The 115,343-nt window shown below is 38.0% G+C and carries 93 protein-coding genes and 3 tRNA genes (2 of these 96 running past the window's edge); 45 read left to right on the forward strand and 51 right to left on the reverse strand.

What is annotated here, in order from left to right; all coding sequences use genetic code 11:
* From H4K35_RS00525 to H4K35_RS00555, 7 genes are all read left to right on the forward strand, one after another.
* Window positions 1-268: the 3' portion of a hypothetical protein gene (locus H4K35_RS00525; protein ID WP_182625438.1), read on the forward strand. The gene continues 131 nt to the left of window position 1, outside the view; the window shows 268 of its 399 coding nt (coding positions 132-399); its start codon lies beyond the left edge, outside the window; the stop codon is at window positions 266-268.
* 32 nt (window positions 269-300) lie between these two features.
* On the forward strand, window positions 301-894 hold the full coding sequence (locus H4K35_RS00530) for a penicillin-binding protein activator LpoB (RefSeq protein ID WP_182625439.1): 594 nt from the start codon (window positions 301-303) through the stop codon (window positions 892-894).
* 11 nt (window positions 895-905) lie between these two features.
* Window positions 906-2,330: a COG3014 family protein gene (locus tag H4K35_RS00535; protein ID WP_182625440.1), complete on the forward strand. Its 1,425-nt coding sequence runs from the start codon at window positions 906-908 to the stop codon at window positions 2,328-2,330.
* Window positions 2,331-2,336: 6 nt separating this feature from the next.
* The gene (locus tag H4K35_RS00540) at window positions 2,337-2,690 is read left to right on the forward strand and encodes a cysteine-rich CWC family protein (RefSeq protein ID WP_182625441.1); all 354 of its coding nucleotides are present in this window, start codon (window positions 2,337-2,339) and stop codon (window positions 2,688-2,690) included.
* A gap of 74 nt (window positions 2,691-2,764) precedes the next feature.
* On the forward strand, window positions 2,765-3,703 hold the full coding sequence (locus tag H4K35_RS00545; RefSeq protein WP_182625442.1) for a mevalonate kinase: 939 nt from the start codon (window positions 2,765-2,767) through the stop codon (window positions 3,701-3,703).
* Between the two features lie 54 nt (window positions 3,704-3,757).
* Entirely contained in the window at window positions 3,758-4,681 is a 924-nt protein-coding gene (locus H4K35_RS00550) for a geranylgeranylglycerol-phosphate geranylgeranyltransferase (RefSeq protein WP_182625443.1), read from the forward strand.
* A 70-nt stretch (window positions 4,682-4,751) separates the two neighbouring features.
* Window positions 4,752-5,642: a pseudouridine synthase gene (locus H4K35_RS00555; protein WP_182625444.1), complete on the forward strand. Its 891-nt coding sequence runs from the start codon at window positions 4,752-4,754 to the stop codon at window positions 5,640-5,642.
* 177 nt (window positions 5,643-5,819) lie between these two features.
* On the opposite strand, the gene H4K35_RS00560 is transcribed toward H4K35_RS00555, so the two are convergent.
* The 4 genes from H4K35_RS00560 to H4K35_RS00575 form a co-directional block, all read right to left on the reverse strand.
* Window positions 5,820-6,350 carry a YceI family protein gene (locus H4K35_RS00560; RefSeq protein WP_182625445.1) on the reverse strand — a complete coding sequence of 177 codons (531 nt, stop codon included), beginning with the start codon at window positions 6,348-6,350 and terminating at the stop codon, window positions 5,820-5,822.
* A gap of 24 nt (window positions 6,351-6,374) precedes the next feature.
* The gene (locus H4K35_RS00565; protein WP_182625446.1) at window positions 6,375-7,106 is read right to left on the reverse strand and encodes a pirin family protein; all 732 of its coding nucleotides are present in this window, start codon (window positions 7,104-7,106) and stop codon (window positions 6,375-6,377) included.
* A 693-nt stretch (window positions 7,107-7,799) separates the two neighbouring features.
* The gene (locus tag H4K35_RS00570) at window positions 7,800-8,375 is read right to left on the reverse strand and encodes a Crp/Fnr family transcriptional regulator (protein WP_182625447.1); all 576 of its coding nucleotides are present in this window, start codon (window positions 8,373-8,375) and stop codon (window positions 7,800-7,802) included.
* A 106-nt stretch (window positions 8,376-8,481) separates the two neighbouring features.
* Entirely contained in the window at window positions 8,482-9,672 is a 1,191-nt protein-coding gene (locus H4K35_RS00575) for a pyridoxal phosphate-dependent aminotransferase (RefSeq protein ID WP_182625448.1), read from the reverse strand.
* Between the two features lie 115 nt (window positions 9,673-9,787).
* On the opposite strand from H4K35_RS00575, the gene rsmG reads away from it, so the two are divergent.
* A complete protein-coding gene (gene rsmG / locus H4K35_RS00580) occupies window positions 9,788-10,417 on the forward strand; it encodes a 16S rRNA (guanine(527)-N(7))-methyltransferase RsmG (RefSeq protein ID WP_182625449.1) in 630 nt (209 codons plus the stop codon).
* Window positions 10,418-10,698: 281 nt separating this feature from the next.
* On the opposite strand, the gene H4K35_RS00585 is transcribed toward rsmG, so the two are convergent.
* The 11 genes from H4K35_RS00585 to gpmI all read right to left on the reverse strand — a co-directional run bounded on the left by H4K35_RS00585 (window position 10,699) and on the right by gpmI (window position 22,336).
* Complete coding sequence (locus tag H4K35_RS00585; protein ID WP_182625450.1) at window positions 10,699-11,571, reverse strand: universal stress protein; 873 nt, start codon at window positions 11,569-11,571, stop codon at window positions 10,699-10,701.
* A gap of 6 nt (window positions 11,572-11,577) precedes the next feature.
* Window positions 11,578-13,164: a BCCT family transporter gene (locus tag H4K35_RS00590; protein WP_182625451.1), complete on the reverse strand. Its 1,587-nt coding sequence runs from the start codon at window positions 13,162-13,164 to the stop codon at window positions 11,578-11,580.
* 212 nt (window positions 13,165-13,376) lie between these two features.
* Window positions 13,377-15,002, reverse strand: a complete 1,626-nt coding sequence (pruA, locus tag H4K35_RS00595; protein ID WP_182625452.1) for an L-glutamate gamma-semialdehyde dehydrogenase — start codon at window positions 15,000-15,002, stop codon at window positions 13,377-13,379.
* Window positions 15,003-15,100: 98 nt separating this feature from the next.
* Entirely contained in the window at window positions 15,101-15,487 is a 387-nt protein-coding gene (apaG, locus tag H4K35_RS00600; protein WP_182625453.1) for a Co2+/Mg2+ efflux protein ApaG, read from the reverse strand.
* Between the two features lie 18 nt (window positions 15,488-15,505).
* Window positions 15,506-16,657: a DUF5103 domain-containing protein gene (locus H4K35_RS00605; protein ID WP_255492322.1), complete on the reverse strand. Its 1,152-nt coding sequence runs from the start codon at window positions 16,655-16,657 to the stop codon at window positions 15,506-15,508.
* Between the two features lie 106 nt (window positions 16,658-16,763).
* Window positions 16,764-17,429 (reverse strand): hexitol phosphatase HxpB, encoded by a 666-nt coding sequence (gene hxpB, locus H4K35_RS00610; RefSeq protein ID WP_182625455.1) that lies wholly within the window; start codon window positions 17,427-17,429, stop codon window positions 16,764-16,766.
* 70 nt (window positions 17,430-17,499) lie between these two features.
* On the reverse strand, window positions 17,500-18,270 hold the full coding sequence (locus H4K35_RS00615) for a class I SAM-dependent methyltransferase (protein ID WP_182625456.1): 771 nt from the start codon (window positions 18,268-18,270) through the stop codon (window positions 17,500-17,502).
* Between the two features lie 13 nt (window positions 18,271-18,283).
* Complete coding sequence (map, locus tag H4K35_RS00620; RefSeq protein WP_182625457.1) at window positions 18,284-19,102, reverse strand: type I methionyl aminopeptidase; 819 nt, start codon at window positions 19,100-19,102, stop codon at window positions 18,284-18,286.
* 117 nt (window positions 19,103-19,219) lie between these two features.
* Window positions 19,220-19,885 (reverse strand): VOC family protein, encoded by a 666-nt coding sequence (locus tag H4K35_RS00625; protein WP_182625458.1) that lies wholly within the window; start codon window positions 19,883-19,885, stop codon window positions 19,220-19,222.
* 130 nt (window positions 19,886-20,015) lie between these two features.
* On the reverse strand, window positions 20,016-20,588 hold the full coding sequence (locus H4K35_RS00630) for a hypothetical protein (protein ID WP_182625459.1): 573 nt from the start codon (window positions 20,586-20,588) through the stop codon (window positions 20,016-20,018).
* A 230-nt stretch (window positions 20,589-20,818) separates the two neighbouring features.
* Window positions 20,819-22,336, reverse strand: coding sequence for a 2,3-bisphosphoglycerate-independent phosphoglycerate mutase (gene gpmI, locus H4K35_RS00635; protein ID WP_182625460.1), 1,518 nt, complete (start codon window positions 22,334-22,336; stop codon window positions 20,819-20,821).
* 304 nt (window positions 22,337-22,640) lie between these two features.
* On the opposite strand from gpmI, the gene H4K35_RS00640 reads away from it, so the two are divergent.
* Entirely contained in the window at window positions 22,641-23,423 is a 783-nt protein-coding gene (locus H4K35_RS00640; protein ID WP_182625461.1) for a murein L,D-transpeptidase catalytic domain family protein, read from the forward strand.
* Window positions 23,424-23,581: 158 nt separating this feature from the next.
* Window positions 23,582-24,025: a hypothetical protein gene (locus H4K35_RS00645; protein ID WP_182625462.1), complete on the forward strand. Its 444-nt coding sequence runs from the start codon at window positions 23,582-23,584 to the stop codon at window positions 24,023-24,025.
* Between the two features lie 80 nt (window positions 24,026-24,105).
* On the opposite strand, the gene H4K35_RS00650 is transcribed toward H4K35_RS00645, so the two are convergent.
* Complete coding sequence (locus H4K35_RS00650; RefSeq protein ID WP_182625463.1) at window positions 24,106-25,695, reverse strand: murein L,D-transpeptidase; 1,590 nt, start codon at window positions 25,693-25,695, stop codon at window positions 24,106-24,108.
* A gap of 225 nt (window positions 25,696-25,920) precedes the next feature.
* On the opposite strand from H4K35_RS00650, the gene H4K35_RS00655 reads away from it, so the two are divergent.
* Window positions 25,921-27,798, forward strand: coding sequence for a TonB-dependent siderophore receptor (locus tag H4K35_RS00655; RefSeq protein ID WP_182625464.1), 1,878 nt, complete (start codon window positions 25,921-25,923; stop codon window positions 27,796-27,798).
* Window positions 27,799-27,930: 132 nt separating this feature from the next.
* Here the strand turns inward: H4K35_RS00655 and H4K35_RS00660 are convergent, their stop codons facing one another.
* The 6 genes from H4K35_RS00660 to H4K35_RS00685 all read right to left on the reverse strand — a co-directional run bounded on the left by H4K35_RS00660 (window position 27,931) and on the right by H4K35_RS00685 (window position 34,700).
* On the reverse strand, window positions 27,931-28,593 hold the full coding sequence (locus H4K35_RS00660; RefSeq protein ID WP_182625465.1) for a WG repeat-containing protein: 663 nt from the start codon (window positions 28,591-28,593) through the stop codon (window positions 27,931-27,933).
* A 33-nt stretch (window positions 28,594-28,626) separates the two neighbouring features.
* A complete protein-coding gene (locus H4K35_RS00665; protein ID WP_182625466.1) occupies window positions 28,627-29,376 on the reverse strand; it encodes an SDR family NAD(P)-dependent oxidoreductase in 750 nt (249 codons plus the stop codon).
* 11 nt (window positions 29,377-29,387) lie between these two features.
* Entirely contained in the window at window positions 29,388-31,673 is a 2,286-nt protein-coding gene (locus H4K35_RS00670; RefSeq protein ID WP_182625467.1) for a hypothetical protein, read from the reverse strand.
* Window positions 31,674-32,183: 510 nt separating this feature from the next.
* A complete protein-coding gene (locus tag H4K35_RS00675; protein WP_182625468.1) occupies window positions 32,184-33,125 on the reverse strand; it encodes a hypothetical protein in 942 nt (313 codons plus the stop codon).
* Window positions 33,126-33,176: 51 nt separating this feature from the next.
* On the reverse strand, window positions 33,177-34,193 hold the full coding sequence (locus H4K35_RS00680) for an OmpA family protein (protein WP_182625469.1): 1,017 nt from the start codon (window positions 34,191-34,193) through the stop codon (window positions 33,177-33,179).
* A gap of 60 nt (window positions 34,194-34,253) precedes the next feature.
* Entirely contained in the window at window positions 34,254-34,700 is a 447-nt protein-coding gene (locus H4K35_RS00685; protein ID WP_182625470.1) for a hypothetical protein, read from the reverse strand.
* 159 nt (window positions 34,701-34,859) lie between these two features.
* On the opposite strand from H4K35_RS00685, the gene H4K35_RS00690 reads away from it, so the two are divergent.
* Window positions 34,860-36,830, forward strand: coding sequence for an ATP-binding protein (locus H4K35_RS00690; protein WP_182625471.1), 1,971 nt, complete (start codon window positions 34,860-34,862; stop codon window positions 36,828-36,830).
* The gene (locus tag H4K35_RS00695; protein WP_182625472.1) at window positions 36,823-37,470 is read left to right on the forward strand and encodes a response regulator transcription factor; all 648 of its coding nucleotides are present in this window, start codon (window positions 36,823-36,825) and stop codon (window positions 37,468-37,470) included. Before H4K35_RS00690 ends, H4K35_RS00695 begins: the two co-directional genes overlap by 8 nt.
* 98 nt (window positions 37,471-37,568) lie before the next feature.
* Here the strand turns inward: H4K35_RS00695 and H4K35_RS00700 are convergent, their stop codons facing one another.
* From H4K35_RS00700 to H4K35_RS00715, 4 genes are read right to left on the reverse strand one after another with little or no spacing between them, the layout of a single operon-like run.
* Entirely contained in the window at window positions 37,569-38,141 is a 573-nt protein-coding gene (locus H4K35_RS00700) for a pentapeptide repeat-containing protein (RefSeq protein ID WP_182625473.1), read from the reverse strand.
* Window positions 38,142-38,192: 51 nt separating this feature from the next.
* On the reverse strand, window positions 38,193-39,335 hold the full coding sequence (locus H4K35_RS00705) for a glutathionylspermidine synthase family protein (protein ID WP_182625474.1): 1,143 nt from the start codon (window positions 39,333-39,335) through the stop codon (window positions 38,193-38,195).
* A 9-nt stretch (window positions 39,336-39,344) separates the two neighbouring features.
* Window positions 39,345-39,713: a hypothetical protein gene (locus H4K35_RS00710; protein WP_182625475.1), complete on the reverse strand. Its 369-nt coding sequence runs from the start codon at window positions 39,711-39,713 to the stop codon at window positions 39,345-39,347.
* 2 nt (window positions 39,714-39,715) lie between these two features.
* Window positions 39,716-40,012, reverse strand: a complete 297-nt coding sequence (locus tag H4K35_RS00715) for a hypothetical protein (RefSeq protein WP_182625476.1) — start codon at window positions 40,010-40,012, stop codon at window positions 39,716-39,718.
* Window positions 40,013-40,165: 153 nt separating this feature from the next.
* Between H4K35_RS00715 and H4K35_RS00720 the strand changes: the two genes are divergently transcribed.
* Window positions 40,166-41,041, forward strand: coding sequence for an AraC family transcriptional regulator (locus H4K35_RS00720; protein WP_182625477.1), 876 nt, complete (start codon window positions 40,166-40,168; stop codon window positions 41,039-41,041).
* Window positions 41,042-41,102: 61 nt separating this feature from the next.
* On the opposite strand, the gene H4K35_RS00725 is transcribed toward H4K35_RS00720, so the two are convergent.
* The 3 genes from H4K35_RS00725 to H4K35_RS00735 form a co-directional block, all read right to left on the reverse strand.
* A tRNA-Trp gene (locus tag H4K35_RS00725) sits at window positions 41,103-41,173 on the reverse strand.
* A gap of 44 nt (window positions 41,174-41,217) precedes the next feature.
* Window positions 41,218-41,586 carry a DUF983 domain-containing protein gene (locus tag H4K35_RS00730; RefSeq protein WP_182625478.1) on the reverse strand — a complete coding sequence of 123 codons (369 nt, stop codon included), beginning with the start codon at window positions 41,584-41,586 and terminating at the stop codon, window positions 41,218-41,220.
* A gap of 249 nt (window positions 41,587-41,835) precedes the next feature.
* Complete coding sequence (locus tag H4K35_RS00735) at window positions 41,836-42,555, reverse strand: hypothetical protein (protein WP_182625479.1); 720 nt, start codon at window positions 42,553-42,555, stop codon at window positions 41,836-41,838.
* Between the two features lie 470 nt (window positions 42,556-43,025).
* Between H4K35_RS00735 and H4K35_RS00740 the strand changes: the two genes are divergently transcribed.
* The 3 genes from H4K35_RS00740 (at window position 43,026) to H4K35_RS00750 (ending at window position 45,376) form a co-directional block, all read left to right on the forward strand.
* The gene (locus tag H4K35_RS00740; RefSeq protein WP_182625480.1) at window positions 43,026-43,490 is read left to right on the forward strand and encodes a hypothetical protein; all 465 of its coding nucleotides are present in this window, start codon (window positions 43,026-43,028) and stop codon (window positions 43,488-43,490) included.
* A gap of 150 nt (window positions 43,491-43,640) precedes the next feature.
* The gene (locus H4K35_RS00745) at window positions 43,641-44,414 is read left to right on the forward strand and encodes a hypothetical protein (protein WP_182625481.1); all 774 of its coding nucleotides are present in this window, start codon (window positions 43,641-43,643) and stop codon (window positions 44,412-44,414) included.
* Between the two features lie 401 nt (window positions 44,415-44,815).
* A complete protein-coding gene (locus H4K35_RS00750) occupies window positions 44,816-45,376 on the forward strand; it encodes a zinc ribbon domain-containing protein (protein ID WP_182625482.1) in 561 nt (186 codons plus the stop codon).
* 588 nt (window positions 45,377-45,964) lie between these two features.
* Here the strand turns inward: H4K35_RS00750 and H4K35_RS00755 are convergent.
* Both H4K35_RS00755 and H4K35_RS00760 read right to left on the reverse strand, forming a co-directional pair.
* Window positions 45,965-46,038 (reverse strand) — tRNA-Ile (locus tag H4K35_RS00755).
* 27 nt (window positions 46,039-46,065) lie between these two features.
* Window positions 46,066-46,139 (reverse strand) — tRNA-Ile (locus H4K35_RS00760).
* A 702-nt stretch (window positions 46,140-46,841) separates the two neighbouring features.
* Between H4K35_RS00760 and rbfA the strand changes: the two genes are divergently transcribed.
* From rbfA to H4K35_RS00810, 10 genes are all read left to right on the forward strand, one after another.
* Window positions 46,842-47,234, forward strand: a complete 393-nt coding sequence (gene rbfA / locus H4K35_RS00765) for a 30S ribosome-binding factor RbfA (RefSeq protein WP_182625483.1) — start codon at window positions 46,842-46,844, stop codon at window positions 47,232-47,234.
* A 4-nt stretch (window positions 47,235-47,238) separates the two neighbouring features.
* A complete protein-coding gene (locus H4K35_RS00770) occupies window positions 47,239-48,444 on the forward strand; it encodes an ABC transporter permease (RefSeq protein ID WP_182625484.1) in 1,206 nt (401 codons plus the stop codon).
* 207 nt (window positions 48,445-48,651) lie between these two features.
* Window positions 48,652-51,183, forward strand: a complete 2,532-nt coding sequence (locus H4K35_RS00775; protein ID WP_255492323.1) for a tetratricopeptide repeat protein — start codon at window positions 48,652-48,654, stop codon at window positions 51,181-51,183.
* Window positions 51,183-52,961 (forward strand): HSP90 family protein, encoded by a 1,779-nt coding sequence (locus tag H4K35_RS00780; RefSeq protein ID WP_182625485.1) that lies wholly within the window; start codon window positions 51,183-51,185, stop codon window positions 52,959-52,961. Before H4K35_RS00775 ends, H4K35_RS00780 begins: the two co-directional genes overlap by 1 nt.
* Before the next feature lies 1 nt (window position 52,962).
* Window positions 52,963-54,048 carry a hypothetical protein gene (locus H4K35_RS00785; protein ID WP_182625486.1) on the forward strand — a complete coding sequence of 362 codons (1,086 nt, stop codon included), beginning with the start codon at window positions 52,963-52,965 and terminating at the stop codon, window positions 54,046-54,048.
* Window positions 54,045-55,103 carry a hypothetical protein gene (locus tag H4K35_RS00790; protein ID WP_182625487.1) on the forward strand — a complete coding sequence of 353 codons (1,059 nt, stop codon included), beginning with the start codon at window positions 54,045-54,047 and terminating at the stop codon, window positions 55,101-55,103. Before H4K35_RS00785 ends, H4K35_RS00790 begins: the two co-directional genes overlap by 4 nt.
* Before the next feature lie 316 nt (window positions 55,104-55,419).
* On the forward strand, window positions 55,420-58,965 hold the full coding sequence (locus tag H4K35_RS15700; RefSeq protein ID WP_255492324.1) for a hypothetical protein: 3,546 nt from the start codon (window positions 55,420-55,422) through the stop codon (window positions 58,963-58,965).
* A 65-nt stretch (window positions 58,966-59,030) separates the two neighbouring features.
* On the forward strand, window positions 59,031-59,729 hold the full coding sequence (locus H4K35_RS00800; RefSeq protein WP_182625488.1) for a hypothetical protein: 699 nt from the start codon (window positions 59,031-59,033) through the stop codon (window positions 59,727-59,729).
* A 139-nt stretch (window positions 59,730-59,868) separates the two neighbouring features.
* A complete protein-coding gene (locus H4K35_RS15705) occupies window positions 59,869-60,846 on the forward strand; it encodes a zincin-like metallopeptidase toxin domain-containing protein (protein ID WP_182625489.1) in 978 nt (325 codons plus the stop codon).
* Between the two features lie 5 nt (window positions 60,847-60,851).
* A complete protein-coding gene (locus tag H4K35_RS00810; RefSeq protein WP_182625490.1) occupies window positions 60,852-61,160 on the forward strand; it encodes a hypothetical protein in 309 nt (102 codons plus the stop codon).
* A 423-nt stretch (window positions 61,161-61,583) separates the two neighbouring features.
* Here the strand turns inward: H4K35_RS00810 and H4K35_RS00815 are convergent, their stop codons facing one another.
* Together H4K35_RS00815 and H4K35_RS00820 are read right to left on the reverse strand one after the other, a co-directional pair.
* On the reverse strand, window positions 61,584-63,173 hold the full coding sequence (locus H4K35_RS00815; protein ID WP_182625491.1) for an ATP-binding cassette domain-containing protein: 1,590 nt from the start codon (window positions 63,171-63,173) through the stop codon (window positions 61,584-61,586).
* 411 nt (window positions 63,174-63,584) lie between these two features.
* Complete coding sequence (locus H4K35_RS00820) at window positions 63,585-64,685, reverse strand: hypothetical protein (RefSeq protein WP_182625492.1); 1,101 nt, start codon at window positions 64,683-64,685, stop codon at window positions 63,585-63,587.
* A gap of 156 nt (window positions 64,686-64,841) precedes the next feature.
* On the opposite strand from H4K35_RS00820, the gene H4K35_RS00825 reads away from it, so the two are divergent.
* Complete coding sequence (locus H4K35_RS00825; protein ID WP_255492325.1) at window positions 64,842-67,583, forward strand: DEAD/DEAH box helicase family protein; 2,742 nt, start codon at window positions 64,842-64,844, stop codon at window positions 67,581-67,583.
* Window positions 67,584-67,886: 303 nt separating this feature from the next.
* On the opposite strand, the gene H4K35_RS00830 is transcribed toward H4K35_RS00825, so the two are convergent.
* The gene (locus tag H4K35_RS00830; RefSeq protein WP_182625494.1) at window positions 67,887-70,265 is read right to left on the reverse strand and encodes an outer membrane beta-barrel family protein; all 2,379 of its coding nucleotides are present in this window, start codon (window positions 70,263-70,265) and stop codon (window positions 67,887-67,889) included.
* A 219-nt stretch (window positions 70,266-70,484) separates the two neighbouring features.
* Window positions 70,485-72,866 carry an outer membrane beta-barrel protein gene (locus H4K35_RS00835; protein ID WP_182625495.1) on the reverse strand — a complete coding sequence of 794 codons (2,382 nt, stop codon included), beginning with the start codon at window positions 72,864-72,866 and terminating at the stop codon, window positions 70,485-70,487.
* A 315-nt stretch (window positions 72,867-73,181) separates the two neighbouring features.
* Between H4K35_RS00835 and H4K35_RS00840 the strand changes: the two genes are divergently transcribed.
* Window positions 73,182-73,526, forward strand: a complete 345-nt coding sequence (locus H4K35_RS00840) for a helix-turn-helix domain-containing protein (protein ID WP_286466148.1) — start codon at window positions 73,182-73,184, stop codon at window positions 73,524-73,526.
* A 91-nt stretch (window positions 73,527-73,617) separates the two neighbouring features.
* Here H4K35_RS00840 and H4K35_RS00845 read toward each other — a convergent pair whose 3' ends face one another.
* From H4K35_RS00845 to H4K35_RS00870, 6 genes are all read right to left on the reverse strand, one after another.
* On the reverse strand, window positions 73,618-74,610 hold the full coding sequence (locus tag H4K35_RS00845) for a beta-ketoacyl-ACP synthase III (RefSeq protein ID WP_182625496.1): 993 nt from the start codon (window positions 74,608-74,610) through the stop codon (window positions 73,618-73,620).
* Between the two features lie 159 nt (window positions 74,611-74,769).
* Window positions 74,770-75,666 (reverse strand): helix-turn-helix domain-containing protein, encoded by an 897-nt coding sequence (locus H4K35_RS15865; RefSeq protein ID WP_182625497.1) that lies wholly within the window; start codon window positions 75,664-75,666, stop codon window positions 74,770-74,772.
* A 141-nt stretch (window positions 75,667-75,807) separates the two neighbouring features.
* Window positions 75,808-78,969, reverse strand: coding sequence for an efflux RND transporter permease subunit (locus H4K35_RS00855; RefSeq protein WP_182625498.1), 3,162 nt, complete (start codon window positions 78,967-78,969; stop codon window positions 75,808-75,810).
* Between the two features lie 24 nt (window positions 78,970-78,993).
* Complete coding sequence (locus H4K35_RS00860; protein ID WP_182625499.1) at window positions 78,994-80,055, reverse strand: efflux RND transporter periplasmic adaptor subunit; 1,062 nt, start codon at window positions 80,053-80,055, stop codon at window positions 78,994-78,996.
* Window positions 80,056-80,079: 24 nt separating this feature from the next.
* Window positions 80,080-81,402: a TolC family protein gene (locus H4K35_RS00865; RefSeq protein WP_182625500.1), complete on the reverse strand. Its 1,323-nt coding sequence runs from the start codon at window positions 81,400-81,402 to the stop codon at window positions 80,080-80,082.
* Window positions 81,395-82,003 (reverse strand): TetR/AcrR family transcriptional regulator, encoded by a 609-nt coding sequence (locus tag H4K35_RS00870; protein ID WP_182625501.1) that lies wholly within the window; start codon window positions 82,001-82,003, stop codon window positions 81,395-81,397. The genes H4K35_RS00865 and H4K35_RS00870 overlap by 8 nt, the downstream gene beginning before the upstream one ends.
* A 352-nt stretch (window positions 82,004-82,355) precedes the next feature.
* Here H4K35_RS00870 and H4K35_RS00875 point away from each other — a divergent pair, with 352 nt between their 5' ends.
* The 3 genes from H4K35_RS00875 (at window position 82,356) to H4K35_RS00885 (ending at window position 84,009) form a co-directional block, all read left to right on the forward strand.
* Entirely contained in the window at window positions 82,356-83,333 is a 978-nt protein-coding gene (locus tag H4K35_RS00875) for a polyprenyl synthetase family protein (RefSeq protein WP_182625502.1), read from the forward strand.
* A 6-nt stretch (window positions 83,334-83,339) separates the two neighbouring features.
* Window positions 83,340-83,681: a hypothetical protein gene (locus H4K35_RS00880; RefSeq protein ID WP_182625503.1), complete on the forward strand. Its 342-nt coding sequence runs from the start codon at window positions 83,340-83,342 to the stop codon at window positions 83,679-83,681.
* Between the two features lie 142 nt (window positions 83,682-83,823).
* Complete coding sequence (locus tag H4K35_RS00885; protein ID WP_182625504.1) at window positions 83,824-84,009, forward strand: hypothetical protein; 186 nt, start codon at window positions 83,824-83,826, stop codon at window positions 84,007-84,009.
* Window positions 84,010-84,185: 176 nt separating this feature from the next.
* Here H4K35_RS00885 and H4K35_RS00890 read toward each other — a convergent pair whose 3' ends face one another.
* Window positions 84,186-84,764 carry a hypothetical protein gene (locus H4K35_RS00890; RefSeq protein ID WP_182625505.1) on the reverse strand — a complete coding sequence of 193 codons (579 nt, stop codon included), beginning with the start codon at window positions 84,762-84,764 and terminating at the stop codon, window positions 84,186-84,188.
* A gap of 116 nt (window positions 84,765-84,880) precedes the next feature.
* Here H4K35_RS00890 and H4K35_RS00895 point away from each other — a divergent pair, with 116 nt between their 5' ends.
* From H4K35_RS00895 to dgt, 6 genes are all read left to right on the forward strand, one after another.
* Entirely contained in the window at window positions 84,881-87,652 is a 2,772-nt protein-coding gene (locus tag H4K35_RS00895; RefSeq protein WP_182625506.1) for a 2-oxoglutarate dehydrogenase E1 component, read from the forward strand.
* 48 nt (window positions 87,653-87,700) lie between these two features.
* Window positions 87,701-88,924, forward strand: coding sequence for a 2-oxoglutarate dehydrogenase complex dihydrolipoyllysine-residue succinyltransferase (gene odhB, locus H4K35_RS00900; RefSeq protein WP_182625507.1), 1,224 nt, complete (start codon window positions 87,701-87,703; stop codon window positions 88,922-88,924).
* Between the two features lie 127 nt (window positions 88,925-89,051).
* Complete coding sequence (locus tag H4K35_RS00905) at window positions 89,052-89,276, forward strand: hypothetical protein (RefSeq protein ID WP_060872706.1); 225 nt, start codon at window positions 89,052-89,054, stop codon at window positions 89,274-89,276.
* A gap of 208 nt (window positions 89,277-89,484) precedes the next feature.
* Entirely contained in the window at window positions 89,485-90,432 is a 948-nt protein-coding gene (locus H4K35_RS00910; protein ID WP_255492326.1) for a DnaJ domain-containing protein, read from the forward strand.
* Window positions 90,433-90,553: 121 nt separating this feature from the next.
* The gene (locus tag H4K35_RS00915) at window positions 90,554-91,258 is read left to right on the forward strand and encodes an AAA family ATPase (RefSeq protein WP_182625508.1); all 705 of its coding nucleotides are present in this window, start codon (window positions 90,554-90,556) and stop codon (window positions 91,256-91,258) included.
* 24 nt (window positions 91,259-91,282) lie between these two features.
* Window positions 91,283-92,626 carry a dGTP triphosphohydrolase gene (gene dgt, locus H4K35_RS00920; RefSeq protein ID WP_182625509.1) on the forward strand — a complete coding sequence of 448 codons (1,344 nt, stop codon included), beginning with the start codon at window positions 91,283-91,285 and terminating at the stop codon, window positions 92,624-92,626.
* A 65-nt stretch (window positions 92,627-92,691) separates the two neighbouring features.
* On the opposite strand, the gene H4K35_RS00925 is transcribed toward dgt, so the two are convergent.
* From H4K35_RS00925 to rplU, 3 genes are all read right to left on the reverse strand, one after another.
* Complete coding sequence (locus H4K35_RS00925) at window positions 92,692-94,038, reverse strand: hypothetical protein (RefSeq protein WP_182625510.1); 1,347 nt, start codon at window positions 94,036-94,038, stop codon at window positions 92,692-92,694.
* Between the two features lie 434 nt (window positions 94,039-94,472).
* Window positions 94,473-94,733, reverse strand: coding sequence for a 50S ribosomal protein L27 (gene rpmA, locus H4K35_RS00930; protein ID WP_182625511.1), 261 nt, complete (start codon window positions 94,731-94,733; stop codon window positions 94,473-94,475).
* A gap of 24 nt (window positions 94,734-94,757) precedes the next feature.
* Window positions 94,758-95,120 (reverse strand): 50S ribosomal protein L21, encoded by a 363-nt coding sequence (gene rplU / locus H4K35_RS00935; protein ID WP_002989791.1) that lies wholly within the window; start codon window positions 95,118-95,120, stop codon window positions 94,758-94,760.
* A 234-nt stretch (window positions 95,121-95,354) separates the two neighbouring features.
* On the opposite strand from rplU, the gene H4K35_RS00940 reads away from it, so the two are divergent.
* The 3 genes from H4K35_RS00940 to H4K35_RS00950 all read left to right on the forward strand — a co-directional run bounded on the left by H4K35_RS00940 (window position 95,355) and on the right by H4K35_RS00950 (window position 99,329).
* Complete coding sequence (locus H4K35_RS00940) at window positions 95,355-96,674, forward strand: pitrilysin family protein (RefSeq protein ID WP_182625512.1); 1,320 nt, start codon at window positions 95,355-95,357, stop codon at window positions 96,672-96,674.
* A gap of 21 nt (window positions 96,675-96,695) precedes the next feature.
* Window positions 96,696-98,741: a pitrilysin family protein gene (locus tag H4K35_RS00945; RefSeq protein ID WP_182625513.1), complete on the forward strand. Its 2,046-nt coding sequence runs from the start codon at window positions 96,696-96,698 to the stop codon at window positions 98,739-98,741.
* 192 nt (window positions 98,742-98,933) lie between these two features.
* Window positions 98,934-99,329 (forward strand): heavy-metal-associated domain-containing protein, encoded by a 396-nt coding sequence (locus H4K35_RS00950; protein WP_182625514.1) that lies wholly within the window; start codon window positions 98,934-98,936, stop codon window positions 99,327-99,329.
* 59 nt (window positions 99,330-99,388) lie between these two features.
* Here the strand turns inward: H4K35_RS00950 and gldD are convergent, their stop codons facing one another.
* From gldD to mutY, 3 genes are read right to left on the reverse strand one after another with little or no spacing between them, the layout of a single operon-like run.
* Entirely contained in the window at window positions 99,389-99,979 is a 591-nt protein-coding gene (gene gldD, locus H4K35_RS00955) for a gliding motility lipoprotein GldD (protein ID WP_182625515.1), read from the reverse strand.
* Window positions 99,980-100,000: 21 nt separating this feature from the next.
* Window positions 100,001-100,441: a single-stranded DNA-binding protein gene (locus H4K35_RS00960; protein WP_182625516.1), complete on the reverse strand. Its 441-nt coding sequence runs from the start codon at window positions 100,439-100,441 to the stop codon at window positions 100,001-100,003.
* An 11-nt stretch (window positions 100,442-100,452) separates the two neighbouring features.
* Window positions 100,453-101,487, reverse strand: coding sequence for an A/G-specific adenine glycosylase (mutY, locus tag H4K35_RS00965; protein WP_182625517.1), 1,035 nt, complete (start codon window positions 101,485-101,487; stop codon window positions 100,453-100,455).
* Window positions 101,488-101,626: 139 nt separating this feature from the next.
* Here mutY and H4K35_RS00970 point away from each other — a divergent pair, with 139 nt between their 5' ends.
* Complete coding sequence (locus tag H4K35_RS00970; protein WP_002989807.1) at window positions 101,627-101,923, forward strand: HU family DNA-binding protein; 297 nt, start codon at window positions 101,627-101,629, stop codon at window positions 101,921-101,923.
* Window positions 101,924-102,249: 326 nt separating this feature from the next.
* Complete coding sequence (locus H4K35_RS00975) at window positions 102,250-103,806, forward strand: ribonuclease E/G (RefSeq protein ID WP_182625518.1); 1,557 nt, start codon at window positions 102,250-102,252, stop codon at window positions 103,804-103,806.
* 37 nt (window positions 103,807-103,843) lie between these two features.
* Here the strand turns inward: H4K35_RS00975 and pbpC are convergent, their stop codons facing one another.
* Genes pbpC through H4K35_RS00990 form a run of 3 tightly spaced genes read right to left on the reverse strand, consistent with a single transcriptional unit; the run spans window position 103,844 to window position 112,220 of the window.
* Window positions 103,844-106,216 (reverse strand): penicillin-binding protein 1C, encoded by a 2,373-nt coding sequence (gene pbpC / locus H4K35_RS00980; RefSeq protein ID WP_182625519.1) that lies wholly within the window; start codon window positions 106,214-106,216, stop codon window positions 103,844-103,846.
* A 56-nt stretch (window positions 106,217-106,272) separates the two neighbouring features.
* Window positions 106,273-111,771, reverse strand: coding sequence for an alpha-2-macroglobulin (locus tag H4K35_RS00985; RefSeq protein ID WP_182625520.1), 5,499 nt, complete (start codon window positions 111,769-111,771; stop codon window positions 106,273-106,275).
* Window positions 111,772-111,782: 11 nt separating this feature from the next.
* Complete coding sequence (locus tag H4K35_RS00990; RefSeq protein ID WP_182625521.1) at window positions 111,783-112,220, reverse strand: nucleoside deaminase; 438 nt, start codon at window positions 112,218-112,220, stop codon at window positions 111,783-111,785.
* A gap of 348 nt (window positions 112,221-112,568) precedes the next feature.
* Between H4K35_RS00990 and H4K35_RS00995 the strand changes: the two genes are divergently transcribed.
* Entirely contained in the window at window positions 112,569-114,332 is a 1,764-nt protein-coding gene (locus H4K35_RS00995; protein WP_182625522.1) for a 1-deoxy-D-xylulose-5-phosphate synthase, read from the forward strand.
* On the forward strand, window positions 114,329-115,343 hold the 5' portion of the coding sequence (locus H4K35_RS01000; protein ID WP_182625523.1) for a DUF3078 domain-containing protein. It continues 203 nt past the right edge of the window; only the first 1,015 of its 1,218 coding nucleotides appear in the window; it begins with the start codon at window positions 114,329-114,331; the stop codon falls past the right edge of the window. Before H4K35_RS00995 ends, H4K35_RS01000 begins: the two co-directional genes overlap by 4 nt.

Consider the following 115,343-nt stretch of genomic DNA (forward strand, 5'->3'; position numbering starts at 1 on the left):
GGATTCTCTTTTGGTTAATTTAGGAGAGACGGTTCACAATACGTACAAAGCGTACGATTGGTATGAAGCAAAGCAAGAACGCAAAGCTTTGAGAAGACAATATCGTCATGAAGAACGCATGGCTCGAGCAAAATACGGACGTACGTACTATTCGGATTACGGATATAACTACAATTACGGATACAACAATTACTATAGAAATTACAGCAATTGGAATTGGTTTCCGCGTATAGGCTTTAAAACTGGGAACTGGTGGTTCTCTATTTAGTTAGGAAAAAATAATGAATAATAAAAAAAAGTATGCAAATTAGAAAGATAGCATTAGCTGCAATTTTAGCGGCTTCAGGTTTATTTATCACGTCTTGTGGTCGTCAAGTAACCAGAGTAAGTACAGAGGAAACAATTGACCTCAGTGGTAGATGGAATAATTCAGATTCGAGAGAAGTGGCTCAGCAAATGACAAGACAAGTACTTGATGGTAATTGGATTGGAGACTTTCAAGATGAGAACAACAACAAGAAACCAGTAGTTATCGTGGGCATGGTATACAACAAAAGCCATGAGCATATTGACGCAGAAACATTCGTAAAAGACGTAGAGCAATCATTCATCCAGTCTGGACGTGTACGCTTAGTACAAGGAGGTAAAAAACGCGATGAACTTAGAGGTGAGCGTGCAGATCAACAAACGAATGCATCAGCTTCTTCTATGAAACAATTCGGTCTAGAACAAGGAGCAGACTTTATGTTGCAAGGTTCTATCAACTCTATTGTAGACTCACACAAAAAGAAAAAAGTTGTTTACTATCAAGTTAATTTAGAATTAACGAATCTACAAACGAATGAAGTAGTTTGGATCGGAGACAAAAAGATAGCGAAATACGTAAAAAACTAAATTTATAATTGATGGTTTTCAATCGAACCATAGCTTCCATAACAAAAACATTAGTGCCTGTGGCACTAATGTTTTTCGTGTTTGGATGCGCGACCTATCACGATCGAATTACAGATTATTACCAACGCATGATCCATGAAGACTATGTTGGAGCAGAAAGCGCATTGGATAAAAATAAACTGTTGCAGAAATCGAGAAACCTCTTGCTATTCTATATGGAGAAAGGAAGAGTAGAACACCTAAAAGGCAATTATGCCCTGAGTAATCAATACCTCAATAAAGCAGATCTTTTAATTGAAGACCAGGTTACCCAATTTGGTGACGTTATGGTTGGACTTTTTTTAAATTCGATGTCCCAAAGTTATAAGGGAGAAGAGTTTGAAATTTTTATGCTGCATTATTACAAAGCGCTAAACTATTTATTCCAAGGACAGGCACAGGACGCTCTGGTAGAAGCACGTCGTATTTCTCTTCAAAACTACGAACAAGGAGATAAATATAACAACAAAACTACGCGTTATTCCAAAGATGCTTTTTCATTAAATTTACAAGGACTTATCTACGAATCAACAGGAAATTACAACGATGCTTTTATCGCTTACCGCAATGCGGTGGAGGTGTATCAAAGTGCGGTTGGTGGCTTGTATTATGGGGTAAGTATCCCAGAAAATTTAAAGTATGACGCCATGAATATGGCTTATAAATTGGGCTTTACCAATGATTTACGCAAGTTTGAAAAAGACTTTGGTACTACTTTTAAGCCGTTTAAAACAGCTGAAGGTGGTGAGTTAGTGGTGTTTTGGGAAAATGGAACTGCGCCAATTAAAGAAGAAGAGAATATTATGTTCTCTCTGATTAAAGGCGATAGTGGTGCCTTGGTATTTACCAATGCCTTAGGAGTAATGATTCCTTTAGATTTTGGGATTGCAGGACATACTGACTTGAGTGATGTACACAGCGTGAATATTGCCTATCCAAAGTATATTAGCACACCCGTTCCCTTCGCCAAAGCACAAGTGCAAGTAAACGGTACAGCGACTTATGTTTTAGAAAAGGTACAAGATATTGATGTTGTAGCGGTAGCAACCCTACAAGAACGAGCAGGAAAAGAATTAGGTAAGATTTTAACGCGTTTAGCGGTTAAAAAATCAGCAGAATATGCTGTGAAATCCGTAGCGAGATCCAATGATAATAACGCGGTTCTAGAAGGAGTAGGTTTGGGGCTGCAATTGTATAATTTATTTTCAGAGAAGGCAGATACCCGAAATTGGCAAACCCTACCTGCAGAGATAAAATATGCGCGCATTCCGTTAGCTAAAGGTAAAAATCAGTTGACTTTTGACTTACAAAGGCCCAACGGTCCATCGGTAAAACAAGAGGTGGAAATCGAATCCAAAGGAAACTTACAGTTTTACAACTTCGCAACAATGCGCTAGAAAATCATGACGAAAAATAAAAAGTGCACCCACTGCAAAGCTGCAATCACCTGCCAATCGGAGCAGATTGATCGCTGTGAGTGTAGCCAAGTACAACTCCATCCCGATACACGCGTTTTCTTGCGTAGCTCTTTTCACAAGTGTTTGTGCAATGCCTGTCTAGAACAAATGAATCTGTTAGTTGCTCAAGCAAAAACGGAAGTGTTTCCGCGAAAGCGAAATGAAATGGTCGAAGGCAAGCACTACTATGTTGAAAACGGGTATTTTGTATTTACCGAACTCTATCATTTCCTCAAGGGACAATGCTGCCAAAATGGTTGTCGTCATTGTGTTTATGGTTTTAAAAATCGGTATTTATAGAAAAAAAATAAAACAAAACCACCTAAGCGTGAATATTATACGTACCTTTGGGGGGTAAATTACTTTTATAAGCTATGAAAGGACCTTTATTTTATTCTAAAATTCTTTTATTCGGAGAATACGGAATTATAAAAGACTCAAAAGGATTATCAATTCCCTATAATTTTTATAAGGGAGCCTTGAAAATGGATGAAAACCTAGAGGGATTCGCCAAAAAATCAAATGAATATTTGAGAAATTTTGCTGCCTATCTTGTCGATATGCAGGAAGCGGAGCCTGAATTGGTGCAATTTGATATGGATCGATTACAAGCAGAAATTGAAAGCGGATTGTATTTTGATTCGAGTATTCCTCAAGGTTACGGTGTAGGAAGTAGCGGAGCTTTGGTTGCTGCAATCTACGACCAATATGCATTTGATAAAATTACGGTACTGGAAAATTTAAGCAAAGATAAATTGCTAAAGCTGAAAGGGATTTTCGGTAAAATGGAAGCTTTCTTTCACGGTACAAGTTCAGGACTTGATCCATTGAACAGCTATTTAAGTCTGCCGATTTTAATTAATTCAAAAGATAATATCGAGCCAACAGGCATTCCTTCTCAAAGTTTAGACGGAAAAGGTGCGGTGTTTTTAATCGATTCTGGAATTGTTGGAGAAACTGCTCCAATGGTGACTATCTTTATGGAAAAATTAAAAGAGCAAGGGTTCAGAAAAGTGTTGAAAGAAGAGTTTATCAAACACACCGATGCTTGTGTAGAGAATTTCTTGAAAGGAGATTTGAAAGCCTTGTTCAACAATACAAAAGAACTTTCCTCTGTGGTGTTTAACCATTTTAAACCCATGATTCCAGAGCAATTTCACAATGTGTGGCAAAAGGGAATCGAAACCAATGACTACTATTTAAAACTATGTGGTTCTGGTGGAGGAGGGTACATCTTAGGATTTACACCCGATATTGACAAAGCAAAAGAAACGCTTAAAGATTACAAACTAGAAGTAGTCTACCAATTTTAAGCCCAAAACATAAAGAATGTTATAACCTTTTTTATTAACCGCGAAAAATATAATATGTTATCTAGGAAAAATAAAATCCTCTTAGCTAAAATATTCAGTTTGTTTTCTGTGGTGAGAGGTTATAACATTTTTGTTATAATTTTAGCCCAGTATCTAGCGTCAATTTTTATTTTTGCTCCTGAAAAAAGAGCTTTAGACGTTATCTTAGACTGGCGATTATTCCTTATTATCTTATCATCGGCTTTAGCAATCGCTTCCGGTTATATTATCAACAATTTTTACGACGCTGAAAAAGATTTAATTAATCGTCCAACTAAATCTATGCTGGATCGATTAGTCAGTCAAACCACAAAATTAAGGGTGTACTTCCTACTTAATTTCTTGTCTGTTTGTATTGTGCTGCCTGTTTCTCTACATGGAGCTATCTTTTTTTCGGTATATATTTTTCTGTTGTGGTTCTATTCTCATAAGCTGAAAAAGTATCCTATCATTGGAAATTTATTGGCCTCTCTCTTGGCAATACTGCCTTTTTTTGCCATCTTAATGTATTTCCAATCCTTCCATGTTTCTATTTTTATTCATGCTTTTTTCTTGTATTTGATTATGCTTATTCGCGAAATCATGAAAGATTTAGAGAATATCAGAGGCGATTTTGCCAATAACTATCAAACAATTCCCGTGCGCTTTGGCGAACGCGTAGCAAAGGAAATTATAAGTGGAGTTTTTGTCTTGGCCCTGATTCCAGTTTACCTAATGACCGTGCGCTATGATGTTGGGTATATGATTTATTATTTTTATTTCAGTATCGTTCTCTTGCTCTTCTTTTTGATCAAACTTTGGAGGTCAGAAACTACACAAGAATATCATCGACTTCACTTTTTACTCAAACTTTTACTTTTGTTAGGGGTATTGTCTATCGTGCTAATCAAGCCAAATGTTTTGGCAAGTGGTAAGTATCTTTTAGAAGAGACTTTATAATTAAACCCTATATTTTTTTGTATATTGAAATAAAAGACGGAGTTTGTCTATCTTTGCAAAAATATTTAATATGAATAACGGTAAATCAGGTTCTAGAAAAAACCAATCTAATCGCAGTGGTAAACCAAAAACTGGTGGAGCAAAACCTTTCCAGAAGCGAGCTAGTCAAGGACAAGGAACACAAAAACCAAAGCCTTCTGCTAGAACATTCGATAAAAAACCAAAAGTTGCAGCTGCTCCAAAAGTAGATAATGGAGAGATGCGCTTAAATAAGTATATTAGTAATTCTGGTGTATGCTCTCGAAGAGATGCGGATTTATATATTGTTTCGGGTAACGTAAAAGTAAACGGAGAAATTGTAACTGAATTAGGATACAAAGTAAAGGTAACTGATGTTGTAAACTTTGATGGAATGGTGATTACACCAGAAAAGAAAGTTTATATTGTGTTGAATAAGCCTAAAGGATTCTCTACAATTAATGAAGATATTGTCAGTCAGGAGAATGTTTTGAGTTTAGTTAAAGGTGCTTCTAAATCACCAATAGCGCCCGTGGGACGTATGGATAAAAGTACGTTAGGCTTAATGATTTTTACGAATGATACGAATCTGATTCAAAAATTAAGTTCACCTGAACAGCGTTCATCAAAAATGTACCAAGTTTCTTTGGATCGCAATTTGAAATACGAAGATTTGGAACGTGTGCAAAAGGGAATTTATATTGAGGAAAAACGCGTGTTTGTCGAAGATGTTGCTTATGTAGAAAATCAACCGAAAACAGAAATCGGCATTAAACTAAAAGCGTCTAACGTTAAATTAGTTCGCGCTTTATTCGAATCATTGGATTATAACGTATTGAAAGTGGATCGCGTTATGTACGGATCAATCACAAAATGGAACTTACCAAGAGGGAAATGGAGATTCCTAACGGATGAAGAAGTTCGCAGCTTGCAGCAAGGATAACCAAATGATGACCCTCCCTTAATAGGAGTTTTTTCATTAAAACAAAATATAGAATGCTTTCTGAGCATATAAAAAAACGCGAGGCCTTTTTAGACTTCGCGTTTTTTTTAAGTGAAAAGGGTGGGGGCACTTCTCCTCTCTAATTTCTCATCATCCCTTGGAATGAGCGCTTTACTGTTAGGCTAAAACAAACTGTGTTTCGATATCGAAATTAATCTCTTCGCTAACTAATAGTCCACCAGCTTCCAATGCGGTGTTCCAGTTCAAATTCCAGTCTTTTCTGTTTACTTTTCCAGTTAGGGCTAAAGCAACCTTGGCATTTCCCCAAGGGTCAATAATAACACCACTGTATTCGGCATTTAATTTAATTGTCTTGCTTACCCCATGCATGGTTAATGTTCCTTCCACGCTATAGTGTGTTTCTCCTTTTTTCTCAATTTTTGTTGAGGTAAATGTTAGCGTAGGGAATTTTTCTACGTCCAAGAAATCCGCGCTTCTCAAGTGATTATCGCGATCTGTATTGTTGGTGTCAATTGAAGCTGCTTGTGCTTCAAAATGAATGCTACTTTCTTCAAAATTGTCATTGGCCAACTGTAATGAGGCTTGATAATCTTGGAATGACCCTCTTACATTGGTAAACATCATATGTTTGATTTTGAATCCAATTAAGGAGTGTGTCGTATCAATTATCCATTTTTTAGTTTCCATTTTGTTGTTGTTTTATGTTAGTAATTATTGTAAGTAACTAGGCAATTCCATGGGTACTTCCATGAGTAATAGTTGTGCATCGGTTGTAGCGTGTACGGTTAGGTTTTCAATATCCCAAATACCGATGGCATCTCTGCGGTTCAGGCTGTGTTCGTTTACAGTAATGCTCCCCTCCAATACAAAAAGGTAAAGGCCGTTGCTATTGTCTTTTACGTTATATGTCAATTCCTTGTTTTGGTCCAGGTCAGCGCGGTGAAACCAAGCATTCTGGTGAATCCATGCTCCTGCATCATCGGGATTTGGCGATAAAATCTGATCCCAATTGTTTTTGCGATTCGCTACATCCAACGGAAGTTGTTGATATCGCGGGCTAACGTTTAGGGTATGGGGGAATAACCAGATCTGTAAGAATTCAGAGGCTTCTGTCTCACTTGGATTAAATTCACTGTGTTGTACGCCAGTACCAGCACTCATAACTTGGATTTCATTTACCTGAATGGTTTCTCCATGTCCCATGCTATCTTTATGGGCTAAGCTTCCTTTGAGTGGAATGGAGATAATTTCCATATTCTCGTGTGGATGCGTTCCAAACCCCATGCCTGGAGCAACGAAATCATCGTTCAATACACGCAGTACACCAAAGTGTACACGGTCGTTGTTTCTGTAATTCGCAAAGCTAAAGGTATGGTGTGATTTCAACCATCCGTGGTCTGCATGACCTCTCGTATCTGCTGGGTATAAAATATAGTTGTTCATAGCTGTATTAATTTTGTTATACAAATGTACAGCTAATCAAGGGGTTAGTCGCTTAATGTAGGTTAAGAAATAGGAGGTGGGAAACCGAAACTCTGTGAAGATTCATCGAAGATCGAAACAAAGAACATAGAAATCTGTGCGGTTTGTGCGGTTTGTGCGGTGCTCGGTTTGTGCGGTTTGCTCGGTTTGCTCGGTGCGCGGTTTGTTTAGTCTCTTCGTTTATAAGATAATTGCACTTTACAAAGTACAAAGAGCGAAGTGCAAAGAGCGAAGATTCACCGAAGATCGAAACAAAGAACATAGAATTCTGTGCGGTTTGCTCGGTTTGCTCGGTGCGCGGTTTGTGCGGTTTGTGCGGTTTGTGCGGTTTGCTCGGTTTGCTCGGTGCGCGGTTTGTTTAGTCTCTTCGTTTATAAGATAATTGCACTTTACAAAGTACAAAGTACAAAGAGCGAAGTACAAAGAGCGAAGTGCAAAGAGCAAAGAGTGAAGATTCACCGAAGATCGAAACAAAGAACATAGAATTCTGTGCTGTTTGCTCGGTTTGCTCGGTGCGCGGTTTGTTTAGTCTCTTCGTTTATAAGATAATTGCACTTTACAAAGTACAAAGTACAAAGTACAAAGAGCGAAGTGCAAAGAGCAAAGTGCAAAGAGATAATGGGGTTACACTACCTTGTCTTTTCAAATGCTACACTACTTCATAAGCATTCGCTTCTTTAGCTTACTAAAGAATTCGGGTGTTATTCCCAAATAGGATGCGATTTGTTTTTGAGGAAGGCAGTGTTTGATCTCGGGAAAACGCTCACAGAATCGTTCGTATCGCTCTTCTGCGGTTAGAGATAGGTTATCCATCAAACGCTGTTGATTGGCGATCAGGGAGCGCTCAATCAAGATGCGAAAGTAGCGTTCCATTTTGGGTACTTGATCAAAGAGGTCGAGTTGTTGTTCTCGTGTTAAGGTGAGTACCATAGCATCTTCCACGACTTCAATATAGGAATTGCCTGGTTTCTGTGAGAGGAAGCTGTACATATCCGCTATCCACCATCCATTGGTAGCAAAGCTAACGGTGTGTTCAACAATTTGATCATCAACAAAGTAGTTGCGCAATATTCCCGAAACTACAAAGGTAGAGTTATAGCATATTTCTCCTTCTAACAAGAGTTTCTCTTTTGCGCTATATCGATGGGATTCAAAGGAATCCAACACCACTTTTTGTTCTATTTCGGTTAGGTTAACATGCTTCGCAATGCTTTCTAGTAATATATCCACAACAATTAGTTTAGTAGATAAAAATACACTTTTTATTTGATACCTGCACAAAAAAAGCACCTATACAGGGTATAGATGCTTTGGTTGTATTCTATTTTTTTCGGCTTTATTGTAAAGCTTGCTTCATTCGCTTTAAGGCTTCTGTCAATTGGTCTTCGCTTGTTGCATAAGAAAGGCGGATACAGTTTGGATTTCCGAATGCATCACCTGTAACAGTTGCAACATGGGCTTTATCTAGTAAATACATCGATAAATCATCTGCGTTATTAATGGTTACACCTTGTAGGGTTTTCCCAAAGAAAGACGATACATCAGGGAATAGATAGAAGGCTCCATCCGGGACGTTAACTTTAACGCCTGGGATTTCTCTTAGCAATTGAACCACTAAATCTCTTCGGTTTCTAAATGCTTGTACCATGTCTTTTAAAACGCTAGGATCAGCATTTACAGCAGCGATGGTTGCGCGTTGTGCAATGGTATTGGCTCCTGATGTCACTTGTCCTTGCATTTTAGCACATGCTTTGGCAATGAATTCTGGCGCTCCAATATAACCAATACGGTAACCCGTCATAGCAAAGGCTTTTGAAATACCGTTCACCGTTATGGTGCGGTCAATTAAATTGCCGATTGAACCAATACTGCAATACGCACTTCCAAAATTAATGTGTTCGTAAATTTCATCCGACAGGATGTAAATAGAAGGGTGTTTATCAAGAACGGCTGCAATAGCTTCTAATTCGGCTTTATTGTACACAGATCCACTAGGATTACATGGTGAACTAAACCAAATCATTTTCGTTTTTGGTGTAATAGCCTCTTGTAATTGTTGAGGGGTAATTTTAAAATCGGTGTCAATGGTCGTTGGAACTTCCACAGGTACACCTGCCGCGATTTTTACAATTTCAGCATAACTAACCCAAAAAGGAGCAGGAATGATTACTTCATCTCCAGGATTGATCAACGCTTGTGCTACATTGAATAACGCTTGCTTTGCCCCTGTAGATACGACAATCTGATTGGGCGTATAGGCTAAATTATTATCTCTTTTAAATTTGTTGCTGATCGCTTGTCTTAGCTCTAAATATCCTTCAACGGGAGGGTATTTACTATAATTATCTTTGATCGCTTGAATAGCTGCTTCTTTGATAAAGTCAGGTGTATTAAAATCGGGTTCACCAAGACTCAAGCTGATAATGTCTATTCCTTGTTCTTTTAGCTCGCGAGCCTTTGCGGCCATCGCTAAAGTCTGTGAAGTTGTAAGATTGTTGATTCTATCTGATAGAACTTGAGTTTTCATAGGTATTAAATACATTTAAATAGTATCACCCAAAGGTAAGTATAATAAATCTATATTATCGTTAAGGGGGCCTTATTTACCAAGAAAAAAAGCTATTTTTGTCAAAACTTTTGAAATGGAAGAAATTTTAAAATATTTCCCTAATTTAACTCCAGAACAGATCTCGCAATTTGAGCAATTGGAAGGGGTGTATAACGAATGGAATGCGAAGATTAACGTTATTTCTCGAAAAGATATACACGAATTATATGTGAAGCATGTATTGCATTCTTTAGGTATCGCCAAGGTGATGGAATTTGTTCCAGGTAGCCATGTGCTGGACGTTGGTACGGGAGGTGGTTTTCCGGGTATTCCATTGGCTATTATGTTTCCAGAAACGAAGTTCTACTTGATTGACATCATCGCTAAGAAAATTCGCGTAGTCAATGAAGTTGTCCAAGCATTGGGACTTAAAAATGTGATAGCGGAACAAAAAAGAGCCGAAACAGTAGACGAGAAATTTGATTTTATTGTAAGCCGCGCCGTAACTAATATGCCTGATTTTGTGAAGTGGATTCGACACAAAACGAAAAAGGAAAATAAGCACGAATTTGAAAATGGAATCTTATACTTAAAAGGGGGTGACCTAACGGAAGAACTACAAGATTTTCCCAAAGCCGTACAATTTGACTTAAGTCATATTTTTGATGATGAATTCTTTGAGACGAAGAAGGTCGTGTATTTACCATTGAAATATAAAGGATAAATGGAGATAGGTGGATTTATCCTATAAAAAAAGGTTCGGTCTTTGGATGAAGATCGAACCTTTTTTTTGTTCTTTGTTTTTTGCTTTTTGCTTTTTGCTCTTTGCACTTCGCTCTTTGTTTTTTTGAAGAAATACCTCTTTGTAAAGCGCAATTATCTTATAAACGAAGAGACTGTACAAACCGCGCACCGAGCAAACCGCACAAACCGCACAAACCGAGCAGACCGCGCACCTTACAAACCGCACATCGTACAAACCGCGCGAATCTCACCGCGCATTTCTCATTTAATCGGCTTGACAAACAACAAACAGGTATCTGTTGGTCGGTGTAGCAAGTGATTGGCTACACTACCCAGAATAATATCTTTGATTCCTGTAGATCCTTTTACTCCTAAAATCATTAAATCAGCTTTTTTATTTTTGGCGTAAGCGATTAATGCAGCTGAAATATTTTGATTTTTAGCGGGAATAATTTCAATATCGGTATAGTGTGGATATTGTTTGTTCCACTTTTCTTCTTTTTCTTTGATGTCTTCCAAGGATATTTTGTCCAGCTCTTTTTCGGTCATCATGGGCAAATAGCTCCAATACGATTTTGATATATGAACCGCCGAGTGCTTGATGCGTTGTCCTTTGGAGTTGTTTTTAAATCGATCTGCCCAAAGCATAATGGAATTCGTATAGCGGGAGAAGTCAATGGCGTCAATGACCGTTTCTATTGGCACTTGAAAAGTCTCGGGAACGAGTAAGGTAGCGCCAGGTAAGATGCGGACTAACTTATTTGCTAAGGCGCCTGTACCGTTTAGTTTTTGTTTATTTCCCAAGACTAAGAGGTCGTAGTTGCTCTTCTTGGCTACTGCAGTAAAAGCAATTTCTGAATAATTCTCTACGGTTACTAGAATATCATGCGCATAGGTGATTTCCGTGCTTGCTATTTGGTCTTCCACTCTTTTCACAATCCTTTTTTGGATGAGTTCAAGTTGGTCTTTTTGAATTAATTCTTTGGGTAGTTCGCCTAATTTCAGATTGTGAATGAAGGTAATTTTTTCTACGTTGAGAATGTGATCGAGTATTTTGGCGTATTGGATGAGGTATTGATCCATTTCTGAGAGATCCAAGCCAATGAGTATGTGTAGTGCTTTGTTAGTTTCCATGTGTTGTTATTTTTGCTGTTCTTCAATTAGATCCGAAATAATTTCTTTGTAACTTCTTTCCTCTTTAGATTTGAGTTGTTTTGCCTTTTTATTCAGCTCATCTTGCAATCCTTTTTGCAAGCTGTAACACATGAGGAGTAAGATTACAGCAAAGGGGAGTCCAGTAATAATAACGGCGGTTTGCAAGGCGTCTAATCCACCGCCCCACAGGAGGACAATGGCGATAAACCCTTGTAAGAAAGACCAGAATACGCGTTGCCAAACGGGGGTATTTCCTTCACTTCCTGAAGTAATATTATCAATTACTAACGAACCAGAATCTGAGGAAGTAATAAAAAAGGAAAAAATAAGGATAATAGCCACGATAGACAAAAAGCTAGTAAAGGGAAAGTTTTCCAAGAAAACAAATAGGGCGGTTGATATATCTTCTTTTACTGCGTGTACCATAGTCATATCACCCGATAAGATGGTATGAAGTGCACTGCCTCCGAATACATTCATCCAAAGCAGGGTAATGAGCCCTGGAACGATTAACACCCCTAGGACAAACTCCTTTATGGTTCTTCCTTTGGAGATACGGGCAATAAAACTACCGACGAATGGCGACCATGCGATCCACCAAGCCCAGTAGAAAATCGTCCAAATGTTTTGCCATCCGGAACCTTGGTAGGTATCGTTCCACGTACTGATATCAATGAAATTTGCCAAATAGGATCCTGTGTTTTGGACGTAGCCTTTTAGGATAAATAGCGTTGGACCCAAAACGAAGATTAAGAGCATAAAACCTGAGGCCATGTACATGTTGACATTACTCAACAGTTTTACCCCTTTATCAAGTCCTGAGAACACAGAGATGGTTGCAATACTAATAACGCCAATGATAATTCCCGCTTGCATGAGGGGAGATATCTCCCAGCCGTAGAGGTATTCTAATCCAGCTGTAATTTGGGTTACTCCCAATCCTAATGAAGTAGATAGTCCAAAAACGGTAGCTAGTGCAGAGAGAATGTCAATGGTATGTCCCCACCAGCCGTGAATTTTTTCTTTTAGGAAAGGATAGAGTAGGGAACGGAAGGTCATAGGCAGCTTGCGATTGAAGCTAAAAAAGGCTAAAGCCAATCCGACGATCGCATAAATGGCCCATGCATGTAATCCCCAGTGTAAGCTGGTAAATTCCATTGCTTGGATGGCGGAATCAATATCGCTATCTGTTGGTCTAGGTGGGTTGAAAAAATGGGAAACAGGCTCTCCAATACTAAAGAACATGATTCCGATTCCCATACCCGTACTAAAGAGCATAGCAAACCAAGAAGGTTTAGAGAATTCCGGTTCGGCATCATCTCCACCAAGACGGATATTGCCGTATTTGCCAAAGGCTAAAAACAAAGCGAAAATGAGAATTACATTAACGGTAAGGATAAAAAACCAACCAAAATTTTCTGTAACGGCCAATTGCCCGATATGGAACCAATCACCAACTTTATTGGGGAATAGTAAACAGACCGCAATTAGCAAGAAAATTAAAAATAGGGAGGTGGTAAAAACAGGTGGATTGATCACCAGTTGTTTCTTTTCTAGTAATTTTTTAAACATGAGTTATATTTTATTGTTCATAAGTATAACCCAGTACTTTAGGAATAAAAAAGGATCTTTTTCTTCTGAAAAAGAATAAAAGCAAAATATAAAAGTATTTTTTACTTAATCGTGATAGGGTTTATTGATGTGATAAACCTGATTCGATCCCAATAAAAAGCACTGAATTGTGAATGAAAAAGGCGGTCTTTTGAAACCGCCTTTTATAAGAATTATCCTAAGAAAGGATATTTGTAGTCTTTTGCAGGAACAAATGTTTCTTTAATTGTTCTTGGCGATACCCAACGCAATAAGTTCAAGATAGAACCTGCTTTGTCATTTGTACCAGAAGCTCTTGCTCCACCAAATGGTTGTTGACCTACAACAGCCCCTGTTGGTTTGTCGTTGATATAGAAGTTACCCGCAGAGTTTACGAGTGCTTCTGTAGCTTCTGCAATTGCATAACGACATTGAGAGAAGATAGCTCCAGTTAAGGCATAAGCTGAAGTTTCATCTACTAATTTCAATGTTTCTGTCCATTTTGCATCTTCATATACATAAATCGTCAATACAGGACCGAATAATTCCGTTTCCATTGTATCGTATTTCGGATTAGAAGTTAAGATAACCGTTGGCTCTACAAAGTAGCCTACTGATTTATCGTATTTTCCTCCTAATACTACTTCTGCATCTGGCGCTGCTTTAGCTGCTTCAATTGCTTTTGCTAATTTGTCAAAAGAACTTTCAGAAATTACAGAAGAAACAAAGTTAGACGGATCTTCAGGAGATCCCATTTTGATTGACGCTAAGTCAGCTGCCATATAATCTTTTACTTGAGACCATAAAGAAGCAGGGATATACGCTCTTGAAGCAGCAGAACATTTTTGTCCTTGGTATTCGAAAGCTCCTCTTGTTAAAGCAACTGCAACTTCTTTTGGACAAGAAGATGGATGTGCTAACACATAGTCTTTTCCACCTGTTTCCCCAACGATTCTAGGGTAGGTTTTATAGTTGTTGATGTTTTGTCCGATTTTAGTCCACATGCTGTTGAAAACACCAGTAGATCCTGTAAAGTGGATACCAGCGAAATCTGGACTTGCTAATAGTGTATCTGTAATCATCGCTGAATCTCCGTAAACTACGTTGATTACACCGTCAGGTAAACCTGCTAATTTGAATACTTCAACGATTACTCTAGCAGAATAAATCTGTGTAGCAGAAGGTTTCCAAACCACTACGTTCCCCATCATTGCAACGGAAGACGGTAAGTTTCCAGAAATTGCCGTAAAGTTAAATGGAGTAATAGCATATACGAATCCTTCTAAAGGTCTGTGCTCTAGTCTATTCCAAACTCCATCTACAGATAGAGGCTGTTCTGAATAGATTTGCGTCATATATTCTACGTTGAATCTCAAGAAATCAATAAACTCACAAGCAGAATCAATTTCAGCTTGGTGCAGGGTTTTTGCTTGAGCGATCATAGTAGCGGCGTTGATCTTAGCGCGGTAAGGACCAGCTAATAATTCAGCAGCTTTTAAGAAAATAGCAGCTCTGTGCTCCCAAGGCATTACAGCCCATTTCTTTTTTGCTTCTAGTGCAGTTGAAATTGCTTTTTCAACTAGCGCTTTGTCCGCTTGGTGATAAACACCTAATTTATGTTTATGATCGAAAGGAGGGAATAAGTCTTTTGTATTTCCAGTTCTGATTTCCTCTCCACCAATGTATAATGGAATATCAACTAATTGGCTATATTGCTCTTTGAAAGAGTTCAAAGTCAATTCTCTCTCTTGCGTTCCTGGCGCATATGATTTTACAGGCTCATTAATCGCACTTGGAACTTTGTAGAATCCTTTTGACATAATGTACTTTTTTTCGGGTTTATTAAAAAATATAAATACAAAGGTAACTAATTTTACTCGAATTACAGGTTATCATTCACTAGTTTAACTTAAACTCACTAGTTTAAAATAAAAGGAGCAACGAGCTTAAAAAAGGGGATTTCAACAGCAATCATCTGTTGATCTTCGGTGCGTATTACGTTGTAATAGCCCTGCATAGCTCCTGAAGTTGAGGTTAATACACAACCACTGCTATAGGTGTATTTTTCATTGGGCAAAATAAAGGGTTGTTCTCCTACAACTCCCAAGCCTTCTACAATTTCTTTGGCTTGAAGGGAATCGTATATTTCCCAATGACGCGAGTGAATCTGAATCGTCGAATCACTCTGATTTTCGATGGTAATCTCATAACTAAAAGCAAATTGCATACTATTGCTTCGCTGAAAAAAACCTTCATACAGTGTTTCTACAGATACCTGTATTCCTTTGGTTTGCTTTGATACCATAATACTAGCTTTTTGTTTTTAATACGTTATTTGTTCAGCATTTGCTTCTGCAAAACCAATCACGCGATCATATAAATCATTCCCTCCTCTGTAATATACTAAAACTTGATATTTATTTGTGGTTAAGGCCTGATTGCCATCTGGATTGTGTTCTGTGCTGACTTTGCCATTTTTAACAGCTGTAATATTGTAGTTGGTAAACCCTTGCTTAATGAGAATCGCCTTTTCAAAACGATCGGTTTCCGCGTTGTATTCCAACAAATGTTCTGGGGTTAACTCGTAATTGTTGAACATTCCCGTGATGTAATACGCCAGGTCTTTGTCTTCAGAAATCGGTTGAAAAACAAAGTATACCCAGCTGTATTCGGCTTCGATATTTGCATTTTTACCGTATATGTTGCGCACTTTAAACGATCCGTTAATATCGGGATAATAGGAATATTTTTTGTCTAACCAACCCGTAATTGGATATAGATTCGTGCGATACATGTCGTTTTCTCTACCGTTAAAAAAAATCATATTATTGGTTTGCTTCAAATCGCTATTGTCAAAATAACGAAATTGATTGGCTCCCCAAAAACTGGTTTCTTGGTCGTATTTGTAAATCAAATCTGTACCTATGGTGTATTGTGGCGGAATTTTGGTGATATAGGAATCCCAACGGCCATTTTGAAATAGGGCTATTTTTACAGTTGAAGTTGGATTTTGATAGGGTTGTTCCCCCAATTTAATCGTAAGTTCTAATGTTTGTTTTGTGTCGATATAGGTAAGGTCGCGCATTCGTTTCACTTGTGCTGCTACGCTTACTTGATTTTCATAGAGGACAAATTTACGTCGGATTACGACTTGGTTATCCTCATCGTAAATTTCCAAGATGTAATTGCCACTTTTGGTAATGCGATAAACCGAATTCGGCAGTGTTAATTTGTAATGGCTATACATTTGTAGCGTATTAAACGAATTTTCATACTGTTGAATACGCTGATTTTCCATGCCTTGTATATATTCAATCGGTCGCAGTTGTGACGGAGTCCAATCGTAATTATACGCCTGTACGCGATAGTAGTAGTTCCCTTCATCTCCGTATAAATCGTCAAATTCAATGGAAAAGCTTTCGTTTAGAGGAAAGAAAGGTACTTCTGCTTTATCGTTTTTGATAAAGGCAGTCATCTTAATGTAATTAGCTGTAAAATCTTGTGTTTTTTGAGCGTAGATCAATGACGTACAAAAAAATAAAAGGAATAGCCAATTCTTGTTTAGCATGAGCATGACAGGATTAAAGGGTTACGTGATTTAAAGCTAAGAAATTTTCTTTAAATTCATTTAAGTCAACAAGTTTTCTGTCGGCTAAATCAAATTTAGGGTCGTGGAAAAACGGTGATTCAGGGACGACAAAGACGGTCATTTCAGCGCGTTTCCCAGCGGTTGCTCCTGTAAAAGAGTCTTCGACAACCAAACACTGATGGGGTTTACTGTTTAGGTTTGCAGCGGCTCTTAGGTAAACATCGGGTTGAGGTTTGCCCTGAGGTACATCCAATGCGGACACCGTGGTTTGAAAAAAAGAGGCGATATCCAATCGTGTGAGTACTGTCTGAATCAACGATGGTGTTGAATTCGTTGCTAAGCCGATCTTAATACCTTCGGCTTTCAAAAAGCGCAAGGTATCGCGTACGCCGACTTTGATTTCTCCTTCTTGGCGAATTAACTCATCCACGCGGTCAATAACCGCTTGTTCAACTTCCGCTAGTGTTTTGCCTTCCCACGGGAATAATTGGTACCAAAGTGCTGTGACTGCTCGGGTGGTCTGTCCTGTAGTTTGATGGGCAATTTCCTCACTCCATCGACAACCTACAGCAGTAAAAACTTCTTTTTCTGCTTGTTGCCAAAATTTTTCGGAGTCAATTAAAACGCCATCCATGTCAAAAAGTACGGTCGTGATCATCGTTATCTAAGTAAACTAATAATATAGCTGTACGAAGATACGCAAAACAGATAGAATGAAAAAGGAAGGCTTAGTCTGCTTTAAAACAAATGGGGATAATCTCTCCTGGGGCTAAGCAATAGCGATCTATTTCCTCAGGCGATAGTTTTTGGGTATAATCTTCTTCGACTACAGTAAAACCAATGTTGCGCAATTTGTCAAAATAGTCCAAACCATATACGCGCACATGGTCATATTGACCAAAAATTCGCGTGCGTTCTTTAGGGTCGGTAATACTGTCATCTTGGAAAGTCAAGGTGCGATTTAAGTCTTGAGGCACTTGAAAAATACCCATTCCTCCTGGTTTGAGGATGCGGTAAAGCTCTTGCATGGCTTTGGTATCATCAGGGATGTGTTCCAAGACGTGGTTGCACAAAATGATATCAAAGGAATGGTCGGCAAACGGAAGGTTACAGATATCTGCTTTGACGTCTGCCAAAGGCGATTCCAAATCGGTTGTGGTATAGGTTAAATTTGCTTGTTTTTTGAAGCGCTTGTAAAAAGCTTGTTCAGGAGCAAAGTGTAAGACCTGATGGGGGGCCGTGAAAAAATTGGTTTCCCGCTGTAGATACAACCACAACAAACGGTGGCGTTCTAGTGATAAGGTGCTAGGTGATAATACATTGTTTCGCTGAGTCGCATAACCATAGGGAAGAAAACTCTTAAAACTCTTGCCGTCAATTGGATCTGTATAGCGATCACCCTTGAGGTACCAAGCAAAAATGGGTCGAACAACATAACTCAACCGAATTAAAATCGGTCGAGGTATAATGTTCAGTATTGTTTTGAAAAGTTTCTTCATTAGCAGAAATGAATTATAAAACTAAAGGATTAGCTCTAAACTCATCTTCTTCGTTGCTTTGGATACCCAAGGCTTGGTAAATGTATTGGAAGGTAGAAAGTAATTCGGGTTTACCGTTTACAAGGGCTACATCGTGCTCAAAGTGAGCCGATGGCTTTCCGTCACGGGTAACGATAGTCCATCCATCATTTAGCTGTTTGATGTTTCTCGTTCCCAGATTAATCATAGGTTCGATAGCTACCACCATACCTTCAACGAATTTTTTTCCTCTTCCTGGTTTACCGTAGTTTGGCATTTCAGGAGCTTCGTGCATTTTAGTACCTAATCCGTGTCCAACTAATTCGCGAACAACCGTATAACCTTCTTTTTCACAGTAACGTTGAATCGCACTTCCCACATCTTCTACGCGATTTCCTAATTTGAATTCGCGAATCCCTACGTATAGCGATTCTTTAGTGATTTGCAATAAACGCTTTGTTTCTGGTGCCACTTCTCCTACTTCAAAAGTATAGGCGTGATCCCCGTAGTAGCCATTCATAATGGTACCACAGTCAATTGAAACGATGTCACCTTCAACGATAGGTTTGTCTGTAGGTAATCCGTGAACAATTTGCTCATTCACGCTGGTTAAGATGCTTGATGGGCATCCGTATAGTCCTTTAAATCCCGGTACTGCACCGTGATCTCTGATGAATTCTTCTGCTTTTTTATCTAATTCTAAAGTCGTTACTCCTGGCTTTAGCTCTGTTGCAAGCATCCCTAATGTTTTAGAAACTAAAAGGGCACTTTGTCTCATCAACTCAATTTGTTCTAGAGTTTTTGGAATGATCATACTTTATTTATTTAAGAAAGACAAAATTACGCTATTCCACTGAATCTAAAAAATCAAACAAAACGGATTTTGTAGAAATACGCGATTTCTATCTTCTTGAGCAACAAAATCTTTGGATTACGCCCAGTCTAAGGTTTGAATTGTATGTAGCTGTCCTTCCACTTCTACTTGAATCGTAGCGGGGCTTCGTTGGGCTAAAACATCCGTAGGGTACCACGTTCTAGTCGGAGTTACTAAGATGAGCAAACCGTCATCATCTCCTAAGGCACAGAATTCAGCTAGGGGAGTGGCTTTAGAAAAGAAGTCCACCCCTATTTGTTGTTGAATGGCTTCTCCTGTGGCGATTGGCTTTTTCGTAATTAATCCGATTTCGCTAATGTTCAACATTTCTTTAGGTGAAAAGGGAACTGATTTTTGGACTTGTGTATCTTCTCTTGCAATAAACTCCAACAAGTTTCCATTCTTGTCCCAGAAGTAAATGGATTGCGCTTTCCAAGTATCAAAATAGGTAATTGTTTCGTCTTTAGGCGAAGGAAGTAGTGGAATACCCGCTGCTTGTGCCCATTCAATGGCTTGGCTTAAGTGATTGGTTGCAATATTGAAGGCAAAGTGATATTGGGCTTTCGTTGTTGGTTTGGCACTAAACGTCAGTTGGGTATCGCCCGCTTGGAAACGAATTTCCCCTGTTGTTTGTTTCAAAATTTCTAAACCTAGGGTTTCACCGTAAAATTCAAGGATTGTATCTACGTTATTTGCTTCTAATTGTAAGTCTAGTATTTTCATAAGTCTCTTTGTTTTTGTTTAAAGTAAAGATACGTGGAGAATCATTGTTATACTCAGGGATGGCATTGTATAACCTGATAAATAGATAAAGAAAAACAATTAAAATAGAGCAGAAAAGTACTTTAAATCGTTACTGTTGGACGAATGGAGGTTTTAGCAGTAATAAGTCATTAGTGTGTTGGGTGAGTTTTCCCTTTTCAAAGGCGTATAGACTCGCATAGTCTCCTTTGACTAGGGCTTGTGCATCTGCTTCATTTTGAAGTAAATCTAGGCGGAAACGCTTGTTGTATTTTCCATACATGTTGGAATTATAGGCTTTGTGGTTGACAATATACAAAGGCGTATTCACCTGTTGGATATAGGTAGCTCCCAGATTATAATAACTCGTAGTGACAAAATAGAGCTTATATCCATTTTCGTCTGCCCATCGTTTGAACGTGGCTAAGGGATAACAGGTAGGCCCACTACAACCATTGGCAAATAGATAGACCAATACTTTGTCTTGTTGTTCAAACTGTTGGCGAATTTGTTCTCCCGTGATGGTATAAAAATGATTGGGAAGGGTATCTTTTCCAACTTCATAGGGACTGATATGGGAGTGAGCTGCTGGATCTAATTTTTTATAGTCGCTGGTAAGTCCAGCAATTTGTATACAAGAGGTACACAAAAGAAGTAAGGATAAAAGCGCGAGTGATTTTGCCATGGTTTGTCTTTTAGACGGTTAGTAAGTAGACGAATATATAAAAATAAAGGCTGTCTTTTTCGGACAACCTTTATTTTATCATTTTAATGTCAGTATAATGTGAGCATACTGCGTCCATTGTGTGTCTATAGGAAGGGCTTGATTTAATAGTGTCACTATGGACTCACTATGGAGTCACTATGGACTCACTTCAAAGAAAACCCATCTCACTTTCGCACGGTGTTCGTTGTTTATACTAACGAATGTCTGGTCATCTCTTCAGGTTGTGGCAAGCCCATCAACTTTAGAATAGTTGGAGCAATATCACCTAAAATACCGTGATTGATGGTTTTAATATCTTTGTCTACTAAGATGATTGGCACTGGGTTTGTGGTATGAGCCGTATTGGGTGTTCCATCTTCATTGAGCATGGTTTCACAGTTTCCGTGATCGGCTAATACGATGGTGGTATAATCATTGGCCAAAGCAGCTTCGATGACTTCTTTGACACATTGATCCACTGCTTCACAAGCTTTGATTGCTGCTTCCATAACGCCAGTATGTCCAACCATATCGCCATTGGCAAAGTTTAAACATACGAAGTCCACTTCGCCTTTTTGTAACTCTGGAAGTAAGGCGTCTTTTAAATCAAAGGCACTCATCTCCGGTTGTAAGTCGTAGGTTGCCACTTTAGGAGAAGGGCAAAGGATGCGTTGTTCGCCTTCAAAAGGAAATTCTCTTCCACCAGAGAAGAAGAATGTCACGTGTGGGTATTTTTCTGTTTCCGCAATTCGAATTTGCTTCTTGCCATTTTTGGAGATGATTTCGCCAAGGGTTTGGTGTAAATTCTCTTTATCGTATACTACATGTACGTTTTTATAAGTATCGTCGTAGTTGGTTAACGTCACGAAATACAACGGCAAGGCTTTCATGTGGTGTTCTGGATAATTTTCTTGTGAGAGCACTTGTGTTAACTCACGACCGCGGTCTGTGCGGAAGTTGAAGAAAATTACTACGTCATCTGGGGCGATTGTCGCAATGGGATGGCTGTCTTGATCCACCATAACAATCGGCTCGATAAACTCATCGGTAATGCCGTTGGCATAACTTGCTTCTACAGTTTTCACTGCATCTGTAGCGTGGATTCCTTTGCCTTCTACTAAGAGATGGTAGGCTTTGGCTACTCGTTCCCATCGTTTATCGCGATCCATCGCATAATAACGACCGATAACAGAAGCGAGTTTTGCTGGTGAATACGCCAAGTGATCCATTAAGTTAGCTAGGTGTTTGACTCCAGATTTAGGGTCTACATCGCGTCCATCCGTAAAGGCGTGAACAAACAAATCTTGTAAGCCATAGTCTACTGCAGCTTCAACTAGTCCGTATAAATGCTTCTCATGGGAGTGTACACCACCATCAGATAACAAACCTAAGAAGTGCACTTTTTTATTGTTGGCTTTGGCATATGCAAAAGCAGCTTGTAATTCGGGTTCTTGTGCAATTGTTTTATTTTCAACTGCCATGTTGATTTTTACTAAATCTTGGTAGACGATACGACCAGCACCTAAGTTCATGTGGCCTACTTCCGAATTTCCCATCTGTCCTTCGGGAAGGCCTACATTTAATCCATCTGTCAATACATACGTATTGGGATATTGGCTGTATAAGCGATCAATGAAAGGTGTATGAGCATGTGCAATGGCTGAAACTTTCGGGTCTTGTGTTTTTCCCCAGCCATCGAGTATCATTAAGATTACTTTTTTATTCATAGTTGTATTTTTAGTAGTTTGATTCCAATCAATAGACAAATTTACAGATTGTATTTTGAACACCTATCGTTCTAGGGTAGATTCCTGCATTTTATTTTCTCAACAGTATGGGACTCAGCTGTATGATCGGTGATGTTTGCAAATTGTCACTTTTTTGAAAAAAAACTTTTACAAATCAAAAGCTCTCATTAAAAAAAACACAATTATTTGCTTACTTCTATGATTATCATTTGTTTGGTAGAAATATTTTTTTTATTTTTACGACTTTGAAATTATAAATAATCCCTTTAGAAAAATCTGAATCATGAATTATAAGCAGTGGATAGTGGCTTCAATAGCTTTGGTATTAGTTGGTGCAGGTATTGCAAAAAATTCAATACAATTTGAGATTCCATCCCTTCAGTTAGACGCTGATACACCGGATGAAACAGATAAAACAGAAGAAGTAGCACATATAGAAAAAGTTGAACTAACGGCAGAAGAGCGATTTGCGTTGAAGGCAAATGCGTTGTTCCAGACGTTGGATTTGAATGAGTTTAATGCGCCTTCAGAAAAAGTATTTACAATGGCTTTAAAGGGCTATTACAAAATGGAAGAAGAAGGGATTTTAAAAAACAATAAACTTACCATCGTTGACTTTAGTGTTTCTTCTACGCAAAAGCGTTTATGGGTGATTGATATGGAGGAAAATGCCGTTGTTTTAGAATCGGTAGTTGCCCATGGAAAGCGTACAGGAGATGAATTTGCAACAGCCTTTTCTAATCGCATTAATTCGCATATGAGCAGTTTAGGATTTTATAAAACAGGGGAAACTTACCAAGGAATTAATGGATTCTCCCTGCGTTTAGATGGATTGGAAAAAGGAATCAACGACAATGCAAGAACGCGTGCTATTGTTGTGCATGGTGCAGATTATGCTTCGCCTTCTTTGGCTTTAAAACAAGGTAGATTGGGTAGAAGCTATGGATGTCCTGCTGTTCCCAATGAAGTAAATAAAGAATTAATTGAATTGATCAAAGATGAATCGTGTTTATTCATCTATTCTTCTCAACAAGATTATTTAAAACGATCAAAGTTTTTAATCTAGCTCTTACCTAGAAATAGAGAAAAAATGCCTGTCAATGTTTATCCTTGACAGGCATTTTTTTTTTAGTGTTCGACAAAAAAAAAGAAAAGAAAAAAAGTGATTAAGTCGTACTTTTATGGAAATAGTCTAAATAGTTAAATGTATAATACAAAATGAAGATGATGAAAATAGGTGTATTATGTGCCATGTTACCCATGGCGATGTTCTCTTGTTCACAAAAACAAGACTCAACAACGGGCGCAGTATCAAAAGAAGTCAAAGCCCCGACTGACAGTGTTTCCGAGATAATTGGGAAGAAAGGGATTTTAACCTATCCTGATTTTACGGCTTATATGACTTATGAGTCTGAAAACCGCTTGCATTGGAAAACAGTAACCAAAGAAGGAAAAGTTGCTGAAGGGGAGGAAACAGTTAGCTATAAGCGAATCAATGACCATATATTTTTTCTGAGTTGGATTGAATCAGATGGTTTTACGGTGAGTCAGGTTATTGATGTTCTCAACGGAAAGGTTGAGGCCTTTTTGAGCTTTGAAGACCCTCAACAAGCGAATGGAAAGCGCAATTTTGTTGCAACAGCAGCTACGTTTAAATTTGAGGAATAGGCCGTTGGTGTTATAGTATAAAAAAAAACAGTTGAGTCAACGAATTGATCAACTGTTTTTTTTTATTGAGTTTTGACTTTTTATTGCAATCGTTTGTACAATTCATCGTCGTAGTTGTAGATGTCTTTGAAATACGTAATGACTCCGCTTGAATCAATTTGCACGGTCCAATACAATAAGTGAACATCAATGGGATTGTTGCTAACGGATATGCTTTTTGTTTCGTGAGACGCGATGATTTTATCAATGTCTTCTTTGCTGAGGTTCTTTTCAGCCTGAGCAAAAATATAAGCAGTTAAATCAAAAGGATCCTGAACGCGAACACAACCTGAACTCAAGTTTCTGTTATTGCGCGCAAATCCCCATTGGCTCGGTGTGTCGTGTAGGTAAACTGCATGGTTGTTGTTGAACATGAATTTTACGCGACCGAGTGTATTGCCAGGACCTCCTTTTTGTACATAGCGATAGGAAGTGCCCTTCGTTGCATCCCAGTTTTCTGGACTTACCACTTTTCCTTGTCCGTCGTAAATGGTAAAATTAAGTCTCGAAAAATAGGAGAGATCGTTTGTTGCCTTGGGTACAAGATCATTCTTTTTTATGGTTGGCGGTACAGTCCAGGTGGGGTTTAGCACTACTGTGGTTAAGGTGGAGCTCAAGATTGGCGTTTTTCGAGCCGAAGTGCCAACCACTACTTTGTGTTGCTGAATCGTATCTTGTTTGGAAACGGAAACTAAGCTAAAGGCTGGAATATTCACTAAGATATAATTGTCGGAAAACTCGCGTGGAAACCATCTCCATCGCTCTAAATTGACAATTAGTTTTTCTTTAAGCGTATTTTCATCTTGTAAGATTGCCGCGATGGTTTTAGCATCTGAGTAGCCTGTTGCGTTTAATTTTTTCTTCTTTTGAAACGCTTTGATCGACTGTGCCGTTGTTGAAGTATAGATGGCGTTGGACTCTATACTATCCGCCAATTGATTTAAAAAGATCAAGTGTTTTTTCAGGGCGACTAATTCGGGAATAGTATCGTTTATTTTAGCTTGTTTAAATGGTTTTAAACTGTCTTTTTCCAAGGCATAGTAGGAGGATAACTTGTTTCGTAAATTGGTGTAAACAGGCTGTTTAGTGCGAATACTGTCGTAGGTAAGCGTAATGTTTTTGTGCTCTAACGCCAATAATAAGGTCGCACTTGTGTTTAAGGGTTTTGGAGTGATCTCCCAGTCACCGTAGATTCGCTTGGCCCTCACACTCCCGTTGTAAAGGTTGTCTAAGGTATTGACATACATTGTGGAAAATAGAAAATCAGCTTTAATTTTTTCCTCTTCTTCAAGGGTGTCATAGGAAGAGTTATAGTCGGAAAGTTTGTGTAACTCCTTCGCTGAAACTTTGATTCCGTCCAATTTAAGTTCGTTGAGACTTTCCAAGAGCTGTTGTCTATTTAGCTCGTTAAACCAGCCCAAATGGTAGTTGTTATTCTTGTAAAACAACTGCACTTCTTCTTTGAGTCCACTTGTTTGCAAGGAATCAAATTGAATATTGGGCACTTCAAGTAGGGCTTCGACCTCAGGGTGTTCACCGTAAATGACTCGCATTGCCTGTTTGCTTCTCTCGTTGCAAGAGGAGAGCGCGCAGGTTAACAATACTGCTGGAAGTAGCATCTTTTTTATCATATAGCAATTTTATATGTCAAAAATAATGAAAATAATTAATATGGTAAGGGGATAGTGTATTTGATTTTTTTGTATTACTCATAAAATGAGAAGAATAATTTGAAATTTTGTGATTAAAAAAACCGGAGGAGTTGTTATATTTAAACTGGACTAGAAAAAGAAAAAGGGGCTCCGCTACTTTTGCCTCGTACAAATGAAAAACGAATTTAGTAGCTCAATTATTTTATGAAACGAAATTATTATGTATCCCTTTTGTTGTGTGGTTTTTTGTCAGTTGCAGGGCATGCACAAGAAAAAAGTAGTACTACCGTTGAAGATGAAATGGATGAAATTGTAATATACAATCAGCGATTACAGCTTCCAAGTACTTTGAAAAATAGAAATATAGCGATTGTGGGACAAGAACAAATTCAACAATTGCCCGTAAATTCCGTACATGAGCTGTTGAGTTTTGTAGCAGGGGTGGATTTGAGACAACGTGGACCAAATGGAACACAGGCAGATTTGAGTATTGACGGAGGTAGTTTCGAACAAAATGTTCTGTTGTTAAATGGACAAAAGATTTCGGATCCTCAAACGGGGCATAATTCACTGAATATTCCCATTCCGTTGGAAGCAGTCGAACGCATCGAGATTGTTCGCGGGCCTTCTGCGCGATTGTATGGTGTGAATAGCTTAACGGGTGTGGTGAATATTGTGACGAAAAACCCAAAGAAGGATGGAGTGTTTGCCGCGGTTTATGGGGGGACGAGTTTTAAAAAAGACAAAGAGGACGACCATGGCGAAACGTATAACAACCGCGGGATTCAATTGGGAGGAACACTAGTTCGCGCCAAAGACAACCACTTGTTATTTGGAAGCCATGACTCTGGAAATGGCTACCGCTACAACACAGCGTATCACAACAACAAAATTTTCTATCAAGGAAATATTGTACCCAATGAGAATAATACGCTGATGATTTTGGCCGGACATGCCAATAGCTCGTTTGGAGCTAATGGTTTTTACGCCTCACCTGGAGATAAAGAATCCCAAGAAATTGTCAGTACAACGATGTTTAATGTGAGTTCTCGTCATTATTTATCGGATCGTTTTACCTTGATGCCAAGTCTTGCCTACCGTTATAATTTTGACGATTATCGCTATTTCCGCAATAAACTGGACGTGGCAAGAAGTAGACACTATACGCATGCCATCACTTCAAATGTCAATGGTGAGTATCGTGCAGATTACGGGAATTATACCTTTGGAGGGGAAATGCGCTATGAAGAAATCAATTCTACCAATATTGGAGATCACAGCAAGAGCAACTATGGTTTTTTTGCTGCTTTTCAACGCGAATGGTTTGATAAATTAGATGTAAATCTTGGCGCTTATGTAAATTATAATACCCAATATGGATGGGAAGTTTTCCCAGGTATTGATGCGAGTTATCAATTCAACCCTCATTGGCAAGCGACATTTAACGCAGGAACAGCAAGTAGAATTCCGTCTTTTACGGATTTGTATTTGGATCAACGCCCCGGAAATATTGGAAATCCTGATTTAATTCCTGAGAAGGCCTATCAAGTTGAGGTAGGAGGGAAATATAGAAAAAATAGGTTTCAAGCAGAAGCCTTCGTGTTCTATCGCGATATTGATGATTTCGTGGATTGGATTCGCGTAGATGTCAATCAACCTTACCAACCTTATAACGCTTCAAAAAATAAAACCAAAGGATTGAATACAGCGGTTCGCTATCACCTTGGTACGGATAATTCACGTTGGAACTTAGGACTTTCTTATACGTATTTGTCACCAACTATTGAGAATAAAACCCAGGGGATGCTGTCGAAATATTCCTTAGAAAGCTTGAAACACCAAGTGGTAGGAACGGTAAACTATACGCATAATGCATTTAGTGTGACCCTAGCCAATCGCTTTAATGAACGATTGACTTATAAAAGTTATTGGATTACAGATATTCGTCTAAATTACGCCTTGGAAAAGGTGAAATTTTATGTAGATGCTCAAAATATATTTGACACCACCTATATCGAAGCAGGAGCAGTACCTATGCCCGGTAGATGGTTTACACTAGGAATAAAGTTCGATGGACTATAATCTAGACGAATGTTTTGGTTAGTTGTTTAATGGAAATGGGAGAAGAGAAAGAAGAACGAAGCACGTAAAGGCTGTTCTAATTTCCCTTCTCCCATTTCCTATTTTATCCATAAGTGCGCGCTCCACCACTCACTAATCACTAATTTTCATTCCTTTTTTATTAATGGTAAAGGCGCGGAATTTTACTTCAACTTGTGCTTGACCATTTTCAAAGTTACTGGCGTATTCATATTGAAAAGGGATGATTACTTTTCCTTGTTGATTGATGTAACCAAAAAGATTGTCTTTCGAAGCAAGGGCTAACCCTTCCGAAAAACTACCTACAAATTCATAGGTTGCTGGGATTACTTTATCTCCAGTGGTAGAGAAGAACCCCCATAACCCTCCTTCATAATAGGCAATGCGATCTTCGCTACTAGTTTGTAGCTCTTCGTATATATATGGAATGACAATTTCACCTTTATTATTAATCGCCCCTTGGAAATCTTCAAATGTTACGATAGAGATATTGTCAACAAAGGATTCGATTTGGTGGAATAAAGGTTCGATATACAGTTTACCTGTATTGGTTTTGATGCCAAAAAGCGAGCGTTCAGGATCTTGAAACCAGCGTAAATTATTGGCAAATTTAAAGTCTGGGTCATTTTTTAGGTCGATAAAGACGGTGTCAGACAAGGTTTCCATTAAGGGAATTAGATTGTCTTTCCAAGCGGATTTAGCTTCGCTGGCTTGAAGAGATAAACTAGAGGCGCAATGAAGTCCGATACACAGACTAATTGCAAGGAAGTGTTTCATAAAATGTAGAATTTAACGCTAATTACACTAGTCTCACTTTCTGTTGAATGTCGTTCCACTTGCTTGAGCTTTTGGGAAGATGGTCATATCAGCGAGTTGTACGTGTTCGGGTTGGTTCACTGCGTAAGCGATGGCTTGGGCAATATCGGTTGCTTGTAGCGGTTGATATCCCTTGTACACTTGCTCTGCTTTGGATTGATCTCCTTTAAAGCGGATCATAGAAAATTCAGTTTCTACAGCGCCTGGAGCTACATTGGTTACTTTGATGCCCTTCGCATTTAGATCTATGCGCAATCCTGCAGAAATAGATTCAACGGCCGCTTTAGAAGCACAGTAAACGGCTCCATTGGCATAGGTTTCTTTGCCTGCAATTGAAGAAAGATTGACAATATGTCCACCTTCCTTATGTTCGAGTAATAAAGGTAAAACAGCTTTAGTTACATAGATTAACCCTTTTACGTTGATGTCGATCATCGCTTCTAAATCTTCTATGTCTGCGTCTTGAAAGGAAGATAATCCATGAGCATTTCCAGCGTTGTTAATTAGAACATCGATTTTTTTCCATGTATCAGGTAAAGCGTCTATAGCTTGAAATACTTCTGTTTTATTGCGAACATCAAAGGTAAGAATATGCGTTTCTGTTATTGGTTGAAGCTCATGTGCTAAGGCTTCTAGACGCTCTTTTCTTCTTCCACATAGGATTAAACGGTGATTGGGTGCTAATGCTTTGGCTGTCGCTTGTCCAATTCCTGAAGAAGCTCCTGTGATAAGTACTGTTTTCATAGGTGCGTGTGTTATAAAATGGTTTGTTTAAGGCCTTGTAAAATACATAGCCAAAGGTAATTGAAAAAAGACTTTTCTTCTATTCGATTTACCTTTTTTATCTCAACTTGTTTAAGTTCTCCTGCGGAATTTTTGTGGATAAACCAATTGCCGACTTTGGAGAGAATTTTTCTCTTCTTTTCGCCATTTTTGCGATATAAATTAACTTTTAAATCGTGGTAATTCATGGCAAATGTTCCTGTTGCTACTTTGTTATTACCTGAGAAATTGAACTTCACGAGGTCTAATTTTCCTTCGGTAGAGGCTTTTACATAAGGTTGTAGAAAGGGTTGCATCGCATCAGCAGGGAAGTTTTGTATGGTTCCGCTAATGTGAAAAGCATCGCTTCGATTTAAAATATTGAAGGACCAATCTACATGCAGAGGAGCCGCATTCATAAAACGCGCATCTACAGCAATTGTTGTGGTAGGTAGTTTCGTCTGTTGATATCCACTGTACACATTTTGGATGACAGCATTAAAACTACCAAAAGTCAACTTGCCTGGAGCAACTGCCTTTTGATCGTATTCTTCATATTCCAAAGTAGAATTGGCTATTTGAACTTTTTGTACGGCAAGTGTAAAGGGGATTTCTCGTAATTTCTTGCTGAATAACGGCTTGATACTCATATTAAATTCAGGCGTTTTATCGCGAAAAATATTGGCTTGAACCTGATCGAAACGGATTTTATCTGCTTTAACAAATAAAACATCTTGCTTGTCAAAGCCCCAGTTGTAGTTGTCTAAGACAATAGATTTGGTTTTTATGGTAAAGATATCATCGGCGTATTTGAACATGCTCACCATTTTCTTGCGGCCGTATTTCGGCATAAGTTCAAAATCACTACACGTTAAGTTGGTGTTTTTCCCTTGGATTTTTCCAATTTTGAGGTCGTAGAATCGCCCTGTATTCCATTGAAGCTCTTCGGATGAAAACGATAGGTCTCGGTAGGCAAAAGGAATGGTCTGTGTTAGTGTATGTGCGTCAATGCGTATATCTTCGACCAAGGCATCGATCGCCTTTGTTTGGAGTAGGTGTGCATTGTTTTTTCCCTTTGTAGCGGTAAAACTACCTTGATGAATGGCCAACGTGTCAATTTGAACTAAATCGTCAAAGTGAATAACTTGTTTTGGCGTTTTTGTTTGAGGTTTATTATGCTGTTGCTGTCGAATCTTAGGAGTATGGATGTGAATGCCACCCACGTGAAGTCGATCTTGTGCTTGATTTTTGATCCGGTGTAACACGAGTCCGCCTTGCTCAACTATCCATTGTTCGAGTGAGTTTAGATGAATTCCATCCACAGCAATCTTATCGATGCTAAGGTCAAAAGGAAAGAGCTTCGGTGATTTGACCGTCTTTTCTTTTGGCTTTTGCAGAGAGGCTGTATTTTCCTGCACAGCGATCCTTACTGCAGGTGTTTTTATAGAATCAATGTGTAGATAAAATGCTGTTTGATTTTTGTATCCCCAGTCAGTTCCTTTAAATACCAAAGCAGGTGCTTCGATCGAAAGTAGACGAGGTGGTAGTTCACTTTTTTCCTTCAGCTCTAGCAGGGGTTGAAGCGATAAATTGGAAGTGTTGATCTGATCTTGATTAATTTGGATACTTCCTATTTTTAACCGGTGATTGTTATTGATTAAGCTGTACATCGAATCACAAGACATCACATAGTCTTTATACGTAAAAGGAATGGGTTTGTCTTGTGTTTCTACTCCCATGTGAATGCCTTTGAGTTCGGCATTGAAATTGTAAATTTCTTGTATGCGCAAGTCTTGCTCCACATCGCGAATAGCAAGATGGGCTTGGTTTACAATTATCTCTTGGATGTCAATAGATTTTATAAATTGCGGTTGATCTTTTTTTAAAGTGTCCGCAACGGTTTTGGTTTGAAATACCTCAATGTCAGGATGCATAACAGCAATGGATTGAGCCGTTAGGTTATGCCGTTTAATTAAGTTCCAAATGGCTACTTGTTGAATGTTGATTTGTTTGAGGGTTCCCTTGATGTAGGAAATCGAATCCGCAGTTTGAGAGGCTTTTGGTTGAATCTCAATTCCCTTTACTGTCAATTTGCGTTCTGCTAAAGAATAGTGTACCGATTGGTAGGTCAAATCGTAAGGCGAATCATTCTTCTCTTTGATAATTTCAGGTAAGTATTGATCCAAAAAATAGTTTATTATCCATTGACTCGAACAGTATAGTACGATTCCTAAGGCGAGGACAAACAAAATGATCTTATGTTTTCTTTTCAAACGCATACTTTTTTGCTAAAATGCTTACTCAAAGATAAGGCTTTCGTCCTATAGTTGGTCAAAGTAGGTCCAATTTTGTCATCCAATATACGGGATAAGTAATTGAAAATCTATCGTTTTGTCTCATTTTTAGCAGTAGCATATACCTTTTTTTGGCTGTGGTCATTTGCTGTTTTAGCCCACGAATTTCTTCGGTCCACTAGGGTTGTTTCTACTAGCTGTAGGAATGCTCTTTAACCCAGTATACCATAGTCATACGTATGGGGCTTATCTACTTAGACTTGTTGCTGCTTGTCTTAAACTTTTACCTCAATGTTGAAAATAATACCACTAGACGGTTAGTTTTTTTGCAAACAAAAGGTGTGGACTTAGGGCACATAAAAAAAATAGAGAACCGAGGTTCTCTATTTTCTTCGTTTAACTTATTTAATAAAATGATTGGTTTATTGCATTCGAGCTTATTCACTTACTAGTTAAGTAAGTCTAGTTATCGCTAGTTGGAGTTGATGAACCCATTTAATTTTTTTCTAACATTCCCCATCCACTCATCATAATACCCAATGCCTTGAACCCCCAATTTATATCGTCTTGTGTATAGACAGGCGTTGTAGTACGCGGGGTTAAATCGTTGGTGGTGGGTTTTGTTTCTTTAATTTGTTTTGGTTTCATCACTAACGTTGGAGTCTCAGTATTCAAATAATAGACGTCAATGCGCAAGATTCCCTGTTTCTCTTCTACATAAAAAGGATGTGCAAAATTAATCACATCATTAATTAGAGGCGATTTATAAACAACTAATTTTTGTAGTTGTATTGGGGTGTTTTCATCCATAGTTTTTGGCGTATAAACGACTATGTCGCATTCATAACCTGAAACAGTTTGTTTGGCATTTTGTGTTTCTCTATTAAATAGACTCAAGTCTAGCTCATTCATTGTAGCAGAACCTCCGTTTTCAGACGGTTTATAAGCAGAATATATTCTTTTGTCTTGTTCATTAATCATCTCAGTCTGTGTCAAGGTTTCTAAGTAAATACTCGCTTGGTCCTGTGATTTGTTGTAATAATTATCCATTGTCCATCCAAAACCTCTAACTTTTCCTAATACTTCATTCTCTTTAATATTGTATGTACATTCTGCGATATTTAAGGTGACTGCCCAGGAGACTAACGGATTTTGGTTTCCCATATTCGATATCAAGTCAAAGATTGGCTTTACCTCTGGATCATTCGCTGTTAATTGTTCGTATTGTTCTTTTATATCAGCTCTAGAGAAGTCTATCTTTCCTACTAGTTTTCCAAGATCAATATTATTACTATAGATTCCCATTTCGATAGAACCTTCTGTAAAAGGAGTGTTAGTAATTTCACTGTTGTTATCTGTTGCTCTGTCTTCGTTTGAAGAGTTACAGCTAAACAAAATAAATGCTGATAACAAACTACTTATGATGTTTTTTTTCATTTTTGATGTATTAAAAAAAGCTGTCCTCTTATTTTCAAGCAACAGTTTTTATTAGTGATTAACTTTTACTAATTCAACCCGACGATTTTTAGCTTTATTTTCATCTGAATCGTTCATAACTAATGGTTTTTCCGACCCGAAACCTTTCGCAGTTAATCGAGCTTTTTCAATACCAGTAGAAACAAGGTTATTCATTACAGCAGTTGCACGGTCGTTTGATAGCTTTTTATTGTGTGACGCATCGCCTGTATTATCTGTATGTCCTTCGATTGAAATATTTAAATTTTTATCTTTTTGAAGCGCTTCTGCAATTTGTGTTACCACTTGCTGTCCTTCGGCAGTAATAGTAGATTTATCAACATCAAAGTTGATATATAAAACTGATTTTCCTTTTTCGTTCAAATCCTTCGCAATTTCCTCGGCAGTGACTTTTGTAATGGTTTGTTTAAAAGCTTCTTCCTGTACGATATTTAATTTTCCTCCTGCATTATTAGATGTGAATTGGATGTAGATATTTCCTTTTTCTTGACTTCGAATAATAAAAAACTTGATGTTTTGATCCCAATAGCCCATGTCTCCAGCCCCCCCTTTATTTGGGTCTTGTTCATTGTAACGGTCGTATTCTTCTCGGGTGATTTCACCGTCAAAAACCTTAACTGCTCCAACTGAAAGCAAATATTCTTCCATACTTTTTTCGAAATAGCGTTGCGAATATTCTTCTCCACGAACTGCGCCAACGTTTGCTTTAAACAATTTGCCTTCAAAAGGAGTCATAACACCGTTGATTGGGAAGAAACAAACATCAAATTTGCGGTCAATAGCACCTTTGTGAGCTTCTAATCCTTCGGGAAGATTGATAAAAGGAAAATCACCTATATCGGCAGTAGAAAACGCAATATCTTCAATATTGAAAGCAGTAGAAGGATCAAGAACTTCATCTGTTTTAACATCGTTTGTTTCGACAGTACTTTCTACTGCAGGGCTGGCATTATTTTGCTGTTGTTTTGTTGATTGGTTACATGATACAATCAAAGCGGATAACCCAAGAATAAAGGCTGTTTTTTTCATTTGTTTATAATTTTTTGATAGGCTAAAGATAAATGTTTACGAATTAAAAAAACATATAATCTATTGTTTTACACCATCAAATAAAAAACTAATTTCTGTTTCAGCTTGTTGATTTGTTGCCATTTCAAGGGTTTTTACATCTGCAGTATACCAAAGGTAACCTTCTAGAATACCGGAAACAGACTGAACTCCGTTATTATAACCACCCTCCACTTTAAAAGTTTTAGGCGTAACGCTAGAATAAGCTTCACCGGATTTTGGTGTAACTTTCAAATGTTGGTCATCTACTTTAGTAACAATAACTACAGCATCAAAATATTCGTATTGATCGAGGTGACTTGATCTCAATTTTCCTTTATACGTGCCTACAGCAGCATCGATAGTGCCCTTTGTTGGTTGTTCATATCCTGCATTATCATCACTTTTACTACAACTTGTAGCTATTGTTCCTAATGTTAGTACTGATAATATTCCTAAGAATGCAATTTGTGTGTTTAGTTTTTTCATTATAAATAGTTTGGTTATAAAAAATCAAATATCTACAAAATGAGAATTTGTAACAATCATTGAAAACCTTGATTTTATTTCTAATGGTTTACCATGGTTTTTTTGCGAGAGCAAAAAAGGAATGCTTTTTATTAGGATATTTGTATTTAACTTTAGATTATGATGCACAGATTCTCCTTGTTTTTTCTTATTTTATTTGGGTTAATTTCCCAAGAAAATCACGCACAACTTCCGCTAGATATGGAACAATATGCTAAAGATTTATACAAATCGTTAGAGACAGCATCTAACGATAGTTTACGTGCAACGATTTACTTTAATTTAGCTACATATTGGACGCCTAAAGACTCGTTAAAAACTTTTGAATATCTAGAAAAAGGCCATAAAAAGGCTCATAGTAACTTGTTTTTAAAAGGGATGTATCATGCAAAAAAAGGATACTATTATTACTCAAGAGGAAATTTGGAAGAAAGCAAAAAGCACTATTTAACAGCTGATTCTTTCTTGAATAAAATTTCGAAAAACGAAGAAGGTTACAAAACACAATCTGATATTTGGAATAATATTGCGGTAATTCATCAAATTGAAGATGAAGATGAAAAATTTGTAGAAATAACGGTGAATAAAGCTATTCCATATGCCGAAAAAGCTAAAGACAACAGTAGACTGGCTACCCTTAACATTAGTTTGGGAATTGGTTTTATGAATTTGGAGCAATACGAAAAAGCAATTGTTTACTTTTTAAATGCTGAAAAACTTCTTCTATCTCAAGAAAATCAAAATCACAGGTTGATCAGTATGTACAATCGTATAGCCGAATGTTATCTTATAATTAACCAAACGGATAACGCAAAAGATTATATTGATAAAGCAAGAGAAATTCTCAAAAACAATCCTGATTCTGATCAAAAAAGTATTTTTTATTTAATAGAAGGTTTATACTTTCAAAAAAATAATCAACACCATGCTTCATTAGCTTCCTACGACAAAGCCTTAAGGTTTACTGCTGGTCCAAATAAAACCTATCATATTCATGAGATACATATATACAAGGTGGGCTTATTATTAGAAATGAAACGCTTTAACGAAGCTTTACAAATTGGCTTATTATTAGAAAAAGATCCATTTACGACTGAAGTTGATGCAAACAAATCGTCAGTTTACAAATTTATTTCAGATGCTTATAAAGGTTTAGGAAAAACAGAACATGCGTATGAGTATTTAAAAAAGTACAGCGATCTTACTATAGAAATACACGATCAGGATTTTAAGAGACAAATTAATGATTTAGAACTAAAATACGATGTAGCGCGTAAAGAAAAAGAATTGTTGCTAGCTAAAAGTAACGAAGAAGAAGCACAGCTTAACTTAAAAAACAGTAGATTAATTACGGCTTTATCGCTTGCAGGCGTTGTTATTTTATTATTAATTACACTCATTACGCTTAATTTTTACCGAAATAATAAACGTCGATTACTTCAAAATGAAATTATTCATCAACAGAAAATTAAAGAGAAAAGCACTGAAGCAAAATTGGCAGTAAAAAATGCAATATTAGAAAGCGAAGAACAAGAACGCCAACGAATAGCGCAAGATTTACACGATAGTATGGGGGGAATGCTCGCGAACATTCGCATGTCAATCTCTCAAGAAAATGCTGAAAATTCGGAAGAGTTATTGAAAAAAATAGATAAGTCTATTGTAGAAATGCGTCGTATTGCCAGGAATCTAATGCCTGAAACATTGAAAAATCTTGGATTGGAAATTGCTGTAAAAGAACTTTGTGAATCCATGTCGCAAAAACAATTGTACATTCAATTCGAAGCTTTCAATGTAGGGGACAAAATTCCTTTTAAGATACAGTTATCCTTGTATCGTATTGTTCAAGAAGGCATCAGTAACGTGCTAAAATACGCACAGGCGACTAGTGTAATTGTTCAACTTAGTCAGTATGGAAATACAATAAGCCTGACGATTGAAGATGACGGAATTGGCTTTGATACAACTAAGGTAGCTTATGGATTAGGAATAAATAGTATTAAAAACCGCACAGCTTTGCTGAATGGAACCGTAGAAATTTTATCGGAAGAAGGAAAAGGAACCACTATAAATGTTGAATGCTATGTATAATAAGAAATGTTTGAATTTGGTACTAATCGATGACCATCCTATGATTTTAGAAGGCTTGAAATCGCTATTGGAACAGGCTAATAAATTTCAACTATTCTCTTTTACAAAAGGATTGGCTGCACTAGGTTTCATCCAAGAAAATACAGTGCATATAGTATTGCTAGATATTGTTTTGAACGACGGAAGTGGCTTGGACTTCTGTAAAGCGATTAAACAAAAATCGCCTAAGACCATTGTTATCGGGATAAGTAATCAGGCAGAACGCAGCATTATATTTCGTTTTTTGGAAAATGGAGGAAACGGTTACATCTTAAAAAATGCAGATGCTGAAGAAATCATTCAGTGTATTGATAGCGCGATTAATGGAGAAATTGCATTAAGCAAAGAAGTACAACGTATTATGTTAGCTGCTCCATCTAACAATTTAGAATTGCCAAGGCTGACTAAACGAGAACAACAGGTGCTAGCACTAATCGCCATAGGAAATACCTCTGTGGAGATTGCTGAACGATTATTCATTTCAGTTATTACTGTAGAATCGCACCGTCGAAACTTATTGCAAAAATTCAAGGCTAAAAATATGATTGAATTGGTCAAAATAGCCACGGAAAATAAATTGATAGCAAACAGTTCGATCTGAATTGTGTCCTGCTTTATTTTTTCACTAGCTGTTTTTGTTTTCAAACAAAAGGCGTGGATTTAACGAAAAAAAAATAGAGAACCTCGGTTCTCTGTTTTTTATTTTAAAATCAATTGATGCTTTTTCAACAAGCCTTCCAAGCTATGTCTGGAAAAAATAGCATTTTTGAGTTTGGTCGAATCGGGATCAATGTCAAAATCATAACTGGTATAGAAGTCGGTCTTCTCTGCTTTGGCTTTGGTGAAATTCGCGCGATACAAATTACAGTTATCGAACATCGCCTGTGTCAAATCAGCCTCCATAAAATCAGCACTGATCAGGCTGCAATTGATGAATGAGGTTTTCTTTAAGTTTAGACCATAGAATAAAGTAAACTCCAAATTACAATCGGTAAAGGAGAACTCAAAAATGGTTTGGTCAATCATCGTAAAGTTAACATGGGTGAAATTACAGGTTTGAAAGTGGCAATTTCTCAATCCCACATAATTAATAGCGGCCTGTTTGAAATTGCAATTTTTGAAATCACAATCGATAAATATAGTCGAAAGAAAAGAACACGCACTAAAGTCGCATTCGATGAATGTACAGTTTTCGTATTCTCGAAATGAAATCGAATGAGGTTCAAAGACAATTTTTTCGAAGGCTTGGTCGTATATAAAATCGGGAGTCATAGGATACAATGGATTAAAAAAAGCCTAATAAAAAGTCATTAGGCTTGTATGTTATTCAATAATATGAGGTACAAATCTACTTTTGTCCGTGGTAATGCGTTTATCGCTTTCTCTAAAAGTAATACCACAAGGTTCTTGTCCGATGAGCCAGCTGCCTATGATAAAATAGCCTTTACCTTGATTGGGGATATTGGCTAATGCCTGGCAGATGTAGCCTTCATCTCCATAGTCACCTTTTGTTGCTTCGACAATTTGGTTGTCGATATAGAGGGTTACATTGGCGCCTTCACGGGATAACAACGGTTTTTTGACATAATTTTGCATGCCGTTTGCCTCGTCAAAATATGCTTCCAACAACAAAGGATGATTAGGGTACAACTTCCAAAGAATAGGTAAAATCGCCTTGTTGGACAAAATCATCTTCCACGAAGGTTCAATCCATTGAGCCTCTGCCATATCATTGGGAATGTGTAGGGCGAAGCGCTCATAAATTAACCACTCCCACGGGTATAGTTTAAAAATATCGGTGATTACTTCATCTTCGAGGTCAGTAAAGGTTTCTCCGTCCCAGCCAATGTCGTCAATATAGATCAATTTGGTTTGAATTCCCGCTTGAATGGCACAATCGCGGAGGTATTCAATATTAGTTAGGTCCTCTAGCGTTTCGCGCATACAGGAAAAGTGGAGCGTATTGCCCTTCATATGTGCTTTGGCCTCTGTCCACGTTTCGATGAGGCGATCGTGTACGGAATTGAATTGATCTTTAGAAGAACCAAAATAGGTATTCATCCATTGCCATTGTACTACACCTGTTTCATAGAGAGAGGTAGGGGTGTCAGCGTTGAATTCCAATACCTTTAACTGTTGGTGAACAGTGTCGTAAACAAAGTCAAAACGCCCGTAAATACTCAGCTCATCATTTTCCCATGAGCGCTCGATATGTTCGTGAAAAAACAGCGGAATTTGAAATTGATCGTATAATTTATTTGTAATAACATAGTCAACGGCCTCCAGGCACATTTGCCATAAATCTGCAGTAGCAGCATAGACTTCATCCGCAAAGTTTTCGGAAATACTATAGTAGTACTCTTCTATCCAGTAGGGGATGTTGTTCTCGTCAGTGTGATAGCCAAATCCATGCTGTTCCAATCGGTTTTGCCAGTTGGATTGTGGGGTTACATATTTTATTTGCATGTGTTACAATTAAGAAGAAACGGTACTGCTTTTTGCCGTATTGCCAAAACCACCGCGTGCGGTTTGTTTTTTGTACGCATCAGCTTTGGTTGCATTAGTTCCTACGTTGGATTGAGGGGATATTCCTGGACTGGTATAGCCCATTCCACCTCCCATCATCGGACGGAAGGCCATATACCACAATAAAGCACTTCCCATACCCATTCCTCCGCCGCTGCGTTGTTGTTGGTATTGGTCTGTTACTTCAGTATACGGTGCACTACTGTCCGCTCGCATGAATACACGTTGTTGCTCTTCTTTGGTTTCTGTAGGTTTAGAACATGATGCTAAGGTGGCGGTGATTAAAACTAAGGAAACGGCTTTACTACTTTTTTTCATATTTATTCTACAGTTACGTAAATTGGAATTTTCTCAAGACTCGTCGGTTGACTCGCCCCCCAGTCGCTAATGTTTTTAGCCGTGGTTATTGTATCGACGCTCTCAAGTACAACTTGTCCGTTTGCCCAAATGGTTTGAGCCGTGATATGGTGAATGCTATCTCCAGCAGGAATCGTCTTTAAGGTAACTTCTCTCGCTGATTTTTTATCTAGTGATTCTAAGTTTTGTGACGGCTGTTGTTGAGAACATGCAGTCGTGATTAAGGCAATTACGCCCCCTGCTATTATTGCTTTTTTCATTGGAGCAATTCTTTTTTAGATTGAGTAACAAAGTTTGAAAATAAAATTTGCTTATGCAATTCTTATTTGCTAAAATGAAAGTTATTGTAAGATAGTTAATTATATTGGGCTTGGTAGAATTTCTTTTTACTTTTGTTTGAAAAGGGGAAGAACATGGACGAAATAGCAATCTTACAAATTAACGATATTACACATAATAATCTGCAAACGGATTTTTATGCCAATCGGCTATCCCAACATTTGATTGACAATCACAGTCATATTGAACGACCTCATAAGCACAACTTCTATGTAGGTGTGCTGTTTACAAAAGGGGAGGGCATTCACGAGATTGACTTCAACCGTTATGAGGTAAAACCAGGAACGGCCTTTATGTTGGCGCCAGGGCAAACACATAGCTGGGAGTTGTCAGACGATATTGAAGGCTATATCTTCTTTCATACCCAGAACTTTTTAGACTTGTATATGTTGAAGGAATCGCTACGCGATTATCCTGTTTTCCGTTCGGCTTTTTATCCCAATCGGGTGTGTTTGACCGAGGCAGATACCCAGATTTTGGCTTTTGTTCTCCATCGCATGGTGGAGGAAGTTCAACAAGAGCAGTGGAAACGCAACCAGCAATTGGTGAGCTTGACCTTGCTGTTCTATATTGAAACGAATCGCATTCTCCTTCAAGGGGAAACGTTTAAGACCATCCATAATAATTTATATGCCACGCATCTGCAGCTGTTCGAAGAATTGATTGAACAACACTTTGCAGAAGAAAAATCTGCTGCGGTGTATGCGGGCTGGATGAATATGACGCAAAAGCATTTGAATCGCGTCTGCAAGACAATGGTCAATCAAACAACGACAGATATCATTTTGGATCGCGTTGTCCTAGAAGCTAAGCGCATGATGATTTATACGGACTATCCGCTCAACGATATTGCCTCCATGTTAGGCTATGACGATTATTCGTATTTCTCTAAGTTATTTAAAAAACGCGTAGGCGAAACACCAAAAGAATTTTTTAAACGTTATCAATAATTGGTTTGCAGTTGACAGTAAATAAAAAAGTCCTTACAAGTTGTAAGGACTTTTTTTTTCGCACGGGTGGAGGGATTCGAACCCCCATCAACGGTTTTGGAGACCGCTATTCTACCCTTGAACTACACCCGTTTTTGTTTCAAGTGGTGCAAAGATAATTAACTTTTTGAAAGAAACTATTCTTTTTTATAAAATATATTTAACCAAATTATGCGCGATAATCGGTAGTTAAATGTCCATGATAAAAATATTACAACTACAATAGCGATAAAGGTTTGAAGCAGAGTGATCTGCGTGTCAAATAACGCATTGATGATTAATCTCAATACCATTACTGCACACATCTGGGCAACAGTAAGTCCATAGCTTACATACATCCCTCCAAAGTAAAAACCAGTTTCCCTATGGAAATTATAATGACAATGTGAACATTCTTTCGTCATTTTTGGCATGCGCATGGTGATGGGATTTCCCTTATCATAGAATAAATCTTCTTTGCCACAGTTTGGGCATTTTCCACTGAGAACTCTTGATATGTATGACATAAGATAATTTTTATGCAAAGTAAAGTAAAAATACTGAATTGCAACGGTTTTAAAATGCTGTATTTTGGTGTAATTCGGACATTTTAAATGGTATTTTTACTTTTTGTTTTTGTTGGGTTTCTATTTATATCGCTGATTGTCTTTCTAAAAGCAAAAGGGAAAAGACATCCCTATCCAAACAGATGAGGGCTAAAAACACAAAAACAGCAGTAAGGGTTAGTTTACTGCTGTTTAGTATAAAGTAATTTTTTATTCCGTTTCGCTCTCTTCTGTATAGTTTTCTTGCTCTACTTCTACCTCATTTGAAGAAGCTTCCCTAATATTTAAGTATTTCAAAGGATTCGTCTCATTTTCTCCATTGTAGTAATCGTCAAATTCTTTCACCAAGTTTGCGATTTCTTCTAGCGACATTACGTCGTTTTCCTCTTTAGTTACATTGTAGTACTGCGCTAAGTTAAGGCGATCGGTGTCGTATTTTTTGCGAAGCGCCGTTTTTTGGGCAGCGTATATTTTTCTGTCCATGCCGTACTTTCTGTAGATCTCTTTTTGTTCTGCTTTATAAACAGCATCTAACTCTTTTAGATCAGCCTTGTAGCCATTGTCTTGTTTATTGGCTAAGTCGTATTCTACTTTTTTCTGTGCCCATAGATCCATTTGATCTTTGGTCAGTGTGCGTTGAATGAATAAAGCGTATGACTCTTTTACTTTTTTTGCCGTTTCATTTTTCTCAACGGGCAACATATCAGTTCTGTCGTTTAACGCTTGAAGATCTCTTTTGATGTATTCGTTTTTCACGACAAAAGAAGCTTCTTGTTTATGACTTAGACCCAATTCAGCTTTATGTTCCAGAATCGTTTCTAAGTCTTTGTATACAACAATGTCATTAGCTGTCATAATCACAGGTTTTCTCTGTGCGTAAGTCGCAGACATCGTCAACAAAAGGATGGATAATGAGATAATCTTTTTCATCTTTTTCTTTAATTTCTTTCAATTGCAAATTTAATATAAAATAATCTTTTTCCTCCTGAAGTATAGTTAAATAAAGTAAAGCACAAGGTGTTCTAATCTGTCCTATTCTATACTACGGTAGTTGATTTATCAAAAGTTTTGGATAGGAATGCTATCCTGTCTTTTGTGCTCATTTTGGGGGAAATAGTATTGCCCACAAAATTAAACATATGTTTATTAAAATTAGTTAAATTTTTTTAAAATATGAATTATACTAACGTTTATGTCTTTTTTTTGTTTTCTCCTGCTTTTTGCCTTTGAAATCCTAAGTAATCTCCTTTAAAATAAACGTTAATTATACTCTTTTGGTATGTTCGCTTAGTTGATTTGTATAAATATTTCGTCGATTTCTATTGTATCCGACTTTTTTTGTTTTTTATTTGTTGCGTATTTTTGTTTTTTTTATGATAATTAATTACATATGTGATTATATGCAAGATCTGTGCCGAAGTTTAAATTTTGCTTTTTTTTGTGATAGATTGCGATTTGTTATCGGTTTGCTTTTGCTCTGTTGCTTGCCTTTTTCACTTCATGCACAAACCCAAGGCGATCAAATACAAGTGTTTACTACCGGTACAACTATTGATTCTGTTCGTATAGCAAACCCAAGTCAAGGGGAAGTGTTTCTTGAAATTAAAAGTTATTTTGAAGAGTATAGCGCCCAAAAACCTGGGAGTATTATCGAGTTTTATTGGCTAGGTCAACAAAAAAATGGAGATATAAACGTGCGCTATGTCTTTACTAATGCAATCATCGACTTTCATATGGAAACAAGTATGTGCTATGCGAATAATGAGAAACAGACTTTAGAACTGAATGTAGGGCGTCGCAGGCCTTTGTTACTCCAACTTATGCTTGGTGTAAAGGAGGGTATACTCCATGTGGATCTGCTGTGAATGACGCCTTCAGTGGATAAGAGTGTTCTGTTACACGCCTTTTTAAGTTAATTTTTCGTATTCGTTAGCTTTATTTTTTGTAATGGCTAGTTTTTTTTCTACTTTGCGTATTCCTTCAAGGAAAATGAACAACAAAACCCTAGAAAATCAATGAAAAAGCCAGCGATTCTTACCTTACTATTGTTAACGATGAGTACTGCTGCATTTGCACAAATGGCACTCAATCGAATTGATTCAAATCCACAATGGAAGCAGTATGATCATTTTTTTGAACAAGATCCGGAAAGTGTGTATCCCAATGATCGCATTGAATACGAATTAAAAGATGGACGCATTAAGAGCTATCGCTTGTACTATAAAGATGAATTAGGAAAGTTATTCGATGTTTTCTACGATGATAAAGGACAAGTATCTCAAGAAGTTTTGATGTATGATGCCGACCGCGGCCAAGTGCGTGAGGTGGTATATCAAAGTACTTTTACCTATGATGACAAAGGGATGCTCGTGGATGATGGGGAACGTACTTTTACGAAATTTGTCAAAGGAAGACCGATGCTAGTTACGTCTCGCGAGTTTTCGGAAGAATATAAACGCGGATTTAGTACGGTAAGAGCCTATAACGAAAATGGTTCTATTCGCCTAGAAAAGACTACTTTTTTTGAAGATGGAGAGAAAAAAATTCGCACGACTACTTATAAGTATGATTCGTGTAATAACGTTGTTGAGGTAAGCAGCAGAACGATTGTAGCGCCTGTTTATTCAAAACAAAGAAAGCGCAAAAAAGACCGAACTCCGCCTAGACGTCCTGTGATTGAAAAGGAAGTATTTGCATATGAATATGACAATGGTTGTATTTGGACAAAAAAATACAAAGTAGAAAAAGAAGAAAAAACCCTCTTACGCGAAAGAGAACTTGTAAAATAGCACAAAAACCAATCAAACTATATTATGTTAAGCCCAATGGATGTTTTATTCGTTGGGCTTTTTTTATATAGGTTGGTTGCCAATTTATTTACAGCGTGACTGGCCGTGATTTGACTATAAGTCGATCTATTCAGTTGTTTTTGTTTTATTTAGATACCACTTTAGACCGTATTTTAATGTAGGGACTAGGAGTATGAGTCAAAGAAGACACAGGTCGAAGTGCACTTCAGGTGTGAAGGAGTAGAGACAAAAAGAGGAATAAAAGCGGGGGTTTTGAAAATGGGATTTGGGAATTTGTTAACTTTGTCAATCAAAGAAAGAGAGTAGAAAACGCAAACGGATAGAAGCGCCTATACTTCTTTACTTTACAGCGATAAAACCAACTAAAACAAATACAAAAGATGAAAATTATTTGTCAAAATTGCGATACAGAAAATGTGAATACATCAAAGTATTGTTCGAATTGTGGATACCAACTGCCAAAGATTGAGATCGAAACAGCAACAGCAACACCTGTACAAACGGAAAAAGAGAAACCAAAGAAAAAAATGCCCCTTGCGTCATTGCTGGGTATTATTTTTGGCGTTTTACTCATTGTTGGTGTAAGCCAATATTTTTTGAGACCGACACTTGATATTGATGAAACCTTAGCTGTAGTGGCTTCGGAGATAAACAAAAACTATCCGATGTATATCGATCAAGATTTGAGAATGGACAATACGATGGCGATGCCAAATAAAACCTTGCAATACAATTATACGATTGTCAATTATGCAAAAGAAGAACTCAATATGGAGGTCGTGGAATCAACGCTTTTTACGGGTATTTTGGAGAATATTCAAACGAATCCCGACCTGAAAGAAATGAGAGATGCCAAGGTGACATTTAATTACTATTACAAGGATAAAAATGGAGTTTATGTAACGAAATACGTTGTTACTCCAGATATGTATGCAAAATAATGTAAGTCTATGGCAACAAAGCAGATTAATGGAATATTTTTCTGTGGAATTGAAAGGATAGTAGAGTAACTTACTGCAGGAGATTGAGTTGAGGGTATGAGGGCAAATTCTTTGAGCACGACATCGAAAAAAATACAGCACAATATAGCGAAGAGATAGAAAAAAATACACCTGAAAACAGGTGTTTTATTAGAACAATTGAAGATGCAAAAGATAAAAAAATCCTGGATTAATACTCTTGTTTTGGGCATTAGTATGATTCTTAATCTAGTTCTCGCTGTACTGCGTATGGGAGGATTGATTGTTCTAGTCATGTTCATGCATTTGCTACATGTGTTACGCAAGAAAAGGTAGAGGACAGTTCGGGTAAAAAAGAGTAGATGATAAGAATAGGCGTACTATGTGAAATCAGAATAAACGCATACCCCAGTTTTTATCGTTAGTAATATAACTCAATGTATTTCAAAAAAACTACATGCTTAAACCTAATCTCTCCTTGTCTTTAAGAATTTTGTTTATTTACTCCTCTTGTCAACCCCCTAAAAAAAATAAACCCCTCACTACCAAGGTAATGAGGGGTTCTTTCTGTGGTCCCACCTGGGCTCGAACCAGGGACTTGCTGATTATGAGTCAGCTACTCTAACCAGCTGAGTTATAGGACCGGTCGATTTGACTGTAAATTTTGATTGTGGTCCCACCTGGGCTCGAACCAGGGACTTGCTGATTATGAGTCAGCTACTCTAACCAGCTGAGTTATAGGACCAGTCAAATTGACAATTAGAGGTTGCAATATTACTGCGTATTATTGGTTTTTGCAAGAAATAGAATTAAAAAATATTAATTTTATTCCCTTGCCGAACGAAGTCCTCTCTTAGGGTGTAGCCGCTTTTTCCTCTTCCTTCCCTTTCTTTTTTCCCCTTCTTGTGCTCCCTTTCTTTTCTCGTTGGGTGTAGCACAGTTTATTAGCTCTAATAGCTGGTCTTTTTCTCCTATTTTGATAGCATAACAAGGAGATAGATTATTTCCAGCTAATAAAAAAAATAAAAGGAGAGATACCGTTGGTTGCACCTTTCGTTATGGATAATGATCGTTACCAGATATCTGGGGTATTTCTTTGGATGCCCTCCAACAGTTCTCCAACTGCCCTTAGAGAATGCTTGGAAAAAAGGTTGTTTTGTCGAAGAAGGCTCGAAGAGGACTCGAAGGAGACTCTAGGCATTCCTAGTCGAGAACTTAATCATTCTAATCCTCTTCATGTCCGCTATATATAGTGATAAAAAGGTGTTTTGCAGTGTAGGAATTAGGACGAGAGTGACAGCTTAGTCCCTAGAAAAGCGCCAAAATAGTTTTTTTACAGGGATAAGGCTTTTCTTTTTATCAGCAGGAGGATTAATTTTATCCAACAGAAGTCATTGAAGCGTGAAATATAAAAAAAATCCTATCCAAAAAATTGTATTTTTGCAACATGGAGACAAATAGACAAAAGAAGATGGGAGCACTTCTGCAAGGTGACCTAGTAGATATATTACAAGGAGAAGTGCGCAAGAACGGAATAAGCAATTTGATTATTTCAGTTTCTAAAGTACACATTACCTCAGATTTATCAATTGCAAAAGTGTTTTTGAGCATTTTCCCTGCTGAGCGCGGTGGAGAGTTGTTGAAGGCTATTCAATCGAATGCGCCACTAATCAAACACGACCTTGCACAACGAGTGAAAAATCAAATGAGAAAAGTACCTGATTTGCTGTTTTATGTAGACGATAGCTTAGAGTATATCGATCAAATTGACAAAGCATTAAAAGGAGACGAAAACCCAATTGCCAATCCAGATTTATTGGCAAAGAGAAAGAAAAAGTAAAACGTTGAAGATATCATTTTACATAGCCAAACGCTATGCTTTTAGCAAAAGCAAGAGCAAAGCAATTAACGTCATTACTGCAATAGCTTCTGTAGGTATTGTGGTGAGTGCTATGGCGATGTTAATTGTGCTAGCTGTGTTTAGTGGTCTTCGTTCGTTTAGTTTGTCGTTCACCAATGAGTTAGATCCGGAGCTAAAAGCGTTTAGTAAACAGGGAAAAAACTTCGTTGTGGACCAGGCTCAATACGAAAAATTGAGTCAATCCCCTTTATTTTCGGGGGTTGCTCGTGTAGTAGAGGATCGGTTGCTTTTTACCTATAATGAAAAGCAAACCGTTGCTATACTCAAAGGCGTCGATGCTGATTTTCCAAAAGTCAGCCAATTTCCTGAAAAAATAGAGTTGGGCAACTGGATTGAAGCAGACACGGATGAAGTTGTTGTAGGCTTAGGCATGGCGTATTTATTGTCCATGGGGTTATTCGATGTAGAACATAACCTACAAGCGCTATCGATCAAACCGGGTTCTGGTGTAGTCAGTAATCCAGAAGATGCCTTTTTAAACACCTATTTGCATCCTGTTGGAATCTATTCCCTTCGCAATGAAGAACTGGATAGCAAATACGTATTTTGCGATATTAAATTAGCACAACACTTACTCAGCCTTTCTGAAAATGAATACACCAATTTGGAATTTGCCCTCAATAAAGGGGTGAGTGAAAAAGAGGCGATTACCTTTATTCAAGAGGTCATGGGAGATAGCGTGGTGTTAAAAAACCGCATTCAGCTAAACGATAGCTTGTATCGCATGTTGAACACGGAAAATGCAGTGGTGTATTTTATCTTTTTATTGGTGGTGATCATTGCCTTGTTCAACCTAGTTGGGGCCTTACTCATGATCATCCTAGAAAAGAAAACAAACATCAAAACCTTAAATGATTTAGGCGTTTCCCTAAAGCAACTCAAACGCATCTTCTTGTTGCAAGGCCTTATTATTAGTACTGTTGGTGGTCTATTGGGTATTCTACTCGGCATTATTTGCGTGTTGATTCAAGAACATTTTGGATTGATCTTAATCCGCCCGGGATTCGCTTATCCCGTTGAGTTTAATATTAGCGATGTATTCGTCGTATTTTTCTCTATTTTTATTCTTGGATTTATTGCTTCTTACATTGCTTCCTCTCGTGTAAATAAAAAATATTTACACCACTAACCTTCTATACCCTTTTTGCTTTTTTTTCTTTCGAATGTATGCTTCTTACAATCAGTAGGTTGTATTTTATTTATTTTATATCCCTAACATTGGGGAAATTAACTTTTCCGTTGCACACTTTTATAGAATTAACAAATTATGTCGTCTGCGTTTCATAAATTTGTTGTTGGCTGGATTGGATCCAGTAATCAAGAAAAATTGTTTTATTTGAAAAAGAAAAAAATTATGGGCGAGTTTAATGTGAAATACTTAAGCTATATCAGTGAGTTTGCTAATGGGCAAGAAAGTTTAAGTGGAGCTGCACAAGCGTATTTAGCAACCAATGATTATTCAGATCCAGTTGACTGGTTTAAAGCGCATGCTTTGTGTATGTTAGCCTTGCAAACAGGAAAAGAAGGCGCAGTATTTCAAGAACTGTACGAGCAAATTAACGAAGAATCAAACCGCGAGCGCAGTAGTTTTTACCTGAATGACAAGGATTATGCGCTTTGGTTTGACGATGTGGTGTTGTTAAATCAGTTGTTTATCGATAAAGGATATGCAAAGGCGTACACCTTTATGCATGAGCTATACATGAATGCCCGTTACGGGTTTAAAGACGATGAGAAGGCAGCTGCCTATTTGAAACAAGGATTTGAAACGGGAGATCTTACTGCTAAAGCCTTTATGGGGTACAACGTATATTACGGAAATTTAGGTTTTGAACAAGATGTAGCAAAAGGATTGGAGCTCATTCATTCATCCTATGGACCGGGTAATCGCGTCGGTCCTTTATTTGCACTAAATATCGAGTTTCGCGCTTGCGAATCACCTGAAGAAGGAAAAGCCGTATTGGATAAATTCCACGATTTAATTCACTTGGAAAAACGTGGACTATACGTTTTAGCCGATTATTATTTGCGCGAAGGGCAAGATGAAAAAGCAGTGGAAACCTTTTTAGAAGGTATTCAGCACAACAGCGGATATTGTAACTATATGATGGGCTTAATGATTTGCAACACGCGTTTTGCTCCGCTAGGATATGAGATTGAACAAGGATTTCCCTATTTACAAGTTGGATTTGAACACGGCATTGCATATGCTGGTTTTGTCCAAGGATACTATTATTTATACCCAGCAGATCAAAGTGAACCTCAGTTTGAAAAAGCGATACAATCGCTGGAAAAAGCGGCTTTATACGGTTCAAATGAAGCTTTGTTAGAACTGGCTATTTTGTATTTATACCACAACGACTACAAAAACATCGAACAAGGATTAGCGTATCTAGACCGTGCAATTGAAGCAAAATCGACACGTGCGATGAACGAAAAAGCAGTGGCTTTATTGGAACATCAAGAGATAGCACGCGATGTAGAGGGCGCTCAAGCACTCTTACGTCAAGCGATGGAATTAGGGGATGACTATGCTCCTTATCGCTTAGGATATGGCTATCAGTTTGGTGAATTTGGTTCAGAAGAAGAGTACAACAAATGCATTGAATACTACGAAATCGCTGCAGAACGCAACAGCGGATTGGGAATTGAATACGCAGGACGATACTATCGTTACCACGAAAACCCAGAGTTGGACAAAGCTATTGCTTACTATGAAAAAGGCATTGAGCTTTATAATTCCAACTACTGTAAGGTAGAGTTAGCGATGATGTTAGAGCGCGGGTTTGGACTCGAAGAAAATCCAGCAAAAGCAGAACAATACTATTTAGAGGCAATTGAAAACAACTATCCCTATGCGGCAGTTCGCTTGGGGTATATGTATGAAGATGGTTTATTGGGCGAAGCGGATCTTGAAAAAGCAAGATCCTACTTTGAAATGGCTGCCCATGCAGATTTTGCTGAAGGTATCTATCAATTTGCTCGTTGCAACCGCTACGGAATTGGAGGTCCTGAAAATCGTGAATTAGCGTTTGAGCTCTTTGAAAAAGCCCTCGAATACGGCTATCAAGACGCGAATGTCGACTTAGCTTTAGCCTATGAAGAAGGAATGGGAGGAAGAGCGGAAAGTCCCGAAAAAGCTGTAGAATACATGACTGCAGGTGCTGAAATTGGATTCAGCTACGCACAATATAAATTAGGAACTTATTACCTCTATGCTTATGGCATAGAAAAAGATTTGGATCTAGCTAAATACTGGTTGGAAAAAGCCAATGAAAACGGATCTGCACTAGCTATGCTGACCCTAGGAGATTACTATTTATACGGATATGAAGAAGATCAACCATATGACTTAGCTTTCCCTTATTACGAAGCAGCAGAACAACGTGGCTATGTGTCAGAAGGACTGGGCATTTGCTACCAATTTGCCATTGGCGTTGAACGAGATGAGAAAAAAGCATTCCATTTCTATAAAATGGCCGTTGAACGCGGCTATGATGCAGCTTATTTCCGCATGGGAATGTGTTACTACTACGCAATCGGAACGGAAAAAGACTATGTAGAAGCGATGTATTATTTGAGAGAAGTAGCAGATCGTGGAAATATGGAAGCTGCCGCTTATGTAGGCGTTATGCTAGTGAAAGGGGAAGGCGTTGCACAAGAAGCCGTAGAAGGGGTAAGCTATTTAGAAAAAGCTGCGAATAACGGATATGAAATGGCACAATACGAATTAGGTAATTGTTATTTAAAAGGAGAAGGTGTAGAGCAAAATGATGAATTGGCGCTACATTGGTACCAACAAGCTGCAGAAAACGGAAACGAAGATGCACAGAAAATCGTTGGTGGCCCAAGAAAAAGAAGAAGATAATGGACAATAAAAAGAACTATCAGTTCCAAGTTAATATGAAGGGAATGATTGAACTGTTGAGCGAACATATTTATAGTTCGCCAACAGTATTCATTCGCGAATTATTGCAAAACGGCGTGGATGCCGTTACAGTTAGAAAAGGAATTGATGAACAGTTTCAAGGAAAAATAACCTTGTTTTTTGATGAAGATCAGTTGATCTTTCAAGACAATGGCGTTGGATTAACACTCGAAGACATGCACCAGTTCTTGTCGGTTATTGGACAGAGTTCAAAACGAGGAGAATTAGCAGAAAAAGATCTAATCGGTCGCTTTGGTATCGGTTTGCTGTCGTGTTTAGTGGTATCTGAAGAAATTATTGTGGAATCTCGCTCCTTGTATAAGGAAGAATCGGTGCGTTGGATCGGTAGAGCTGACGGTACCTATGACGTTGAAATGATCGACTTGCTTCCTGAGGTTGGAACACGCGTGATCCTACAAGCAAAAAAGAATTGGAGATCCCTGTTTAAAAAAGAAGAAGTCAAACAAAATGTACTGTTTTACGGTAGTGCCCTACCAATTGAAATCAAATTGGTAGAAAATGGGGTGGTTGATGTGCTGTCTGATGGAAAACCGATTTGGTTAAATCCAAAGGCATCCAAAGAGGAACTATTGGCCTATGGGAAAGAAGTTTTTAAAACAAAATTCCTAGATGTATTCCCTATTTCATCAGAAGCAGGTGATATCAAAGGCGTAGCCTTTGTGATACCCAATAAAGTAAATACATCGACCTCCAAAGAGCACAAAATCTTTTTGAAACGCATGTATTTATGCGATCAAGCTACCAATTTATTGCCTGAGTGGACGTCGTTTGTTCGTTGTATCATCAATTCAAATGGGTTACAACCTACGGCATCGCGCGAATCACTGATGAATAATGCCTTGTTAACTGAGGCAAAAAAAGAACTGACAACTTGTTTCAAAGATTACCTGAAACTCTTGTCTGTTTCGAATCTGGAAAAATTAGAACACCTCATTTCCATTCACCATTTGTTTATCAAATCACTAGCGGCTTCCGATAACGAAATTTTAAAATTATTTGAAGACTATTTGCCGTTTGAAACCAATCAAGGAATGTTGCTCTTCAGGGATATTCGTACGAATTATGGCACTATTTTCTATACGCCATCCTTAGATGATTTTAGACAAATTCGCCGTATTGCTGGATCTCAACAAAAACTGGTGATTAACGCGGCTTACAGCTATGAGGCTGATTTAATTCAAAAAATAAAAGCTAGCAACCCTGTGTTAACTATTGAGTTGATCAAGCCTAATGACGTATTAGATAGTTTTGAAGCTGCATCGATTACTGATGACAGCCTAGATGTATTTATCGAAAAGGCAAACAAAATACTAAAACAACAGTATTGTAAAGCAGAAGTCAAGCGCTTTGAACCCCAAGATACAACCGCGATCTATATTGCCAATGAAGAGGCATTGAACAGCAAGAGCATGCAAAACTTATCTCAGAGTTCAAACCCTTTTGCAGCGGCTTTAGGTCATTTTAAAAAACAAGAAGAAGTGTTGCCTACCTTGTGTTTTAATCAACAAAATGAGTTGGTAGCTAAACTGTTGATGATTAAAGATCCTGAACTTTTTGAGGCGTTAATTAACGTGTTATACGTACAAGCGTTGATGTTGGGAGGTTATACGATCAACAAACAAGAGATGGATATCTTTAACCATGCCCTTTATCAATTCGTGATCTTGGGGATGACTAATTTTTTACCTGAATTTTAAGATGCTCCACCGTTTAGAAATACAAAAAATACTGCTGCAAATCCAAGAGGAATACACTGATTCCAAACATTGTATTGCTCAATTGAAACACGCCATTTACTTGGCAGATAAACACGCAGATTTGAGTTGGGGAATTGACTTACGCATGATGTTGATTCGCGAAGAACGCTGCTCTTCCGCTTGTATTGAAAGCCCATTGGCTTTTGCTTGGTTGTTGGAACAAGCGCGTTTGCATCCCGAACAACTATCAGAATCTGAGTTTTTGGAAGAATACGAATGGATGATCTGTTCGGCCTATGGGAATGTGAATATCCCTTTGGAACAAGTATATGCCATTGCCGCAGATTTGGAACAAAAGTTAGAACATTTCAAATTTTCTAAACGAAGCTACTATTATACCATGGCGGGTTTTGCTCAACATCTTGGTGATTATGAGCTCGGGGCCGCATATGTGGTCAAAGCAAGAGAAGAAGCTTTAGACGAAATTTGTGGGGAAGCCGTGGTGTATGACAATGAAATTGAAAGCGCTTCTCGTTTGGGGCAATTTGATCAAGCGATTGATCTAATGCAACAAATGGAGTACAAAAAAATACGCGATTTCTCCTTGCCTTTCGAAACCTATGTTTCCATGGGATATTTTATGGTGCGCTATGGCGATGATCGCGCTGCTTTATATTTAGAAAAGGCCAAAGAAGAGTTTACTCAATTGTCCGAGGTAAACAGTTCCCTCCTCTATGGATTAACGCGTTTAATTTATGCTTTACACCTAATAGGAGATGAAAGTCTGTGGAGTTACTATGAAATTATTGCAGGCTGGGATATTGACGCCGAAGATGACTTAAAACTGATGTTGAGTCGACATATGATGTTCGTCTTAGACCGAAAAGAGAAAAAACAATTAACCCTATCGCCTTCCGTATCCTTCTATCAAGAAGAAGGGTGGTATGATTTACAAGCGCTGTCAAAAGCATATAAAGCAAGCGCGTATGAATGGGCTCAACGCTTCGATAACCGAAACGGAAATACCGCTGCTCAAGACGAAATCAAACGAATGGAAGACGAGAATAAAAGAAAAAAACAGCTATGAATTACAATTTAGAAATCCAAAAAATCCTTTTAAAAGTAGAGGGTTTAAAAAGTTTAGAAGATAAGATTGTCGCACTAAAAGAAGCGATTCAACTTGCGGATCAACACAATGATATCGATTGGGGGTTTGACCTGCGTTTGGACTTAATTCGCCAAGAGCGCAATACCTCGCGTTGTAGTGAGAGTTTTCCAGCTTTTGCATGGATTTTACATACAAGCGATGCCAATGAAGATTATTTCGACGAATCTGAATTCCTTTGGGAGTACAAATGGATGTTTTGCTCAGCATACCGCAGTGCTTTAATTCCGTTAGAGGAAATTGAAAAAATCGGTGAAGACCTGAAACGCCGATTGGAAAAAAATGGGTTCAGTAATCGTGCGTATAACAACGTGATGACTGGCTTAGCTTTTCATTTGCGCGATTATGATTTGGCAAAAAAATACATCGATGCAGCTAATAGTGAGTTGGTAGATGATATGACCAATTGTTCCGCTTGTGAATTAGATACAGAAGTAGAATTATTGTTGTTTCAAGGAAAATTGGAAGAGGCTATCGTGAAAGCACAAGATCTAATCCACAAGAAGTTGACTTGTTATTCGATGCCGTTCCAGACGTTTTGTAGCTTAACCTATTATTCATGGTTAGCAGGGGATACTGCTGGGGCAGAAAAATACTTCGATAAAGCAATTGAAGAGTACGAAGCACATGACCAATACGACAGCTCTGTTGGCTATTCGATGGGCTTGTTGATGTCGTATATGAATGCAATCAATCACCCAGAAACGTGGTCCATATTTGAACGTATCTCCGCTTGGGATATCGAAGCAGAAGACATTCACCGCTACAATTTTGCACGCTATATGTTGCCAATTATGAAGCAAGGCGGAACAAGACAATTGCAACTCTCTCCACAATTGCCGTATTATAAGGAAAGCGGTACCTATAACCTCGAGGAATTATACGTTTACTTTAAACAACAAGCACAAGAATTTGCTTCGCGTTTTGATGCGAGAAATAAGAATGCGAATTATACAACGGAGATTGCTGCGTTGTAATAAAAAAAGCGAATGAAATTTTTCATTGCGGATAAAAAATAAACCAAAGGGGAGCATCAACATGCTCCCCTTTTTTTGTGGTTTGCGTCGTTTTCTTGGAAATAGTTGAATCGTTTAGGGAATTTAATCTTTGATAAAATAATTTCTTATCAAGGATTCTGTGTTGTCTGTAGTTTTATTGTTTTTTTTTATTGATGGGGAAATATTTTATTTGAATAATGTAATTTGGTTACAATAGTTGATTTTTATTATTAAAATTCATATTAATGTATTGAAATAATTAATATTTTGGGTAAATAACTAATAAGATATTATTATGGAGAATACAATCTCAAATACTTTATTTCGCTTTGTCAGTTTGCGAAGCGTTCAAATTCCCGATGCAGAGCATTTACTTCAACGCTACGTTCAAATAGAAAAAGACTTAGTTGGACAAGGCGTTTTCTACGAAGCCATACAGAAACGTCCAGTAGATGCAACTAAATATGAAACTATGCTCAAAGCGGCAGCAAGTTTTAAAGAAGTCATCCCTACAACCAAGGCATTACAAGAAGAGTTTGCTGGTATCCAACCGTTTTCTACTTGGTTGGCGCAAAATAAAGCCACAGCAACCCCAGAAGAAATTAGCAAGAAAGCAGAAGGTATCAAAGCTATTGACACGAAGCAACAAGGAAAACTGTGGAATAATGTTTTTTATCAAGCTACTGTGCAAGACAATTTAGTGCTTAACGATCAAATGATTGAAATTCTCAAGGCAAATGCGTTACTGGAGCAATTGAAGCTCAAGGCAACTAATGATGCGGTTTATGAGAAGGCAACAGCAAGCTTTGTATTACCTGCTGAACTTTTTAACGAGGAGATGATTGAGGATGATAAAGTCCAACCTAAAGTTGCAACAGAGAAACCTAAAATCGTTTTACCCAATCGTTTGATGACTAAGAACATCAATATTTCAAAGGCTAAATTACAAGAGGAACAGCTGACAATTTTACAACAAGATTTAACTGTTTTAGCGGAAGAATACCAAAAAGAGTACCAAAAAGCCTATACCACTGCTCTAGAGGCCTATGAAAAAGAGGTAACACCAATATTTGAAAACCATTATAAGGAACTTGAGGTAGCTCGTAAAAATTACTGTAGCACGGTACCGATGGATAAAAGGGAATATAATCCGCATGATCCCTGTCAACAACCACCTTATGTGCCTATGCCTGTTGTTCCGAAATTCAATTTCAAATTTAAGGAAGAATTATCAGAAAAAGAATTACAAGAAAAATTAGATCCTATTAGTTACCAAACGCTTTTACAAAGTATAGGCTATCAGGAAAAACCAATGAAAATCAATGGTAGGAATTTAAAAACGGAAGAAGCTACCCCTCAGCGCTTATTAGACACTGTAGGTTCCTATGCGAATCTAAATACGTATGTCCAAGCAAATGTGCAAAACAATCAGGCACTATTAACAGGAAATATTGAGGCTTATCAACCCATAAAAAGTATTGGAGGGGTTTTATTTCCAATTAATAATGAAATTATTTCCAACGTATTAGAATATAATGCCTGTGGTACTTTGACCAACCTTCAACGTATGGCTACTATTACTATCAAGCTTCCTGATTCATCTTGGCAAATAGCTACAATTACGGTATCCATTGCAAAAGAAACATTAAAGGAAAGTTATGTATTGGATACTTCTGCTGTAGAACGAAATGGAAATGAAGTTACTTTACATAATGTTGAAGGCTATTCAGCCGCTACTATGTTGGATAGAACTCCATCAACAATGGCATTAGATTTTCAATTCACCAATGGTTGTGTTAAGCGTATGCCTGCCCTTGACATTGCTGCTCGAGTGTGTTATAGGGGAGAACTTGAAGGAATTTGTGGAACGAGTGTTATCGCCCCTGTACCAACTTACCCAAAGAAATTTGGTGTGCGTTTATTAGGAATCGCCGATTATAAAAAAGTAGAACAGACTGTTCATTGTTATATTGAAGGAGAGGTGTCGAATATTGAAAATATCATGGCGAGAGAGTATCGAGAGAAATCGACCCGCCGTTTGAGACGAACAGAAGAAACGACAACTGAAACCACAGAACAGGAAATCGAAGCTTTTACGGATACGGTTACTACGGATCGATTTGAAATGCAAAGTGAAATTGATTCCTTATTACAGAAAAATAAAAGTACGAATGCCTATGTTAATACAGGATATTCGTATGGTCAATTTCACATTGAAGGAGGAGTAGCCCAAGCGAGTAATACCGCCCAAGCAGAGAGTATTCGCCGTTCGGTAACCGAGGCGAAGGAACTAACCTATCAAGCACAAGATCGCGTGGTTAATCGCATCAAAAGCGAACGCATGCAGAAAATGATGGAGGAGTTTGAAGAGAACAACAAACATGGCTTTGATAACCGTAAAGGAGATAAACACGTGGTTGGAGTTTATCGTTGGGTCGATAAGTTGTATAAAAATCAGGTGTATAACTATGGTAAACGCATGATGTTTGAATTCATGATTCCTGAACCCGCCCGTTTACATCTGTTAGCGATGCAAGATGAACAAGAATCAACAACGCTCACGATTAAACAACCGATTGATCCTAGAACACATAGTAATAATGCTATAGCAACAGCAGATCAAATTACTGAAGCAAATGCGCTTTATTGGGCCGCTCAGTATAATGCTGAAATTCCAGTTAAGCCAGGTGACAGTATCACGATTGGAAAAGGTTTTTCTGCTGTTTCAGAAAAAGAAATTAGTCGTATAGAGGTATTTACGATCAATGAAAATTTAGAAATTCCAGATGGTTATCAAGCGCATCATGCTTCTGTGAGTATTAGTGCAACAGATAATGGTTCACCTGAAGAGGGAAAGGGAATGCTAGTAAATGTGGGTAATGGTTCCTTTATGGATAGAACGAAGTTCGCTTTTTTAAATACTAGTGGTTCTTTTTCTGTTTCAAATTTTGTAGGAGAAATTCCTGTATCTATTAATGGAGGAAATTATTTTGCAGGAGCTGTTAATGTTTCGGTTTCATGTAAACTAACAAAAGAAGCCTATAAAAAATGGCAACAGGAGTGTTTTCAAGCGATTATAGAGGCTTATGATTTAGCAGCGAAGGCATATAATGATAAGTTAGCAGCAGAGCAGAATAAAGCCGTAGAAATTAAACACACCAACCCTGGGTTTTACCGTCAAATTGAAAATATAGTCTTGCGCAAAAATTGCATCGCTTATTTGACTCGTTTTAATGATATGGGCAAAAACTTTACGAGTGGAAAAACAATTGCAGATTTTGCCGTACAACAAAATAAGGAGTTAGAAGCTTATGCCAGTTTAGCGAAATTCATGGAACAAGCTTTTGAATGGGAGGCAATTTCTTACAATTTCTATCCTTTTTATTGGGGAAGCAAAGGACATTGGGTGGATTTATATACCTATGACGAAAGTGATGATCCTATTTTTAGAAGCTTTATGCAATCGGGGATGGCTCGTGTTGTGGCAACCGTGCGTCCAGGCTTTGAAGAAGCCGTACAGTTGTATATGAGTACAGGAAAAATATGGAATGGTGGTGAAATACCTGTGATTGGTGATGAGTTGTACTTGTCGTTGATTGATGAGGTACGCCAAGCAGAAACCGTAAAAGAAGGGAAAGCGTGGATTACGCGTATTCCGACTTCATTAACCATTTTACAGGCTAAAAGTGCTGGTCTAGAAGTAGAAAAAGCCTTACCGTGTAATTGTGATGACACAGCAGATTTTGAAGACCCGTCTCAAGTACCTTGTAGTGATGCATTTGTACTCAATGATAATTTAATTGGTGGGGATACAGGAGCTGAACCAGAGCCTGTGAATTAAAAAAACGAAAAAAAGAAGGTTTAATCATGGAGCTGGTACTACCAGCTCCATTAAATAGCAATTGAATGAGTACAGATTCTTTGTTTCCAAAGCATTGGGGATTACAAAACACAACCGAAGAGTTAGCAGAAGGAAACTTTTCTACAATGCCTCTATTTCCAGATGCTTTAGTAGAAAATGAGGCTTCTGCCAATTACTTAAACCCCTTAGTACAAAATTTTGAGTTTTCAACTATTGCTTCATGGGAAATAGCAGATAGTTATTTTTATAAGCTACCACAGCACAACGTAGGTAAGAGCATTCAATGGATTAAAGAACCAGAATGTAGAACAGAAATAGATCCCAAAACAATTTGGGTATATAGAATGCGCAATAACAAAAATGGTTATCAAGAAGGGGAAGATGAGTTAATTTATACGATTAAAATTTACATCTCTACTAATAACGCAAAGTTGAAGAAGTTATATGACTTTATGCAGGATGGTATGGAAGATGATGAGATACTGTTCTTTATGGAGGATAATACAGGTGATTTAAGCGATCAGAGCTTATATGTGCGTTTTGGCAAAAAGATTGATAAGGATTTTTTACTTAAGATGAGTGATAAAAATCTGGATTCCATTGCCCAAAATATGCCTGATTTTAATCGCAATAAGTTACGTGAACTCATCAATACTGGAGAAGTAAAAGCTTCGATAACTCCATTACGAGTTTTATTGCATGGTTTTTTAGAGGTACTCATTTTAACTGGAACAGCTGGATGAATTTTTTTACCTTTCAGAACAGATTGCCTTTCTGTGTGGGCTGTGGAATGGATTAGTTGATTTTGTAGCTGGGACATTTAAGTTTTTAGGGACATTATTACAAGTTCAGTACGACATTGCTAAAAATTTTCAGGCGGTGTTGGAGGCTATAGACGATTTCAGAGAAGCATGGGAAGCGTTTTCGTTTGCAGATTTTTATAAAATTCCATTTCAATTACATCAAGATATGCTTGTTGAACTGTTGGTGTTCTTGGATACATCTGATCGCCGAGAAAACTATAACTTTGATAGAATAGCTTATACAGGTGGTTTTGGTTTTGGCTTTATAGCGTCACTTTTCATACCATTAGCTAACGTTTCTAAAGTAAGTGCTATTGCAAAATTCAGTAAATTTATACCTGAGGAGTTTGTAAGTAGCCTCAATATAGCCAAAGTAAGATCATTAAAAGAGAGTAAAGCTCTAGTAAAATGGCTCGAAGAAGTAGCTGTTTTGCTGAGCAAAAAGGGCGATGAATTGTATCAGGAGCTTAGAGCGCTTTTGAACAAGGTAATAGAATGGATGAAGACCAATAGTAAGCGGTTTGAAAGAAACTCAACAGAGATTCCTAATCTAACAAAATCTGACTTAGACTGGATGGCTACTCGTAGAGTAGGAAATTTAGGAGGTAATGTGTTAAAAGCCTCTCAAATTAGGAAATTGAGAGGTATTTTAAATAAAAAGGGGATTCAGTTAATTGTGGAAGGAGATTCAAAATCTATTACAAAATTATTTAAACCAATAGATAATTTTAAAATATATGATAATTTTATAAGATATATGTACTCGTTTAATCCACCTAAAGTTGGTGGTTTCCACGCACCTACAAAACAGTTTTTTTTGATAAAGAATTCGACAGAACTGATAGCATTTCATGAAATGTCGCATGTAAAACATTTTGAAGAAGTGGGAGAAGTAGCCTATAAAAATTTAAAAGATTTAGATAAAGAGATGTATGTATGGAAACAAATATTGAATAATAGAAGCAAATGGACTAAAGCAGAATTAAATGATGCATTAACATCTATAAACAGATTAAGAGTAAAAAAATATGATTTAGAGCCAATTAAAATTAAATAGATGATATGAAATATACTAATGAAGAGATACTTGTTAAAGCAATAAAAATATTAAAATCATTAAATCCAGATTTTTTCAAAGAAAGTGATATAGAGAGTATATCCTTTAGTAATAAAGATGTTGAAAAAAGCATCAGTGGGGAAAATATCGATACTTGGACTGTAATAATTAAAGAATCAATTTTTGACACATCAGAATTCTTAGTAATTTCTGATGAAACGGGCGAGCCATTATATTATCAGAATTTTAATATGATAATAAGTGAGATTGAAAAAAAATCTGAAGGAGACTATCAGATAAAGAATCTATATTAAATAGTTTGTAAGTAGCCTCAATATAGCCAAAGTTAGAACATTAAAAGAGGGTAAAACTCTAGTAAAATGGCTTGAAGGAGTAGCTGTTTTGCTGAGCAAAAAGGGCGATGAATTGTATCAGGAGCTTAGAACGCTTTTGAACAAGATAATAGAATAGATGAAGAAGAATAGTAAGATCTTTTTGAAGGAATTTTTTTCAATGTGAGAACTTCTTATTTATCCTTTTCTATTAGTACTACGTTTACACACGCGATGTCCCCCTGACGGAAGAAGGAGCGCATCCAACGTTTCTTTTACCCTGTTTTTGACAAGCGTTGATAAACGGATGCGAGGCTTCCTACGTCAGCAGGACATGCGGTGTGGTAAGTCTGCTTTTCTATTTGTTCGTACTAGCATTTTCGTGCTACTTCCCCTCAAATAAATTTACATTTCAATGACGCGATTGGGTTGAATGGCTTGACGTAAATTCATATCATGCGAGACAAGTACAATCGTTCCCTGGTATGTTTTTAGTGCTTGATACAAACTTTCTAGCCCAAAAATATCTAGATTATTGCTAGGTTCATCTAGCAGTAGAACATCAATAGAAGATTGGGAAAGATTCAAACAACAAACGGTTAATCGCAAGCATTCCCCACCACTTAGTTGTACAATTGGTTTGGTCCAACTTTCTGGTCTAAAACCATATTGAAATAAGGTGTTTTTTAAACTAGCTTCATCCAGTAAGTTGTGGTTAAATACTTGGGCTTGTTCCAGTATGGTCTTTTGGTGGTCGAGTAGGGCGTAAAATTGATCCAAGTAAACAAAATTGGCGGTCAATCGTTCAACCACGCCTGTAGTAGGTTGTAGATTTCCTGCTAATAGGTGCAATAATGTTGATTTCCCAGAGCCATTTGCCCCTTCAATTACTAGGCGTTCTCCACTTCGTATTTCTAGATTCAAGGGAGTAGACCAGATAAAATCTGCTGCCACTTCATATTGATAGTTGACTTCTTTTACGTGAAACAACACTTTATTGGGATGTAAGTTCGAAGAGTTGAAGTTCAAATGAAAAGGCTTGACCTGTTCTAATTGGTCTTTTAGCTCCCAAAGCTCTCTTTGTAATTTTTGTTGTTTCTCTACTTGTACTTCCGTGCTTTTTGCACTGCTGTTCTCTGCCGCATTTTTGAGCGTATTGACAACAATTTTAGGTAATCCCCCTTTTTGTTCTGCTTTTTTATGTTGGCCTACTGCTTTCTGTTGCTTTTGAAGCAATTTCTGTTGTTCCGTTTTTACCTGACGCATATCCTTAGAAAGCGTATCAATTCGATGCTGAAGGGAAGATAATTCCTCTTGTTTTTGCATTTTATAAAAGTCGTAATTGCCTTTGTACACTTTTATCCCATGGGTTGTAATTTCAAAGGTGAGCGATTGTCGATTTAACAGTTCGATATCGTGACTTACCAGGAGTACAGTACCTTTGTATTGATCCAAAAAGTCAAATAAAAGCTGACGCGTAGCTTGGTCAATGTGATTCGTTGGCTCATCCAATAAAAGGATATCCGGTTGGTGAATGTGAATGCACGCAAAATACACGCGCATCTGTTGTCCTCCACTCAGTTGATGCATGGGAAGGGTTAAATCCTTTCCTTCTATCTGCCAGTATTGAAGTGCTTGCGCAATATTCTCCTCGATTTGCCAATCATCATCTAGATCGACATAATCCTGTTCCTCTACTGAACCCTGTAAAATGCGGTGCAAAGCCTGCAGTTTTTTAGCTGTTTGTAAGGCCTCTTCTATGGTTTGTCCAGTAAGTTGATTGGTGTTAATCTGAGGTAAATAGTAAGCAGTACCTCCAAGCTGAATTGCTGACAGTGGTGTCGTTGCAATCAGTTTCAACAGCGTACTTTTACCTGTTCCGTTTGCACCAATTAGATTGGCTTTCTCTCCTTTGTTTAGCACCAAATCAACGTGGTCAAATAAAGGTGTTTTATCCGAATGTTCGTAGGATAGATTTTTTATAACGATAGACATAATAATCAAATGTAATTGAATGAGTAATATACTATTGTGGCCCGTATACCACTACTCACGGTATTGGATGTGAAATCACATAATAAATAAGTATTGCGGATCTATGGAAGATAGATGCTATTAGAAAATGTTTGATCCTACAAGTTGGAAATAACTCGTATTACTAAACGAAATACTTATTTATAATTTCATCGGATTATTTATTCGTTAATACTAAGACAAAGATAAAAAAATAAGACAAAAGGAAAAAAAGTTTTGATAATTAGTAGGTTAGAAAAAACTAATCCAAACGAAGTGCAGATGCATTAAATAACCTAAACGCCTTGATATACAGGGAAACACAGGAGCTTAACTCTTGCATTGCTCCATAAAAAAAGAGGATGTCCAGTAGACGATCCTCTTCATTATTAGTTAGAAAAGACTAATTTGTCCTTGCTGTGTATTGTCTTTTATTGCTTTCTTTTTTTCTTTTTTTCCTTCTTTTTCCACCTTTTCTTCTTGAGGTTGAATAGGAGGTAGATCACCCTCAAAAAGATTGAGTGTCTCTTCTTCCTCCTCTTGAGGTTCTATCGTCGAACAAGTAGAACTATCCTCGGGTTCAATGCAAATGGAAGTTTTTGTAACAATACCGTCGAAAATAGGAGTAGTAGGTTGCTGTGCCCAAGAAGGAAGTAAGGCTTCTTCTTGCTTAGGAGTTGTAGGTTCGACTTCTTTCTCTAAAGGTTCTGCTACTTCTGTAGGTTCTGCTGCAATTACTTGTACCACTTCTTCTGTTGTGTCCTGCACTCTATCTTCTGCAATATCATCATGTATTTTTTCTGCAACGATCGCTTGTTGAGGTGGTGATGGATCTAATGTGGTTTCATCCGCTATTACTTCAATAGCTAGGCTGTGGTCCTCTTCCACCGATAGGTGAGTCGGATCTGCTTCTTCTAAAATATCAAAAATGGAATAGTTCTTCACCATAATCTCGTTGATGTCCAATGCAGGATCCAATGTTGGATTATTTTCATCTTCTAATGCATCATCGAGACGGGGATCTAGGCTCTCCGTTTCTAAAATAGTAGCTTCTTCAATGATGATTTCATTGACCCCTAAACTAGGAAATGTCGCTAAAACTGGTGGATTAATTTCCGTCGTATCATTCGCTTGGTTTTCGGTAGTAAAACTCTCTACTTTATTTTCTAGGTCTACCAAAAGGCGTTTGATTTTTTTGATATGCGGATGATCTGCGAATTTCTCTTTTTCGTATACAAGCTCCAAAAGCTTATACATCGTATAGGCTTCATGGTACTTCAAAACGATCGCATGCTTTTTATTGTGATCTAAAATTGAAACTTGCTTCTGAATATTCTTGGCTTTGTCTTCCAGTTTTGCAATCAGATCTTCTTTTATACTAACCAATAAAGCATCCTTTATTGAACGTACAATATAGTCATCTGTTTTTTCAACCATCTGAATAACAGTAAGAAGGACATCATTACTTAATTTGAATTGAATTTTTGTCGTCATTGTAATTATGGGAAAGCCAGTTTAGTCGTATCAAATATTGATAGTTCTACAAAATAATGAAAAAAATATGACTTTACACTGTGTTCGTAAAAACATTTAAAAGGCTTTGTTTCCTAAAAAACCTTGCTTAATTTTAAGGAAGAAATAACGAACATATTGAGACATTTTCCAACTGCTATTGCGTTCAAATATCCGTGGCGCGACTATCAACAAAAAGTACTAGATCAACTAGACAGTCATTTGAATGACGATAAATTACACCTGGTTGCACCACCAGGATCGGGTAAGACTGTTTTGGGGTTAGAAGTAATTCTTCGCCTGAATAAACCAACCTTGGTCTTAGCACCTACGTTGGCGGTAAAAAATCAGTGGATTGATCGTTTTTGTACGTTATTCTTACAAGTTGAGGAAGTTCCAGATTGGATTTCTACCCATCTGGATCAACCAAAGTTTTTGACGGTTTCTACTTATCAGGGATTACACGCTGCTTTTAACTATTTGCGCGAGGACGAAGAAGGCGATGAAGAAGTAATGCTCGAAGAACATACAGTGTATACCAATGCACATGCAGAAGAAGTTATTGCCAAATTGCAGAAAGCTGGTATTCAAACTCTGCTCGTTGATGAGGTACATCACTTGCGTAAAGAGTGGTGGAAGGCATTGGATTTGTTAGACAAAAAACTTAATCCAACTGTTGTGGGACTGACAGCAACCCCTCCCTATGGAGCTACAAATTTCGAATGGCAACGCTATATGGAGTTAGCAGGACCCGTAGATGAGGAAATTGCGATACCTACTTTACTAGAGGTCGGCGACCTATGCCCACATCAAGACCTAATCTATTACAGTCTGCCTCTTGAAGCTGAACGAGAGAAAATACTTGCCCATAAAGCAAATGTATTCAATTGCTATACGACCTATAAGAATAATGAAGTTTTAGTACAAACCCTAAAACAACTCCCTTTTTTACAGCGTCCCCTTGAATATTTAGATTGGATTTACGAAAACTTAACGACCTATGTAGCTTGTTTGGTTTTTATCAAAGAGCAGGATCAATCCCTTGATAAAATACACTTAAAAGTGTTGGGATTAACCCAAGATGAACTGCCACCTTTGGATTTGGTATGGTTTGAAAAAACGCTTCACTTTTATTGTTTTTCTGGGCTTGATTTTTTTGTAGAAGTTGATGGATACGAGGCTTTTAGAGCAGAATTGCTCCAGGAGTTAAAAAAGAGTGGATTAACCGCTTATCGACAAGTACAACTAGTAGAAGACCATAAGGGAGATGATGCGCTACTCTCTAGTTTGAGTAAGCTCGAGAGCATTGCTCAAATTGTCGATTTTGAATTTGGAGTGCTTGGCGGATCTTTGCGAATGGCTATCTTGACGGATTATATTCAAAAAGAATACTACAGCACCACACTAGCACCACCTACAATTTTGACGAAATTAGGAGTCTTATCCATTTTTGAAATCCTGAGACGTAAGAAACTTAAGACTTGTTCCCTTGCTGTTCTAACGGGCTCTGTCGTATTGATTCCTCTTGCTTGTTTGGAGGCTTTGCAGCAAAAAGGCGGTTCATTCGCCTATACTCCTTTAGCTTATGATGAATGCTATGTAGCATTGCATCCTACCTTGGCGCAAAAAGCACAGGTGGTACATTGGGTGACTCAGCTTGTAGAGGAGGGGAGGATTCATGTTTTAATTGGCACTAAAGCATTACTCGGCGAAGGATGGGATGCGCCAGCGATTAATTCTTTAGTCATGGCAAGTTCAATCGGAGCGTATATCACTTCTAACCAAGTACGGGGACGTGCCTTTCGCATTAATCCAAAAGACCCCAATAAAACGGCCAATATATGGCATTTAGCCTGTATTGATGAGTATGCCGATAAAGGAGGAAAAGATTGGGACATCATCCACAAAAGATTCCAAACTTTTGTCGGAATCTCTGCTAGCCATGATAAAGAAAAGGTATATATATCTAATGGAGTAGGGCGATTACAAGAGATAAATTTCAAACAGAAATTCAATCAAGCTGATGTAGAAACCCAAAATAAACGCACACTTCTATTCGCTCAACAACGAAGTGAAATCAAAGAAAAGTGGTTAAGCGCGATTGAGAAAGGAAGCCATTTAGCTGAGGGAGTACGTGTGTTGTATTCCTCCCCTAAAGAAAGAAGAGAACTCAAAAAAGCCAAGCAATTTTATACCAATAAAACTGTGGCATCTGTATTGTTTAGCCTTGTTTGTTCCGCTATTTTATTTTTTGTATATCAGCTCATCGGCTTGGGTCAAGGCGTCTTATTGCACGGTTTGAGCTTGTGGTCTTTAGGCTATTGGCTTTTTCAAACATTTATATTGGGCTTGGGCATGCGTTTCGGATGGAAGGGATGGAAGTACTATAAGATGTATCGCAAGTTTGGGGATATCCGTCAAGACGTGCACCAAATTGGCGAAGCACTGTGCAACACCTTATGTCATTTTGACTTGTTATCTACCCCTCGAGCCTCCATACAGATCGTGAGTAACTTGGAATTTGGCGGAGGTGTTTTTTGTTCTTTAGCTGGAGCTACCCTACGCGAGAGCCATATCTTTGCCTCTTGCATGAAAGAAATACTTTCGCCAATTGAAAATCCGCGCTACGTCATAGAACGTAAAACGCTATTGCCAATTCAAGATAGCGAGTCAGATTATCATGCAGTGCCTGAGTGTATCGGAGTGAATAGGGCTCGCGTTAATCACTTCGCACAGCAATGGTCACGTCGAGTAGGGAAAAATAGAATTGTTTATACCCGAACACCTGAAGGAAGAAAAGAACTACTACACGCACGTACCTTCGCCTTGGTCAATCAACTACATGAACCCAACGTGAAACAAGAACACCAGTGGCTCTAATACAAACGTCCCTTGTATGTACATACAAGGGACGTTAACTAACTAATCAATTAAAATGGGTCATCACGCCACTTTATATAAAAGTGTTTAGACTTATAAGTTTCGGTGAAGAAGAGTATAAGTCAAACAGACTTTCCTGAACATATACTTTTTATTAAAGTAAAACAGCGCAATATTGTTTGCATTATTCCTTATTAGTAGGGCCTGTGTTGGGTTTGTTACAATTGAAGTTGTTTTTTTCTGTTAAATTTTTCTTTAACAGTTGAAGCGAATTTTGATCACATTTGTTTTGCCCTTAGTAAACTATTTGCTACTCCTACTTTTTTCTTCAAAGTTGGCTTCTTTGATGTTCTTTTTGTTTGAACTATCTCCAAAAGTATAAGTTGCTGCAAGGGTTAATCTTCTGCTGTTCCACGTATTGCTGAAGGTTTGTATATTGTCTGTGAAATAAGAGGTGCCACTTGATTTACCCGTGTTGAATACGTCCGATAACGTCAAACTTAGATTTAATTTTTTGTTGAGTAAATTCGCTTTTACCCCTGTTGATAGGGATTGATACTTTCCATAACTCGTATTGTCTTCTTTATGTGGCACTTGATGATACCAATTTAAAAATAGACTCAGGGTTTTAGCTTGGTTTACTGTAAAAGTATTTTGTGAATAATAGCTGAATCCAATGCCTTTTTGAGCAACGTGATTCGCTAATTTATTGCGGTAGTACGCGTCTGATAGATACGCATCTAATCCTGTACTCGTTTGCCACCATCCCGTTATTTTTTCACTGTAAGACACATTTAATCCATAGGTGTCATTGTTGAGAATGTTGTAATACGTACTGATGAAAACATCGTTTTCCATGGTAGAATATTGATCAAATGAATTTGTGCTATGGTAGTAGTTTAAACTCACCGATAGGGCACCGTGAAATAAATAGCTTAACTCGTAATTATCGGTAAAGGAAGGGTCTAATTCGGGGTTTCCAGCGTTGTACGAATAGCTATTCGCATAGTAGCGGAAAGGATTCAAAATACTAGAATACGGGCGGTTGATACGTTTGGAATAGCTGAGGTTAAACGCGTGATTTTCATTGGGGGTATAAGAAATATAAGCCGTTGGAAACCATTTGTTGTACGACTTTTTGAATTTCTCATTTGTGTCTACTAAATGACCTTCAACTTCGGTTTGCTCAAATCTCAAACCTCCTTTTACACTCCATTTATCGTTTATTTTTTTGTGTATACTCAAATATCCCGCATAATTGTCTTCCTGATAATTAAAGCGATTGCTGCGTGTAGTGTCATAGACGAATTGCCCTTCCGCTCCGTTGTAATATAAGATTTTGGAACGGTTGTCGTAGTTGGAATATTTCCCCCCAAACTCAACATCCGCCCAGGGTAATTTAAACATAAGATCTGCTGTAGCACTCCAAATCTGATAGTTTAAATCGTTGGTGAAATAGGTCGATCTCCTGTAGTTACTCGGAGTGTTGTGCTCATCCATTGTCGTTTTCTCCTCCGGTACAGTGGTAAAATAATTAATCCCCAAAGACAATTTACTCCCTAAAGTGTCTAGGTTATGATCGTAAAAAGTATTGAATGTGTGATATATATTGTCAGAAGTTACTTTTGTTAATGAGTTAATTATAGAATCTGTTGTTTGTTGGGCAACAGAAATATACTTCGAAATATTGTTGTTTTTTGTTTCTGTTTTGTACTTCGATAAGTCATAGGTCAAACCAATTACTCCGTTTTTTGACAGTTGATAATTCGTGGTTAAGTTTAATCCACCAGCAGTATAATCTCCCGTTGGATCGCCATAAGCATCTAAGATACGGTTCTCGTCTCGGTAAGCATAAGTGTTTTTATTGCCATATTTCCCTTTGTTGCCATTTGCTTTCAACATCATATTCCATTTTTTGTTTTGATAGTTTAAGCTAGCATTAGTTGAGGCAAAATTGAAGTTGTTGTAACTATATGAACTGCTGATTGAACCATATAGGCCTAGCGATTTGTTTTTCTTCAATACAATGTTGATCAAACCGCTATTCCCACTCGCCTCATATTTTGCAGGGGGATTGGTAATGACTTCGATTTTTTCAATATCGTCTGAACGCAATGTCTTTAAGTAATTCGTTAAAGCATCCCCTTGAAGATGAACAATTTTATCGTCAATCATCACGGTTACATTGCTTTTGCCAACAATGCTAATCTTGTCGTTTTGAACTTTAATTAGGGGAGTATTAGTCAAGGCTTCCATCGCATCCATCCCTTGGGAGGCAATGCTATTGGCAGTATTGAAAACCAAACGGTCCGCTTTGCGCTCAACGAGTTTCTTTTCCGCTTGAAGGACAATCTCCCCTAATTGCGTAGTCGATTCCGTTGTGATTTCCCCTAAGTCTAGATCGTTTTCCAGGATAATGTCTTTGGTGTAAAGCAATTGCCCCAAGTAATGAATATTGAGCTTGTACGAGTCAGAAGGTAGATTCGTGAGTTGAAAGTCTCCAGTTTCAGAGGTAAATCCTTGTTGGGCAAGCTGATTATTCGACCCTTTGAGCAGGTGTATTTCCGCAAAGTCTATGGGCTGATTTTCTTGGTTGAGTACTTTTCCCTTTAAGCTATTTTGTGCTTGTAGCGCGACAATACCACATAAAAACATCATAAATAGTGTAAGTTTCTTTTTCATAAGGTTTGAGTTAAAACCTACTTATTAACAGTGTTGATAAGGTTGTTAACAAGTAGGGTTATTTCTGTTTGTAACTGAGTTGATTCTCATTAGTAGCAAGAGTAATGGTTTTGTTACCACTATTTTATAATTGTTAATAACTTTTGTATGCACAAGCTGTAAATGCCTTTTATACGACTCTATATTTACTCTTATTAACATAGTTATAAACAATGCTATTTACTTTCTGTTGATAATTTCTTTGTTGCTCCCTTGACGTTCGCTTACCTTTATTTTTGAATTTCCAAAGCTGAAGCTCAACCCCAATGTAAAATAGCGGTTGTCGCTGTACATATCATAGTCTTGCTTAACGCCATCCGACGTTGCTGCCGCTCTCAAGTTGGAAGTTCTAAATATATCGTGCATATAGGCAGATAGATTTAATTTTTTGTCTAACATGGCGTATTTCATTCCCAGGTTTAATCCGTGCATCGGTTTGAGCTTCCAGTTTCCGTTGTTTAATTTGGATTGATAAAAATAATCTACTTGGGCCTGAAGCGTTTTGTCAGCATTTAGATGGATCGTATTGTTCGAGTTGAAGTAATACCCCATACCATTGCTTGTCTTTAGGTCAATAGGCAGTATTAATTTAGTGCTGTTGTAAAATACACTTACCGTGTTTTGTGCATTCAACCAGTACCAGGCGTCGTGAATATGTGAAAGGCTTAGGTTGTAGTTTTCCGCATCAAAGACATTAGCCTGTTGTAAAATTTGGATATTGTTGACTTTGTCAATGGTAGCGAATTGCGTCGCTAAATCTTTCACTTTCGAATAAGAAGCGTTGATAAACAGCTTGTTTTTTAGGGTATACCCCATGGTTATTGCATTGGTGAAGGTCGGTCTTAACGAGGGATCTCCTGTTACGTAGTTGTACTCGTTCACATACCATCTAAACGGATTTAATTGCCAAAAGGAAGGACGATTAATGCGGCGGTTAGCGGTAAGGGAAAAGGTGTGGTCAGCATGCATTTTGTACTGAATATATACACTAGGGAAAAGCTCTGTATAGCTGGTCTTTTCTTTAGATTGATGGGCAGCAGATTCACCAACCGTTTGTGTGCTTTCTAAGCGCAAACCCACTTGGGCTTCCCATCGCTCAGCAAATGATTTTGAAGCACTAATATAGGCTGCTTGAATATTCTCCCTGTATACGAAGTGATCGGCTTGGATGATTTCTCTTGTGGTTGATCCTGCATGGGTATTAAACGAATTGGCGTTGTTGATTGTTTGTACATAACTCACTTTGGCTCCATAGCTGAGGTTGACAAAAGATAACGGCTGTTCTACGTCCAGTTTAGCGCTGTAATTATCGATGGTTTGATCGCCATCTGTTTGAGAATATTGATCTTTGTTAACAACGTTATCAACAGCTGTTGTTTTTGTGTTGAAAACTCGATTTTTTTGTGTTGAATAGTTAAAGTAATCCAAGTCTAAGTTGAGTTTAGTTCCCACTGTATCAAAGGAATGATTAAAATTTAAATTGACTGCGTGATTGTTGAAATCTGGCGTCGATTTTCCCTTCGTTTCTATGTTTTTAATTAAGTTATCAACAAGGTTATACACATGTGTTTGATTTTTGTCCTCTGTATCCTGTTTGTACGTATTGCCCCTGTATTGAACCCCAAATCCCGTTGCTGGAGTTGCTCGGTAATCCAATTGGAACGTACCCGATAAATCCTCTTTTTTCTTCGTTTCGCGAAATACCGTTCTCCATGTTTCAGTAGGGTAGTGTAAATCCATTTTTCCAATTTCTTGGTTGTAACCCGTGCTGGCGTTAATGGATGCGGCAAGAGATACTTTGTTCTTGCTGTAGTTGAATACATTGCTGAACTTGTAGGTTGCCTTGTCAGCCGTTTCAAATCCAGTGCTAATTTGATTGTTCCAGGCGTTGTGTTTGCCTTCTTTTAGCACGATATTGATTAATCCACTATTGCCACTTGCTTCGTATTTGGCTGGGGGCGTTGTGATAACCTCTATTTTTTTTATCGTTTCTGACGGTATGGTGCTCAAGTAATTGATCAGATCTTCTCCCGTAAGGGGGAGGAGTTTATTGTTGACCATGACCTGCATACTGCTTTTTCCAATCTGGGCAACCTGATCTTTATCTACTTTTAGCCCAGGTGTAAGTCGCAATACCTCTTTGGCATTGCTGTTGTTCGCGTGTACCGATTGTTCTATATTAAACACCGTACGGTCAATTTTGTGCTCCACTAATTTGGCTTGTGTCGTCACAACAATTTCGTCTAATTGTTGGTCACTTTGGATGACAATAGGCTCTAATTGATGATCTGCCTGAATAGACAGTGTAGTTTCGTATTGCTTTATGCCTAGTACTTGAATGCGCAATATATACGTATCCGATGCTATGGCATCAAGAACGAAAGTCCCTTCAGCATCTGTATAGGTGTGTTGGATCAGTTGATTCTGTGCATTCAATAAAAGAACTTCAGCAAAGTCAAGGGGTTGATGAGTTGAATCCAAAAGTGATCCAGATAGCTTTGATTGTGCTTGGCTTAAAAAAGAAAGCAGTAAAATGAAAAAGGTGATTAGTTTAGTTTTCATCGATTAATTAATTTGCTAGATGAAGGACTAAAGTTGTGCCAGGAAAAAAATAGTGTTGTAGTGTGTTGAAAAAGAATCAGTTATTTTTTTGATTTAGCTAAGGAGTGTTCGATAGTGAACAGTAAAAGGATAAAATTGAACACAAAAAAAACTGCTTTTGGGGAAAGCAGTTTTTCGTTAAGCATATATGAATTTTTGAATTTCAGTTTTCAGCGTATTCATTTTAAGCTTGACATTGATTTTGTTGTTTATGTTACCCAAAGGTACGATAAAGTTTAATAAAATGGAACTAAAATATAATAAAGTGTTACCTTTGTGATAGATAATTTATTAAACTCAAGGTTTATTATGCAAACACCAACACAAAAATGTAAAATTCAATCGGAAAAAATGCGTTCAAGAAGAAAAGAATTAGGATTTTCTCAGGAATATGTAGCTATGAAGCTTAATATTTCACAAAAGGCATATTCTGATATTGAGAGTGGAAAGACAAAATTAAAAAATGATGTTTTAAATGAGATCGCTGTGATTTTAGAAATATCTCCTTTTGAAATTTGTCCGATTGCCTGTGATTGTACTTCTGATTTGCAAACGAAGCATGGCAAATTAATTCAATATCTCCAAGAGAAGGATGTCAACTTCCCAGAAGAGTTAATATAAGTGGCGTGCAATATAATCTGAACCTATTGATTTTATATAGTTTAAACAAAGAGGTCTTCCGCAGGAAGACCTCTTTGTTTCGATATAAGGGTTAGATATTCCATTGTAAAAGACTTGCTCCCCAGGAGAATCCTGCACCAAAAGCAGTTAGTAAGAGTAAATCGCCTTTTTTAATTTGATTTTTATACTCCCAAATACAAAGCGGAATAGTAGCTGCAATCGTATTGCCGGAATAGGTAATATTGTTTAAGGCTTTTGTTTCCTCAATTCCCAATTCTTTTCCTACGGCATCTATAATTCGCTTATTGGCTTGATGAGCAACCAACCAATTGACATCCTCTACAGTTAAGCCGTTTTTGTCCAAAAGTGATTGACAGGCTTGACTCATCGCCGTTACTGCATTTTTGAAAACTACTTTTCCATCTTGCTTTAAGTAGCGATGATCGGCATTCCAATGCTCCCCATCATAAGGATAACGCGAGCCTCCTCCTTTGATATTTAAGTACTCTATTCCCTTGCCATCACTGAGCAATAAAGCATCTAGCACCCCAGTTTCTCGTGAGGGCTCAAGCCATACTGCCCCAGCGCCATCGCCAAATAAAATATTGGTCGAACGGTCTTTGCTATCGACGTACGAACTGATTTTGTCTGCTCCAACGATGACAACATTCTTGTATCGGCCTGTCTCCACTAAAGCAGCTCCCATATCTAAAGCGTATAAAAAACCAGAACAAGCCGCATTCATATCAAAAGCCCATACATTGGTTAAATTTAATTTATCACATATGATATTTGCCGTTGATGGCATTGGCATATCCGGAGACGAGGTGGCAACCAATAAGGCATCAATCGTCTTCAAGTCTTTTTGATACGTTTCGCACAGCTCTCTTATCGCCTCAACAGCCATATCTGATGTCGCTAGACCATCTTCTAATATACGTCGCTCTTTGATCCCTGTTCTTTTCATGATCCATTCGTCAGATGTGTCTGATAAACGTTCTAAATCAGCATTGGTGCGTTTGTTTTTCGGTAGATATCCCCCAATGGCTGTTATTTGAGCATAGTGTTGTTTGTTTCTCAACATTTTTGTTAGTTTTGCGTCTTATATGCAAATAATAAATAATTCTTTTGTAAAGGGGTTGTTCCCATATAAAAGACTCAAATCTCGCTTTTTTTGCGAAAATATCAGTGGTTAAATAAACGGAACAAGTTGTCAAAAAGACGCAATTAATTTTACTAAATGTTAATTTGTTAACTTAAATTCGCGAGGTGACACACCGGTGCTGTTTTTGAAAAATTTACTGAAGAGCGCAACATCCTGAAAATTTAATTCATTGGCCACTTGTGTGATGGTATTATTGGGATTTTTTAGCAATATTTTGGCCTCCAATACAATGGTTTCTACAATGATATCTTTAGGGGCTTTGCCAAATACATCCGCAATAATTTTAGTCAGGTGCTTTCTGCTGATAAACATGTGATCTGCATAAAATTGTACACTTCTCTCTTTTTTATAATGCGTGGAAACAAGTAAGAGGAAGTTCTTGGTCAATTCTTCTTTTCGCAATGTCTTTTTTTCTGTTTTTGCCAAAACCCGCTTGTTGTAAAAGTGACCTAGCTCATACATCAGTATAGAGAAATGATGTAAAATCAGTTGATGCGTAAACATATTGTCTTGGGCAAAAACTAATTTGTTCAGTCGCTTCAAATGGTACTTTATCTCTTTGATGATGTAGTTGTTTAACGGCATTATCTTGGGATATTGGGAGGAGAAAAACTGGATGAGATTGTTGGACTTTAAGTGAAATCCAGCATCTAAAAACAACTCGCCACTGGCAAAAAACGCCTGTACGCTGAAGTCTTTCGTGTATTGAATAATCTCAAAAAACTGCTGTGGTAACACCACGAGAATATCGTTCTTTTTTACCTTAGTTGGTTCTAAATTGACCGTAATCTCACATTCTCCCGAAGTGATGAGAATCAATCCGAAGGAGGCGAATTTATACGGTTTTCCAATCACAAAATACTGACTGTGTTTTGGCCCAATCTCTACAACAGCCAATCGCTTATCTACAATAAAACGCTCATATCGGTTTAGGATATCAGCAATAGAGTAGGATTGTATATAATTATTTTTCACAATAAGACAACATAGTTAAAGGGATAAAAATAAGAAGTCCTACCCACAAAAAAGTTGTTTTAGATTAAGAAAAAAAAAATAGAGTAGAAAAAATATGCTACTCTATTTTCGTTTATTTTAGTTCGTTCTAGGATTGAACTCCTAGTGATGATCACTGAAATTGTGATTCGGTTCGTAGTCTGCTTCCATTTCTGCCTGATAATCTACGTTATCTCTTTTGCCAAATCGCTGTCCGATTTTATCAAAAATAGAGTAGATAATAGGTACAATAACCAAGGTTAAGAGGAGGGAGGAAAGTAGTCCCCCAATAATTACAACGGCTAATCCATTGTTCATTTCAGCACCAGCACCACTGGCAAGTGCAATAGGCACCATTCCAATCACCATGGCGATTGTCGTCATTAAAATTGGACGTAAACGCGCGTGATTTGCCGCAATAAGTGCATCGTGCACACTGTCTCCAGCTTCGACGCGATGGTTGGCAAAGTCAACCAGTAAAATAGCATTCTTACACACCAAACCAATTAACATGATAATACCTAGAATAGTAAAAATATTCAGGGAGATGTTCGCGATCGCAAGTGCAAGTAAAGCACCAATAAAGGAAAGTGGAACAGAGAAAATAACAATGAACGGCTTGGAAAAACTGTCGTATAACGCAACCATAACCAAGTAAACCAAAATAATAGCCGCCAATAAAGCAACTCCCAAAGTACCAAAACCTTCCTCTTGATCTTCCATGGTCCCTGTCCATTGATATTTTACCCCTGGTTTTAAGGTCAACTGATCAAATTGAGGTAACCACTCTTCGGCAATCGCACCTGGTGAACGACCTATCGTTTGTGATTTGATCGTTACCGACGGACTCTTATCTCTTCGTTCCAAGATAGACGGACCTGAGCTGTAATTTACCGTAGCAAATTGCGCTAACTTCACATCTTGTCCTTGGTTGTTCTTAAAGTTGATCGTTTTTACATCGTCAATCGTTGTACGAGCGTATTCCTGAAAGCGTATGTTGATGTCGTATTCGTATTCACCTGCTCTATACTTCCCATCTGTATTACCATTAAACGCCGTTTGCATCGTCATCCCTACGGTATACATGTCCAATCCAAGTGCCGCCATTTTATCGCGATCTACTTGTACATTGATCTCAGGACTTCCTGTTTCTGTTGTTAATTTGGTTTCCATCGTACCCGGAATTTGATCCAATAACGCTTTGGCTTGAATCGCAAAATCCATGGCATCATCTAAGTTAGATCCCGTAATTGTTAGTGCTAAAGGCGCTTCTTCTGCACCAATTAAACCTACAGGAACCGTTTTTACTTTTACCCCTACCATCAAGGGTGCAAGCTCATTTTTTAATTTTGCAGCATAGACGAAAGAACTCTCACTGCGCTGTTTCTTATCCGTTAAGATGACGTGAATCTCCGATTTATACTTCGTCGCTTGGCTTCCGCCATAACCCTCAGATGATTGTCCAACCGTAGTAATCATATCAACTACTTCTGATTTTGTGCGCAAAAAAGCCTCTGCCTTTTGCGTCATGCGATTGGTCTGTTGTACCGATGCATCTTTGTCTAGTTCTAACTGAACTAAAAATTCTCCTTTATCCGTTTTGGGGAAGAATTCTCCTCCAACATAACCAAAAACGGGAAGTAAGAGTGATCCGAAAAAGGCTACTGCTACAACAATCAACACAATAACAGTGTTTTTGGTCGACTTTAACGACCATACTAATAGACCTGAAATACTATGGGTAAAAGAGGTTAATCCTTTTTCAAATCCATGCAATATTCTTCCAAAGAAAGAGCTAGGATGAATCACCTCAATCTTTCCATATCTTGAGAATAACCACGGTACAATGGTAAAGGATACCAATAATGACAATAGGGTGGCTATAATTACTGTTACACAGAATTGCTTGATAATGTTTGGTACCAATCCCGAAGACATGGCAATGGGTAAGAACACCACCACAATGACCAAGGTAATCGCTGTTACGGTAAAACCAATTTCCTTCGCTCCGTCATAGGAGGCGCGTATCTTGTTTTTCCCCATCTCCATGTGACGGTGAATGTTTTCAATGACCACAATAGCGTCATCTACTAAAATCCCAACCACTAAGGATAGAGCGAGTAAACTCAACAAGTTTAGGGAATAGCCCAAGAGGTAGATACCGATAAAGGTAGCAACTAACGATAGCGGTATGGCTACCATTACAATTAGGGCATTTCTAAAACTGTGCAAGAAAAATAGCATCACAAAAGCAACCAATACAATCGCGAGGAACAAGTCAAACATAACGGCATTCGCCGCCTCTAATGTAAATTGGGAAGAATCGTTGGCCGTTTTAATGTTCAGTTGAATGTCCGCATAGTTTTGCTCAACCTCGGCAATAGCTTTTTGCGTCAATTCACTTACCGTCACCGCATTGGCGTCAGACTGTTTAATCACCTGCATCAAAATGGTCGACTGCTGATTTAAACGCGCGATTTTCTCTACTTCTTTAATGCCATCTTGTACGTCAGCAATATCGCGTAGGCGAATGTCAATACCTTGCTGAGAAGCGATAACTAAGTTTCGCATTTCTTCAATGTCTTTGTACTTCCCAGCTAAGCGAATCAGTGTTTGCTTGTCTTGGGACTTTACGCTCCCCGTGGGGAAGTCTAAGTTGGCACTCAAAACTGCTTGTTGTACCATAGGGACACTCAAGCCATATGCTTCAATCTTCTTGGGATCAAGTAAAACTTGAATTTCTCTCTCTTCACCCCCTACTAATTCCACTTTTGCAACACCAGCTACACGTGAAAAAATCGGTTGGATTTTCTTGTCTAATAAATCGTAAAGCTCTTTTTCTGTCAGGTTACTCGTTACACTCAGCGTCATGATGGGCAAATCACTCAGTGAGTATTTCTGTAAAGATGGTGGATCAACGTCTTTGGGTAAATCTTTGAGAATGGCGTTGATCTTGCGCTGAGCATCGTTGAGCGATAAGTCGACATTTGCTTCTGAGGTCAAGTAAATCATGACCGTCGACAAGCTCTCAAACGATAACGCCTCTACTTTCTTTACGTTTTCTAAGGAGGCAACTGCATCTTCGATTTTCTTGGTGACCGTATTTTCTATTTCCGAAGGAGATGCTCCTGGATATACGGTGGCAACCGTAATTACGTTTACTTCAAATTTTGGAATAAGCTCGTAACTGAGGTTTTTATAACTAAAAATACCTCCGAGAATTAATGCAATAAATAGTACAATAATGATACTCGGACGTTTTATGGATATTTCGGCTATTTTCATATGTCAATCCTCTCTTTTAGGATGTTATTTAATAATAGATACAGGTGCTTGATCAGTTAAGTTGATTTGTCCGGAGATAATGATAAGCTCTCCTTCTTTTAATCCGTCGAGGATTTCAACAAAATCTCCGAGATTTCTACCCGATACCACTTGTGTAGCAACTGCTTTATTATCAATGATGCGATAAATTAAATTGGAACTTACACTACCTACAAAGGCATCACGAGGAACAAGCAGTAGAGGTGTATCCTGATTTTTATCTGCATCAAAATATGCCGAGCCATACATTCCCGCACGCAATTGCTTGTCTTTGCCATTGGTCAGTAATAAATCTACAGGGTAGTTTAATGCAGCGTCTGCTTTAGGTGCGATAAACGTTACTTTACCCTCAAAAGTTTCATTGGGAAACACACTTGCTTTTACAGGGATAAGATCTCCTTCCTTTAAATTGGCTACATGACTTTCGTCTACGTTCACTCGTAGTTTTAACTGATTGACATTGACAAGATCGAAAAGAGGGGCGCCTGGTGCAACAAAGCTTCCTTGTTCGACGTGTTTTTTGTTGATAACACCGTCAATGGGTGCTTTAATATTAGCGTCAGCAGCGGTGATTTGTGCTGATTTTAAATTGGCTTCTGCGTTTTTGAGCATGAGTTTTACCTGATCCAATTGTTGTTGGGTCACTCCCCCTGTGGTAAAGGCACTTTCAAATCGCGCTACATCCGCTTTGGCAGTGGCATAAGCCGCTTCTGCATTGCGAATTTGAACGTTGATCTGATCGCTATTGACAAGTGCTAAAGTTTGCCCTTTGCGCACACTAGCTCCTTCCTCTACCAACAGACGTACTACGCGTCCTGGTGTTTCCGCTGCAATCGTTACTTCTTGAAAAGGAACAAAGTTTCCATTGGCCTTATAGGTAGCGTCAACGATCTGTACTTTCGCTTGCTCCGCACGTACAGCTATCGTCGCATCCTGCTGGGCAACAAGAGCTGTTTCCGCATCATTCTGAGTCTTGTTTCGCTCTAGTATATAGATGGTCCCGCCAATTAAAGCAACTAGGACTAACGCTGTTATTATTTTTTTCATGGTTGTTTGAGATTAGATGAAGAATTAGTTTAGTAAGGTTTTTAGCTCTCCTTGAGATTTAATAATTTGAATTTCAGCTAGTTTGAAATCGAGAAGAGAAGTTGTGTAATTATTCTCCGCTTCGGTATAAGCATTTTCCGCATTGAGTAGATCAGTCAAAGTAGCCAATCCATGTTGATAGTTGTTCTGCATATTGGTCAATATACTCTTCGCTAGTTCTACGTTTTCTTTCTGAATGTTAATCGTGATTAATGCATTTTCAATTGACTTTTGCGCGTTTGCAAAGTCTAAATGCAAGGCTTGTTTGGTATCGTCCAATTCAATTGCTAGCTTTTCAATCTCTATTTTGGCTTGTTTTACTTTTGATTTTGTTTCAAAACCATTGAAAATAGGTAGCTTAAGCGAGATTCCTACGGCAGATGCACTCGTCCAAAATACACCGTCATTCGGCTTTGCCCCCCACGGAAACTTATCCCCCATACCTTGATAACCAAACGTACCAAAAGCTGATAAGCTAGGATAGTAATCTGCCTGTATTGACTTCAGCTTATAGGTTAAGAGCTCTTTTTGTTTCTCTAACAAGTATACTTCCGTGCGATGATCAATTTTATTTTCAGCCAATACTACGCTTTCATCAATAGTAAAGGTATTGTCAGGCAACTGAATGGGGGTGTCTAAATCCATTCCCATAAAGAACTTTAAAGCATTTTGCTGTAGTTCTACTGCGTTGATTAACTGTTGTTTAGTTGCTTTTAGATTGCTTAGGCTTACTTTTGTTCGATCCAAATCAATCTGTGTTGCCAAACCGTTGCTGTGCAAATCCTCGATGATCGATTTGATGCGTGTCGTACTCGTAATGGTTGTCTCTAAAGTCTGTAGCATCGCTTTAGATTGAAAAACTTGATAGTACGTTGAAGCAACTTTTTCAATGATTTGTTCATCTGTCAACTCCTTGTTGATCACATAGAATTCTTTGGCAGAACGCGCCGCTTTTAATCCCATGAAAACTGCCTGATTAAACAATATTTGAGAAGCAGTAGCCGTAATTTGGGAGTTCCACTTCAAGTTGAAGGGAATCATTTGCGTTTGCCCACCTAGCGTTAATGGCATTTCCTGGATTTTAACGTTGTTGGCAATATTCGCCTCCACATTGAGGTGTGGCAATGCATTTGCTTTCACTTCTTGAATTTGGTAATCACTGTTGACGATGTCCAAGGAGGCTTGTTGAGCTTCCGATTTGTGAACTAATGCGTAGTGTAAGGCGTCCTTTAGTGTTAAAACAGGCGTTTGTGCCCATCCTTGACTGAGGAAAAATAGACTGCATAGGGTGAGGAAAGTTTTATTCATTGATGATACTTTGTTTGAGTTCTAAGTATTGTTTGAGGCCTTTTTCTGTGGTGATACTGCGCATGTGATGATCGAGATGCAAGGCGTGTAATTCCATGTGAGTATATTCCTCTGGTTCAAAATAATCGTGATCATCGATTAAAACTACAGAAGCAATGTGGAAACGTGCCGTAAATTCAACGTCTAGATTCGGTCGGTATACCCCTTCTTTTATTCCTTTTTCCAAGTTGCGCTCAATAATGCCCACAAATTTTTTCTTGTGGATGATCTTTTGCTTCTGTGCAATCTTCGGATAGTATTTGTTCAGTTGATACAAGCAAACAGAGGTTTCAACCGCAAATACTTCATTTATATTGTTATGGGCCGCGATTATTTCCGCTATAGCCGTTTTGTTTTGTGCAAATAGTACTTCAAGTGATTTTAAGAATTTATCGTTGATGTAGACCAAACTCTTTTCTATCAGTTCAGGTTTTGATGCATAGTGTTGGTAAATTGTCTTTTTAGATATCGACAGTTCTGCTGCAATATCATCCATTGTGATGCTCTTATATCCTTGAGACAAAAACAATTGAGTTGCTTTTTCTAAAATTAAAGTTTCCATGTATCTCTTTTTAGTCGGGCAAATATAAATAGGAAACGGAATTGGTTTTAAAGTTTCCATTGATTTATGAAAACTTTAACTCGAAGGAAAGTTTCCATCTAAAAGTGATGTAAAAAGAAGGGGGAGGATATAGGAGATGATTGAATGGACGATTTACCATTAGTTTGAGAGATTTAGAAGTTGTTCTGCAACAAAAATTGAGGGTAGAGGTGATTGAGGTATTGTTTTTGGATGCAAACTGGTGGATTACTGATCTATTTTTAGGATATTTGCGGCAGTCAAAAAGTAGAAATGCGCAGATAAACTAAAAGTCTTTAAAAAACGCGTATTTTTACCAAAATTTTTTTTGAGCATGCAATCAATAGCAAAATATAAAAAAGAGATAGCATCCTATCTTGATTCAATACAATTAGATGGTCAACCAAAGGAACTGTATGAGCCTATTTCGTATATTCTTTCCTTAGGAGGAAAACAAATTAGACCTGTTTTAACGTTAATGGCAGCTGATGTTTTCAATGAAGATCCGAAGAAGGCTATCCATGCGGCTACCGCCATTGAATTGTTTCACAACTTTTCCTTGATGCATGACGATATTATGGACGATGCTTCTTTGCGCCGAGGACATCAAACTGTACACGAAAAATGGGATGTCAATACGGCGATTCTCTCTGGAGATGCTATGCTAATCCTCGCTTATCAATATTTTGAGCATTATGAACCAACCACGTTTAGAGATTTAGCCAAATTGTTTAGCAAAACGGCCATCCAAGTATGCGAAGGCCAACAATACGATATTTGTTTTGAACAACGCGGAGACGTGCGAATCGAACAATACATCAAAATGATTGAGTACAAAACAGCTGTTTTAGTGGCTGCCGCATTAAAGATGGGAGCAATTGTTGCCAAAACATCCGAAGAAAATGGCGACCAAATCTATAACTTTGGATTGAATTTGGGTATTGCTTTTCAATTGCTAGATGATCACTTGGATGCATTCGGAGACGAAGCAACCTTTGGCAAGCGAATAGGAGGAGATATCCTAGAGAATAAAAAGACCTTCTTGTATTTAAAAGCTGTAGAAAAAGCCAATCCCGTACAAAAAGAGGAATTGCTTCGCTTTTATGCCACTGTGGAATGCGAGAATGAAGACCATAAAATTGAACGCGTAAAACAATTATTTATAGAAACAGGTTCGAAAGATGCCTCTTTACAGTTGATCGAACAATACACAGAAGATGCGCTGAAAATTCTTGATGTCCTAGCCATTGAGGAGGATAAAAAAGAACTGCTTCGCGTTTTTAGCAAAGAATTGATGAACAGACAAATGTAATATACTATGGAGGTAGCAGTAACTTATCTTGAAGATCAATTAAAAGAAAGAAACTTATTTGACCCATTGGTCCAACAAGTTCAACGCGATTTTAGATTGAGTGTAGATGAGGATATTGTCTTCCAACCTTCAACTCCTCTTGAATTGGTACATCAAATTCAAGAGGAATTGGAGCGTATGGCTTCGCGTACTCCTGCCAAGCTATCCATGCTACTCTACCGCATTGACGTAGCAGAAAAAGACATCCGCGCTTTAGAAGAAGGCGATGTCTTCAACTATTTTCAACAATTGACCTATCTTATTGTGAAACGCGAGTTTCAAAAAGTGTACTTTAGACATTCACTTTAATACCTGAAACATTACGCTATTTATTTTTCTTTTGAGAAGAGCAAGTTTTTAAGTTATACAAAACAAAGGAGACTAATACAAATCACATCTCGCCAGGAAAATGGTATTGCTTTTGTATTTATGTTACAAAATTAGAGACACTATGAATATAATTGTTTGGCAAGTTTTTATCCTTGGAGTTATCGTTCTAATGATTTACAGTTTATATCGCGTAGGACAATCCTCTTATCCGACAAATAAAAAGATTTTGTTTTTCTTTATGGTGCTGTTCTTCCCGCTATTTGGAAGTTTGGCTTTTCTGATGATGAATCACAACAAAGAAAAATAGCAAAGGAAATGACAAGGGGGCAAGATGCAAAGACACAAGCTAGGAGTTAAATAATATAGACTAGTTTTCGTTTGAAAGTTGTCAGGAACAGGAAGGAAACAACGCTTATACAAGTAAAAAAAGAGCCGATTTGTACAATCGGCTCTTTTTTTGTATCTTATCCAAAGTGATTCGCATTAGAAATAAATGCGGATAAAAGGCATAAAGGCACTGCCATACACCATGTCTTTTTCGCGGTACAATACATTATATCGAATGCCTACCGTTGCGGGGCCACTGCTGTATCCTGCGCCTAAGAATAGGGCAGTATTCCAGAAGTTGGCATCGAGCTTGTGTAAGTCTTCCTTATAAGTATAGGTGTTGTTGACGCGCAATTGCTCCAGTTCAATAGAGAGTTGTAATTGTGGAATCGGGTTAGACAAAGCAATTAAGCTCCCGCCATAAATCCACGATTGGTATTCTTTGACACTACTGTAGTAAAAAGAGCGGTCTTTGCTGTTGATATAACTCCCTTGCAAACCAACACCAACACTCAAATAGGGGTTGACGGTATAGAGTGCACTTGGGGCTAACATCACATCCGTATAGCCATTTCCGAAGCCTAATCCGAACCCACCGCCAAATCTCCATTTTTTGACAGAATCGTAATTTTCGGAGTTATTTCGGTTTTGTTGTGCTAAAAGTGAAAAATTGGACAATAAAAAAAATGAAAAAATGAATAAAATACCCATTTTTTTGACATAAAATCTTCTCATAGCTGTTTTATGAAATTGTTGTGAGATAAAAATAAGAAAAAGTTTATACTTTTGTAATCAAAGAGTTGTATTTTTGTATATATAATATTTAATCAATAGGTCTTTAGACGAAAATTATGGATAGATTTTCCTTTTTAAACGCGGCACACACTGCATTTTTTGCAGATTTGTATGATCAATATTTAGAAAATCCAGATAGCGTAGAACCAAGTTGGAGAGCCTTCTTTCAAGGTTTCGATTTTGCAAATGAATTTAATGATGGCACAGTAGAAAAAGTAACGTATGTAACATCACCAACAACCAGTTCAAATACAGGTAGTTCGGTTGATACAAGCCAAATTGCAAAAGAGTTAGCTGTACTGAAGTTAATTGACGCGTACAGGACTTACGGACATCTATTGACCAAGACCAACCCGCTTAGAGAGAGAAGAGTTGTTCATCCTGATTTAAACCTTGAAAAATTCGGTTTATCAGCGGCTGATCTAAATACAAAGTTTGACGCAGCTAAAGTGTTACAATTGCCAACGGCTACATTAGCACAAATTATTGCTCAATTAGAGAAAATTTACTGCGCTACTTTAGGTATTGAGTTTAAATATATTACAGACGAAAAAGAAGTGAATTGGATCCAAGATCACTTCGAAATCCCAGAAGCAAAATTTAATGCAGAAGAGAAAAAAGAAATTCTACACAAGTTAATTGAAGCGGTTTCTTTCGAAAACTTCTTAAACACAAAATATGTAGGTCAAAAGCGTTTCTCATTAGAAGGTTTAGAAGCTGCAATCCCAGCGATGGACTTTTTAATCGAAGCAGCTGCTACAAAAGGCGTAGAGGAAATTGTTGTTGGAATGGCACACCGTGGTCGTTTGAACGTTTTAGCAAACGTATTCAAAAAACCTACCCAAGAAATATTCTCTGAATTCGACGGAAAAGATTATGATACGGTAGAAGGCTTCGATGGGGACGTTAAATATCACTTGGGGTTAAGCTCAACACGCCAAACACGCGCAGGAAAAGATATCCACCTAAACCTAGCGCCAAATCCTTCTCACTTAGAGACTGTTGGTGCCGTAATTGAAGGAATCGCCAGAGCAAAACAAGATACCGTATTCGCTAGCCAACCATCTAAAGTATTGCCAATCGCTTTACACGGTGATGCCGCTATTTCAGGACAAGGAATTGTGTATGAAATCGTGCAAATGGCTCAGTTAAGAGGATATAAAACAGAAGGAACTATCCATATTGTACTAAACAATCAAGTTGGATTTACTACAAACTATACTGACGGTCGTTCATCTACGTATTCTACAGATATTGCGAAAGTTACCGCATCACCTGTGCTACACGTAAACGCAGATGATACTGAAGCTGCGGTACGCGCATTCTTATTCGCTTTAGAATACCGTATGACTTTTGGTCGCGATGTTTTTATCGACTTAGTGGGATACCGTAAATATGGACACAACGAGGGAGATGAACCAAAATTCACCCAACCTCTTTTATATAAATTGATTGCTAAGCATCCAAACGCTAGAAATATCTATAACGCACGATTGTTAGAAGATAAAATCGTGGATGAAAGCTTTGTTAAAGATTTAGAACAACAATATAAAGATGTATTAGAACAAGATTTACAAATTTCTCGTGAGAATGAATTTGTTAAAATCAGAACGTTCATGCAAGAAAACTGGAAGGATTTCAGAACGGTAGACGAAACGGAAATGGTTGTGGATTACGATACAAAAGTGTCTAAGCAAGTGTTGACGGATATCGCTGAGGTAATTACTGCACTTCCAGAAGATAAAAAATTCATCAGTAAAGTAAAAAGACTGATCGGAGATCGCAAAACCATGTTCTTCGAAAACGATAAGTTAGACTGGGCCATGGGAGAACTTTTGGCTTATGGGTCTCTACTTTCAGAGGGGTACGACGTGCGTATGTCTGGACAAGACGTTGAACGCGGTACGTTCTCTCACCGTCACGCTGTGGTTAAAACAGAAGATACGGAGGAATTAATCGTTTTATTGAACCAATTGAAAGACCAAAAAGGACAAATGAGAATTTACAATTCCCTATTGTCTGAATATGCTGTGGTTGGATTTGAATATGGATACGCCTTGACTAATCCAAATACCCTAACTATTTGGGAAGCGCAGTTCGGAGATTTCTCAAACGGTGCTCAGATTATGTTAGACCAATACATCTCTGCTGCAGAAGATAAATGGAATAGCCAAAACGGTTTAGTGATGTTGTTGCCACACGGGTATGAAAACCAAGGGGCAGAACACTCTTCCGCTCGTTTAGAACGCTATTTACAGCTATGTGCAGAACACAATATGTTCGTAGCAAACTGTACAACACCAGCAAACTTCTTCCACTTGTTGAGAAGACAAATGGTAACAGACTTTAGAAAACCGTTGATCGTGATGTCACCGAAGAGTTTATTGAGACATCCAATGGCAACGTCTACAATCAGTGAATTAGCAGATGGTAAATTCCAATACGTGATTGACGATACTGTTACAGATAAAGCAAAAGTGAAATCGTTGGTGTTTGTGTCTGGAAAATTCTACTACGATCTAGTTGCGAAAAGAGAAGAACTAGGAAGAGATGATATTGCATTTGTGCGTATCGAACAATTGTTCCCTTTACCAGTAGAGCAAATTAAAGCAGTGATCGCTTCGTATCCTAATGCAGATGATTTTGTTTGGGCACAAGAAGAACCAAAAAACATGGGAGCCTACGGCTATATGTTGATGAACTTTGATGAAAAACCATTGCGTTATGCAGGTAATAAAGCATACAGTGCGCCAGCATCAGGAAGTTCAACGCGCTCTAAAAAGCGTTATGCTTATGCAATAGAAAAAGTTTTTAATAAGAACTTATAATAAAAAAAGAGTATTTTTACATAACAATATTTAATTAAAGAATATACGATGAGCATCTTAGAAATGAAAGTTCCTTCACCAGGTGAATCAATTACAGAGGTTGAAATTGCTACTTGGTTGGTAAAAGATGGAGATTATGTTGAAAAAGACCAAGCAATTGCTGAGGTTGATTCAGATAAAGCAACATTAGAATTGCCTGCAGAAGCAAGTGGAATCATTACTTTAAAAGCAGAGGAAGGTGACGCAGTGGCTGTAGGTCAAGTAGTTTGTTTAATCGATACTAGTGCTGCAAAACCAGCAGGAGGTTCTTCTACTGAGGCTAAGCCTGCAGCTGAAGCACCAAAAGCAGAAGCGCCAAAAGCAGAGCCTGTACAAGCACCTGCAGCAGCAACTTACGCAACAGGAACAGCTTCTCCAGCAGCTAAAAAGATACTAGATGAAAAAAACATTGATGCTGCTACTGTTACTGGAACAGGAAAAGATGGTAGAATCACAAAAGAAGATGCTTTAAACGCGAAACACTCAATGGGAACACCAACGGGAGGACCAAGAGGAGAAGAGCGTAAAAAAATGTCTATGTTGCGTCGTAAAGTGGCTGAGCGTTTAGTAGAAGCTAAAAACACAACAGCTATGTTAACTACCTTCAACGAAGTTAACTTGACGAACGTAAACAAATTGAGAAGCGAATACAAAGATGCTTTCAAAGCTAAACACGGTGTTGGATTAGGCTTTATGTCTTTCTTTACAAAAGCTGTTACTCGTGCTTTGGAATTGTATCCAGACGTGAATTCAATGATAGACGGACAAGAGCAAATTAAATATGACTTCTGTGATATTTCAATCGCAGTGTCTGGACCTAAAGGATTAATGGTGCCAGTTGTTCGCAATGCTGAATTATTGTCTTTCCGCGGAATTGAAGCTGAAATTAAACGCTTAGCAACAAGAGCACGTGATGGACAAATTACTGTAGACGAGATGACAGGTGGTACTTTTACAATCACAAATGGTGGTGTATTTGGATCAATGTTGTCAACGCCTATTATCAACCCTCCACAATCTGGTATCTTGGGAATGCACAATATTATTGAGCGCCCAATCGCAGTAAACGGAAAAGTTGAAATTCACCCAATGATGTTCGTAGCCTTATCATATGACCACCGTATCATCGACGGACGTGAGTCAGTAGGTTTCTTAGTAGCAGTTAAAGAAGCGTTAGAAAACCCAACAGAGCTATTGTTGGATAACAATCCTAAAAAAGCTTTTGAACTATAATATCAAAAAGGCAACTCGAAAGAGTTGCCTTTTTAGTTTACGGTTGACAGTATAAGATAGAAGGCAAACTATGAATAGTAAACCGTACACAAAATAACGTATCTTTGTCCATTAAAATCACAAGACCATGTCGAAAGAAACGAAAAAAGGAATATTTAGAGGTATTATTGAAAAGGACGAATTGGGAAACTATTTTTGTGGACCATACTTACTCGATTATCAATACACAGAAGCTCAATTTAAGTTGGGGGATATGATTAGTATCAAAACGGTTATTGCTAATCCAAGTGGAAAGAGTAGAACGGCTTATCCAATGAAATCCATGAAATTTTTCTTGGCTGACGAAGAGTAGAGGAAAAGCGAACGATATAGAACATGCAAAGACAGAATTTAGGTTCTGTCTTTTTTTGTATACCTATTGCAACTGTATCGTATATCTAATACTAAATCTCTATTCTGGGGGAGTGCAAAAAAATATTTTAGCAATCCCCTGTGGGGTAGCCAATTTTTTTTCTACATTGTACAGTTGCTAGATGCTGCTAAAGGCTCGATATCTGGCTATGAATTCACTTCTTAATTTACAATTGTGTATGCCTAGTTATTACGCTATTTTAGAGCTTGAACCCACGGCTACTTCGGGTGAGATTAAACAAGCCTTTCGCCGCTTGTCTAAGTTGTATCATCCCGATATGAATCAAGGCAATACGACGTATCAGCACAAGCTTTTCGAAGTAGTTAAGGCATATGAGACTTTGGGCAATGAAGTTACGCGAAAAGCCTATGATTTGACGTTGTTTCGCACTACAGCAGAACCGTCAAGAGCTACTAACGCTGGTTATGCTTCATCTACGACCTCTTATGCCAATCTTTATCAACCTGAAATTGTTGAGTTTTCTTGTAATCAAACCTATTGTTTTGTAGGAGATATCCTTGAAATTTCTTGGAAATGCAAAAATGCCGATATAATACGCATTTATCCCTTGGGGTATATGGATGAACTAAAAGGAAAGGTTGTATATCGCGTTAGAGAAATGCGCACAAAATACCTCTTTTTTGAGCTAACTGTCACCAATAATTACAGCTCGATACCAGTTAAAAAAGTCATTAAACTAGACAATGGAACCCAGTTGAGATTTACAGAAGCGCATCGCGATGATTTTGCAAATTATACCGCGCCTTATTCCTGGGGCTGGGGTTTTTTAGCACCAGTAGGGCGAAGTTCAAGAAAAGATTACGCCCTGCGTATGGCTCTTTTAGGCAGTTTGTTTGTAGTTGTTTATCTAGGGCAACCTTTTTTCGAATACGAAGATACTTTCTCTTTTCTCTCGACGGTGTTGATTTACCTTGCGATTATTTGCTCCGCCCGACGATTACACGATGTAAGCTGGCACGGAATATTCGCCCTAACACTGCTGATTCCCTTTTTAAATGTCCCAGTGCTCCTTGTGCTTTTTTTGCTGAAAGGAGTTGAATTACCCAACAAATATGGACGTAAACCCAAGTTTTAATCGCATGGGATCTAAAAAAAACGCAGGTGATTTTGCCCTGCTTTTTTAGCGTTTCTCATGGGAAGCTAACGTTTTTTTTAGCTTATATTTGTAGTTAATAATGTTCAAATCATATTTTGAGATGAGTTCTTTGTATTATATCGACAGAACGGATACGCGTTTGGAAGACGTTATGTTTACCGAAACAGTAGCAAGGGAAATCGAAGCGTTCTTAAAGGAGTATAAGTTTCGTGAAATTTTGACGAAATACAATCTTCCAGTAAGTAATAAAATTTTGTTATACGGCAAAACGGGGTGCGGCAAAACAATGACAGCAAAAGCAATTGCCAAGCAATTGGACAAAAAGTTGATCGTTGTGAATTTGGCGACCATTGTTTCCGCTAAACTTGGTGAAACAGCCAAAAACATCGAAAGTCTATTTAAAGAAATTCAATATGAAAGTGCCGTTTTGTTTTTTGACGAATTTGATTCTTTAGGTCAAATTCGCGATTATGACAACAAGGATAATAGCGAGATGAAACGCGTGGTAAATGCTATTTTACAGCTAATCGACAACCTCCCACAAAAATCAATTTTAATCGCGGCTACCAATCAAATCCAGATGATTGATGAGGCATTAGTGCGTCGATTCGAGGTCAAGCTGGAGTATACCGCTCCAGAAAAGGAGGCTTTGGATAAGTATTACGATAAGATGCTAGCTTTTTATCCTGAAGAATATGCTCAAGTAGAGCGATTGTATGATATTTCCTATGCAGAAGCCAAAACACATATTTTCCGCACAGTAAAGAACAATATTATTGCAAGCCAATTAGAATTAGAAAATTAGTAAAGAATCAAAAGAATAGAATTTATGATGAAATGGGAAAAGTTGCTGTCTTTAAAAAAGCACGGCGACACCTTTGTACGTAATCGCTTAGATGAAAGTCAGACGCGAATAGGATTTGAAGTAGACTATGACCGTATTATATTCTCCTCGCCTTTTCGCAGTTTACAAGATAAAACACAAGTGATCCCTTTGTCAAAAACTGATTTTGTTCACACGCGTTTAACTCATAGTTTAGAGGTTTCTGTAGTAGGTCGTTCACTTGGACGCAATGTAGGGGCAAAGTTACTAGAGAAATATACATTTTTAGCAGAAGAATACGGCTATACCGTAAATGATTTTGGTGCGATTGTCGCCGCAGCATCCTTAGCACATGACATCGGAAATCCTCCATTCGGTCATTCAGGAGAAAAGGCGATTGGCGATTTTTTTAGCCGCGGAAAAGGCGTGGTGTTCAAAGACCAATTGACCGAAAAAGAATGGCAGGATTTGATTGATTTTGAAGGAAATGCCAATGGTTTTTCTATTTTGACTAAATCTCGTCCTGGTATTGATGGCGGTTTGCGTATTTCCTACGCAACATTAGGTGCTTTTATGAAATATCCAAAAGAGAGTTTACCTAAAAAACCCACACGAGATATCTCAGATAAGAAGTACGGTTTTTTCCAGGGAGACAAAGAAGCCTTTATTGATGTAGCCTCTGAACTGGGTATGATCATGAAAGACGATCGTGTAGAAACGGCTTTTTATCGCCATCCGCTAGCGTATTTGGTAGAAGCAGCCGACGATATTTGTTATACAATTACTGATTTCGAAGATGGGATTAATCTAGGGTGGATTCCCGAAGAACACGCCTTAGAATTCTTGATTATGATTGTGCAAAATAGCATTAATACCCAAAAGTATTCTCAACTCAACTCCAAAGAAGACCGAGTAAGCTATTTAAGGGCTTTGGCCATTGGTAGTTTAATTGACGATGTGACGCGTTTGTTTATCGAAAATGAAGAAAAGATTTTGGCAGGAGATTACCCTTTTGCTTTAACTGAAAAATGTTCCTATATCGCACAGATGAAAGACATCTTAGCGGTGAGCATCAATAACGTCTATCAAAGCAAAGAAGTAATTGAAAAAGAGATCATAGGGTATCAGGTGATAGAAACGCTTTTAGAGCGCTTTATTACAGCTACAAATAACCGTTATTATGGGGAAGACAATCACTACGATGGATTAATTTTAAAACTTTTGCCTGAGCGCTATATTGTAGAAAGTGATAGTTTATATGAACGATTGATGAGTATTTGTCATTTTGTCTCCATGTTAACCGATGGTAAAGCACTAGAATTATATCACACCATTAAAGTAACCAAATAAAAAAAAGGCATTTGAAATTAATTTCAAATGCCTTTTTTCATTATTTAACAAATATGGAAATGCGATTATATTTTTTTAGTTGTTGGAATCCAAACGTGAGCGTAAGCCATCATTCCTCCGTCCCATACTTTCATTGCATCTGGAGCAGCGAGCGCTTTTGCTTCTTCTAATGTCATTCCAATAACGTTTCCTTTACTCGTAGAGATAGATGTTACACCACCTTTTGTTGCAATTGCAAATGTTGCTTTTCTCCCATCTGAGTAATCTTTAACATATAACGTTAAGAATTGTCCATTTCTTTCTGCGTAGTATCCTTCAGAGTTAGTGATTTCGAAAATGATTTGTCCTTTCGTTTCGTCCTCAAAAACTTTTTTCAATTCTAATTTTCCACCTTCAGAGAATGTACCTGATCCAGTGAAATCTCCCATGAATAAGAATGCTTCGTTGTTTTCGCCCACCGTGAACTGATAGTATCCTAAGTTATTTCCAATTGTAGCAGAAAGATAGGTACCGTTTAATTCGGCAAATGCTGGTGTAGTTTCACCACCATCAGCACCTACTTTTTCATAAGTACTAAATCTAGCCCCTGTTAATTCTGATGCTAATGCAAATTCAGCTTCAGCTTTTGTTTTAGCGTCTGCTTCGCCAAACGTTAATCTTGCTACATCTACTGTGTTTTCTGTAATATTTTTCAATTGAACCACATAGAATGATCCTGCTTTTTCACCTGTACCTTCTAATAAGATTTTGTTGGTATTGGTGTTGTGCTGTAACACTTTCATATCATAAGAATCATTGAAGTTCACTACTGTATTACCGAAAGTGTAGTAGTAGGTATGTCCTTGTTGAGAGAAAACGTATCTTCCTTGTACAGGTAAATTGATTTTTACTGGCTGTTCACCACCAGATTTAGTCAATTTTAACCAGCTAAATTTGTTGTTTGCGTGGTCTGGTGTTCCGTTTCCACTTGGAGGGAAAACCGCTTCGATTGCTTCGATTTCAGATTTGAATGAGTAATCAATATTAATGTCTAATGACTCTCCCTCTTTGATGTTGCGCAAGAAGAAAGCTTTGTACTCACTCTCTTTTGAATGTTTAGAAACAACTTTTAATACGTTGTCCTTGTTTTTGTAAATTTTGATGATATTATAGGTATCATCTTCTTGACCGCTTCCTGCCATTAATGACATTTGCATCGCGATTGATTTCTTTTTAAACTCAAATGGAATTGGGTTTCCAGCATGCGCATAAGCGTAAGTTCCTTCAAATGGCAATTCTGAACCAACTTCAGTTTGTCCATTTTTGTTGTCTTCTTTTCTGATTACGTCATCATCACTAGAACAGCTAGTAGTACCTACAGCAAATAACGCCATAATTGCAAAAGCAGATAAGAGTTTAGTTACTTTCATCATGAGTAGATTATTATTATGTTTTTAGTTATAATTTAATTTAGACCAAAAATAAATAAGAAAAACGACATGTGCAATATTATTTTTATTTTTTCTAAATAAGAATAGCGAATAAGAGATTGTGCGTGTTTTTTTTGTTTTTTGTGAGGATTTGGTGAGCGGAGCCCTTCACAAGGTTTGTTTAATTTTTTCTTTTTATAACAAAATTAATCGTTATAAAAGATAGTTTCAAAATTAAAGCACAACGCACAAATCGTAGCGTAGCGAATATTCATCGAACACCAAAGCAATTATAAACTAGGTGAGATAAAGAGCAACGCACAAAGAGCAACGCACAAAGCACATTCGACCCCATAAAAAAAAGGTATTGTGAAATTTCACAATACCTTTTTTTATTTTGTAATCATTGTATCTGTATAGACAGATAACCTAGATTCTTAAGCTTCAAATGGTTCGATAGAAACGTAAGACTTGTTGTCTTTTTTCTTTTGGAATTTAACAACACCGTTAACTTTAGCATGTAAAGTATGGTCTTTTCCCATATAAACGTTTTCACCAGGATTATGCTTAGAACCTCTTTGTCTTACAAGGATGTTTCCAGCGATAGCTGCTTGACCACCGTAAATCTTAACACCTAAGCGTTTCGATTCTGATTCTCTACCGTTCTTTGAACTTCCGACACCTTTTTTGTGAGCCATGACGTTATAATTTTAAATTGTTAATTACTCAGCTGCTTCAGCTGTTTCTTTTTTAGTCGCTTTTTTCTTTGCTCCACCGAAGTTGATTCCTTCAATTACGATTTGAGTCAAAGCTTGTCTGTGACCGTTTTTCTTTTTGTAACCTTTTCTTCTTTTCTTTTTGAAAACGATTACTTTGTCACCTTTAAGGTGTTGTAAAACTTTAGCTTCTACAGAAGCACCTTCTATAACTGGGGCGCCTACAGTAATGTTATTGTTGTCATCAACTAAAAGAACTTTATCAAAAGTGATAGTCGCTCCTTCTTCTGTTGCCAAACGGTGAACATAAACTTTAAGGTCTTTGCTAACTTTGAATTGTTGCCCAGCTATCTCTACGATTGCGTACATAACAATAAATTATTAAGGTTTATTTAAGTGTGCAAATGTACAATTCTTTTTTAATTGGTCAAATCTTTTTTAAAAGAAAAATAGTTAATAGTTAGTGGTTAAGAGTTGATTTTGTTCATTCTGCGGTTTGCTTATGCGCAAAAAAACAAATGTCACAAAAAAAAGAGATCTACTGTAACAAAAGACTACTTCGTGCGTCTTATAGAGCTATAAACTAAATTCAAAAACTAAAAAATGAAAAGATCACTCTTGATTTTAGGCGCATTATTTTACGGAATGACTGCGTCAGCTCAAAAAGTGGAATTCGAAGAATACACTTTAGATAATGGGCTAAAAGTTATTTTGCATCAGGATAAATCAGCTCCTGTAATTATCACATCGGTCATGTATCACGTAGGGGCGAAGGATGAAAATCCTGAGCGCACGGGCTTTGCACATTTCTTTGAACATTTGCTATTTGAAGGAACAAAAAATATAGAACGCGGAGAGTGGTTCAAACTAGTAACGGCAAACGGAGGACAAAACAATGCCAATACATCGGATGACAGAACGTATTACTACGAGGTGTTCCCATCAAACAACTTAGAGTTAGCTTTGTGGATGGAGTCAGAGCGTTTAATGCACCCTATTATCAATCAAATTGGTGTAGATACCCAAAATGAAGTGGTAAAAGAAGAAAAGCGTTTGCGTATGGATAACCAACCTTACGGACAATTATTACCTCAAGTAAAAGAAAACTTATTTAAAAAACACCCGTATCGTTGGGCACCTATTGGTTCTATGGAACACTTAGACGCGGCAACATTAGAGGAGTTTTTAGCGTTTAATAAAAAATTCTATATTCCGAATAATGCCGTGTTAGTCGTGGCAGGTGACTTTGAAAAAGAACAAGCGAAAACGTGGATTGATCATTACTTTGGTACAATCGAAAAAGGGACTCCTGTTACACGTGTAGCGATTCAGGAAGATCCAATTACAAAAGAAATCAGAGCTGAATACGAAGATCCAAACGTTCAAATCCCAATGTTGGTGCAAGCTTACCGCACGCCATCAATGAAAACACGTGATGCACGTGTATTAGATATGATTTCTACTATTTTATCTGGAGGAAAAAGCTCAAGATTGTACAAGAAAATTGTTGATGAGCAGAAAAAAGCATTAGAAATTGGGGCATTCAACTTGAGTCAAGAAGATTATGGCGCTTATTTAATCTTTGGTTTGCCTATGCAAGGGTTTACAACCGCTGATTTAGTAACTGAAATTGATAAAGAGATTGAGAAATTACAAACAGAATTAATTTCGGAGCGCGACTTCCAAAAATTACAAAACGTATTGGAAAATAACTACGTGAGTGAAAATGCTAATTTAGAAGGATTAGCACATAATTTAGCTACGTATAGCTTGCTTTATGGAGATACCAATCTAATTAATACAAATATTGAGTTGTACAAAGACATCACCCGCGAGGAAATCCGTGAGGTAGCTAAAAAATACTTGAATAAAAATCAACGATTAATTCTAGATTATATTCCAGAGAAGGAAGCGAATAACTAATGCTAAACAAGACAAAGAAAAATGAAAAAAGTATATATATATGCAGCTAGTTTAGTTTTTGCTTTAGCAGCTGCTCAACTACAAGCGCAAGACAGAAAACAACCGGTTTCAGGACCAGTACCAGCGGTACACGTAGGACAACCTACTTCTTTTGTCCTAAAAAATGGATTGAAAGTTTTAGTGGTTCCCAATCATAAATTACCACAAGTATCTTATACCTTAACGATAGATAATCCTTCCATTGTTGAAGGAGAAAAAGCAGGTGTATCCTCTATTTTATCTCAAGTATTAGGGAATCAAACAAAAAAAATGTCCAAAGAACAATTCAATGAAGAAATTGATTTCTTAGGAGCAAATATTCAGTTTTTCTCTAGTGGAGCTTTTGCTAGTGGATTGTCAAAGTATAATGAAACTATTTTAGGCCTATTAGCGGATGGAGCATTAAATTCTGTAATTACACAAGAAGAATTCGACAAGGCTAAAGCGCAGGTAATAGAATCTTTAAAAACAAGTGAGAAGAGCGTTTCTGCAGTTGCAAGTCGTGTAGAAGATGCTTTGTTATATGGAAAGAACACTGCGGCAGGAGAATTTGAAACTGAGGCGACCGTATCGAATGTTACGTTAGCAGATGTACAAGCACATTATGAGAAGTATTTCACACCAAATAACGCTTATTTAGTAGTGGTTGGTGATGTAGATTACAAAAAAACAGAAAAGGCAGTTAAATCATTATTCAGCAACTGGAAAAAATCAACTGTCGCTTTTGAAGAAGCAGCTACCAACAAAAATGTAGCGTCAACGCAAATTGATTTTGTCAACATGCCCAATGCGGTACAGTCTGAGATTGCTTTAGTCAATGAAGTAGATTTAAAAATGACCAATGACGATTATTTTGCTGCAATTTTGGCGAATCAAATCTTAGGAGGAGGTGGTGAAGGACGCTTGTTCTTAAACCTACGCGAAGCACATGGATGGACATATGGTGCGTATTCCTCTATTAGTGTTGCGCGTAAATACCCTGGTAAATTCAGAGCGAGTGCATCAGTGCGTAACGTCGTAACGGATAGTGCTGTAACAGAATTTATCAAGGAAATTGAATTGATGCGTACAACCTTAGTAAAGGATGAAGAATTGAAAATGGCTAAAGCCAAATACATCGGGAACTTTGTGATGCAAATTCAAAAACCAGAAACAGTAGCCCGATATGCTTTAAATAAAGAGCTACACAAATTGCCTGCTGATTTTTACGAGAATTACATCAAACGCATTAATGCTGTAACAGCAGCAGATATTCAAAAAGCAGCGCAAAAGTACTTCTTAAATGAGAATATGCGTATTGTAATTGTTGGAAAAGGAGCAGATGTTGTTGCTGGATTAGAAGGATTGAATAAACCGATGTTCTTCTATGACAAAGAAGCAAATGCAGTTGAAAAGCCTGTATTCAAAAAAGAAGTAGCAGCAGGTGTAACCGTAGAAACAGTCTTGGCAGCTTACATTAAGGCTATTGGTGGAGCGGATAAAGTAAAGGCTGTGAAATCACTTTTAATTACTAGCGAGGCTGAAGTACAAGGTATGAAGTTGGAAATGGTAAATAAAGTGAAAGACGGATATTTGTCTTCAGAACAAAAAATGATGGGTACGGTGATGTCTAAGCAGGTGATTACACCAAAAATGGGATATACCATCATTCAAGGTCAAAAAACAGATGTTACAGGAGATGAGTTGAAAGACGCTCAAGCTGAGGCAACGCCATTTGCTGAATTAAAAGTAGATGCAGCGGCAGTATTAACGGGAATTGAATCCATCAATGGAGTAGATGCATACGGAGTAAAAGCAGGTAATACCACAACGTATTACGATACAACTACAGGATTGAAAGTCGCTGCTGTTCAAGAATTGGAGCAAATGGGACAAAAAATGCAACAAGTTGTGAACTATTCAGACTATAAAGAGGTTAATGGAATTAAATTTCCTTTTGTTCAGTCGATGAATGTGGGAATTGAAATCGAAATGAAAGTGAAGGAAATCAAAGTTAACGAAGGAGTTTCGGATGCAGATTTTAAATAATCTTTTTTAAAATTAATTATAATTCTTTTTATGAAGTCGCTATTCTAAATGAATAGCGACTTTTTTTTGCGTCGACCCTTGTGATTGATTCTCAAAATAAAAAGACTGAATGACAAAGGGAAGAGCATGTACTTTTTTTGTATTTTTGTAGGACAAAAGCATTGTATAAATCAATTAGTTAACAAGAAGAAGATGAAAATAGTAAAGCTAGGATTAGTTGCCTTAGTAGGCGGAATCTTTTTAGTAGGTTGTAAAGGAGAAACAAAGCAAGCTGACGAACAAGCGAAAGAGCAAGTAGAAGCAGTGGAGCAAGTAAGTACAACTGAATCGAATGAAGTAGCAGGTGCGATGGAACAAGCTACATTTCAGGTTGAAGGAATGACATGTGCTTTAGGCTGTGCAAAAATGATTGAGGGTAAGCTAACGGGATTGCCAGGTGTAAAAGAGGCAGTGGTTGACTTTGACACTAAAACAGCTAAAGTGATCTTTGACGATGCCAAACAAAATGGAGAATCGATTACCAATACGGTTCAAAAAATTGCAAATGGCATTTACAAAGTAGAGAATTTAGAAGTAAAAAATCTTTAATAGGATGCAATAAAAAAAGGCTTTCGGTTGTCGAAGGCCTTTTTTTATGTGTTTTTTTATTAGTTGTCTATTGCAGCTTTCTCCCATTTTAGCGATTCAAGCATTTGTCGCATATCCTGTTGGATATAGTGACTAGCAGGAAGAATAGAGTCGAAATTGGGCTTGGCATAAAAGTATAGGGAAGCTACTACGAAGTTCTTTACACTATCTGTAGCGTAGAACTGTACATTTGTTGCCGCATTTCCTCCAACGTGATAAAACATACCGAAAACGCGGTCTTTTTCATTGAGAAAGGGCTGTTCAATAATTTCATCTGCTTTGATGAAGTGTTCGTAAGTTAACTTTTGTGCATCTTTCAATAGAACATCGAGGTTGTTGTCAACCGTTTTATAGTTCATAAAGATAGTCGCCTTCATTTCGGGATAGTGAATTTCAAATGCCGTTGATTTCAATTCTTTGGCTGTAGCATTTTTATTCAGGTCAAAAGTGAAATGATGGTATGAATTTTCGTAGGTTTTATATTCTTGTGTTGGGTAGTTCAGTGCTAAATAAGCATTGGGTTTGGGTGTGGTTTCTTTTTTGCAAGAACCAAGTGCTAGTAGTAATCCTAAAAAGGCAGCGCTGTATCGCGCGGATGTTTTGTGAAACATAGGGTTTATTTACTTATCCGATTAAAAAGGCAAATTGTCATCGTTGTTTTCTCCCGGAATGGAGAAGTTGTCGATTGCCTTTTTGCGTTCAATTTCTTCTGGTGTAACGGTTCTGTTGCTGTCTTTTTTAGTGTCAAGAAACATGAATTCTGTTACGATAATTTCTACAATTTGCTTTTGTATTCCTTCTTCCGATGTCCATTGTCTAGTTCGTATTCTTCCTTCTATATAAATGCGATCCCCTTTGGTAAGGTATTTTTCACATACTTCTGCTTGTTTATTTCGAACTACAATGTTGTGCCATTCCGTAGAGTTAATGCGTTCATTGGTTGTTTTATTGAAGTAAACTTCGTTAGTCGCCAAAGGAAAACGCCCAATGCAATTTCCATTCTCAAAATAGTGTATTTTGACATTTTCGCCTAGGTGACCAATGAGGATAACTTTGTTTAGTGTGCCATTCATAAGTGCAAAAATTATACGGTTAAGGATTGAATAAAGTTATGAATTACAATCGGAAAACCAAATTTATTTAATTCACCCCAACGAACAGTATTCCCAGTGAGTGTTGGTGTTTTCACCAACCAAAAGTGAAGGTGTAATTTTTGATGCGACAATTGGTGAATAATCACCTCTGAATTGAGGCATTCCAGTTGGGTTACGGTATAGTTGGAATAGTGTTGTTGCAAGTGTGTTTCTATATTTGCAGGTGTATTTTCGAAGCGATCAACTAGGGGGAATTGGTATAGGTTCTGCCAAATATCCTTTTGTGTGCGTTGTTCTAGTAGGGTGTTACCTGCGTCGTCTATAAAAACAAGGAAGTCCATATATCGGTTTTTAACCTTGGTTTTACTGAGTTTTACAGGGAGTTTATCCACTTGATTGGTCTGATAGGCAACGCAGGTGGAAATGAAGGGGCAAGGGGAGCAATCCGTGCCTTTTGGGGTACATTGTAAGGCGCCAAAATCCATGATGGCCTGGTTGAATGTAGCAGGTTGTTCTTGGGATATTAAACTAGCGGCAAGCTGCTGAAATTCTTTTTTTGTTCTTTGAGTAGATATATCAGATGTAATTCCGTAAATTCGTGCGAGAACTCGAAAAACATTCCCATCGACTACAGGAACGACTTCGTCATATGCAATAGAGGCAATTGCGGCAGCAGTATAGTCGCCAACGCCTTTTAATGTGAGAAGCTCTTTATAAGTTGTAGGGAATTGACCATCAAGTTCAAAGGCGACTTTTTTGGCTGTTGCATGTAAATTTCGCGCGCGGCTATAGTAACCTAAGCCTTGCCAAAGCAGTAAAACATCGTCTTCTTGTGCATTTGCCAGATCAAAAACAGTAGGATAAGACCGTTTAAATGCCTCAAAATAGGGTAATCCCTGTGCTACACGCGTCTGTTGGAGAATAATTTCTGATAGCCAAATGGAATAGGGATCTTTTGTTTCACGCCAAGGTAAAAAACGTTTGTTGTCTAAGTACCAAGCTATTAGTTTGTTAGAGAAAATCATGTTTAAAAAGTGTCTGGCGCAAAAATAAACGATATATAATTAAATTTTAATCGATTAAGATTGAATTATTGGATTATAAATTAATATATTTGCACACTCTAAAAAAAACGGACAACAACAAATATAATTAATATCTAAAATGACTAAAGCGGACATTGTAGCTAAAATTTCAGAGAAATTAGGGCTTGAGAAAGGTGACGTTCAAGCGACAGTAGAATCTTTTATGGATGAAGTAAAAGCGTCGTTAGAAACAGGTGAAAATGTGTATTTAAGAGGTTTTGGAAGTTTTATCATCAAAACAAGAGCTGAGAAAACTGGAAGAAACATTTCAAAAAACACAACGATTAGAATTCCAGCTCACAACATTCCTGCATTTAAACCAGCTAAAGTGTTTGTAGAAGGTGTAAAATCAAACACAGAAGTAAAAGTAAAATAATTTATTAATCTCTAAATTACACACATTATGCCAAGTGGTAAAAAAAGAAAAAGACATAAGGTAGCAACGCATAAGCGTAAAAAAAGAGCGAGAGCTAACCGTCACAAAAAGAAAAAGTAGTTTAATACTACTTTTTTCTTTTTCTAAGAAAGTTTAAAATACGTTCATTGATAACTATCTTATCAAGTTAAAGAAGGAATAAACAAGTGTCTACTTGTTTTTTAAAATAATGTTTAATCCATCTATACAAACTCATTTTGTTTTGAAAGGATTCTCCAAAAAAAACAAAACAGTGTAATGAATGAGTATGGATAAAAATGTACAGTGTGAATAAAGAGCTAATTATTAGGTCGAATTCTGATACAGTAGATTTTGCCTTATTAAAAGATGGAAAACTAATTGAACTACATAGAGAGCGTGAAGCTGATGAAGGAAATGGTTTTCAAGTAGGGGATATTTTTATCGCTAAAATTAGAAAACCCGTTCCCGGATTGAATGCTGCGTTCGTACACGTAGGTTTTGAAAAAGATGCGTTCTTGCACTATCACGACCTTGGTCCGAACTTAAAAACGCTACTAAAGTTCACTAAACTTGTAAGTGGAGGTAAATTAAAAGATTACGCCTTAGAAAACTTTGTTTTTGAAGATGAAATAGATAAGGATGGTGCCATTACTGATGTACTAAGTGCCAATCAATCTTTATTAGTTCAGATTGTAAAAGAACCTATTTCAACAAAAGGACCTCGTATTAGTTCAGAATTGTCCATTGCAGGTCGATACGTCGTACTTGTACCTTTTTCCAATCGCATTTCAATTTCGCAAAAAATTGAATCTAAAGAGGAAAAAGATAGACTAAAAAAATTAGTGCAATCCATCAAACCCAAAGGTTTTGGAGTAATCGTACGCACAGTTGCTGAGGGCATGAAAGTCAGTGAAATCGACAAAGATTTACGCAACTTAATGGCCAAGTGGAACAATATGTGCAAAAAGTTAACAACCGCACATCATCCCTCTAAAGTATTGGGAGAAGTTAATAAAGCTTCCTCCATTCTTCGAGATGTTTTTAATGATACTTTTACTGGTATTATTACTGATGATGAGGATCTGTATTACCAAACCAAGGACTATCTACAAGAAATTGCACCGACTAAGGTGTCGATTGTAAAACATTACCAATCGAGAGAAGTTCCAATTTTTGAAAAATACAGCATTGAACGCCAAATAAAGACCTCTTTTGGTAAAACCGTTTCTATGAGCAAAGGTGCTTATTTAATCATAGAACACACGGAGGCGTTGCATGTCATTGACGTGAATAGCGGGAATCGTTCAAACAAAGCACAATCTCAGGAAGACACTGCTCTTGAAGTTAACTTAATTGCCGCTGCAGAAATTGCACGTCAGTTGAGATTGAGAGATATGGGCGGAATCATTGTGGTTGATTTTATTGATATGGGCAACCCAGAAAATAGAAAGACCCTTTATGATTTCTTGAAAGAGGAAATGAGCGATGACAAAGCCAAACACAAAATTTTGCCACCTAGTAAATTTGGATTGATTCAAATCACGAGACAACGCGTTCGTCCAGAAGTGTCGATCGAGACTCGAGAAGAGGATCCCAACGAGCATGGTGAGATTGAAGCTCCAATTTTAGTTATTGACAAAATTAGAGCCCACATCGAAAATATTATTGCAAGAGATCCATCTTGCAAAATTATCTTGAATACACACCCTTTTGTGGCAGCTTATCTGACCAAAGGATTACCCTCCTTGCGCATGAAGTGGTGGATGGAGTTCAAGAAATGGATCAAGATTGTACCGCGTGACGCTTACACGTATTTAGAATACCATTTCTTTGATGATAAAGGAAAGGAAATATCAGAATAACGAAAAACCCAAAACGGCATCCGTTTTGGGTTTTTTGTTAGTCTTGCTGCTCCAGATAGAACTCAATTGTCTGGGTATGGCCTTGCTCATCAGCAATGGTCAGGTAATTAACCCCCAATTTACCGTGAATGGCTGTTTCGTGAAATTGGCTTGTTGTACCAATGTATTGTTCGTTTAAATACCAAAACAACGCTTTATTGGCGCTACTCGCACTCGCTTTGGCAATAAAGGGTTGTACTTCAGAGTAGAAGTTTTTGGTCAGGTAAATGTGGTCCCCGTGTTTAGGATATATAAACTCAATCTTTTTTAACTGATCTTGGGTGATACAATCCCCTCTAAAAGGCGGTAAGTCTTGGTAATCACTATGTGATTTTCTGTAGAAATACGCCATCGTTGGCGGTAGAATAAACCATGGTGTAGGGCGGATTTGTTCGATGTCTTCACACTGACTGTTGACTTGATACTGCAAGGAAGCATCCAAGTGCACGAGTTTGTGATAGGGACATAGTGCGGTTTTCTTTGCCCGATACGGAATAAGGTTCATTTTGGTTTGAGGACAAGTAGGACCTGCAAGATAACCCGAGGATGTACAAACGGCTACTTCTTCTAAGTCGTTCAAAGGAATGGGCATCTCTTTTTGCTTGGGCAATAGCTTGAATAGATCAAATAGAATGGGGCCTGCCATGCGAACCCCACTAATGGAAGGTCGTCCTTCGCCTGTGGCATTTCCCACCCAAACACTGACAACGTATTTTTTGTTGACCCCAATGGCCCAAGCATCGCGTCCGCCAAAACTCGTTCCCGTTTTCCACGCGATTTTAAGGGCTGAGTCGTAATATTGCCAGGCTTCATCACCCTCGGGTCGATTTACTTTAGTTAGGGCTTCAAATGTATTGTAAATGGCTCCTGCACCCCAAATCGTTTTCTCCTTAGATGTTTCTCCAAAGGATGAAGCAATCCCCGCTTTCCAATTGAGCTCTTGCATTTCTTCGGTGCGATACGCCTGTTCTTTATTGTAGTAATGGACTGTGCCCACCATGCCTGCATAGGCTCTTGTCAATTGCCATAAACTGCTTTCCGCTCCTCCTAAGATAAGCGATAAACCATAGTGATCGGGGTATTTATTGATAGAACTCAGTTTGAGTTGTTGTAAATTGTCGTAAAAGCGATACACACCATATTGTTGTAACAGTAAGACAAAAGGAATGTTTAAAGAACGCGACAGCGCTTCATTGGCCGTCACGGCTCCTTCATAGCTATTGGAGAAATTCGCAGGTTTATAACCGGAGATTACAACGGGAATATCAGCGACCAATTGATGCGGTAAAAGGGATGCATCATCGAGCATTGCCGCATATAAAAATGGCTTTAGAATACTGCCCGTACTTCGGGACGCTTGAATAATATCTACATCCTTTTGATGGGCGACGGTAGTAGGTGAATTTCCAATATAGGCAATGACATCGCGATTTTCTACATCGACAATTAGCGCGGCTATATTGTAAACCTCGGCTTGTTTATAGTGTAAATAGTAGTTCTTCACAATAGCATTGGCACGTTGTTGTACAGCATAATCCACAGTGGTTGTCAAGCGCTCTTCTTTGTTTGTCTTTGCAATATACTGCAGCAGGTGAGGAGCAATTTGTGGCAGTTCATGTGGTTTTTGGGGTAAAGGTTCTGAAAGGGCCAACGCATAGGTACTTTGGTCAATACGTCCCCTGTCTAGTAGTTTTTTCAGTAGAGCATTGCGCTTTTGGAGCAAAATCTCTTGATTTTTTCCCGGATAGATTAAACGAGGTGCATTGGGCAATACTGCTAGAGTTGCACATTCAGCCCAGGAGAGTTGCTCAGGCGAAGTTCCGAAATAGCGCCATGCTGCAACATCGAGTCCCACCACATTACCCCCAAAAGGAGCATGGGATGCATAGAGACTTACAATTGATTTTTTACTGTACTTAAATTCCAATCGAGTTGCTTGAATCAGCTCTATTATTTTTTCAAAATAGGTGCGTTTTTTTCCATCTCTCGCTAATCGAATGGTTTGTTGGGTTAAGGTACTTCCTCCTCGTTTTACTTTTTTAGCCGATAAATTTGAGGCAAATGCCTTGACAATGGAAACGGGATTAAATCCCCAATGGTATTGGAAATATTCGTCTTCATAGGCAATGATGCACGTTTCGAATTTTTCTGGTACTTGATCCATAGCGGGAAATCGCCATTGACCATCACTTGCAATTTGTGCCGCTAGTAACTGGTGATCCTTACTTTCAATTACGGTTGAATAGGGTTTTTCAAATAGGGTTTGAGGCAAACAAAAATAATAGGCAATCAAGGCGATCCCTATCAAAATAGAGCCTACTTTCTTTTTCGTGCTCCACGTCCGCCATTTTACATTGGGTCTGACTTTCATATAAAGCAATACAGGGATATGGTTATCCCTGTATTTTGTATTGATTTAGAATTCCGTTATTTAATTACTTCCACCCATTGGCCGATGGTACGACAGCGATAAGTATTGTCATACATTGCATTGGCTTGTACCCCAGGTAAGTAGTAGTTTCCTAAGTAGGAAGCGTTTAGGGTTACGCGTAGGGTTTTGCTTGTATTGGCGTTTAACGTAAAGTAGAACATGGTTCGATCATCGCGAATATCCGTATAGTCTACTTGGTTTTGCGCGCCCCCTGCATCAGTATAGCGCAAGTTTACAATCTCCCAACCCGAAGGAACAATATGCGTTAATGCTACGTTTTCAATACTTCGGTTGCTAGTGTTTGAGATGACAATATCACATACAAATTCAGTTCCTTGTTGTAAACTACTTGGATTTATTGCTACACCATTGGTTGAGCGATAGTTTGTTCGGATTGTCAAGTTGCTTTGATCTGCTTGTTCTTCTCCCACAGGTAAAATTCCACTGGAAGTCAAACGCGCATAAAGGGTAGCTTTACTCTTATTTTGAACCATCAAAGTATTGTTCGACTTGATGTTCTTTAGTTCTGTACTCACCATGGCTTTGGTTGTATTAACCTTAGCCTCTTGTCCGTTGTATGCGTACAACGTATTGATTCCATCACTTGGTTTATGCACGTTGACATAGCTAGCAATTGCGTTTAGGGCATAGGCCGTTGTCTGCGTGCTCATCCATTGAGATGATCCCAATTTATTCGCTAGTTCAATGGCATATTCATGTGTTTTCACTTTGTTCGCTCCGCTGTTCATCATCGTTTCTAAAACCATAGCTAAATTGCGTTCATAAGAGCCATAGTACGAATATCCTGAAATTTCATCCAAGGAAAGGTTGGCAATTAATTTTTGAGCGGCTTCTTTTTGTCCTGCAAGCGCATAGGCTGCTGCGAGGCGGAATTTAGCATTTGTAGAAATACCTTGAGTCTCTCTTAATCGGTTCATGGAAGCAACGTCCGCTTGTCCGGCTAGGGCCAAGGTATACAAGCGATATGCCTGAGCAAAATCAGAACTATAGCGTTTGTCGTACTTCCATTGACGGGCCATTTTTTGTTGGTATGCGATCCAGTTTGCTTTGCTATTCACCGGTAGTACATATCCTTTTTTCTCTGCTTCAAGATAGAAGTGGCCTACATAGGAAGTTGCCCAATCGTCGGCATAGCTGTTCCCTGGCCAATACGCAAATCCTCCATCGGAGAACTGACGTTGTGCCAAGCGTTGAATCCCTTCGTTTACATTGCGTTGGATGCTTTGTTTTTTGCTGTCATCCAATGTGATTAGCTCAGCGAGGTAAAGCTGCGGAAACACACCAGAGGTAATTTGTTCTGTACAACCATGAGGGAAGGTAATCAAGTAATTGAGACGGGTGGTCAAATTGATGTTCGGGAAGGTCGAAAGCTCTAAAGTAGCTTTGTTACTTCCTGCAATGCCAAAAGGAACCCAATCTAAGTTTTCTTGACCTTGTGGATCAACGGTTACTATTTGTGTACGCGTAGTCACTGGGTTTGGATTGAGTACATCCAATTCAATGCTATACGTGGCTTTTTCTTTTCCTGAAGTAGCTTCAATATCAATTGTTGAAATTCCCGTTTTGTTGCCTACTTCTAGTTCAAAATACGCAATTTTATCATCAGGTTCGCTAAAGGTTACTTGTTGTGTAGACGAGCCGCTAATTTTAAATTTATCATCTGTTTTAACGGAAACTTTGACGTTTTTCACGTGGTTTTCCATGGCGAAAACCGTAACAGGTAAGGTGATTTTCTCTCCAGGAACTGCGCGTCGTGGCAACGAACCTAAGATCATTAATGGGTTGTTTACTTTAACGGTTTTATCCGCATGACCATAGGCTCTGTGTTCCGTGTTAGAAGCGACGATCATCGTGCGAACAGAACCGATGTATTTCGGCAATTTGATTTCGTGTGAAGCTGTTTTGCCCTTTTCTAAGGTATATGGACCTGAGAAAATAACAACAGGCTTAAAGCGATTGGCTTTTTTGACTTGCCCTGCGCCTAAATCTTCATCCCCACCAATACTAAATACTTGATTAATAGTTCCGCCATAAGCTCCAATGATGTAGTCAAACACATCCCATGTGCGAACACCAAGTGCGGACTTACTATAGAAATTTTGCCATGGAGCCGGGGTTTTAAAACGCGTAAGATCCAATAATCCATCCTCGACAATGGCTACCGTATACGTCATTTTGTTTCCATTTTTCTCCTTGACTTTTAAGGTGAATTTCTCTTCTGGACGTAATTTTTCTGGCATGATTATCTCAGGCTCTAATTTAGTCTTCTTGTTGTATACGCTGATTGGCGCAATTCCATATAGACGAATTGGCGAATTGTTAATTGTATAGGCATGTGGCTGAATCAAGGTAATGTTTATATAGGCATTCGGAGCCATAGCCGCCGTTGCAGGTAATTCAAATGTCGTTTCGCCTTGTTTGGTTTGTACCCAATGCGTAGATAATACACTGCTGCCACTTTCTACAGAAACTAATGCTCTTCCTCCTTCACTTGAAGGGAAAGACAATTTGATCTTTTCGTCAACAGTATATTCTTTTTTATCCGTAGCAATTGACAGGGCAATTGCTTCTTTTCCTTCTCTGTGTTTGGTTTTGGCAGACCAATACGGCCAATCGACATACACTTGTTGAGAAGCGATATGCCCACTGTTTAAGTTGGTAATCACTACTTCGTAGTTGCCCCAGTCTTGTTCGGGGATCTTTAATTTGAATTTAGTAGCTCCATTTGAAGAGGTCGTCAGTTGATCTGTACTATAAAGGCTGTAATAGTCCGAAGCGTTGTAATTGGATACGCCATACTCGTTCGAACTCCACCACCAGTATCCCTTTTTGCGGTATACATCTACGCGTACGTTTTGCCCTAATGCTTTACCGTCACTAGTTACAGTTACAATAGAAAAGGCCAACGGTTTATCCGTTTCATAATATCCGTATTTATTAGCTTCAGGAGCCTTTATTCCTACATAACTCGCATAAGGAGAGTAGGTAAGAGTTGAAACATCTGTCGATACATCACCGCCGTTTTCATATACTTTGGTCGTTAAAATTGCTTTTAACATAGCGGAATTCTCAACAGTGTTCTTTAAGTTAAGCGAAAACGAGAATGTTCCGCTTTCACTTGTTCTACCCGAATACACATTGATATCTTCTGTTGCATAGGAAGATAAGCTGTTGTTAAATCGGTAATTCGGATAGGTTTTAAAGGTCGTTTGTTCAGGTAGTAATTTAATTTGTACCTCGGCTTTTAAATTTTTAGCCGTACTTCCTTGTAGCCATTCTACTGTATAGTCGATTTTCTTGTTATAGTCATCAGAAGCGATAGTTTTCCCTTCTGCATTGTTTTTTATTTTTAAGCGATTAGGCTTAATTGTTTCTACTTTAATGCGCTTGTGAAATTTTGCACCTCCTACTTGGACAATCGCCTCCCAATTTCCTGTTGGAGCTTCTGTATCTGTTTTTACTTTAAACGCATAGTGGTTGGCAACATTTTTCTTTTGCACGATTTGTTCGGTTACTTTTCCAAAAGGATCAGATAGCGTCAATTTAATCGGGTGATTATCTGGTAAAGGGTTGGCAATATCATCGAGGATAAATCCGATGTGAATATCGTCGCCAGGACGCCATACGCCGCGTTCTGTATAGACATAACCGTTCATTCCCTTTTGTAAGGTTGCGCCGTCCACATCGTAATTACTTACTGAAAGCGCATTGGCCTGATCGATTTTGATGTAAGTGGTATTGTTGTCTTGTTTTGCCAGAGCAAAAGAAGCTTTGGCTTTGCCGAGATTTACTTTGGCAATTCCATCACCGTCAGTTTTTGCTGTCGCTAACAATTGTTGTTGATAGCTATAAAATTCAACCGTTGCTCCATTGACAGGTGCTGTAGTTAAAATATTCGTTACAATCGCTGTGTAAACATTGTCGTTTCCACCTTTTACGATAATACCTAAATCACTAGCAAGCACGTTAGCGCTTGGCATTTGCGTATAGTAATAGTAAGCGTCAGAACATGGATCTTCGCGTTCTTCCCATGGGTAATAGCGGTAGTAGTACTCGTATTCGTCCTCCTCTGATTCTAAATCCTCCTCCACTTCAAAGTCTATTTCTTCCGCTGTCTCTTGTGTACAGTTGAGTGCATAGGCTTTTTTGAAAGAGAATTTTACGTGGTAAATAGCTCCTGGATCTGGTTTAATTAAAGTAGATAAATCCAAAGCATAGGCATTCCATCTCAAGAGCGCTTTTGGATCTGGATTGGTCAATTCGATCGTTGTTTTTGCAATGGGCGCTGCAACGCTATAAAGAGAGTAGGAACCATCCAAGTTGTTGGATTGTAAAAACTGCAAAATATTGTTCTGGAATACTTTATACACTTTTACGTCCACAGCCCTTAGCGAGGTGGCTTTAAAGTTGATTTTCAAATTTTCCGAAGAGGGTAAAATAGTTCCGTTTTGAAGTAATTGTACTTCGGGTTTCGGAACAGCAAAGCTGATGGGTTGCGTGTGAATTGCATTCAATCGGTTGCCATAGCTATCTGCAATTCCCTCTTGCACCATTAGAATGGCTTCCTCTGGCAGCGCCTTTTCACTGTATACTTTGATTAGATTTCCCTCGATTAAAAAAGTCAGGGCTAAGCTTTCATAACCCTGTAAGCGGATTAATCCCTCTACACTTTGATTCTTTTTAACGGGATTCGTGAAGTTAATTGCAAACGAGTGATTATCTCCAAGTGTTGTTAATACTTGGTGAACCTCAAAAACATCTTGGGCTGGGATATCAAAGGTTTGCGTTGTTTTTTGCTCCAATTGCAGGGGCTTAGCATCAAGAGTTAAGGTTAATTCCGAAGCTTCTTTGTGGCGTTTTATCCCTCGAATACTGAAGGGAAATTCTTTTGTCTCTTGGATATCTGCTGTTTGAAAAGATAGTTCAAGTCCTTGTTTGCCTTGTTGTGCTTTCGCTATCTTTTTGATCGTTTCTGTACTGGCCCAATCGCTGGATTTAATCACTCCGTGTAGGACGTAATTGTCTTTGTCGACGGATTGTAAATCAGTAAACTCAGTTGTGAATTGCTGAGGTACAGTATGTACCAAAAAAGAAAACGTTTGTTGGGCATCTTCCACGGGAGTTAGCTTACCCAAGTGGAAGTTAATGTGGTATTTCTGGTCTTGTTTCAGGCGCTCTGCCGGTTCAAAACGCAAGGTTTGATTGGCTAAATAATGCAATTTCCCTTTTACAGCAGGTGAAATGGTAAATAATTTAGCATCGACTTCTTGTTGATCTTGCCATTCACCCCAATTTTTGGTTAGGGCAATGTCGATCGGTGATTTGGATGAAATCATCCCTGTTGTGAAGGCCGTGATATACTCGCTAAAATCCTTGGGATCTGAAAGCGGAAAGTCTTGGGCATCCTCTTTTTTACAAGCCTGTAAGAAGGCTAATAGCAGACACAGGGCCGTTAGTACAATTTTTTTATTCATAGCTTTTTTATTTATCTTCTCTTTTCAAAAAACGAACGCATGAGTGCTGCGCATTCCGCTGCTAAAACACCTGAGGTAACAAGGGTCTTTGGGTGGAGTTGACCTCCCATAGTCTGAAAACCTCTTTTTTCGTCACTTGCTCCCCAGACCACCCTTGAAATCTGACTCCAATACAAGGCCCCTGCACACATTTGGCAAGGTTCTAAAGTTACGAATAAAGTGCATGATTTCAGGTATTTAGCGTCTAAATAATTTGCTGCGGAAGATACTGCTTGCAATTCCGCATGAGCGGTGACATCGTGTAATAGTTCCGTGAGATTATGACATTTGGCAATGATTTTATCGTTGGAAACTACAATAGCGCCAACGGGAATCTCCCCTTTTTCAAAGGCCATTTGCGCCTCGCTTAGGGCGATTCGCATAAAGTATTCATCTGTGAAAATATCCATAACTCACGTTTATATTTAAGCAAAGTTAAGTGAAAAACAGTTGTACTTATTTTATATCGTAAAAAAAACACTATATCTAGGGAGTTCTATAGATGAAAAATTAACTAGCTTACATCAAGAGAAAAGACGTTTTTTGGGCAACAAGGTTTTGTTTATAAATAGTGCATCCAGGTTGTTTATGGAACAAATATTTTGCATGCTGGATGATAAAGAGGAGCGAAGTATTTTTTACTAGATCACATCCTTAGGTCTATTGATAGAAAAATTCGGTCTTGATTCAAGGGAAACAGCTAATACTAAAAACAAAGTTGTAATTTTGTTTTTCACAAAAGAATAGTAATAGGGCTTATGTTATTAGAACAAATCAAAGATCCTTCAGACCTGAGGAAACTGAGTATCGCTCAGTTGGAAGACTTAGCGGTTGAAATTCGACGATTTATTATTGATGTTGTAGCCACCAAAGAAGGACATTTAGGTGCGAGTTTGGGCGTTGTTGAATTGACAATTGCCTTGCACTACGTTTTTGATACCCCGAATGATTTATTGGTTTGGGATGTTGGACATCAAGCCTACGGACACAAATTGCTCACAGGGCGTCAGGGCGTGTTTCACACCAACCGACAAAAAGGGGGCATTAGTGGGTTTCCGCACAGAGAAGAAAGTCAATATGACGTTTTTGGCGTCGGGCATTCGTCTACGTCTATTTCTGCTGTTTTGGGAATGGCGATTGCCTCTAAACTAAAAGGGGAGCCTGAGAAACAACATATTGCGGTGATTGGCGATGCCTCTATTGCGGCAGGTATGGCCTTCGAAGGGTTGAATCACGCAGGAGTCAGTGATGCTAATATGTTGGTTGTGCTAAATGATAACGCCATAGGAATTGACCCCAGTGTTGGAGCGTTAAAAGATTATTTAACTTCCGTAAAAGAAGGGCGAAACCACAAGCGAAACAACATGATTAAATCCTTGCATTTTGACTATAGAGGTCCCGTAGATGGACACGATTTAAAACTGTTAATCAAGGAGTTGACTAAGTTGAAAAAGCACAGGGGGCCCAAGTTTTTACACGTAATTACTACCAAAGGTAAAGGGTTAAAACAAGCGGAGGAGAATCAAGTAAAATACCACGCACCAGGTAAGTTTGACAGTGCAACAGGGGAATTGATCATCAAACAAGAAAAGGAATATCCCGCTAAATACCAAGATGTCTTTGGGCATACCTTGGTTGAATTAGCTGAACAAAACCCTCTCATTGTAGGGATTACACCTGCTATGCCAACGGGAAGTTCCATGAAATATATGATGGATGCTTTTCCTGATCGCGCCTTGGACGTGGGAATTGCCGAACAACATGCAGTTACCTTAGCGGCAGGTATGGCAACGCAGGGACTCATTCCCTATTGTGCCATTTATTCTACTTTTTTACAGCGCGCATACGATCAGTTAATTCACGATGTGGCTTTGCAAAAACTACCCGTTGTCTTTTGTCTCGATCGCGCAGGTTTAGTCGGAGAGGATGGAGCTACTCATCAAGGTGTATTTGATCTAGCCTATTTGAATTGCATTCCCAATATGGTGATTGCCGCTCCGTTGGACGAGGTCGAGTTGAGGCAGTTGTTGTACACCGTACAATTGGGAATTGATACACCTTGGGCCATTCGCTATCCTAGAGGAAAAGGAGTAAAGCAGTCCGATTGGCGCGTGGGTTTTGAAAAACTTAACGTATCAATAACTAAAAACTTAAGAAAAGGCGATAAATTTGCCATAATTTCAACAGGAGTAATAGGAAATAATGTCATACAAGCCTTTGAACAATGTGAAACCAACGCTTGGACACACGAACATTTTTTGTTTGTTAAACCGTTGAATGAGCAGCGATTGCACGAAATATGTAAAAGTCATGTGCAAGTGGTGACCATTGAAGATGGCACAGTTAAAGGTGGTTTTGGAAGTAGTATAGCCCAATTTGTATCCCAGCATTACCCTGAGCTCTTAGTTGAGAATTTAGGTGTTCCCGATGTGTTTATCGAACACGGTACTGTATTGGAACAGCAGCAAATTTGTGGTATAGATGTAGATTCAATTGTAAAATTAATTAGAGATAAGTTTTGAATAATTTAGGAAAGATTGCTTTTTTTTCTATCGTTATAGGGTTGTACACCGGGACTAGTTTTGCACAAGTAGGCTCAACTACTGTTGAACTGCCAAAGGCACAATCCGATACCCTGGTCGCTCAGGATACGATAAAAGTACAAGAAAATCCGTTTAACCCTTTGATGAATTTTTTACCGCGTAAAAACTACGCAGAAGAAGATTTGTTATTGAGTTATATGAATCTTGGCAGTAGAGAAGACTTGGCTTTTTTTAAACCCGAAGTTTTCGTTGAACGCAGTAAGCCCAAGTACAGTGCTATAAAAACGAAGTTTAATCCGCAAATCGAACTGTCTGCTATTCCGGTAAACAATGAAATCATTGGATATTGGGAGAAGACAAATAAAGTGGGATTGGATTTTAACCAAATTGCCTTTGTCAATTGGAGTGCTGGAGGGGATAATTCCATTGCGGGCTTGCTAAAAGGAGATTTTAGCAGAAAGTATATCAAAGGACGTATGATCTGGGATAATACGTTAAACGTGCGCTATGGGGTAAATAAGCAGTCCGATCGGGAGTTGCGCAAATCGGATGATGTCCTAGAGCTCAACTCTACCTTTGGATATAAATCCTCAGCCGCCTCGGATTGGTACTATGTGTCCAAGCTAAATTTTAGAACGCAATTTACTGATGGATTTAACTATCCCAATACAGATAATCCGGTCTCTCGCTGGTTAGCACCTGCTTACCTCTTTGTCGGGGTCGGGGGAGAGTATATGGATTCCAAAACCGGAATTAAATACTATATTTCACCACTGACGTATAAAGCAACATTCGTCAATGATCAAACCTTGGCAGATCAAGGTGCATTTGGTGTCGATCCCGCAATCAAAGACGAGGATGGCAACATACTAAGGCATGGAAAGCGCTCCAAAGCTGAGGTGGGTCTATTGGTGAGTACAGAATGGAAAAAAGAAGTGTTTAACAATATATTTATTGATACAAAATTGACGTTATACAGTGATTATATCG

It is taken from the genome of Myroides sp. NP-2, from assembly GCF_014145665.1.
Classification (GTDB): Bacteria; Bacteroidota; Bacteroidia; order Flavobacteriales; family Flavobacteriaceae; genus Flavobacterium.

What these genes read in the sequence shown, in the direction of transcription:
- H4K35_RS00530 (WP_182625439.1), top strand. Translation starts at nt 301, where the DNA reads ATGCAAATTAGAAAGATAGCATTAGCTGCAATTTTAGCGGCTTCAGGT.
- H4K35_RS00535 (WP_182625440.1), top strand. Translation starts at nt 906, where the DNA reads ATGGTTTTCAATCGAACCATAGCTTCCATAACAAAAACATTAGTGCCT.
- H4K35_RS00540 (WP_182625441.1), top strand. Translation starts at nt 2,337, where the DNA reads ATGACGAAAAATAAAAAGTGCACCCACTGCAAAGCTGCAATCACCTGC.
- H4K35_RS00545 (WP_182625442.1), top strand. Translation starts at nt 2,765, where the DNA reads ATGAAAGGACCTTTATTTTATTCTAAAATTCTTTTATTCGGAGAATAC.
- H4K35_RS00550 (WP_182625443.1), top strand. Translation starts at nt 3,758, where the DNA reads ATGTTATCTAGGAAAAATAAAATCCTCTTAGCTAAAATATTCAGTTTG.
- H4K35_RS00555 (WP_182625444.1), top strand. Translation starts at nt 4,752, where the DNA reads ATGAATAACGGTAAATCAGGTTCTAGAAAAAACCAATCTAATCGCAGT.
- H4K35_RS00560 (WP_182625445.1), bottom strand. Translation starts at nt 6,350, where the DNA reads ATGGAAACTAAAAAATGGATAATTGATACGACACACTCCTTAATTGGA.
- H4K35_RS00565 (WP_182625446.1), bottom strand. Translation starts at nt 7,106, where the DNA reads ATGAACAACTATATTTTATACCCAGCAGATACGAGAGGTCATGCAGAC.
- H4K35_RS00575 (WP_182625448.1), bottom strand. Translation starts at nt 9,672, where the DNA reads ATGAAAACTCAAGTTCTATCAGATAGAATCAACAATCTTACAACTTCA.
- rsmG (WP_182625449.1), top strand. Translation starts at nt 9,788, where the DNA reads ATGGAAGAAATTTTAAAATATTTCCCTAATTTAACTCCAGAACAGATC.
- H4K35_RS00585 (WP_182625450.1), bottom strand. Translation starts at nt 11,571, where the DNA reads ATGGAAACTAACAAAGCACTACACATACTCATTGGCTTGGATCTCTCA.
- H4K35_RS00590 (WP_182625451.1), bottom strand. Translation starts at nt 13,164, where the DNA reads ATGTTTAAAAAATTACTAGAAAAGAAACAACTGGTGATCAATCCACCT.
- pruA (WP_182625452.1), bottom strand. Translation starts at nt 15,002, where the DNA reads ATGTCAAAAGGATTCTACAAAGTTCCAAGTGCGATTAATGAGCCTGTA.
- apaG (WP_182625453.1), bottom strand. Translation starts at nt 15,487, where the DNA reads ATGGTATCAAAGCAAACCAAAGGAATACAGGTATCTGTAGAAACACTG.
- H4K35_RS00605 (WP_255492322.1), bottom strand. Translation starts at nt 16,657, where the DNA reads ATGACTGCCTTTATCAAAAACGATAAAGCAGAAGTACCTTTCTTTCCT.
- hxpB (WP_182625455.1), bottom strand. Translation starts at nt 17,429, where the DNA reads ATGATCACGACCGTACTTTTTGACATGGATGGCGTTTTAATTGACTCC.
- H4K35_RS00615 (WP_182625456.1), bottom strand. Translation starts at nt 18,270, where the DNA reads ATGAAGAAACTTTTCAAAACAATACTGAACATTATACCTCGACCGATT.
- map (WP_182625457.1), bottom strand. Translation starts at nt 19,102, where the DNA reads ATGATCATTCCAAAAACTCTAGAACAAATTGAGTTGATGAGACAAAGT.
- H4K35_RS00625 (WP_182625458.1), bottom strand. Translation starts at nt 19,885, where the DNA reads ATGAAAATACTAGACTTACAATTAGAAGCAAATAACGTAGATACAATC.
- H4K35_RS00630 (WP_182625459.1), bottom strand. Translation starts at nt 20,588, where the DNA reads ATGGCAAAATCACTCGCGCTTTTATCCTTACTTCTTTTGTGTACCTCT.
- gpmI (WP_182625460.1), bottom strand. Translation starts at nt 22,336, where the DNA reads ATGAATAAAAAAGTAATCTTAATGATACTCGATGGCTGGGGAAAAACA.
- H4K35_RS00640 (WP_182625461.1), top strand. Translation starts at nt 22,641, where the DNA reads ATGAATTATAAGCAGTGGATAGTGGCTTCAATAGCTTTGGTATTAGTT.
- H4K35_RS00645 (WP_182625462.1), top strand. Translation starts at nt 23,582, where the DNA reads ATGATGAAAATAGGTGTATTATGTGCCATGTTACCCATGGCGATGTTC.
- H4K35_RS00650 (WP_182625463.1), bottom strand. Translation starts at nt 25,695, where the DNA reads ATGATAAAAAAGATGCTACTTCCAGCAGTATTGTTAACCTGCGCGCTC.
- H4K35_RS00655 (WP_182625464.1), top strand. Translation starts at nt 25,921, where the DNA reads ATGAAACGAAATTATTATGTATCCCTTTTGTTGTGTGGTTTTTTGTCA.
- H4K35_RS00660 (WP_182625465.1), bottom strand. Translation starts at nt 28,593, where the DNA reads ATGAAACACTTCCTTGCAATTAGTCTGTGTATCGGACTTCATTGCGCC.
- H4K35_RS00665 (WP_182625466.1), bottom strand. Translation starts at nt 29,376, where the DNA reads ATGAAAACAGTACTTATCACAGGAGCTTCTTCAGGAATTGGACAAGCG.
- H4K35_RS00670 (WP_182625467.1), bottom strand. Translation starts at nt 31,673, where the DNA reads ATGCGTTTGAAAAGAAAACATAAGATCATTTTGTTTGTCCTCGCCTTA.
- H4K35_RS00675 (WP_182625468.1), bottom strand. Translation starts at nt 33,125, where the DNA reads ATGAAAAAAAACATCATAAGTAGTTTGTTATCAGCATTTATTTTGTTT.
- H4K35_RS00680 (WP_182625469.1), bottom strand. Translation starts at nt 34,193, where the DNA reads ATGAAAAAAACAGCCTTTATTCTTGGGTTATCCGCTTTGATTGTATCA.
- H4K35_RS00685 (WP_182625470.1), bottom strand. Translation starts at nt 34,700, where the DNA reads ATGAAAAAACTAAACACACAAATTGCATTCTTAGGAATATTATCAGTA.
- H4K35_RS00690 (WP_182625471.1), top strand. Translation starts at nt 34,860, where the DNA reads ATGATGCACAGATTCTCCTTGTTTTTTCTTATTTTATTTGGGTTAATT.
- H4K35_RS00695 (WP_182625472.1), top strand. Translation starts at nt 36,823, where the DNA reads ATGTATAATAAGAAATGTTTGAATTTGGTACTAATCGATGACCATCCT.
- H4K35_RS00700 (WP_182625473.1), bottom strand. Translation starts at nt 38,141, where the DNA reads ATGACTCCCGATTTTATATACGACCAAGCCTTCGAAAAAATTGTCTTT.
- H4K35_RS00705 (WP_182625474.1), bottom strand. Translation starts at nt 39,335, where the DNA reads ATGCAAATAAAATATGTAACCCCACAATCCAACTGGCAAAACCGATTG.
- H4K35_RS00710 (WP_182625475.1), bottom strand. Translation starts at nt 39,713, where the DNA reads ATGAAAAAAAGTAGTAAAGCCGTTTCCTTAGTTTTAATCACCGCCACC.
- H4K35_RS00715 (WP_182625476.1), bottom strand. Translation starts at nt 40,012, where the DNA reads ATGAAAAAAGCAATAATAGCAGGGGGCGTAATTGCCTTAATCACGACT.
- H4K35_RS00720 (WP_182625477.1), top strand. Translation starts at nt 40,166, where the DNA reads ATGGACGAAATAGCAATCTTACAAATTAACGATATTACACATAATAAT.
- H4K35_RS00730 (WP_182625478.1), bottom strand. Translation starts at nt 41,586, where the DNA reads ATGTCATACATATCAAGAGTTCTCAGTGGAAAATGCCCAAACTGTGGC.
- H4K35_RS00735 (WP_182625479.1), bottom strand. Translation starts at nt 42,555, where the DNA reads ATGAAAAAGATTATCTCATTATCCATCCTTTTGTTGACGATGTCTGCG.
- H4K35_RS00740 (WP_182625480.1), top strand. Translation starts at nt 43,026, where the DNA reads ATGCAAGATCTGTGCCGAAGTTTAAATTTTGCTTTTTTTTGTGATAGA.
- H4K35_RS00745 (WP_182625481.1), top strand. Translation starts at nt 43,641, where the DNA reads ATGAAAAAGCCAGCGATTCTTACCTTACTATTGTTAACGATGAGTACT.
- H4K35_RS00750 (WP_182625482.1), top strand. Translation starts at nt 44,816, where the DNA reads ATGAAAATTATTTGTCAAAATTGCGATACAGAAAATGTGAATACATCA.
- rbfA (WP_182625483.1), top strand. Translation starts at nt 46,842, where the DNA reads ATGGAGACAAATAGACAAAAGAAGATGGGAGCACTTCTGCAAGGTGAC.
- H4K35_RS00780 (WP_182625485.1), top strand. Translation starts at nt 51,183, where the DNA reads ATGGACAATAAAAAGAACTATCAGTTCCAAGTTAATATGAAGGGAATG.
- H4K35_RS00785 (WP_182625486.1), top strand. Translation starts at nt 52,963, where the DNA reads ATGCTCCACCGTTTAGAAATACAAAAAATACTGCTGCAAATCCAAGAG.
- H4K35_RS00790 (WP_182625487.1), top strand. Translation starts at nt 54,045, where the DNA reads ATGAATTACAATTTAGAAATCCAAAAAATCCTTTTAAAAGTAGAGGGT.
- H4K35_RS15700 (WP_255492324.1), top strand. Translation starts at nt 55,420, where the DNA reads ATGGAGAATACAATCTCAAATACTTTATTTCGCTTTGTCAGTTTGCGA.
- H4K35_RS00800 (WP_182625488.1), top strand. Translation starts at nt 59,031, where the DNA reads ATGAGTACAGATTCTTTGTTTCCAAAGCATTGGGGATTACAAAACACA.
- H4K35_RS00810 (WP_182625490.1), top strand. Translation starts at nt 60,852, where the DNA reads ATGAAATATACTAATGAAGAGATACTTGTTAAAGCAATAAAAATATTA.
- H4K35_RS00815 (WP_182625491.1), bottom strand. Translation starts at nt 63,173, where the DNA reads ATGTCTATCGTTATAAAAAATCTATCCTACGAACATTCGGATAAAACA.
- H4K35_RS00820 (WP_182625492.1), bottom strand. Translation starts at nt 64,685, where the DNA reads ATGACGACAAAAATTCAATTCAAATTAAGTAATGATGTCCTTCTTACT.
- H4K35_RS00830 (WP_182625494.1), bottom strand. Translation starts at nt 70,265, where the DNA reads ATGAAAAAGAAACTTACACTATTTATGATGTTTTTATGTGGTATTGTC.
- H4K35_RS00835 (WP_182625495.1), bottom strand. Translation starts at nt 72,866, where the DNA reads ATGAAAACTAAACTAATCACCTTTTTCATTTTACTGCTTTCTTTTTTA.
- H4K35_RS00845 (WP_182625496.1), bottom strand. Translation starts at nt 74,610, where the DNA reads ATGTTGAGAAACAAACAACACTATGCTCAAATAACAGCCATTGGGGGA.
- H4K35_RS00855 (WP_182625498.1), bottom strand. Translation starts at nt 78,969, where the DNA reads ATGAAAATAGCCGAAATATCCATAAAACGTCCGAGTATCATTATTGTA.
- H4K35_RS00860 (WP_182625499.1), bottom strand. Translation starts at nt 80,055, where the DNA reads ATGAAAAAAATAATAACAGCGTTAGTCCTAGTTGCTTTAATTGGCGGG.
- H4K35_RS00865 (WP_182625500.1), bottom strand. Translation starts at nt 81,402, where the DNA reads ATGAATAAAACTTTCCTCACCCTATGCAGTCTATTTTTCCTCAGTCAA.
- H4K35_RS00870 (WP_182625501.1), bottom strand. Translation starts at nt 82,003, where the DNA reads ATGGAAACTTTAATTTTAGAAAAAGCAACTCAATTGTTTTTGTCTCAA.
- H4K35_RS00875 (WP_182625502.1), top strand. Translation starts at nt 82,356, where the DNA reads ATGCAATCAATAGCAAAATATAAAAAAGAGATAGCATCCTATCTTGAT.
- H4K35_RS00880 (WP_182625503.1), top strand. Translation starts at nt 83,340, where the DNA reads ATGGAGGTAGCAGTAACTTATCTTGAAGATCAATTAAAAGAAAGAAAC.
- H4K35_RS00885 (WP_182625504.1), top strand. Translation starts at nt 83,824, where the DNA reads ATGAATATAATTGTTTGGCAAGTTTTTATCCTTGGAGTTATCGTTCTA.
- H4K35_RS00890 (WP_182625505.1), bottom strand. Translation starts at nt 84,764, where the DNA reads ATGAGAAGATTTTATGTCAAAAAAATGGGTATTTTATTCATTTTTTCA.
- H4K35_RS00895 (WP_182625506.1), top strand. Translation starts at nt 84,881, where the DNA reads ATGGATAGATTTTCCTTTTTAAACGCGGCACACACTGCATTTTTTGCA.
- odhB (WP_182625507.1), top strand. Translation starts at nt 87,701, where the DNA reads ATGAGCATCTTAGAAATGAAAGTTCCTTCACCAGGTGAATCAATTACA.
- H4K35_RS00905 (WP_060872706.1), top strand. Translation starts at nt 89,052, where the DNA reads ATGTCGAAAGAAACGAAAAAAGGAATATTTAGAGGTATTATTGAAAAG.
- H4K35_RS00910 (WP_255492326.1), top strand. Translation starts at nt 89,485, where the DNA reads ATGAATTCACTTCTTAATTTACAATTGTGTATGCCTAGTTATTACGCT.
- H4K35_RS00915 (WP_182625508.1), top strand. Translation starts at nt 90,554, where the DNA reads ATGAGTTCTTTGTATTATATCGACAGAACGGATACGCGTTTGGAAGAC.
- dgt (WP_182625509.1), top strand. Translation starts at nt 91,283, where the DNA reads ATGATGAAATGGGAAAAGTTGCTGTCTTTAAAAAAGCACGGCGACACC.
- H4K35_RS00925 (WP_182625510.1), bottom strand. Translation starts at nt 94,038, where the DNA reads ATGATGAAAGTAACTAAACTCTTATCTGCTTTTGCAATTATGGCGTTA.
- rpmA (WP_182625511.1), bottom strand. Translation starts at nt 94,733, where the DNA reads ATGGCTCACAAAAAAGGTGTCGGAAGTTCAAAGAACGGTAGAGAATCA.
- rplU (WP_002989791.1), bottom strand. Translation starts at nt 95,120, where the DNA reads ATGTACGCAATCGTAGAGATAGCTGGGCAACAATTCAAAGTTAGCAAA.
- H4K35_RS00940 (WP_182625512.1), top strand. Translation starts at nt 95,355, where the DNA reads ATGAAAAGATCACTCTTGATTTTAGGCGCATTATTTTACGGAATGACT.
- H4K35_RS00945 (WP_182625513.1), top strand. Translation starts at nt 96,696, where the DNA reads ATGAAAAAAGTATATATATATGCAGCTAGTTTAGTTTTTGCTTTAGCA.
- H4K35_RS00950 (WP_182625514.1), top strand. Translation starts at nt 98,934, where the DNA reads ATGAAAATAGTAAAGCTAGGATTAGTTGCCTTAGTAGGCGGAATCTTT.
- gldD (WP_182625515.1), bottom strand. Translation starts at nt 99,979, where the DNA reads ATGTTTCACAAAACATCCGCGCGATACAGCGCTGCCTTTTTAGGATTA.
- H4K35_RS00960 (WP_182625516.1), bottom strand. Translation starts at nt 100,441, where the DNA reads ATGAATGGCACACTAAACAAAGTTATCCTCATTGGTCACCTAGGCGAA.
- mutY (WP_182625517.1), bottom strand. Translation starts at nt 101,487, where the DNA reads ATGATTTTCTCTAACAAACTAATAGCTTGGTACTTAGACAACAAACGT.
- H4K35_RS00970 (WP_002989807.1), top strand. Translation starts at nt 101,627, where the DNA reads ATGACTAAAGCGGACATTGTAGCTAAAATTTCAGAGAAATTAGGGCTT.
- pbpC (WP_182625519.1), bottom strand. Translation starts at nt 106,216, where the DNA reads ATGAAAGTCAGACCCAATGTAAAATGGCGGACGTGGAGCACGAAAAAG.
- H4K35_RS00985 (WP_182625520.1), bottom strand. Translation starts at nt 111,771, where the DNA reads ATGAATAAAAAAATTGTACTAACGGCCCTGTGTCTGCTATTAGCCTTC.
- H4K35_RS00990 (WP_182625521.1), bottom strand. Translation starts at nt 112,220, where the DNA reads ATGGATATTTTCACAGATGAATACTTTATGCGAATCGCCCTAAGCGAG.
- H4K35_RS00995 (WP_182625522.1), top strand. Translation starts at nt 112,569, where the DNA reads ATGTTATTAGAACAAATCAAAGATCCTTCAGACCTGAGGAAACTGAGT.